The 107933-nt window shown below is 36.0% G+C and carries 91 protein-coding genes, 2 pseudogenes and 1 riboswitch; of the genes and pseudogenes, 42 read left to right on the top strand and 51 right to left on the bottom strand.

All coding sequences use genetic code 11. The annotated features are described in order from the left end of the window. Nucleotides 1-129: 129 nt before the first annotated feature. The 3 genes and pseudogenes from ESZ48_RS15285 to ESZ48_RS15275 form a co-directional block, all read left to right on the top strand. Nucleotides 130-393: pseudogene (locus ESZ48_RS15285) on the top strand (MFS transporter); the annotation flags it as partial. Between the two features lie 189 nt (nt 394-582). Continuing rightward, the gene (locus tag ESZ48_RS15280; protein WP_129018373.1) at nt 583-807 is read left to right on the top strand and encodes a hypothetical protein; all 225 of its coding nucleotides are present in this window, start codon (nt 583-585) and stop codon (nt 805-807) included. 689 nt (nt 808-1496) lie between these two features. Next, nucleotides 1497-2405 (top strand): carbohydrate kinase family protein, encoded by a 909-nt coding sequence (locus ESZ48_RS15275; protein ID WP_129018372.1) that lies wholly within the window; start codon nt 1497-1499, stop codon nt 2403-2405. Nucleotides 2406-3107: 702 nt separating this feature from the next. Here ESZ48_RS15275 and ESZ48_RS15270 read toward each other — a convergent pair. The 9 genes from ESZ48_RS15270 to ESZ48_RS15225 form a co-directional block, all read right to left on the bottom strand. Continuing rightward, a complete protein-coding gene (locus tag ESZ48_RS15270; RefSeq protein WP_129018371.1) occupies nt 3108-5180 on the bottom strand; it encodes a glycoside hydrolase domain-containing protein in 2073 nt (690 codons plus the stop codon). Between the two features lie 4 nt (nt 5181-5184). Next, nucleotides 5185-6423: a YdcF family protein gene (locus ESZ48_RS15265; protein ID WP_129018370.1), complete on the bottom strand. Its 1239-nt coding sequence runs from the start codon at nt 6421-6423 to the stop codon at nt 5185-5187. Nucleotides 6424-6560: 137 nt separating this feature from the next. Continuing rightward, nucleotides 6561-8228, bottom strand: coding sequence for a RagB/SusD family nutrient uptake outer membrane protein (locus ESZ48_RS15260; protein WP_129018369.1), 1668 nt, complete (start codon nt 8226-8228; stop codon nt 6561-6563). A gap of 10 nt (nt 8229-8238) precedes the next feature. Continuing rightward, nucleotides 8239-11427: a SusC/RagA family TonB-linked outer membrane protein gene (locus ESZ48_RS15255; RefSeq protein WP_129018368.1), complete on the bottom strand. Its 3189-nt coding sequence runs from the start codon at nt 11425-11427 to the stop codon at nt 8239-8241. Between the two features lie 2017 nt (nt 11428-13444). Next, nucleotides 13445-14356, bottom strand: a complete 912-nt coding sequence (locus tag ESZ48_RS15245) for a glycerophosphodiester phosphodiesterase family protein (protein WP_129018366.1) — start codon at nt 14354-14356, stop codon at nt 13445-13447. Between the two features lie 67 nt (nt 14357-14423). Next, complete coding sequence (locus ESZ48_RS15240) at nt 14424-16001, bottom strand: calcineurin-like phosphoesterase C-terminal domain-containing protein (protein ID WP_129018365.1); 1578 nt, start codon at nt 15999-16001, stop codon at nt 14424-14426. A gap of 13 nt (nt 16002-16014) precedes the next feature. Then, nucleotides 16015-17403, bottom strand: a complete 1389-nt coding sequence (locus ESZ48_RS15235; RefSeq protein ID WP_223266475.1) for a SusD/RagB family nutrient-binding outer membrane lipoprotein — start codon at nt 17401-17403, stop codon at nt 16015-16017. 56 nt (nt 17404-17459) lie between these two features. Next, complete coding sequence (locus ESZ48_RS15230) at nt 17460-20732, bottom strand: SusC/RagA family TonB-linked outer membrane protein (protein WP_129018363.1); 3273 nt, start codon at nt 20730-20732, stop codon at nt 17460-17462. 450 nt (nt 20733-21182) lie between these two features. Beyond that, the gene (locus tag ESZ48_RS15225) at nt 21183-21728 is read right to left on the bottom strand and encodes an RNA polymerase sigma factor (RefSeq protein WP_129018362.1); all 546 of its coding nucleotides are present in this window, start codon (nt 21726-21728) and stop codon (nt 21183-21185) included. Between the two features lie 270 nt (nt 21729-21998). Next, nucleotides 21999-22095, top strand: a riboswitch (TPP riboswitch). Between the two features lie 115 nt (nt 22096-22210). Between ESZ48_RS15225 and thiS the strand changes: the two genes are divergently transcribed. The 8 genes from thiS (at nt 22211) to ESZ48_RS15185 (ending at nt 29432) form a co-directional block, all read left to right on the top strand. Next, complete coding sequence (thiS, locus tag ESZ48_RS15220) at nt 22211-22414, top strand: sulfur carrier protein ThiS (protein WP_129018361.1); 204 nt, start codon at nt 22211-22213, stop codon at nt 22412-22414. A gap of 43 nt (nt 22415-22457) precedes the next feature. Then, nucleotides 22458-24317 (top strand): phosphomethylpyrimidine synthase ThiC, encoded by a 1860-nt coding sequence (gene thiC / locus ESZ48_RS15215; RefSeq protein WP_129018360.1) that lies wholly within the window; start codon nt 22458-22460, stop codon nt 24315-24317. Nucleotides 24318-24475: 158 nt separating this feature from the next. Continuing rightward, entirely contained in the window at nt 24476-25060 is a 585-nt protein-coding gene (locus ESZ48_RS15210) for a thiamine phosphate synthase (protein WP_129018359.1), read from the top strand. Next, nucleotides 25057-25815 carry a hydroxymethylpyrimidine/phosphomethylpyrimidine kinase gene (locus tag ESZ48_RS15205; RefSeq protein WP_129018358.1) on the top strand — a complete coding sequence of 253 codons (759 nt, stop codon included), beginning with the start codon at nt 25057-25059 and terminating at the stop codon, nt 25813-25815. Before ESZ48_RS15210 ends, ESZ48_RS15205 begins: the two co-directional genes overlap by 4 nt. A gap of 2 nt (nt 25816-25817) precedes the next feature. Continuing rightward, a complete protein-coding gene (gene thiE, locus ESZ48_RS15200; RefSeq protein WP_129018357.1) occupies nt 25818-26465 on the top strand; it encodes a thiamine phosphate synthase in 648 nt (215 codons plus the stop codon). A gap of 4 nt (nt 26466-26469) precedes the next feature. Beyond that, nucleotides 26470-27243, top strand: coding sequence for a thiazole synthase (locus tag ESZ48_RS15195; RefSeq protein WP_129018356.1), 774 nt, complete (start codon nt 26470-26472; stop codon nt 27241-27243). Continuing rightward, a complete protein-coding gene (gene thiH, locus ESZ48_RS15190) occupies nt 27236-28357 on the top strand; it encodes a 2-iminoacetate synthase ThiH (RefSeq protein ID WP_129018355.1) in 1122 nt (373 codons plus the stop codon). Before ESZ48_RS15195 ends, thiH begins: the two co-directional genes overlap by 8 nt. Beyond that, a complete protein-coding gene (locus tag ESZ48_RS15185; protein WP_317127994.1) occupies nt 28308-29432 on the top strand; it encodes a ThiF family adenylyltransferase in 1125 nt (374 codons plus the stop codon). The genes thiH and ESZ48_RS15185 overlap by 50 nt, the downstream gene beginning before the upstream one ends. Before the next feature lie 401 nt (nt 29433-29833). Here the strand turns inward: ESZ48_RS15185 and ESZ48_RS15180 are convergent, their stop codons facing one another. The 3 genes from ESZ48_RS15180 to ESZ48_RS19370 form a co-directional block, all read right to left on the bottom strand. Beyond that, nucleotides 29834-30232: a response regulator gene (locus ESZ48_RS15180; RefSeq protein ID WP_129018354.1), complete on the bottom strand. Its 399-nt coding sequence runs from the start codon at nt 30230-30232 to the stop codon at nt 29834-29836. A gap of 12 nt (nt 30233-30244) precedes the next feature. Continuing rightward, a complete protein-coding gene (locus ESZ48_RS15175) occupies nt 30245-34810 on the bottom strand; it encodes a PAS domain S-box protein (RefSeq protein ID WP_129018353.1) in 4566 nt (1521 codons plus the stop codon). Nucleotides 34811-34938: 128 nt separating this feature from the next. Continuing rightward, on the bottom strand, nt 34939-35103 hold the full coding sequence (locus ESZ48_RS19370; protein ID WP_190246279.1) for a hypothetical protein: 165 nt from the start codon (nt 35101-35103) through the stop codon (nt 34939-34941). 858 nt (nt 35104-35961) lie between these two features. Here ESZ48_RS19370 and ESZ48_RS15170 point away from each other — a divergent pair. Together ESZ48_RS15170 and ESZ48_RS15165 are read left to right on the top strand one after the other, a co-directional pair. Continuing rightward, complete coding sequence (locus tag ESZ48_RS15170; protein ID WP_129018352.1) at nt 35962-38346, top strand: TonB-dependent receptor; 2385 nt, start codon at nt 35962-35964, stop codon at nt 38344-38346. 71 nt (nt 38347-38417) lie between these two features. Continuing rightward, complete coding sequence (locus ESZ48_RS15165; RefSeq protein ID WP_129018351.1) at nt 38418-39500, top strand: PepSY-associated TM helix domain-containing protein; 1083 nt, start codon at nt 38418-38420, stop codon at nt 39498-39500. Between the two features lie 396 nt (nt 39501-39896). Here ESZ48_RS15165 and ESZ48_RS15160 read toward each other — a convergent pair. Beyond that, nucleotides 39897-40217: pseudogene (locus tag ESZ48_RS15160) on the bottom strand (ribonucleoside-diphosphate reductase subunit alpha); the annotation flags it as partial. Nucleotides 40218-40852: 635 nt separating this feature from the next. On the opposite strand from ESZ48_RS15160, the gene ESZ48_RS15155 reads away from it, so the two are divergent. The 5 genes from ESZ48_RS15155 to ESZ48_RS15135 all read left to right on the top strand — a co-directional run bounded on the left by ESZ48_RS15155 (nt 40853) and on the right by ESZ48_RS15135 (nt 48139). After that, a complete protein-coding gene (locus ESZ48_RS15155) occupies nt 40853-42049 on the top strand; it encodes a PAS domain-containing sensor histidine kinase (RefSeq protein ID WP_129018350.1) in 1197 nt (398 codons plus the stop codon). A gap of 283 nt (nt 42050-42332) precedes the next feature. After that, nucleotides 42333-42755 (top strand): response regulator, encoded by a 423-nt coding sequence (locus tag ESZ48_RS15150; protein ID WP_223266474.1) that lies wholly within the window; start codon nt 42333-42335, stop codon nt 42753-42755. A 393-nt stretch (nt 42756-43148) separates the two neighbouring features. After that, entirely contained in the window at nt 43149-44165 is a 1017-nt protein-coding gene (locus ESZ48_RS15145) for a chemotaxis protein CheB (protein WP_129018349.1), read from the top strand. Between the two features lie 163 nt (nt 44166-44328). After that, nucleotides 44329-47739 (top strand): chemotaxis protein CheB, encoded by a 3411-nt coding sequence (locus ESZ48_RS15140; protein ID WP_129018348.1) that lies wholly within the window; start codon nt 44329-44331, stop codon nt 47737-47739. A 13-nt stretch (nt 47740-47752) separates the two neighbouring features. Continuing rightward, nucleotides 47753-48139 (top strand): response regulator, encoded by a 387-nt coding sequence (locus tag ESZ48_RS15135; protein ID WP_190246278.1) that lies wholly within the window; start codon nt 47753-47755, stop codon nt 48137-48139. A 262-nt stretch (nt 48140-48401) separates the two neighbouring features. On the opposite strand, the gene ESZ48_RS19680 is transcribed toward ESZ48_RS15135, so the two are convergent. Further along, on the bottom strand, nt 48402-48527 hold the full coding sequence (locus ESZ48_RS19680; RefSeq protein ID WP_262707994.1) for a hypothetical protein: 126 nt from the start codon (nt 48525-48527) through the stop codon (nt 48402-48404). Nucleotides 48528-48743: 216 nt separating this feature from the next. Continuing rightward, nucleotides 48744-49304: a helix-turn-helix domain-containing protein gene (locus tag ESZ48_RS15130; RefSeq protein ID WP_129018346.1), complete on the bottom strand. Its 561-nt coding sequence runs from the start codon at nt 49302-49304 to the stop codon at nt 48744-48746. A 284-nt stretch (nt 49305-49588) separates the two neighbouring features. On the opposite strand from ESZ48_RS15130, the gene ESZ48_RS15125 reads away from it, so the two are divergent. Next, nucleotides 49589-50788 carry a sensor histidine kinase gene (locus ESZ48_RS15125; RefSeq protein ID WP_129018345.1) on the top strand — a complete coding sequence of 400 codons (1200 nt, stop codon included), beginning with the start codon at nt 49589-49591 and terminating at the stop codon, nt 50786-50788. 1003 nt (nt 50789-51791) lie between these two features. On the opposite strand, the gene ESZ48_RS15120 is transcribed toward ESZ48_RS15125, so the two are convergent. Then, nucleotides 51792-52106: a hypothetical protein gene (locus tag ESZ48_RS15120; RefSeq protein WP_129018344.1), complete on the bottom strand. Its 315-nt coding sequence runs from the start codon at nt 52104-52106 to the stop codon at nt 51792-51794. Nucleotides 52107-52389: 283 nt separating this feature from the next. On the opposite strand from ESZ48_RS15120, the gene ESZ48_RS15115 reads away from it, so the two are divergent. Next, nucleotides 52390-52566, top strand: coding sequence for a histone H1 (locus ESZ48_RS15115; RefSeq protein ID WP_129018343.1), 177 nt, complete (start codon nt 52390-52392; stop codon nt 52564-52566). A gap of 657 nt (nt 52567-53223) precedes the next feature. Here the strand turns inward: ESZ48_RS15115 and ESZ48_RS15110 are convergent. The 10 genes from ESZ48_RS15110 to ESZ48_RS15065 all read right to left on the bottom strand — a co-directional run bounded on the left by ESZ48_RS15110 (nt 53224) and on the right by ESZ48_RS15065 (nt 64715). Further along, nucleotides 53224-55608, bottom strand: a complete 2385-nt coding sequence (locus tag ESZ48_RS15110; protein ID WP_129018342.1) for a TonB-dependent receptor domain-containing protein — start codon at nt 55606-55608, stop codon at nt 53224-53226. A gap of 143 nt (nt 55609-55751) precedes the next feature. Then, entirely contained in the window at nt 55752-56666 is a 915-nt protein-coding gene (locus ESZ48_RS15105; RefSeq protein WP_223266473.1) for a helix-turn-helix domain-containing protein, read from the bottom strand. A gap of 533 nt (nt 56667-57199) precedes the next feature. Further along, a complete protein-coding gene (locus tag ESZ48_RS15100; protein ID WP_129018340.1) occupies nt 57200-57478 on the bottom strand; it encodes a hypothetical protein in 279 nt (92 codons plus the stop codon). Nucleotides 57479-58101: 623 nt separating this feature from the next. Continuing rightward, on the bottom strand, nt 58102-58503 hold the full coding sequence (locus tag ESZ48_RS15095; RefSeq protein ID WP_129018339.1) for a response regulator: 402 nt from the start codon (nt 58501-58503) through the stop codon (nt 58102-58104). Continuing rightward, nucleotides 58497-61334, bottom strand: a complete 2838-nt coding sequence (locus ESZ48_RS15090) for a PAS domain S-box protein (protein ID WP_129018338.1) — start codon at nt 61332-61334, stop codon at nt 58497-58499. The genes ESZ48_RS15095 and ESZ48_RS15090 overlap by 7 nt, the downstream gene beginning before the upstream one ends. Nucleotides 61335-61711: 377 nt before the next feature. Next, nucleotides 61712-62047, bottom strand: coding sequence for a hypothetical protein (locus ESZ48_RS15085; protein ID WP_129018337.1), 336 nt, complete (start codon nt 62045-62047; stop codon nt 61712-61714). 165 nt (nt 62048-62212) lie between these two features. Beyond that, on the bottom strand, nt 62213-63478 hold the full coding sequence (locus tag ESZ48_RS15080) for an APC family permease (protein WP_129018336.1): 1266 nt from the start codon (nt 63476-63478) through the stop codon (nt 62213-62215). Beyond that, the gene (locus ESZ48_RS15075) at nt 63475-63906 is read right to left on the bottom strand and encodes a DoxX family protein (RefSeq protein WP_129018335.1); all 432 of its coding nucleotides are present in this window, start codon (nt 63904-63906) and stop codon (nt 63475-63477) included. The genes ESZ48_RS15080 and ESZ48_RS15075 overlap by 4 nt, the downstream gene beginning before the upstream one ends. A gap of 22 nt (nt 63907-63928) precedes the next feature. Beyond that, nucleotides 63929-64174, bottom strand: coding sequence for a hypothetical protein (locus tag ESZ48_RS15070; RefSeq protein WP_129018334.1), 246 nt, complete (start codon nt 64172-64174; stop codon nt 63929-63931). 268 nt (nt 64175-64442) lie between these two features. Then, nucleotides 64443-64715: a hypothetical protein gene (locus ESZ48_RS15065; protein WP_129018333.1), complete on the bottom strand. Its 273-nt coding sequence runs from the start codon at nt 64713-64715 to the stop codon at nt 64443-64445. 238 nt (nt 64716-64953) lie between these two features. Between ESZ48_RS15065 and ESZ48_RS19365 the strand changes: the two genes are divergently transcribed. The 14 genes from ESZ48_RS19365 (at nt 64954) to ESZ48_RS15005 (ending at nt 77141) form a co-directional block, all read left to right on the top strand. Further along, on the top strand, nt 64954-65103 hold the full coding sequence (locus ESZ48_RS19365) for a hypothetical protein (RefSeq protein WP_190246282.1): 150 nt from the start codon (nt 64954-64956) through the stop codon (nt 65101-65103). Between the two features lie 33 nt (nt 65104-65136). Further along, the gene (locus ESZ48_RS15060; protein WP_129018332.1) at nt 65137-65481 is read left to right on the top strand and encodes a single-stranded DNA-binding protein; all 345 of its coding nucleotides are present in this window, start codon (nt 65137-65139) and stop codon (nt 65479-65481) included. 75 nt (nt 65482-65556) lie between these two features. Next, on the top strand, nt 65557-65937 hold the full coding sequence (locus ESZ48_RS15055) for a DUF6876 family protein (protein WP_129018331.1): 381 nt from the start codon (nt 65557-65559) through the stop codon (nt 65935-65937). A gap of 11 nt (nt 65938-65948) precedes the next feature. After that, nucleotides 65949-66146: a hypothetical protein gene (locus ESZ48_RS15050; RefSeq protein ID WP_129018330.1), complete on the top strand. Its 198-nt coding sequence runs from the start codon at nt 65949-65951 to the stop codon at nt 66144-66146. 439 nt (nt 66147-66585) lie between these two features. Further along, nucleotides 66586-66987: a BfmA/BtgA family mobilization protein gene (locus tag ESZ48_RS15045; protein WP_129018329.1), complete on the top strand. Its 402-nt coding sequence runs from the start codon at nt 66586-66588 to the stop codon at nt 66985-66987. A gap of 11 nt (nt 66988-66998) precedes the next feature. Continuing rightward, nucleotides 66999-68030: a MobB family relaxase gene (gene mobB / locus ESZ48_RS15040; protein ID WP_129018328.1), complete on the top strand. Its 1032-nt coding sequence runs from the start codon at nt 66999-67001 to the stop codon at nt 68028-68030. 10 nt (nt 68031-68040) lie between these two features. Next, nucleotides 68041-69621 carry a type IV secretory system conjugative DNA transfer family protein gene (locus ESZ48_RS15035; RefSeq protein ID WP_129018327.1) on the top strand — a complete coding sequence of 527 codons (1581 nt, stop codon included), beginning with the start codon at nt 68041-68043 and terminating at the stop codon, nt 69619-69621. 229 nt (nt 69622-69850) lie between these two features. Continuing rightward, nucleotides 69851-71065 carry a hypothetical protein gene (locus tag ESZ48_RS15030; RefSeq protein WP_129018326.1) on the top strand — a complete coding sequence of 405 codons (1215 nt, stop codon included), beginning with the start codon at nt 69851-69853 and terminating at the stop codon, nt 71063-71065. A 213-nt stretch (nt 71066-71278) separates the two neighbouring features. Then, nucleotides 71279-71473 (top strand): helix-turn-helix domain-containing protein, encoded by a 195-nt coding sequence (locus ESZ48_RS15025; RefSeq protein ID WP_129018325.1) that lies wholly within the window; start codon nt 71279-71281, stop codon nt 71471-71473. 7 nt (nt 71474-71480) lie between these two features. Beyond that, on the top strand, nt 71481-71621 hold the full coding sequence (locus tag ESZ48_RS19605; protein ID WP_223266472.1) for a hypothetical protein: 141 nt from the start codon (nt 71481-71483) through the stop codon (nt 71619-71621). A gap of 35 nt (nt 71622-71656) precedes the next feature. After that, on the top strand, nt 71657-73129 hold the full coding sequence (locus ESZ48_RS15020; RefSeq protein WP_223266471.1) for a site-specific DNA-methyltransferase: 1473 nt from the start codon (nt 71657-71659) through the stop codon (nt 73127-73129). A gap of 63 nt (nt 73130-73192) precedes the next feature. Then, nucleotides 73193-74182, top strand: coding sequence for a virulence RhuM family protein (gene rhuM / locus ESZ48_RS15015; protein ID WP_223266470.1), 990 nt, complete (start codon nt 73193-73195; stop codon nt 74180-74182). Between the two features lie 3 nt (nt 74183-74185). Next, complete coding sequence (locus ESZ48_RS15010) at nt 74186-76834, top strand: DEAD/DEAH box helicase (protein ID WP_129018324.1); 2649 nt, start codon at nt 74186-74188, stop codon at nt 76832-76834. Between the two features lie 112 nt (nt 76835-76946). Further along, nucleotides 76947-77141: a LexA family protein gene (locus tag ESZ48_RS15005; RefSeq protein WP_223266469.1), complete on the top strand. Its 195-nt coding sequence runs from the start codon at nt 76947-76949 to the stop codon at nt 77139-77141. A 35-nt stretch (nt 77142-77176) separates the two neighbouring features. Here ESZ48_RS15005 and ESZ48_RS15000 read toward each other — a convergent pair whose 3' ends face one another. From ESZ48_RS15000 to ESZ48_RS14960, 9 genes are read right to left on the bottom strand one after another with little or no spacing between them, the layout of a single operon-like run. Next, nucleotides 77177-77542 carry a hypothetical protein gene (locus ESZ48_RS15000; RefSeq protein ID WP_129018323.1) on the bottom strand — a complete coding sequence of 122 codons (366 nt, stop codon included), beginning with the start codon at nt 77540-77542 and terminating at the stop codon, nt 77177-77179. 7 nt (nt 77543-77549) lie between these two features. Next, complete coding sequence (locus ESZ48_RS14995; RefSeq protein ID WP_129018322.1) at nt 77550-78404, bottom strand: DUF4138 domain-containing protein; 855 nt, start codon at nt 78402-78404, stop codon at nt 77550-77552. 29 nt (nt 78405-78433) lie between these two features. Continuing rightward, nucleotides 78434-79363: a conjugative transposon protein TraM gene (gene traM / locus ESZ48_RS14990; RefSeq protein WP_129018321.1), complete on the bottom strand. Its 930-nt coding sequence runs from the start codon at nt 79361-79363 to the stop codon at nt 78434-78436. After that, the gene (locus ESZ48_RS14985; RefSeq protein WP_129018320.1) at nt 79344-79967 is read right to left on the bottom strand and encodes a conjugal transfer protein TraK; all 624 of its coding nucleotides are present in this window, start codon (nt 79965-79967) and stop codon (nt 79344-79346) included. The genes traM and ESZ48_RS14985 overlap by 20 nt, the downstream gene beginning before the upstream one ends. Before the next feature lie 10 nt (nt 79968-79977). Beyond that, entirely contained in the window at nt 79978-80820 is an 843-nt protein-coding gene (locus ESZ48_RS14980) for a hypothetical protein (protein WP_129018319.1), read from the bottom strand. A 2-nt stretch (nt 80821-80822) separates the two neighbouring features. Continuing rightward, nucleotides 80823-81455: a conjugal transfer protein gene (locus ESZ48_RS14975; RefSeq protein ID WP_223266468.1), complete on the bottom strand. Its 633-nt coding sequence runs from the start codon at nt 81453-81455 to the stop codon at nt 80823-80825. Between the two features lie 4 nt (nt 81456-81459). Next, complete coding sequence (locus tag ESZ48_RS14970) at nt 81460-83862, bottom strand: TraG family conjugative transposon ATPase (RefSeq protein ID WP_129018318.1); 2403 nt, start codon at nt 83860-83862, stop codon at nt 81460-81462. Further along, entirely contained in the window at nt 83849-84133 is a 285-nt protein-coding gene (locus tag ESZ48_RS14965; protein WP_129018317.1) for a hypothetical protein, read from the bottom strand. Before ESZ48_RS14965 ends, ESZ48_RS14970 begins: the two co-directional genes overlap by 14 nt. Nucleotides 84134-84164: 31 nt before the next feature. Next, nucleotides 84165-84452 (bottom strand): hypothetical protein, encoded by a 288-nt coding sequence (locus ESZ48_RS14960; protein WP_129018316.1) that lies wholly within the window; start codon nt 84450-84452, stop codon nt 84165-84167. 189 nt (nt 84453-84641) lie between these two features. Between ESZ48_RS14960 and ESZ48_RS14955 the strand changes: the two genes are divergently transcribed. Beyond that, the gene (locus ESZ48_RS14955; RefSeq protein WP_129018315.1) at nt 84642-85274 is read left to right on the top strand and encodes an N-acetylmuramoyl-L-alanine amidase family protein; all 633 of its coding nucleotides are present in this window, start codon (nt 84642-84644) and stop codon (nt 85272-85274) included. A gap of 104 nt (nt 85275-85378) precedes the next feature. On the opposite strand, the gene ESZ48_RS14950 is transcribed toward ESZ48_RS14955, so the two are convergent. From ESZ48_RS14950 to ESZ48_RS14930, 5 genes are all read right to left on the bottom strand, one after another. Next, the gene (locus tag ESZ48_RS14950) at nt 85379-86041 is read right to left on the bottom strand and encodes a P-loop NTPase family protein (protein WP_129018314.1); all 663 of its coding nucleotides are present in this window, start codon (nt 86039-86041) and stop codon (nt 85379-85381) included. Beyond that, nucleotides 86025-86777, bottom strand: coding sequence for a hypothetical protein (locus tag ESZ48_RS14945; RefSeq protein ID WP_129018313.1), 753 nt, complete (start codon nt 86775-86777; stop codon nt 86025-86027). Before ESZ48_RS14945 ends, ESZ48_RS14950 begins: the two co-directional genes overlap by 17 nt. Before the next feature lie 3 nt (nt 86778-86780). Next, nucleotides 86781-87065: a helix-turn-helix domain-containing protein gene (locus tag ESZ48_RS14940; RefSeq protein WP_129018312.1), complete on the bottom strand. Its 285-nt coding sequence runs from the start codon at nt 87063-87065 to the stop codon at nt 86781-86783. A gap of 272 nt (nt 87066-87337) precedes the next feature. Continuing rightward, nucleotides 87338-88177, bottom strand: coding sequence for an RteC domain-containing protein (locus ESZ48_RS14935; protein WP_129018311.1), 840 nt, complete (start codon nt 88175-88177; stop codon nt 87338-87340). A gap of 23 nt (nt 88178-88200) precedes the next feature. After that, nucleotides 88201-88425, bottom strand: coding sequence for a hypothetical protein (locus ESZ48_RS14930; protein ID WP_129018310.1), 225 nt, complete (start codon nt 88423-88425; stop codon nt 88201-88203). Between the two features lie 38 nt (nt 88426-88463). Between ESZ48_RS14930 and ESZ48_RS14925 the strand changes: the two genes are divergently transcribed. The 4 genes from ESZ48_RS14925 (at nt 88464) to ESZ48_RS14910 (ending at nt 90861) form a co-directional block, all read left to right on the top strand. Next, nucleotides 88464-89000 (top strand): DUF7793 family protein, encoded by a 537-nt coding sequence (locus ESZ48_RS14925; RefSeq protein WP_129018309.1) that lies wholly within the window; start codon nt 88464-88466, stop codon nt 88998-89000. 21 nt (nt 89001-89021) lie between these two features. Continuing rightward, nucleotides 89022-89996: a helix-turn-helix domain-containing protein gene (locus ESZ48_RS14920; RefSeq protein ID WP_129018308.1), complete on the top strand. Its 975-nt coding sequence runs from the start codon at nt 89022-89024 to the stop codon at nt 89994-89996. 101 nt (nt 89997-90097) lie between these two features. After that, nucleotides 90098-90535, top strand: a complete 438-nt coding sequence (locus ESZ48_RS14915; RefSeq protein WP_129018307.1) for a MauE/DoxX family redox-associated membrane protein — start codon at nt 90098-90100, stop codon at nt 90533-90535. A 77-nt stretch (nt 90536-90612) separates the two neighbouring features. After that, nucleotides 90613-90861, top strand: a complete 249-nt coding sequence (locus tag ESZ48_RS14910; RefSeq protein WP_129018306.1) for a DUF6520 family protein — start codon at nt 90613-90615, stop codon at nt 90859-90861. Nucleotides 90862-90980: 119 nt separating this feature from the next. Here ESZ48_RS14910 and ESZ48_RS14905 read toward each other — a convergent pair whose 3' ends face one another. The 4 genes from ESZ48_RS14905 to ESZ48_RS14890 form a co-directional block, all read right to left on the bottom strand. Beyond that, nucleotides 90981-93290, bottom strand: a complete 2310-nt coding sequence (locus ESZ48_RS14905) for a zinc-dependent metalloprotease (RefSeq protein ID WP_129018305.1) — start codon at nt 93288-93290, stop codon at nt 90981-90983. Nucleotides 93291-93372: 82 nt separating this feature from the next. After that, the gene (locus ESZ48_RS14900; protein WP_129018304.1) at nt 93373-94809 is read right to left on the bottom strand and encodes a RagB/SusD family nutrient uptake outer membrane protein; all 1437 of its coding nucleotides are present in this window, start codon (nt 94807-94809) and stop codon (nt 93373-93375) included. A 19-nt stretch (nt 94810-94828) separates the two neighbouring features. Then, entirely contained in the window at nt 94829-97831 is a 3003-nt protein-coding gene (locus tag ESZ48_RS14895) for a SusC/RagA family TonB-linked outer membrane protein (RefSeq protein WP_129018303.1), read from the bottom strand. Nucleotides 97832-97964: 133 nt separating this feature from the next. Then, nucleotides 97965-98474, bottom strand: a complete 510-nt coding sequence (locus ESZ48_RS14890; protein WP_129018302.1) for a peptidase associated/transthyretin-like domain-containing protein — start codon at nt 98472-98474, stop codon at nt 97965-97967. 1009 nt (nt 98475-99483) lie between these two features. On the opposite strand from ESZ48_RS14890, the gene ESZ48_RS14885 reads away from it, so the two are divergent. The 3 genes from ESZ48_RS14885 to ESZ48_RS14875 all read left to right on the top strand — a co-directional run bounded on the left by ESZ48_RS14885 (nt 99484) and on the right by ESZ48_RS14875 (nt 102220). Continuing rightward, nucleotides 99484-99987: a hypothetical protein gene (locus ESZ48_RS14885; protein WP_190246277.1), complete on the top strand. Its 504-nt coding sequence runs from the start codon at nt 99484-99486 to the stop codon at nt 99985-99987. A gap of 514 nt (nt 99988-100501) precedes the next feature. Then, nucleotides 100502-101038: a hypothetical protein gene (locus ESZ48_RS14880; protein WP_223266467.1), complete on the top strand. Its 537-nt coding sequence runs from the start codon at nt 100502-100504 to the stop codon at nt 101036-101038. 255 nt (nt 101039-101293) lie between these two features. After that, nucleotides 101294-102220 carry a hypothetical protein gene (locus tag ESZ48_RS14875; RefSeq protein WP_129018299.1) on the top strand — a complete coding sequence of 309 codons (927 nt, stop codon included), beginning with the start codon at nt 101294-101296 and terminating at the stop codon, nt 102218-102220. 1148 nt (nt 102221-103368) lie between these two features. On the opposite strand, the gene ESZ48_RS14870 is transcribed toward ESZ48_RS14875, so the two are convergent. The 7 genes from ESZ48_RS14870 to ESZ48_RS14840 form a co-directional block, all read right to left on the bottom strand. Then, entirely contained in the window at nt 103369-103839 is a 471-nt protein-coding gene (locus ESZ48_RS14870; protein ID WP_129018298.1) for an RES family NAD+ phosphorylase, read from the bottom strand. Then, a complete protein-coding gene (locus ESZ48_RS14865; protein ID WP_129018297.1) occupies nt 103839-104345 on the bottom strand; it encodes an antitoxin Xre/MbcA/ParS toxin-binding domain-containing protein in 507 nt (168 codons plus the stop codon). The genes ESZ48_RS14870 and ESZ48_RS14865 overlap by 1 nt, the downstream gene beginning before the upstream one ends. A 424-nt stretch (nt 104346-104769) precedes the next feature. After that, nucleotides 104770-105165, bottom strand: a complete 396-nt coding sequence (locus tag ESZ48_RS14860) for a hypothetical protein (protein ID WP_129018296.1) — start codon at nt 105163-105165, stop codon at nt 104770-104772. After that, the gene (locus ESZ48_RS14855) at nt 105158-105589 is read right to left on the bottom strand and encodes a UPF0158 family protein (protein ID WP_129018295.1); all 432 of its coding nucleotides are present in this window, start codon (nt 105587-105589) and stop codon (nt 105158-105160) included. Before ESZ48_RS14855 ends, ESZ48_RS14860 begins: the two co-directional genes overlap by 8 nt. A gap of 165 nt (nt 105590-105754) precedes the next feature. After that, nucleotides 105755-106276 carry a hypothetical protein gene (locus ESZ48_RS14850; protein ID WP_129018294.1) on the bottom strand — a complete coding sequence of 174 codons (522 nt, stop codon included), beginning with the start codon at nt 106274-106276 and terminating at the stop codon, nt 105755-105757. A gap of 201 nt (nt 106277-106477) precedes the next feature. Next, entirely contained in the window at nt 106478-106921 is a 444-nt protein-coding gene (locus ESZ48_RS14845; RefSeq protein ID WP_129018293.1) for a hypothetical protein, read from the bottom strand. 67 nt (nt 106922-106988) lie between these two features. Next, complete coding sequence (locus tag ESZ48_RS14840; RefSeq protein WP_129018292.1) at nt 106989-107540, bottom strand: RNA polymerase sigma factor; 552 nt, start codon at nt 107538-107540, stop codon at nt 106989-106991. Between the last annotated feature and the right edge of the window lie 393 nt (nt 107541-107933).

Genomic DNA, 107933 nt, shown 5'->3' with positions numbered 1-107933 from the left:
TGCTTTCATTCCTGATTGCAATAGCTCTACTATTGTAAGCTTTAATTCATTGTTGTATTTTTTTGCCATAATTCAAATATATAATTTATGACCGTAAAAAGTCGTCCCAGCTAAACTAGACATTCCAGTGCTGTAATATGGGTTTTTATTTCGGAAATTTTCCCCAACCATCTCAGGGCATCTGGACAATCTTTTGGAAGTACGACACATTGGTTTTTAGCAGCGTTAATTCCGGCAATGATACCTTTTTTGTTCTCGACCATAGGTGCTGGTGCCGTCTTCCTGTTTTTCGCAATAATGATGGTGTTTCAACTCTTATTTGTAGCCTTTATGATGCCAGAAACTAATGGCGTGCCTTTAGAAGAATTAAGTGATCAATTAATTAAAAAATGATATATTCCACCATTAAAAGACCTAATAGTAGCAAGAATCTAAGTAAGCCTGATGGATTTTATTAATAATATTAAAATATTAACCGCCAATAGTTTTGATTATTTGATAGAACATTGAAGATAATTAATATGTATAATAACTATAAGTTATTGGTGCTTTTTATGGGTTAGTTCATGGTTTTATGTAAAAATGACGAGGATAGCAATTAAGAACAAGTCCAGAACTTTCAAATCAAATAAATATTTATCCAGCACCACCAATCCAATTGTTGGCAAAACAGAACCTTATGATACATCTGGATATGTTGGAGATATAACGTTGTATTTTGAGAATGGGAAATTCAATATGTTTTTCTTACATGACGCAAATACAAAACCTACTGGTGCTGGCATTCATGTTATCCATAGTTTATGATCGTTTTGATGGTGAATGTTTTTAAGCCACCAAAACTGGGTCGAATGGCGCCGATCGATTTATCTTTAATTGAAATGCTAAAAAAGCACCAGAAAATAACTTCGGAAACAAAGAATATGTTGGCAAACTATTAATCCATAAATTGAATTAAAACAGTGATGGAACCTTGATTGTACTGCAACCAGAAAACATTGAAAATTTGTTTTTTAATAAAAGTGGATAAGAAAGACGATAGGACTTCTGGGGATGTGTTCAAAATGGAAATACCACAGTGCTTAATTCAGTCGCTCTAGTATCATTTAGTGTATTTAAATCACTTAAACCAACCAATCGAATAATGTTCGATATAAGGCTGCAATGCACCGGAGTGGCAACAGGATTAGTAATAGGCCAAGATTTAGATACGGAATCAGGTTTTAAAATTGCCTTTGAGCGAGCTGATAATAGAATTGCAGCTTATGCGAAAAGTTCTACCGGAGATTCTTATATCAGTCATATTCCCCTTACTTTCATAGGAGATTCAACTTATATTGTTTCTTTAACTATTAATAATGACTTTTGCTTATTGTATATTAACGTTATAATTACATTGAGCAATAGCGTCTACAATAACAATAATAATTGAAGTATCTCTAGTGATAATAATAAAGCGACATTTTCGGATATAAAGATAAAAACACCATATTGATATGTTTAACAATAAAGAGATAATCTTCGTTAGCTATGGCGAAGTTCTGTTTGACGTGTTTAAAAATAAAAAACAAATTGGAGGTGCTCCTCTTAATTTGGCATTGCGCATTAGTTCATTCGGTTTTCCTGTATCAATGATCAGTGGCGTAGGTGACGACGAAGATGGTAAAGCAATCTTAAACTACATTGCAAAAAAAGGTCTCAACACTGACGGGATTTTTAATTCAGACAGATATAAAACAGGATTAGTTAATGTTCATATAAATGAAAGAGGCTCTGCCAGTTATAATATAGAGTACCCTTCTGCATGGGATAAAATTGAAACAAACAATATAATTAACCATATGATTGAAGAAGCCGATGTTTTTTTATATGGAAGTTTGGTCTGTCGTGATAATGTTTCAAAAAACACCTTATTAGAGATTCTGCGAAACCAACATTTGTACAAAGTGTTCGACGTAAATTTGAGAAAACCTCATTATACCATGGAAATTCTTAAAAGTTTGATGCATCATGCTGATTTTATAAAGTTCAATGATGAAGAATTAAAGGAGATTTCGGAAAATTTAGGGTCAACATCAAAATCTATTGAAGAGAATATGATTTTCATTTCAAAACTTACAAATACCAAATCTTTGTGTGTCACTAAGGGTAAACATGGCTCGGTACTCTTGTGGAAAGAAATTTTTTATTATAATTCTGGGTTCTCTATTGAGGTAATTGACACAGTAGGCGCTGGAGATTCATTTTTAGCCGCATTAATTTCTAAATTGCTAAGTAATGACAACCCTCAAGAAGCAATAGACTTTGGCAGTGCGATTGGCTCTATGGTAGCAAGTTGCGAAGGTGCAAATCCAGAGTTTTCAGTAAAGGATATTGAAAGTTTTTTAAGTGCTCACCGATGTTAAATGTCTAAGACAACATATTAAAAGAAAGCTGCCAAATATTGGGTGTTTCGATTTCAACCTTTTATAAGTAAATTCATAACAGTTCTGAAATAAGTATTGCGACTTGAAACAGCAATAAAAATTGCTACAATTTATATTTCTGGTTGATTGGTTAACGGAAAAAAAAATGGAACTTATAATGAATACTTTGATAATGGGCAATTGAAAATTAGCAAGAGTTATTTTTTGTTATTAGTCCTTATAAGGAGTATTCAGACAATTGGATTTTTATAAAAGATACCCATACTTTTGAATCAAAAGAATATTTGTTTCCCGATATTCCATTATAGGAAAAGAGTTTTCCTACAAAAGGTCTTGAATACAATCCCCAATTTCAGTTTCCATTGGATAACCCTTCCTACTTAGCTGGGCAGAAACAAATTATTACCGATTCAAAATTAGGAATAGCGTCCACCAAATCGGATTTCCATTAATAAATTGGTGCCGAACTTAAGTTTTTGTAATGCACATAAGACTTCATTTTTCATCCGCACCCTAAACGTACTTCGATTTTTTTAACAGGGAAACATCAATATTTGGAACTTAAATTGACTCCATAACAGTGTCTAGTAAGACGGTCTTCTTATAAATTGATATAATTTTAAGTTTCGATACGCTCATTCTGGTATCCTATGATATAAATTACTTTACATCTTCCTTATACTATTTCCCATAATTGGATATCCATTGATTTTCTATTCCCCAATTCTTATTGGGGTGGGCTCCAGTTTTTATAAGGAGATTTCCGCCCTTGGTAAGTTCTTCTTGAGTGAGCCAGTTTCTATTAAGCTCAACTCCATTCAATTGCGCTGACTGAATATAAAAATGGTCTTTATTATAATTTTCAACTTTAATCTTTAACGATTTCTCGTTGTCCCAGGTTATCTCAACTGATTTAAATATAGGAGCGGTCAAGTAATAAATTGGACTTCCAATATTCGCCGGAGAAAGACCAATGCTTCTCATTACAAACCAGGATGACATGGTGCCTGCATCGTCATCCATGGTTCGCAAAAAGGCTTTGGGCTGATTTTTATAGATTCGTCCGATAAAAGGATCTATACCTTTACTATTATCATTAAAGTAGTTTTGAACCACTGTATCTAGCATGAGATTGCGAAACAGCTTTTGAGATTTCCAAGGCTGCGTCGTGGCATTATAAAGTCCAGGAACTTGTAAATCTGGTTGATTGGCATGATTATAGTTGTTTTCAGAGAAAAATTGGTCCAACTGTTTGATAAAAGCATCTTCTCCACCAGCCAGCTCTTTAAGACCCGCTACATCAAACGGGGCAAACCATCGGTATTGCCAGATCGTTCCTTGATACAAGCCGCGCGCTTGCATAACATCAATATCATTTTTGGATAAATCTGCAAAATCCATTTTCCAGAATTTTTTATAGTTCAGTGCTTTCTTAGCATATTTTAGACTTTTTAAGGTGTCCCCATTTATTCTCAATAATTCAGCAATGGCCCAATTATCATATGATGATTCTAATGCTTTATCGGGAGAACTATAATCCAGTCGATTTGCTTCAGCGATCAGGGAATCTTTTATAGTTTCAATATTTATTGGATATCCTTTTTTGTAAGCATCAAGAAGTACTACTAGAGCGTGTTCGGTTCGCACCGTTGGAGAAGGCTCGTTATTCGTCGCCCAGTTTTGCTTTCCATAAGGATATAGATTTGCTATTGATTTAGCGATAGAACCAAATTCATTTGGGTAGGCCAGAGATAACAATGGGAATTGTTCTCGGTAATTATCCCAAATTGCCCAACCGTTATAAACAGGAAAATCTGAAGTTTGTACTGAACCGTCAATGGCTCGATAGACACCATCGTTTTCAGAAATGAGAAATGGGGCTTGGAGTGCGCGGTAGAGTAAGGAATAAAAAAGTTTTTCACGATCTGCTTCTCCTTGAACCTGAATACGATTTAATAATTTGTTCCAGTTAATAGTAGTGTCTTCCTCAAGTTCTCTAATGGAAAGAGTTTGGATTCTTTTGAGAGCATAATCTATGTTGACGGATGAAAAACCAATACGAACCTCCATAGGAGCCATGGTGTCCTGACGTATAGCCATAAATCGATGTTCATCGAGAGGTTTTAGTTGGGCAAGATTACTAATCCTGAGAGCATAGTAGATGCGATAAATACCTGCATCACAAGTGGTCTTGGTGTCTATGTAGCCAGAGATAAGATTGCCATTGATGTTGTGAGCTTCTGAAATGAAACGGTTTACGAAAGCGTAAGACAGATCGATCAGCAAACCGCTTTTTTGTTTTGGAAATTCATAATGTTCAATTCCGAAATTCGTTTTCACACTCATTTTGGCACTAATTCCGTTTTCAAAAGTCACGGCATAAAAACCAGGATGGGCATTCTCCTTTTTTTTAATTAGTAGCGTATGTACATCTTCATTTAAAACTGGTTTTATAAGAATGTTCCCACCACTTCCAGTACACCCCACGCCTTCAATTCGCGTGTGAGTAAATCCTTTAAACTCTCTAGCATAATGATCATAACCCGTGTGAATGTGAGGATTGGTCTGTGGTCCAATACTCATCATATTAAAGGGAGAAGAGGCAGCTGGGGAAAGTTGCCCGTAATCTCCAGAAGTTCCCAAAAACACATTGGCACGATCAGCGGGATTGTTATAATCATTTATGGATATATTTTCTTTTTCCTTACATGAGCTGTAGATTATAACTAATAAAATGAGAACTAATCTTTTCATACTTCTAAGGGTCTAGGGGATCTAAAGGATTTTGTTGTAGTGATTCAATTTTCGGCTGAAATTCTAAAGTCGTTGAGCTCAAACGTTTTTTTATTATGGCAGGTAAATAACCCAATTCTTCTTGGCAACGTTCTAGAAACCTGTCGGCACCTACATATTGACTATGCATCGAATTAGTAACCACTAGCGAAGGGCGATCAATGGGGACGTTGTAGACAAGCATAAGCCGCGTTGCATTTCTTAAATTGGTAGTTGTATGCCTTGCATATGGTTCTACGATGATGCGTTCTTCAGGAATGTGATAACGCTTTATGAGTTCTTTTTTCATTTGAAGAGCTTCAGCAATTGGTGTCCGAAACGGGTGTGCATGTCCTCCCGAAACAATAATAAGAGGGGCTTTCTTTTGTTGAAATTCGAGAGCGCCCAATTTTAAATTAAGTTTGCCAAGTGCCGAAAGGGTATCCCGATAATTCTCTGGACCGTTTCCTAATATAAGGATTACAGGATAGTCGTAATCTTTAAAGTTGATCGAATTTATTTCTGTTCTCGGTTTTCGATTCTCCTTAAGTTTTAAAGGCTCATAGCGAGCCGCCTCATCTCTATGATTCATATATAAAAGCGATAACGAGAAGTCGAGGCTGGGTTGGTAAAAAAGTGCGTTTTTGGAAGGCCTTTTATGCTGAAGCATGTCGCTCCACATCCATAGAGCTCCCCGATAAAAGTCTGTTGATACATCATATGAAATAGAGTCTATAGTCTTGTATTGAGGAGCTTCACCTAACCCATAAACATTTATAATACGATTCATGCCATCTGCACATAATTTCCAACAGGCCGACAAATATTTTTCATCAGAGAGTTCTTTGAAGTTTTCATACTTTCCAGAAGGTCGTAAATTGTCAGTTACCAAACGTCTTAATGATGAGGAGTTTTTTAAAGAATGTTCAAGTTCAATACCAATCTTAGTGATGTCTTTTTCGGAAATCGAATACGCTTTTACCAAACAAGCAGAACTATCCTTACAGTGTTTAAGACTACTTTCTATTTCCTCGTTTGTGGATTTTAATAATGACATAAAGACGGGATTAGCTTCTAAAAGTTCAGTGACTTTTGGATTGTTTTGAATAGCAGTGAATAAATAAAAGTTCTTGTCCTGAATAATATCATGTGATTGAGATGCTTTAAAAATGGCATCATAATCCATTTTGGTTTGAGCCTGAATATTCAGAAAGCAAAATAACATCAGGCTAAAATAACATTTATACATTATTTGAAAAATTTGGTAATATAGACCAAAAAGTTAATGACTTAGGTTCCTTGCATATTTTCTAATATGCTTTTAAACTATTCCGATATAACTTTTTGGTCTAATTAATTAGATTAGTATCCAGGATTTTGTGTTACCATACCCTTTGGAGTACCGTCTATGTAGCGCTGTGGGATTGGCCAATATTCATTCGTTCCTGCTGTAAACTTGGCGTTAGTCAAATGTGTTCTTCTTGTTTTTTCTACCGCAAGATAATCGTTCAGTACTTTTTCAGCTTTGCCCCAACGTACGAGGTTAAAAAAACGATGTCCTTCCATGGCCAATTCTAAACGTGTTTCCAAGTGAACGCCTTCACGTGCCTTAGCTTTATCAATCCATGGGCTCTCATAGATTGATATTTTATAATTCGCAGCAGCTGCGGTTCCCCCTAAGTTTTGCACTGGTGTTGTATTTGCAGCACGCGTTCTTATCTGGTTAACAAGTTGTCTAGCTTCTTCAAGTTTATCAAGTTCTACAGCAGCCTCAGCACGCCAGAGAATGACTTCTGCATAGCGAATAATATAGTAATTTAAGGCGTTGACGTACGGCCAAACATTAATGTAGGCCGAAGAATTTGCCGAAACAATACGCTTTTTCGGACCGAAAGCACCGTAAGTGGCTAAATCACGTGCCCAATTTTCTTCATATACAACCCCGAGATCTTTGTAAGGAATTCCAGGTCTTCCAACGGTTAAATCAAGTCGTGGGTCAACCATGTCATTTGCGATCAAGTTGGTGTTGTTATTGGGTATTGGTAAACCGGTTGCATCAGTTTTAAATGCGTTCACCAAATTTTGGGATGGCCTGTGAAAGCCATATTGTGCATAATAAGGACCTCCAGGTGCAGTCAATCGATCACCTATGCTTCCGTTGTAATTACTTGGTTGTCCATCATTTACGGTATGTTGTACTGAGAAAATAATTTCTTTACTATTTTCGTTCTCTGGTAAAAAAACATCCTGATAATCATCTAACAAGTCGTAACTGCTTTGCATTACTTCGGAAGTAGCATCATACACTTTTTGCCATTGCCCTTGAAATAGGTAGCACTTGCTAAGATATGCTTTCGCCGCAATTTTTGTAGGCCTTCCAATTTCAGTTTGTGTCTCCGGTAGTCCGTCATAAGCTATTTGAAAATTTTGCTCGATTTTTGCCCATAGCTCCTCTGAGGTGAAAGCTGTATTGGACTTTGCATAATCTTCAACCGTTTCAGCAGATTCATCAATGTACGGAATATGGTTGTAGATTTTTTTTAACTCAAAATAATAATGACCACGTAAAAAGTGAAGTTCTGCCAAGCGCTTTTCTTTAAGACTGGCATCAAATCCTTCAGAAGCATTAAGGAGTCTTACCGCTTCGTTGCTTCGTTTAACACCTTCATAAAGCGCCATCCATTTACGTTCAACGTCGATTATGGTTGAATTTGTAATGTAAATCTCCATCTGATGGATGTTATTTTGGTCTCCAGTTCCACCTCCGCCTTTATAAGCATCGTCAGAAACGACATCACCAAAACTCCAGTTGGAGTCCGGAGAATTATAAGCATTGCTGGCCCCATCAAATTGTCCATTGAGTACGCTGTAAGCAGAAATAATGGCACGTTCCACATTTTCGGGTTTGGTCATTTCAGATGGGGCTACTTCTCCATAAGTAGTCTCTTCTAAATAGTCGTTAGAGCATGACATATTTTGGAGTGCCAAACCAATAATACAGATATACTGGGTTATTCTAAATATTTTCATAATACGTTTTTTAAAAAGTTGCGTTAATACCTAATGTGAAAGTGCGTGACGGTGGATAAATACCACGATCCACACCTATGTCCAAGTTTCTGTTACTGGAAGAATAATTTTGTAGACCAATTTGTGGATTCATACCGCTATAATCAGTAATCGTAAAAAGATTTGTGGCTTGTACATAAATTCTAAGTTCCATTCCGCTAAGTGTTTCTGAATTAATAGTGTAGCCTAGCTGAGCGTTGTTCAGTTTAAAATAAGAGCCATTTTCTACATAATAAGAAGAAGGTCTGATGTTATTGTTAGGATCATCTAGAGATAATCGAGCAATTGAAGATCCTGAGTTTTCTGGAGTCCATGCATTTAATAATGCAGTGTCTTTATTATATGCCGCCTGATTGAAGAAATGGGTTTTGTATTTGGTCAAATTATAAAGCTCATTACCAAAACTTCCATTAAAGAACAAGCCTAAATCAAAATTCTTATAAGTGAAATTCAGATTTAAACCTATAAGGGCATCTGGGTGCGGAGAACCTATAAATGAACGGTCTTTATTATCCAGTTCGCCATCACCGTTTGAATCTTCAAAGCGGATATCGCCGGGCTGAGCATCCGGCTGTATACCATGGTCATTAACTTCTTGTATACTCTTAAATAAGCCATTTGCCGTATATCCATAAAAAGAACCGATAGGCTGGCCAACAGCACTTCTAGAAACTTCTTGGTCAAAATTCACATTATGCAAGGTGGAACTAGGAATACCCAGATAAGGGACACTATTTAACTCGGTTAGCTTGTTTTTATAGGTGGTGAAATTTAAAGCTATGTTGTAACCAAAATCATTACTGTTATTTCTATAGGATAGGTCAAGTTCAAAGCCCTTATTTTCCATCTTCCCATCATTGATCCATTGGCCATCATTTGTACCACCATAGGTAAGCGGGATAATGTTGTATACCAGAATATTCTCTGTCATTTTGTTAAAATACTCTGCTGTAAGTTGTAATTTATCGTCAAAGAAACCGAGATCAAGACCTAATGTACTTTGAGTAGATGTTTCCCATTCCAAATTTTGATTAGGGACTCGTGTTTGGGTAAGACCTGTACTGACCGAGTTTTGACCACCATCAATGCTGTAATCTGAGAACGCATTGTTATTGCTGTAGCTGTCTACTGTAGAATAGGAAGGTAGCTGCTGATTACCTGTTAGACCCCAACTTCCGCGAAGCAAAAAGGATGAAAAAGTATCTCCAAAATCAAAGAAATCTTCTCGGTCTAAACGCCATCCTGCGGAAAACGAAGGAAAGGTGCCCCAATTGTTATTGGCCAATCTTGATGTTCCGTCCCGTCTTACAGTTGCCGTAAATAGATATTTCTGATCGTAATTGTATTTCGCCTGTCCAAAATAAGAATTAAGCGTCCATTCACTAGCATCACCAAAATTTAATTGATTTTGAGTACCATAGCTCAGATAACGGAAACTTGGGTCTTCGTATAGAAAACTTTGTCGCGAAGCACCAAAACCTTCGTAATAATACTTAATGGCTTCTTGACCTAATAGGACGTCTATTTTGTGAAGATTTAGTTGTTTGGAATAGTTAAGGGTGCTGGTCCAGGTAAGTTGATAGTTAATACTATTTGTCGTACTTAGAGAATTTACCTCGTTTTTGGATAGAATTTCATCGTAAATCGGTGAAAATCCACGATAGTTATTTGATTGATAATCTAAACCTAAAGATGTACGTGCCGTAAAATCGTGAACCTTTATTTCTGCATAAATATTACCTAAGGCCTGTATGCTTTTTTCTTTATTGTCTTTGCTACGATTTAGGCTACCCATAGGATTTTCTACGTCATTTAGTGGATTTCCAGCATAATTACCAAGAATATCTTTTACTGGAACTAGAGATGGAAACTGTAAAGCATTGTAAACAATACTTCCCAAAGAACTATTTGTTCCCACAGAAACTCGCTCTTTATAAGAAGCTGTAAAATTTTCACCAATAGTGACTACATTCCCGATGTTATAACTGGAATTAAATCGTGCAGAATAGCGATTAAACCCAGTGTGTCTTATAATTCCTTCCTGATTAAAATAACCTAATGAAAACGCATGTTGTCCCTTTTCATCACCTTTAGATAAGTACAAATTATAGGATTGAACGGCGGCAGGCCGCATAATTTCCTCAATCCATGCCACATCTCCAGCAGGTATGGTTTGTTCATCATTAAGCCATTGTGGTATAGTAGGGTTGTTGGGGTCATTTCCATAAATATCGTTTGCAGGTGTTTGGCCATCATTTTTAAAAGCTTGCCACAATAAATTACCATATTGTTGAGCGTTTAACATTTTAGGTAAATTAAATGATGATTGCACCCCACTATAAACGTCTAAATTCACTTTATACAATCCGTTTTCGCTACCTTTTTTGGTAGTGATAACGACCACGCCATTAGCGGCTCTTGAGCCATAAATAGAAGAGGAAGCTGCGTCTTTTAGAACCTGAATTGTTTCGATATCATTGGGGTTGATTCCATTTAAACCATTAGAAACAGGAACTCCATCAACTACAACTAGTGGATCATTATTGTTAATAGTACCAAAACCTCTAACGCGGATGGAGGTGCCACCACCTGGACTGTTGTCACTTAAAATCTGTACGCCTGGAAGCCTCCCCTCAAGCATTTCTGTGACGTCTGAAGTCGGTATAGAAGTTATTTCCGTTGGTTTTATAGACGAAATAGATGCGGTTATATTTCTTCTCGTTTCCTGACCGTATCCTGTGATTATAACTTCATCAAGTGTGCTGTCGTCCTGCTTCATATCAATTTGAAGTGCACTTAATGATTCAACAAGAAGTTCTTGCTCTTTAAATCCTAAATATGAGATTTTAATCACAACCGGTAACTCGGTTATAGTAAGACTGAAATTTCCATTAAAATCTGTAGAGGTTCCATTTGTGGTGTTTAATTCGACAACTGATGCTCCAGGTAGTGGCATCCCTTGATCATCTAAAACAACGCCTGTAAGTGTCTGTTGAATTATTGTCTTTGAAATTACTTTTTTAGAGATAGATTCAATAGAATGGTGTGCAAAGTGATTCGCAGATCGGACAATGGGGGTTGTAAGGAGAAGGGGGAAAATAATTAAAAGAAAAATCGAATTCTTTAAAAGTGTCAAAAATTTGCATAATTTGTACGTCATGATAATTTAAGTGTTGATTTATACTGTTTTATTTGTTTTAGAGAACCTGCTTATAGAGTTTTGGAAATGGACTTCAAATTCATCTAGTTGATTCAAATATAGAGTATTATTGTTCTGATATTAGTTTTAAATTCAAATATTTAAATTATTTACAAACTAACGCGTAACCAATTAGTTTTAGGTTACCAAAAGATTAACGAAGTATTAAGTGTTGGAGCGTTTTACTAAATTTTAAAATCTATATGGAGTTGCCATGTTTTTTTCATGCTGAAGGTGAGCAGAATTTAATAGGGCTTATGAAAATTTTATTAACAGCTTAGAGTTTCTAGTATTTAAGATAATCTCGAGATAAAGGGCTATTATGAATATTGATGTAGAAGCTATTTGGTTAAGTACAGAAGAAGAAATCTTTAATCCGGATTTCTGAGTGATTATTCTGTGATTTCAAGAGATTTGAAATGGAATAGAGTAGCCTTTTTTTTTTCAAATGAAATTACATAAAGAAACATATGTTTTTCGGTGGTTGTAGTCAAAATTTAAATACTTCTCGAAGCACGATTAACTTACGCATGTTGTCTGCATAATCAAGGATTTTTACTACGCTATTCCCTGAGACAATTTTGTAGGATCATATTTGGTGACTTTCGAAAGCATTTCGGTTAGCATGATACCATTATTTATGAATAATTCACGTATAGCAAAGGAGATTTCAATTCATATAAGAAGCATTTCTATAATTTCATCTATAACTCAACCGCTAAATTTTATTATTTACATTTGTTGTGTGATGTTTTTAAACATCGTTGTAATGTTAAGATGATGAAAAAAAGAAAGTAAAATCATGCTATTACAACCCACTCAGCCGAATGCCACTCCATTCCGCGAAAAGCTCCATTCCGGGCAAAGCGCTTCACTAAAAAGTCTTGGACCCAACTCCAAAGCTTACGATTTCCATTATACCTGCCCGCTCATTCCCCAAAAAAAGTCGGGAAGCGGTCAAACTCCATTTCAATCTACAACTTTGAAGTCACGTCCGCTTAAACCCGGCTAAACGAGAACAATCCGTTGTCATAACACGCGAAGCACATTCCCCTGCATTCTGCGAAAAGCTCCATTCCGGTAAAAGAGCTTCCCTACAAAAAGTCTTGGACACAATCCCCAATTTTAGTTATTCATTCAGTTAACCTTCCCCCTATGCGGGGAAGGAACACTTCATTCCCTAGCTAAAATAGTGAACAGCGTCCGCCATATCCGGATTCCATTTATAATTTGGCACCGCTTCCCACATTTTAATACTTCACATAATCCTTTAGTTTTTCATCCGCACCCTCGCCGTCCCTCTCTTTTTTTGAAGGCAAAATACCAACATTTGGAACTTGAACGGACTGCATAAACCAGGCTCGTACCTCGCTCTTTATTATAAGTCCTCATCAATTCCAAATATTGAAAATGTATCAGCAACAAAAAAAGGAAACAGCGAGGGCACTATGGGAAGTAAATCTAAAATGAAACTTATGAAATCTTACAAAAACATCAAAAAGGTAGCGACACCAAAAAAAACAAAAAAGGAAAACGCTCAAGATATAATAAGTAAATCACTTCAAAAAAATAAATAAGAACTGCCTAAACGGTTTAGGTTATGAGATACTTCTCATTAAGTGTATTGATTTTCCATTTGATATCTTAAAATCCATTCAATCCATTGTCAATGGCAGTAATGATCATTGAGGCAATTATCAGTGGGGGTCCAGCACCATCCAGAGCGTTCCTCAATACAATAACTTTGTTAAAAAACGAGAAACGGCCATCAATTACTCGCTTAGACACTTCCGCCATTCAATAATAAAGCAGTAACGGCCTTTGAATAAGGTGTTTAATTCTAGTAATTGGATTAAGGTCGCCGCCAATTAGGTAGAATATTTAACAACTAACTCATAGGTAAGTTGGCTTATCAAAATTTAGATATAATCTGTCCTAGTGATAACAGTGTGTTATGGTAATCAATTTTTATAAAGATCTATTGTAACGCTTTCAAAACACGTTCTGGATAATCAGTTATAATTCCATCGACATGTAAGCGTACCATCTGTTCTATATCTTCTTCGTTATTGACAGTCCACGGGATTACCTTCATGTGTAAAGATTTAATGGAATCTACTATTTTTTGCGTTTTAAGCAGTTTGAAATTTGGACTGTAAATTTGAGGTTTAAAGTTCAACAGCCTCAGATTTTTCTGAATTCCTGCATTTGAAACGAGATATGCAATTTCAATAAGGGGATGCCATTTATGAACTATATTCAGTAGGACAGGATCAAACGATTGAATGTTTATCTGATTTTCCAATTGGCTGTCATGTACGACCTGCATCACCAATGAAACAAAATCTTCGGGATGTGGTTGATAAATGCCATAGTCCTTTTTATCCGATTTAAGCTCAATGTTATACTTTACCAACGGTAATCTCTTTTCTTTAATTTCATTTTCAATGGTACTAAAGACGTCACTTAATAACGGCTTAAAGGTTTTTAGTTTTTGTTGGTCTGGAAAGTTTATATTTTCTCTGCTGCCGCTATCAAAATATTTAATACTGTCATAGGTCATCTGATAGAGATTATAACTGTTCTCTTCAGATTTTAGAATGGGATCACCCGAAGGCTTTGACATGTATAAAGACGACATATTGGGTTCATGGGATACGACTACCTTATGATCTTTAGTGATGACCACATCAAGTTCGATGACATCAACACCTTTATGAAGTGCGCTTAAAAACCCTTCGATGGTATTTTCTGGTAAATTTCCGCGATCCCCACGATGGCCTTGGACTTCCGTTTTGTGTTTATGTGAAGGTATTTCATTATCACTATTTGATTTACAGCCTATAGTGAGGATAATGAGTAGGGCAGTTAGTTTATGAAGTGTTTTCATCTGATTAAATTAATAAGGTGTGCTCAACCTGTTTAGAGCGAGCACCCCTTTATTCTTAAATTATGTTTTATTGTTTAGGATCTTCCAATCTGTAAGAACTGCTTGCACTATGTTCTTTGCCAAACATGTCCGTGGCTTTAATGTCAATACGGTGTATACCTACCTCAAGTTTTGTAGGGATAGTACCCCGCCATAAATGGGTGCTGATCACGGGGTTTGATGAGCGTCGGCCTGTCATTAATTTCGGATTGGTATCCCATTCATTTACTAATGCAGCGTATGCCGGGTCGAATTCGCGCACATATTTCATAGGTTTCCAATCGCCATTATCAATTCTGTACATTACAGAATCTCCTTCCTTACCCATAAAAAAATTAGCATAAATACCAGCTTTGGTGTTTCTTCCTTTAGCCACGACTTTGGGAGCAAAAACCTCTATTTGATAATCTTTGGGTTTGCCAGCTACTTTATAATCAATAGTATATTTATTATTCTCAAAATGGATAAATGCATACCCCTTTGGAGTACCATCTCTCATCGTTGAAATAGGAATGCCGATGTCATCTAGTTTGCCAGAATACCAATCGCCAGACGTAGTGCCAACATTATATTCATGATGTGGTTGCTCTCTTAACCAACCATCGGATTTGGTGAAGAAGTTTTGTTTTTGAATATGCGTATGTGCAGAAAGTGACAAGGTATTGGGATAGTCTTTCAATAAACGGAATAACTTCGCTCTATCTTCATCCCTAAAAGAATCACCATCTGGTTCCCTTAATGGGATATGAAAGGCCAAAACGATTAAATGATCTTTAGGAACATGTTCTAAATCGTTAGCTATAAAATTTAATTGATCTTCACGAAATCCACCCCAATACCCTTCGGAATCTCTAGTGTCTGGGTATAAAATATTATCAAGAACAATAAAGTGTACCTTGCCGTAATTGAAGGCATAATTGGCAGGTCCAAAATGGGCTTCGAAGGTTTCATCACTCATTTTGTCTGTTTTAGCGTCAAAGTTAAGATCATGGTTTCCTAAGATATTATACCAGGGCACACCAATTTTTTTAACGGCGGTGATATAAGGATTGAACAGGCTGAGATCGTTCCCCACTAAATCCCCTAAACTAATCCCGAAAGGAATATTTTTGATCCCTTCAACCCCAGAAATTATGCCTTTTTTGAAATACTCTATTTCTTCAAGGGTGTAAACTTGTGGGTCGCCAAAAACCAGTGCCGTGAAGCTGTTAGTTTCCTCAGTTTCTATTAATCCAAAATCCAATGATCTTGGAGGGTTTCCAGTTGGTGAAACCCCTTTAAATTTTAATTCTGGAGAACCATTGGGTTTGTAATTGTAGAAAAACTGCGGCAGGTTATTTTTATCGGTTGCAACAGTATATCCTGAGGGCTTTATAACGGAAATAATATTATCGGTACCTAATGGCAGCTCATAGTTTCCATCTTCATTAGTTAATACCACCTGCTCGCCATTGGTTACGGCAACATTTTCAATCCCTTTTTCCCGTCGTTCCTTTTTACCATTTTGGTTAAGGTCATGATACACATAACCAGAGATCTTGTTTTGCGCTGTTACGCCTAAGGTCAATAGTATTGCACTTAGTATTATAAAATATGTTTTCATCATTTTTTTTACTTATTTAGTTATCCCACCAAACGGCAGTATTAATATCATCAGGGCCACCTAACATTTCAATAGCTTTGCTATAGTTAGAAACATTTTTAATTTGTACATCAGTAGGGTAGTAAAAGCGAGCAGGCATGATTTTATCATTTAACATGGCGTCAGTAGTAGGCAATTTAGGTAAACCCGTGCGTCTGTACTCAAACCACTGTTGGTAATCAACAAAGTAAAGCGCATAATATTTTTGAAGCATGATCTGTGCTAATGTTCCGTCATATGCTACCGCTGCGTTATCGAAGTAAGTTGACGGTACATCTGTATCGAATTGTGTTATAGCCGCTGTTATACCATTGTTGTAATGCGTTTCCGCTTCAGAAATATAACCTCGTTGCGCCAGCTCAGCTTTTATAAACGCCACTTCGGCGTACGTTAAAATGAATATTTGCATAGGGTTTTCCACTTGATCAATATTTAATGTAGAGGCATTAAATTCAAACTGAGATTCTGGTCCATCATAACCGCTAGGGATCCCTTTGTAGCCAATATCTAAATTGTCATTATCTTGTGCTTTAGTCGCTATAAAAGGGAGTCTTGGATCTTCAAGTGTTTTTAGGTTATCGATAAAAAAGGCTCCAATTTTTACACTCAAACGAAAATCTTGAGGTCTTCCCCATGGCGATACGTTGGGCGTTACCCCAGTAATCTGCAGTATGGCAGATTCTTCATTGTTTTCAAAAACAGGATACAATTCAGGATTATTAATTATGTTCGCCATGTTTTGAAAAGCATTGATTTCTGATCTATTGGATACTCGAAGCAATAATCTTAAATGCAATGAATTTGTGAATTTCTGCCATTTTTTTACGTCATTTTGAAACAGAATATCATCGGCGTATGACATGTTTTTTGTAGTGTCATATAATACATTGGCTTTTTCAAGATCGGCCAAAATGGTTTCGTAGATAAATTTTTGTGTATCAAAAGCAGGATAAAAATTACCGTCATCACCTTTGACAGCTTCAGTCATTGGAACGGGCCCAAACAAATCTGTTAAATTGGCATATACCATGGCGTTAAGCGTCAAAGCGATGGCTTCGCAATTCTTGTCTTCCGCTTTAATGGCTGCTAAGTGCATTTCTTTAATGTTATTAAGCCATTTGTAATAATTATACCAAGATGAATTGCCTATGTTTTGACTAACATCGTAACGATGTAAACCACCTGAAACACTAGGGAACGGAACAGAGACTTGCATTAAATCAAATGTTATGCTGGCACTTCTGTTGACGTTATGTGTTGCTAAGCCATAAATGATAGGATTAATCAATGTTCCAGGACTTATTTCGTTAATACGATTGGGGTCTTCATTGGTTTCAGCAAAATTGTTTGTACAGGATGTTAGCATGTTAAAACAAAATATGGTACAAATTATATATTTTAATGTTGTCATTTTATGTGAATTTATAAGTTTACTTTTAAGTTGATCCCGTACGAAGCAGGAGAAGGCAATTGCCCCATTTCAATACCTGGTAAAATAGTGTCACCATTTAAGGCCGCCGTTTCAGGATCATAAATTGGGAAATCTGAAACAGTTGCCAAGTTCCTTCCGAAGACAGAAATATTTAAACCTGAAATACCGGTGTTTTTTAAAGTTTTGGCAGAAAAGTTGTATTGTAAGCTCAATTCTCTAAGTTTTAAGAACGAGGCATCAAAAGAATTCGATTCTACATTAGCACGACGGTAATAGCGGTTATACCAATCTGGAGTGATTACTTCTTTAGTATTGGCTGTATAAGTGCCATCAGTATTTAAAACAACACCGTCACCAATTATAATACCCTCTTCGCGGCCCACATATGTGGAGGTCAGTTTTCCTTGCTGCACGCTTTTATGGTGCGTTTGCGAATAAATAATACCACCAAATTGTCCATCGATTAATACATTCAACGTGATGTTCCCAAAACTGAAACTGTTATTTAATCCAGCTTTCCAATCAGCACTGGCATCACCAATATATTGTATTTCATCAGGGTAGGCGGGAAGTCCAGCAGTGTCATAAACGATTTCCCCATCAGGAGCGCGTACAAACCCATAACCATAAATAGCCGTGGTTGTTCCTCCAACTTTAGCTAATAAGGTTGCATTTCCACCAGATCCAATTTCTTGTTGCCCATTAATACCATCAGCAAGTTTTAGTACTGTATTCCAATTTCGGGACCAAATAAGGGTGCTTTTCCAATTAAACTTATCACTATCGATAATTTTTGCACCTAATGTGAGTTCTATGCCACGATTACGAACTTCACCAGAGTTAAGTACACCAGAACTATATCCTGTAGTAATATCTAAGGGTACAGAAATAATTTGGTTTTTGGTTGTGGTTTGGTATACCGTCGCGTCTAAATTGATTGTATTTCCAAACAGGCGTGCTTCTATTCCAGTTTCATAACTGGTCGTGATTTCTGGTTTAAAGTTGGCATTGTATAGATTGGTGGAAACCGAGGCTGAGCTAGGAAATGCATTTTGACTATAATACTTGCTTGTTTTGTAGGGATCTGTATCGTTGCCCACTTGTGCATATGAAAAACGGTACTTTAAGTAGTCAATAGCTTTGGGTAGATTGAAAATTTCAGTCATAATAAAACTGACGTTGGCTGACGGGTAGAAGAAGGCATTGTTTTCTGCCGGCAGTGTGCTCGACCAGTCATTTCTTCCGGTGACATCTAAGAAAATTTTATTATCAAAGCCGAACGAAAAGAGGCCGTATAAACTGTTGACCTTTTTGTTCTTGTCATAAGTTTGAACCAAAGGGTTGTTGACGCCGTTTGCTAATTTATAGACGTTAGGTACAACTAAACCATCAACTAATGCATCAGTTCTCCTGTATTTATAGTCCATGGAGTTTCCGCCCACAGATGCCGACAGTGAAAACAGCTCACTAAGGTCATTCTCATAACTTAACAAGAAGTCAGTATTGACTTCTTGTTTCCAGATGTCCTGAGATTCGTAAAATCCTTGTTTGTAGCGGTTAATGCTATAAGGCCTTTTTTGCTCCCGTTCTTGGTAATACGTGTTTAATGAAGTTCTCAACAGTAATTCCAACTGGGGTGCCAATTGAATTTTCCCAAAGAGATTTCCTATTATTTGATTACTCGCTAAACTGTTGGTTGCTTCATAGGCAATTAAATAAGGGTTGTCGATATAGGAACTAAAAGGTTGAATTTGTTGAATTTGATTTTGTCCCTGCTGCCATATATTACGGTACCAGTCCAAATTGACATTAGGATTTTGAAAAATCATGAAGTATGAAATAGATCCATTGTTGTATCCTGTACTTGGTAAATTATCACTGCTTCTGTTGTTGTAGTTGACTACTGATCCTATTTTTATATGGTCTGAAATCTGATAGTTGGAATTTATGGACGCTGTTACCCTTTCAAAACCTGTATTAGGCATAATCCATTCGTTTTTTGAATGTCCTACAGAAAGTCGCATAGAGCCTTGTTCACTACCGCCCTGAAGGGATATATTATTAGTGGTCGTAATGCCAGTACGCCAAAAGTCTTTACGGTTGTCTTTATAGGGCTGCCATAATTGAGGCTCTGCCGATTGTCCTTCTAAATTAGGGTCGTATTGGTAATAAGATTGTCCGTCAAATTCTGGTCCCCAAGCACTACTAGTGCCACCTGTGCTACTGCCGTCTTCTGATGCTCCATAAGAATAATAAGGATTGCCAGCTTTATCAAAACTTTTACCTGTTCCCTGTCCGTATTTATATTGCCAATCTGGCCATCGTTGAATCACATCTAAGTTGATACTTGAATTGAAGGTGATACCCAATCCTTTTGATTTTTTGCCAGATTTTGTGGTGATAATTAGGGCCCCATTGGCAGCACGGCTTCCGTAAAGCGCAGTTGCTCCAGGACCTTTTAACACGGTTACGTTTTCAATATCATCCAAATTGAGATCTGAAATTCCATTCCCGTAATCTATTGGAGAATCTTCACCAATATAAGCGTTAGATGAGCCTGATGTCGTCATTTCACTATTAATAGGAACACCGTCTACCACAATTAGAGCATTGTTTCCATTGGCATTTAGGGAGTTGTTACCTCTAAGGGTTATTTGTTGCGAGTTCATGGGGCCAGAGCCGGACGATAGAATGTTTAAACCAGCCACTTTTCCTATTAATCCAGACGACCAATTATTGGGAGCAGTTTGTGCCAAACTTTCACTATCAACGGTAGATTGAGAGAACCCCAATCTTTTTTCTTCCCGTTTAATACCTAATGCGGTAACGACTACTTCATTTAAACCATTGATGTCTTCTTGTAACATAATTTCGAGTACCGTGCCGGGAGTCGCTACTACGGTTTTAGTTGTGAAACCCATATAAGAAACTTCTAAACTGGCGTTTTCTGCTGTCAAGGTTAATTGGAAATTACCATCTAAATCTGTTATAGTTCCGTTGGTTGTTCCTTTTTCAACAACAGTTGCTCCTGGTAAAGGAAAACCGCTGGAATCCATAACTTTACCTTTGATTATTAGTTTTTCTTTTGCGGAAAAGCTTTTGATTGGTGGTGCAACAGCAGAGGGGGTTGATGTACACACTAATTCAGGGCCTTTATTAGTGATAAAAGGTGAGGCTTTGGCACCTAGTGTAGATAATAAGCAAAATATATAAATTGATTTTTGTAATAATTGACTTTTAAGAAAAAGTATTTTAGTGTTCATTTCAATCGGTTAACGTTAGTTCATTGTTTAATGCTACTTTAAAATAGTGGTACTATTTTTTTTGGTAGTGAAGGTTTTGTTGTTAATCATTGGTTTTAGTCTTTTCTTATAGTGCGATGTTTTTGGTGTTCATTCTTCAATTGGCGTAAAACAGTTTCAGATTTAAGATGCATTCATTTCTCAAGATCTGTTGACGCTGTTTCTGAAAATTTCACTTCATAGGGAATATGACTGCACTAAAAGATTCAACTGGTCTTTTTATAGTGACAGTAATAATTGTGCAGTTTTTAGCTAAGGGAATAAAATTTTCTTCTTTCAGAATGATCTCGTTTTATAAGAAGTCGCATTTTTAGAGGTTGACACGTAGTGAAGAAAGTGAGGTTAATGATTTCTTAAAATTGCAACGCTGTATTTTGCATAAAAGAAACATTGCGATAACCTAGGAAGAATTTAATTGAGATGTATGGTGGATTTTAATTTTCTTATTGCGTCGCTGATATGTTTTTCAACAGTGCGCACAGAGATATCAAGTTTTATAGCAATTTCGTTGTTTGATAAAAATTCAAATCTACTAAGTAGAAAAACGCTTTTGCATTTTGGGGTGAGTTTATCAATTTCTGAAAGTAAGTTCTTTTCAAACTCTTTATATTCTATGTTTCTTTCAGACGATTCTAATTGAGGGGTCTTTTGGTCAGTAATTAATTGGTTGGAAATAAATTTTAGACCTCTAATATGTGAAGCCAATTTATACTTTATAGCCCTAAAGAGATAGGCTTCTATATTTGTTAAGTCTATAGTTTTGGATTTTTCCCATAGACTAATAAAAACGTCTTGAACGATATCTTCGCAAATTTCTTCCTCATTATACAAACTGTAAGCATAACCATAAAGAGATTTCCAAAAACGATTATAAATTGTATCAAAAACGTCTTTATCGCCATATTTTAATAGGTTCTGAAGTGTCTCATTTGAAAGGTTTATGTAGTTGTTTTTCATATACAGCTGTTTTCAACAAATGTATATTTTATTGAGAGTAGGTAATGGATAGGAAGATTATGATAAGGTTAAAATTAATCAATATTCGATTTTATTAATCGCATTGATTATGCCTTTAAAGAAATGACAACAGATAGGTCAATCCCAAGTAGGAGATTGTAAGAATTAGTTCCCTATTGGCTTCCTTGTTCGATATTCCAATCATCCTTAATGCCAAGATAAATAAAGTACAATAATTTGGTAGGAGTAAATATTTCATTAAGTTTGTCTTGTAAACTTTAGGGGTGTTCTAAATATTTAGAACTGAGAAAAACCCTTTGAACCTGATCCGGTTAGTACCAGCGAAGGGAAAAGTAACAAAACACACTCCTAAATGTGTGGTAACTTTTTATAATTGTACGCTATCTAAGGCTGTACTTTCATTTCAAACTACTTTCTCAAACCTTTTAAATTTTACAGCATATTTATAAATATACTGTACTATGATCAAATTATGGGTTAACGAGAACGCTATAGAAATCAATAACGATTTCAACATCCTTCAATTACTTATACACCTTAACTCGCCTCAAGAGGGTATAGCTGTTGCAGTTAATAATACCATCATTTCTAAGAATTCATGGAAGTCTAAAACATTATTAGACGCCGACCATGTTTTGATCATTCAGGCCACTCAAGGAGGGTAATAACTTCATTCCATACTAATTTATTTACTTAATAGCATTCCAAATGAAAAATAAGGACACCGCACCAAAAGAAGGGACAATCACAAGACAGCCTTTTCCAAATTCTAAAAAAATCTACGTAACAGGTAAAATCCACCCGTACATCAAAGTTGGGATGCGTGAAATATCTTTAAGTGATACGAAGGATTCTATAACAGGAAAAATAACCTCCAACGAACCGGTAACTGTTTATGACACTTCTGGCCCTTATACAGACCCTAACAAAATTGTTGATATACATCAGGGTATTGAAAGAATCCGCGAACAATGGATTTTAGATAGAAATAATGTAGATCAATTAGAGGCGTTCTCTTCAGACTATTCCAAACAGCGTTTAAACAACAAAAGCCTAGATCATATGCGGTTTTCTTTGCTTAAAAAACCGTTACGCGCAAAAGAGGGAGAAAATGTAACACAATTACATTATGCAAAAAAGGGAATTATTACGCCAGAAATGGAATATATCGCCATTCGTGAAAACCAACGAATTGATGAAATGACCGAAATTAGAAAGCAACATAAAGGAGAACACTTTGGAGCCTCTATTCCTTCTAAAATCACACCAGAATTTGTGCGTGATGAAGTTGCCAGAGGCCGTGCCGTCATTCCATCTAACATCAATCACTCAGAAGCCGAACCAATGATTTTGGGTAGAAATTTCTTGGTGAAAATAAATGCTAATATTGGCAATTCTGCTACAACATCCTCCATTGAAGAAGAAGTTGAAAAAGCAGTTTGGGCCTGTAGATGGGGGGCTGACAATATTATGGACTTATCCACTGGTCAAAATATTCATGAAACCCGGGAGTGGATTATTCGTAACTCCCCAGTACCCGTGGGAACAGTGCCAATTTACCAGGCCTTAGAAAAAGTAAACGGCATTGCCGAAGATTTAACCTGGGAAATTTTTCGCGATACCTTAATTGAGCAAGCGGAACAAGGAGTTGATTATTTTACCATCCATGCCGGAGTGTTATTGCGTTATGTGCCCATGACCGCTAATCGTGTTACAGGAATCGTTTCCAGAGGAGGTTCTATAATGGCAAAATGGTGTTTGGCGCATCATAAGGAAAGTTTTTTATACACCCATTTCGAGGATATCTGTGAAATTTTAAAAAAATACGACGTTGCGTTCTCATTAGGTGATGGTTTACGTCCAGGCTCTATTGCAGATGCGAACGATGAAGCCCAGTTTGCTGAATTGGAAACCTTGGGAGAATTAACAAAAATAGCCCGTAAACATGAAGTACAGTGCTTTATTGAAGGCCCGGGTCACGTGCCAATGCATATGATCAAAGAAAATATGGAGAAGCAAATTGAAGTCTGTGACGAAGCGCCTTTTTATACTTTAGGCCCACTGACTACTGATATTGCTCCAGGTTACGACCACATTACGTCAGGCATTGGTGCTGCCATGATTGGTTGGTTTGGGTGTGCCATGTTATGTTACGTTACTCCAAAGGAACATCTAGGATTACCTAATAAAGAAGATGTGCGTGTAGGCGTGATCACCTATAAAATAGCGGCGCATGCTGCTGATTTGGCAAAAGGGCATCCAGGTGCGCAGCATAGGGATAATGCGTTGAGTATGGCCCGTTTTGAATTTCGATGGGAAGACCAATTTAATTTAGGTCTCGACCCTGAGCGCGCGCTAGAATACCATGACGAAACTTTACCTGCAGAGGGCGCAAAATTAGCCCACTTTTGTTCTATGTGTGGCCCCAAATTCTGTTCCATGAAAATCTCCCACGAGGTGCGAGCCTTTGCAGCTAAAAATGATATTGTGGAAAATGAGGTTATCCAAAAAGGGATGGAGGAAAAATCTCAAGAATTTAGAGATAAAGGGTCAGAGGTGTATTTATAAATAATTTGGAAGTTCTCACGCTTTAAAAAAGGCGTGGTCGGGCTTTCCGTTGTATCTTTTGTCGAAAAGGCAAAAGGATGCCACTACAATCCCTAAATTAAGACAAACGTCATGTAGAACTTAGTTCAGCAACCTATTAATCACACAAATAATAATTTATGATAATTCTAATAGCTCCGGAGGAAGATATAGCTCACGAAATAAAAATTCTCCATCAATTATTTGAAGAAGGGTTAATATACTACCATCTGAGAAAACCATTTAAAAATTACGAAGAACACGTGTCGTATTTAAATGCAATAGATAAGAAATACCATGACCGAATTGTGGTACACAGCTTTCACGAATTAATAAATGAATTCAATTTAAAAGGCATTCACTTTCAAGAACAAAAAAGAATAGAAAATATAGACAATCCAGGACAATATTTTAAAAACTTGGCGATGTACGGTAAAACAATCAGCTCCTCTTTTCATGAACCTATAGATATAGAAGATTGCTATTTCGAATTTGATTATCATTTGCTAAGTCCGGTGTTTACATCGCTATCAAAAGAGGGATATAAAGGTCGTGGTTTTGATGTGAATCATATTGATAAAACCATCATCGGAATGGGCGGTGTCACTTCAAAAAACATCACGTCTTTTAAAACTTTAGGTTATAAAGGTATAGGTGTATTAGGAGGAATTTGGAACAACAATAAACCTGTAGAGGCTTTTAAAGAGATGAAATTATCATTTTGAGTAAACACAAATACATACTAACCATTGCAGGACACGACCCTAGTGGCGGTGCGGGAATCACTTCAGATATAAAAACATTTGAAGCTCATGGGCTGTATGGACTGTCAGTATGTACAGCGATCACAGTTCAAAATGATGTTAAATTTAAATCCTGTACTTGGATATCTACAGATACTATTGTAGATCAAATTGAAATCCTCTTTGAACAGTTTGAAATCAAGGTAGTAAAAATCGGAATTATTGAATCTTGGCAAACATTGCTCGTCATTTTAGAAAAACTGCATGTCTTAAGCCCTGAAATAAAAATCATTTTAGACCCCATACTTACTGCAAGTGCAGGGTTTGATTTTCATTTAAATGAAGCCCAGAATTTGCTGGATAATATTTGGAAACACTGTTATATCATAACGCCTAATTATGATGAAATTCAGAATTTATATCCTGATATGAATATTGAAGAAACGCTTAACCATATCAGTAAGTTAACAAGTATCTACCTAAAAGGTGGCCATAGAGCAGATAAAAAAGGATGGGATGAATTGTACCATAGTAGCGTTGTGGTTATAAGCTTAGCTCCTAATATAGTTGAGGTCTATCAAAAACATGGAAGTGGATGTGTATTGTCCAGCTCTTTGGCCAGCAATATTTCTCTAAGTATTGAATTGGAAGATGCTTGTAGAAATGCTAAAATCTATACAGAACGGTTTTTGAATTCTCACGCCTCACTATTAGGAATTCACCATAAAACGCTATAAGAATGATATCGAAATTACAGTATATATCACAAGGCGATAGTCCAGACGATCATTTAGATACTATCGAAAATGCTTGTAGATCAGGAGCTGATTGGGTACAGTTGCGTCTTAAAAACTTTGACAATGCTACGCTGCTAAAAACAGCAGAAAAAGCCAGAGAAATTACTCATAATTATCAAACCCGTTTGATAATAAATGATCACTATGAAATAGCTAAAGCGGTAAAAGCTGATGGAGTGCATTTGGGACAAACAGATGCCTGCCCTTTGGAAGCTAAAAAACACTTATACAGTTGGCAAATTATTGGAGGTACTGCAAATAGCATTCAAGATTGTAAAATTCTTATAGACCAAAAAGTGGATTATATAGGATTGGGACCTTTTAAATTTACCCATACAAAACAAAATTTAGGTCCTATTTTGGGATTGGATGGATATGAATTCCTCTTTAAAGCGCTTAACCCAAAAATCCGCATTATTGCCATTGGTGGAATTACTCTAAATGATGTTCCTGAAATTTTGAAAACAGGGGTCTATGGAATTGCCGTATCTGGGGAAATCACAAATGACTTTAACAAAATTAAGTTGTTCCAGCAGCTTTTAGGCTCCTCGCAGCTAAATGAAGAAGCTTGTAAATTAAATCAAAATTGATAATATGACAGATTTATTAAAAATCGACGATAAAACGTTCCATTCCAGATTATTTACCGGGACGGGCAAATTCAGTAGTTCCCAGTTAATGCAAGAGGCCATTATTGGGTCGGAAAGCGAATTAGTTACCGTTGCCTTAAAAAGAGTAGAACTGGATAATAAGTCTGACGACATATTGGTTCATCTCAAAGAAAAACACATGAATATCTTGCCAAATACATCTGGTGTAAGAACAGCTAAAGAAGCTGTCTTTGCTGCGCAATTGGCCAGAGAAGCCTTAGGTACTAATTGGATAAAATTAGAAATTCATCCAGATCCTAAATATTTATTGCCCGATCCAATTGAAACATTAAAAGCAGCTGAAGAGTTGGTAAAATTAGGTTTTGTGGTCATGCCTTATATCCATGCAGATCCTGTGTTGTGTAAGCGACTAGAAGATGTTGGGGTACAGTGCGTGATGCCTTTGGGCGCCCCAATAGGTAGTAACAAAGGGATTAAAACTAAGGATTTTTTAGAAATTATTATAGCACAAAGCAATGTGCCAGTGATAGTAGATGCAGGCATTGGAGCACCATCTCATGCTGCTTATGCTATGGAATTGGGTGCTGATGCCGTTTTGGTAAATACCGCTATCGCCGTCAGTCAAAACCCAGTACAAATGGGTATCGCCTTTAAATTGGCCGTACAGGCGGGTAGAATGGCCTACAAAGCAAAACTGGCCTCTAAAAAACAATATGCAGAAGCAAGCAGTCCATTAACATCCTTTTTGAATGCATAGTTTTAAAAACATTTTCGATTTACACGATTGGGATACAGTAGAACAAGAAATCTATAATGTTACCTCAAATGACGTTCAACAGGTATTATTGAAAGATAAGATCACGTTGGAAGACTTCAAAGTATTGATCTCTCCTGCTGCTAAACCTTTTATTGAACAAATGGCACAACGTAGCAATGCGCTTACAAAAAAACGTTTTGGGAATACCATCCAAATGTATCTCCCCATGTATCTTTCCAATGAGTGTCAAAATATTTGTACGTACTGTGGGTTTAGTATGACCAATAAAATTAGGAGGAAGACGCTTTCAGATAAAGAAATTCTTGAAGAAGTAGCCCACATTAAACGCTTGGGTTATGACCATATTCTTTTAGTTACGGGCGAAGCCAATAGCACGGTTGGTGTTTCATATTTAAAAAATGCCATCTGTTTAATTAGAGAACATTTCTCCAACATAAGTATCGAAGTGCAACCTTTAGATCAAGAAGACTATGAAACTCTTATTGAAGAAGGTCTGTACGCGGTTTTGGTATATCAAGAAACCTATCATAAAGCAACCTATAAAGTACATCATCCAAAAGGTAAAAAATCAAATTTTGATTATAGGATGGATACTCCTGATCGGTTAGGGAAAGCTGGAGTTCATAAAATTGGAATCGGCGCTTTGTTTGGTCTGGAAGACTGGAGGGTTGATAGTTTTTATACCGCATTACATTTAAAATATTTACAGAAGACCTATTGGAAGACAAAATATTCCATATCATTTCCAAGACTACGGCCACATGAGGGCGACGTGCAACCTAAAGTTGAAATGACAGATGCCGATCTTGTGCAATTAATTTGTGCATATCGTTTGTTGGATGAAGATGTAGAATTGTCCATGTCTACACGTGAGAGCGCAAAATTCAGAGACAATATCATCAAGCTCGGAATAACCTCAATAAGTGCTGAGTCTAAAACCAACCCTGGCGGATACGCTGTTGCTCCAGAATCATTAGAACAGTTTGAGATTTCCGATGAACGGAGTACTGAAGACATCAAACAAATGATACAATCTCAAGGGTATGAAGTTGTTTGGAAAGATTGGGATGAAACACTTTCAAAATCAGTTTGAAATGGAATTAATAGCAGCAGAACTAGAACAATACAGCAGACATTTACGTCTTGACGAGGTAGGAATAGCTGGACAACTAAAACTAAAACAGGCAAAGGTTCTTGTAATAGGTGCCGGTGGACTTAGTTGTCCTGTTTTACAATATTTGTCAGCAGCAGGCGTGGGTACTATTGGCATAGTAGACGATGACATTGTTGAACAATCAAACCTTCAGCGTCAAATTATCTACACCCATAAGGATCTTGGCAAATGTAAAGCAGCTGCTGCTGTTGAACGATTGCAAGAGTTAAATCCGTATATCCAATGTAATGCGTATCAATCAAGATTAACAAAAGACAATGCTCTTGAATTATTAGCAGCCTACGATATTATAGTGGATGGAACGGATAATTTCCCTTCGCGGTACTTAATCAATGATGCTGCGGTATTGCTGGGTAAACCTGTAGTCTTCGGATCTATTCACAAGTTTGAGGGGCAAGTATCCGTGTTCAACTTTGAAAATGGGCCAACCTATCGCTGTTTATATCCAACACCACCAAAACCAAACGCAGTTCCAAATTGCTCAGAAATTGGGGTTCTAGGTATCCTACCAGGTATTATTGGGAGTTTACAGGCCAATGAAGTCCTAAAAATTATCTTAGGCCTGGGACATATAGTGTCAGGGCAATTATTAACGTTTAATGCACTTTCCTTAAAGCAGACGCTGTTTTTTATTGAAAAGAATATGTCCACTTGCATTACATCTTTGGAAGACGATTACCAAGCATTTTGCGGTATCCCCATAAATATTAAAGAAATCAGTTTTCAGGAATATGAGAAACACTCATCAAGTTATAACCTACTCGATGTAAGAACCCAAACGGAGCGAGATGCAAATTACATCAAAAGCATTCATATTCCATTGGATGAATTACCTGAAAGATGCCATGAAATACCAGATAATAAGAAGTTGTTGGTACTTTGTCAATCTGGAGTCCGCAGTAAATTAGCGATTAAAATATTGGAACAAAACAGATTTGGAAGAGCGCTTGTGAATTTAGAGGGCGGTATAAAGAATGGAAGCTCACAGATTTAGTAGGTGTCAAATCAACTTTTCTAGAAAAGGCCAAAAGGAATTACGCAACTTTTTAACCTACCGGCTATACCAGCTGTAGAAACTATTTTAATATAGACTAAAATAAGTTTTATTTTGAATGCAGTCTAGTTAATGATAAACACAACTTCCGTTGGCCAATAAAAATCCTGTGAATGCGATTCAATGTCCTTCAATCTACATGATGGCGTTCTACTCTTCCTACGGGGGGGGGGCAACGATTGTATAATCACAGATATTTACTCATAGTGATTTACATTTGTATCAAACTTGCAACAGGCCGTAGTATTTACATGTCATGGCCGTCTTTGCGAATGCTTTAATAATAGGAGCACTTTGAGGAATGGGGGAAAGGGGGGACAGGAGTGGGAATTATCTTTCCATTACCCAAGTATCTTAATAAGCTTGGCTTTATTGAGTGGTTTTTCTATAAAATCTGAAACAAGTGGATTTGTCTGCGCGAAGTCTATGTCGTTAAGGTTAACAGACGATGAGAGAATGTAAATAGTATATTGCTCTTTTATTGATGCGTCCAAACGCTCAAACGCTTCAAGAAACTCCCATCCTGATAGGGTAGGCATATTGATGTCGAGAAAGAGTGTTGTTTTCCTATTGGTAGCGTTCTTTTCTGTTTCAAATTTTAGAAATTCCAATCCGTCTTCAGGAACAGTAAAGTCATTAACGAGTACTTCTCCAAACGTTTTTTTTAGGATCATTTTTGTTAGGAAATTGTTTAGCGGATCATCATCAACTAGAATGAACCTTCTTGCTGTTTGGGTCATTTCGTTTCAGATTTAAATTTCAAACGCTATTGTAAATTTTGTTCCTTTATTGGGTTCGCTTTCAATAGCTATTTTTCCACCGAGTGCTTCTACTTGTGTTTTCACCATGAACAAACCCATGCCTTTTCCTTCAACATGCGAATGGAAGCGATTGTAAAGCCCGAAAATTTTATCGCCTTTTTTGTCCATGTCAATCCCTAATCCGTTGTCTTTAAAAGTAAGGATTATTCTTTCATTCTCTTTTTTACTATTTATTTCGATGCATGGTGGTTCTTCTGGTCTGCCGTATTTAATGCTATTGCTTATGAGGTTATAGAAGATACTAAATATGTACACCTTGAGTGAATAAATTTCGTCTATATCTGAAAAGTCGGTTATGATGCGTACACGATGTTTTACAACAAGAGTGCCTATACTTAGCATGATATCGTTTACAAGTTTTGAAAAGATGATGATTTCCTTTTTCTCGTGGACTTCACGCTTACTCTGTAAGATAGTGTTGATATCTTTGATGATAGTGTCAAGTCCTGCTACGGATGCTGACAGCCCTTGCAGAAGTTCTTTTTGTTCCTTCGGGGTGATGGTTTCTTCCTGTAATATTTCTGCGAAACCTATAATATTCGCTGTAGGTGCCCGGAGATTGTGCGAAACGATATATGAAAATTGCTCGAGATCGTTATTGCGTTGAACAATATCAGAAATCATTTTGAGTCGTTCGCTCTCTGCTTGTTTTTCTTTTGTGAGGTCTCTTAATATACCATGAAGGTAAAGAGGTTTTCGATATGAGTCAAACTCAATCTTCCATTCCGATGATGCGTATCCTGTTTCACCATTTGTTCTTATGAAGCGGAACTGAAATGATGAATTTGTATATATAGAGAGAGCTTCCTCCATAGTGTTTACAGCCATAGCTCTGTCATCGGGGTGAATAAATGAAACAAAGACTCCACGAGAAGGTATTATATTTTCATCAATTCCTAAAATGCTATAAAATTCATCAGACCAGCTGTGTTCTGTGGTTATCATATCAATTTCATAACTCCCCACACGAGCTACGTGCTGCGCAACTTTTAGCTTTGCTTCGTTTCTGATGACTTTATCGGCTGCTTTTTTACTTTCCGTAATATCCTGACAAGTACCGGCTGCAATCAAAGGAGCACCCCTTTCATCATTTGTTACTGACCAGTTTTCTTCCACCCATTTTTCTATGCCCTGCGAGGTGATGATCCGGTGTTCCATTGTATTAGAACCGCTTTTCTCGAGTGAAGACTCAAAGGCCGCATTTACTTTCTTTCTGTCTTCAGGATGAATAAAATTCATGAAAGCTGAATGGGATGCTTCAAATTTTTCAGGATTGGATCCAAAAATACGATGTGTTTCGTCGGACCAATTTACTTGAAAAGTTTTCAAATCTGTTTCCCAACTGCCTACTTTGGCTACGGACTGTGCAGTTACGAGACGTTTTCTTTCTATCTTTAAATCGGAAGTAAGTTTACGGTGCTTGCGCTCACTTTCCTTAGTTTTTATCTCTGCATTTTTGAGTTTATCAATATCCTGGAAACTGCCATGTATCCTTATGCATATCCCATTTATAAATTCTGATTCACCGATGGTACGCACCCATTTTTGGTTCCCTTTAAAAGTGATAATCTGCAATTCTTCATCCCACGGAGTGCCTTTTTCTTTGCATTCCTGAACTTTTTGGCTAATTATGTCTTTGTGGATACCTTTAAAATAACTAATTCCTTCACCTAATATCGGAACATAATCTTTATCCACCTCACGTATCTCTTTTGTTATGTCTGACCAAAAAACAGTTCCTTTTACGACATCAATTTCCCAGCTGCCAACTGCCGCAAGCCTGTTTGATTTTTCTAAAAGGTCTTCTAAATGTTTCTTCTCGGTAATATCTGAAACCATTCCCAATGATCCTTTAAAATTTCCAAGTTCATCAAGAATAGGATTGGCTGACACCTTAGTAAGTACATGTTTTCCATGTTTAGAAATAAAACCAAATTCCATGTTTTCGGCTATTCCCCTTTTTCTTCTCTCCAAAGCAACCCCAGCTTTTTCCTTTCCTTTGGCATCCATATAATAAGAATTCTTTTTGCCTATCAATTCTTCTTCAGTGTATTCAAGGATCTCACACATCTTTTTATTTACGAAAGTTGTCCTGCTGTTTTCGTCAATCAGCCAAATTCCCTCCTGTGCCGTTTCTACAATCTGGCGGTATTGTTTCTCACTATTTTCTATTTTTTTTCGAGATAGTATGTGTTCTGTGATGTCATTCATAAAAAAGAAAACGCCTTCTATCTCTCCCTCGCCATTTCTATAGGCCTGATAAACGAAGTTTATAAATACATCGGTCATTTCGCCGTTTTCCAGTTTATCTATCTTAACTAATTTCTCAGTACCGCTATTTGTTTCACCTGTTTGGTAAACATGATCTAACGTGCTAATGAATCCTTGTTCAATGATTTCTGGAAGCACTTCGGCCACTGTTTTACCTATAATATCTACTTTGCCAATCATTTGTAGATAATGAGGATTAACCATTTCAAATACATGATTAGCACCTTTCAACATGCCAATTGCTGAGGGAGTTTTTGAAAACATATCGTAAAACTGATCCCTTTCATTTTTTATGGCTTTTTCCAGACTTTTTTTCTCAGTGACATCTTTTGCAATGCAAAACGTCATCTGAAGGTTTTTATCATAATTTATTGACCAAAGTAATGGAACTACTTTACCATTTTTGTGCACATACCTATTTTCAAATAGTGGAATCTGAACGCCGTTAAAAATTTTTTCAGCCGCGTTGGAAGTCATGGCAACATCTGCACCATTTACCAAATTTATATATTTCGTACCAATGAGCTCTTCCGGTGTGTAGCCCCAAACCTGTTTTGATGCAGCGCTGACATTTACAAATTCCCCGTCAGCATTAATTGTACAAATAACATCTAACGAAAAATCGAGTATCTTATGTAGTTCAGAAAGTGTTTTTTGAAGCGCGTCTGAAGTATCGTTAAGGCTATTTTCAGCGATCTTTCTTTTGGTAATATCATGATGTGATATCACTACTTTAGAATCATCTTCACTAAATTTCGTGACAGAGAGATTGAACCATCGTTGCTCAGTTAATGAATGGCACGGATATTCAAGTTCAAAGGTTGCTACTTCCTTATTGAATACCGATTGAATGCCCTGTAATATTTGCCCCGCTATAAGATCTCCCTCAGCCATTGATTTTTCGCAAACCTCGATATAGTTGCTGCCGGTAGAGACTCCTTTGACTATGTCTACACCATTGGTTTTTGAAAAATCATCCCATGCCTTGTTGACTGTTATAATATGTCCTCTATGATCTGCAACAATAATGTGCGATTGTAGCGATGCAAGTATTTCCCTATTGAATTGCTCACTTTCTTTTAGCAGTTGTTCTGCATGTTTTTTTTTACTTATATCCCGAACGATCATTGATGTTCTTTGCTCACCATTCGCAATATTATAAATAACAGATGTTAGCTCCCCAAGAAATCGCTCCCCATTTCCACGAATTAGGGTAAGTTCAGCTTTCACTTTACCAGTTCGCTGTCTTTCTTCAACAGCTGCAGCCACCCGAGGGTCTGTGTTATCCACTAATCCAAATCTACCAGCTTTACAAATTTCTTCCTCACTCATTTTAAAAATAGTACAGGCAGCAGGATTAGCCTCAAGTATTTTTCCGTCAGTTACTGTAAGAAGGATACCATCCATACTGTTTTTAAAAAGTGAATGATATTTCTCCTTGTTTTCATTTATGATTTTTTCTGCGTTCTTTCTGTCAGTAATATCATGAACTATCTTAGCTGCTCCAAAAACATTTTTGTTGCCGTCTTTAAGAGGAGAGAGTGTAAGTGAAACATTCACTTGTGTTCCATTTTTTGTAAGTCTTACGGTTTCAAAATGCTGTACAGATCCACCACTTTTAATGGTTTCCATAAATTCCGCTTCTTCTGGAAAACAATCAGGTGGAATAATGAGAGAAATGTCTTTACCAATAGTTTCTGTCTCTGAATAACCAAAAAGCTTTTCTGCGCCTATGTTCCAACTGGTAATTATTCCATCCAGTGTTTTGCTAATAATGGCATCATTAGAAGCATTAACGATAGCAGTAAGATGTGCATGGTTACAAATCAGTCGCTCTCGTTCTTTTTCTAGGCTAAATTTCTCCACAGCTTTTAGTACTGCCTGTGGCAAACAATGTAAGCGATCTTTGAGAATATAATCATCAGCCCCTGCTTTCAATACTTCAACGGCATATTCGTCTGAATTAGTTGCTGTAACAAGTATGAAAGGGATTTTTATTGCTTTTTGTTTAACTATCTTTATTGCCTCCGTTGAATCAAAGGAAGCAAGTGTGTCTCCGGAGATGATGATGTCTGGTGTGAATTCTTTGAGCGCATTCTCAAAAGCAACTTTATTGTCAACAACCAATTTCTCAAGTTGAATGTTTCCTTTTCTTAATTCTCTGTCCACTAAATCAGCATTGGCAGGGATGTCTTCAAGGTGAAGTATTTTAAATTTAGTTTTCAATCTGTAGGATTTTTTAAGCTTATTTAGATGTGGGTTGGTTCACTCGCGGCTACTAAAAATGAAAGTATGAAATTGTCAACTCTGCATTGTTCATTTTATAATTATCTATCGGCAGGATTTGGACCGAATTATTTATAAAATATTTTTTTAGCAGCTTTTATCAACTTTTCCAACGCCTCAACAGTTCTGTTAACATCGATAAATTCGACAACACGATTTGTGTTTTCCTCATTTTGATGAGCGAGTTCTTTGTTGACAATGAAAAGTTTCTCTGAAGTCTGTTTTTTATCCATTTGTTGTTGTTTAATTCTTTATATCGAAGAATTGTAGGTTGCACAAATCTGATGGATTAATGAATAGTAATTTAATTGATAAAACTCCAATATTGTATGAATGAAGTCTTAAGTTAAATTTGAATCTATGATTTGAGGGAGCTCAAAGGTACTTATTATACTAACATAATAAGCATTAAATACTCCCCATTCTCAATCAATATTTACGTTTTTGAAAAATTTGGTGGAAGTTAAGTAAATAAAATTGTGGATCGGTTTGAGTTCCTGAAAATTACGGGGTGTATGCTTTCCACTTTAGTGGCATTAATAACAACGACTTTAAAATGATTTAGAGGTCTTTGTTTCCTGCATGGATTTGCATGGGTAATTTATTAAATCTGTGGGCTTTTGACTTAAGTTAAGGCTCGGGGTTTGTTAAATTAATTTATACAATATAGAGAAAAGAAAGGCGAATAGTGGCAGAAATAGGCTTAAGACTCGAATCTACTTTAACTTGACTTCAAACATCTACGTGTTTGAAGTCAAGTCCGCTTTAAATCTGCGTTACAAGAGTGATAATTTTCACTACCCAAGCAGTCCACCTCTCTATATTCCTGAAATATAACAACATTTTGGTAAAAGCACTTCATTACAAAGATCTTGGGCACAACTTCAAACATTTCTACAATATAGCCTCTCTCATTTTCCCCCACTAAAGCTGGACCATATTCAAAAAACCATATTGAGTCATGTCTATTGGGTTAAATTGTCAAGTATTCAAAAACCTAAATGTAGAAAATAAAAAACAAATTTTTGTTGGTGCTATTCCATTTAAAATTTATATTTGCCTTCTATTTTTAATTAATCTAAATAAGAATAATGAAATATTTTATTTTGTCAGCTTGGCTGCTATTTATCATGACTACATTTTCTCAATCAGAATTAAAGGGTGTCATAAAAAGTGATTTACAAGAACCTATTACCGGAGCTACAATATATTTGGAGGAATTACAAAAAGGAACCATTACCAATTTTGAAGGGTTCTATACTTTGAAGGATATTCCCGAAGGAACCTATACTATAACAGTAAGAATGTTAGGATATCAAACCAAACAAGAAAAGATAGCATTTGGATCTAATGATATAGAAATTTATAGTACGACATTAAAGGAAGACTACGGTAGTCTGGATGAGGTAGTAATTTCTGCAAGTCGTAATCCTGAATATCTTTCTGAAATCCCTGCTTCTATCACGGTTGTAAATTCAGCAGCACTCAAAGAATTCACCAAATTATCATCCAATATTAATGAAATCTTAGCTTTTACTGTTCCTGGACTTGCCGTGAGTACTGGAACTTCCTCAAATTGGGGGCAAACTTTAAGAGGTAGATCCTTATTGGTAATGGTAGATGGAATTCCTCAATCAACCCCTCTGCGAAATGGCCAACTGGGAATTAAAAGTATTAATCCCAATGACGTCAGTAGAGTTGAAGTTATAAAGGGAGCAACTTCTATATTTGGTAATGGAGGAAATGGCGGCTTTATCAACTATATTACTAAAAGCCCGAACATCGCAGAGAAAATGAGCGGAACGACTGAAATATGGGGAACTTCCCAAATTTCTGATACAGAAGATGCGCTGGGCTACGGGGTTTATCAATCTTTTACTGGACACCTCAATAATTTCAATTATTATGTAAGTGGAAGTGTAGAGCATTCAGGAAATAAATATGATGCAGAAGGGACCCCTTTGCTTCCCACTTATGGTTTTGACAACACAACTATTTATAGCACATATGGCAAACTGGAATATTTGCTCTCTGAAAATCAAAAGTTAACAATTAATGGAAATCTTTATAAGTCGCTTCAGGATTCTCCTTTTATTCCAGTTTTTGCAGATGTGCAGGTCTTTAATAAAGAAGGGGATTACGCTTTGCAATCAGGCTATGGCGTAAAGGGGTCAGTCCCTGGAGAGCAACCTACAGGTTCTCAATTGATAAATGGAAGACTAAAATATAATTTAAACTCAATCTTTTCAGGGACGACAGATTTTGAATCCGACCTATATTATTCTAAAGCTAAGAGTATTTTCTTTTATTCAGATAAATTCGAAAATGGTGGGCAATCTGTTATCAATTCAGAAAAATATGGCTTACGGCCTAATTTTAATACGCGAATCAATCCGTATGACGGGGTTGATATCTCACTTATATATGGTCTGGATCTATTAAGGGACAGAACTAATCAAGGCTTGTTAGATGGCAGGCTATGGGTGCCAAATATTGAACTGATGAGCGTAGCGCCTTATTTACAAACGACCTTGAAATTAAATAAAAAGTGGGTGTTTAAAGGCGGCATACGCTATGATGATTTAAAAATGGATATTGTAGACTATAATACCCTTCCTTATTCACCCAAAGGAGATGGTAATTTTAATCCTTCGGTTTCAGTTCAAGGAGGAGAGTTAGCATTCAAAAACCTCGCGTTTAATTTGGGTCTAAGATATATTGAACGTCAGGAATTTATTCCATATATCAGTTATTCACAAGGGTTTTCCATTGCTGATTTAGGGTCAATATTAAGATCTGCGATAGCTGAGAATATAAACAATATTCAACTTGAACCAGCTGTTACCAATAATTATGAATTCGGATTAATTTCTAAATTCAACAACCTTCGCTTAGAGGCTGTAGGATACTATAGTACCTCAAATTTAGGAACAGGAGTTGTATTTAGTGATGAGTTAAATACATTTATACCTTCCGAACAACCGCAGAAAATATTTGGTGGAGAGGTTGCTATAGATTATACTTTCCCCAATAATAAATTGTTTCTTGGAGCATCTTATTCTTATGTAGAAGGACTAAAAAACGCTACAGGAGATGAAAATAATTTAAGTTATGTTGGTGGCGATGTTATTTCTGCGCCTAAATTAACAGCGCATATTACTTGGAAACCAATAGAAAAGATAAGTGCTTCCTTGAGAGTGCTTAATTTAGGAGATCGAAAGCGGTTTGATCCGTTTCAGGACGCAGAAGGTAATTTTGCATTCAGACATACTGAATTTCCAGTAAAAGGATATACTGTGGTCAACCTATCAACTACCTTCGAAATAAAACCCAACATTGATATTTCTTTAGGTATAAATAACCTATTGAACGCATACTATTTGCCCGCAAGATCTCAATGGGCGGCTCCCTTAAGGTCCTTTACCGTAGCAGGCGAAGGAGCTAACGCTCGTCTTGGTGTAACTTACAATTTTTAAATATGGTGGTCGCCTTTATTCCTGCACATCAATGCCCAAACAATAGATTCCTTCACAATTAAATTTATTACTTGAAGCCTTTCATAAAAATAGTTAAGAAAATACACCTTTATTTAGGATTGTCATGCGGTATATTGGTCTCTATTTCAGGGCTCACTGGTTCTTTGTATGTATGGCAACCAGAGATAACGTCGGCCTTAAACCCAAAATTACTGAAGGTAGATGCTCTCAATACTATTTCTGAAGACGTACTTTTAAAAACATCGTTAGTACTCTATGAAAATCAAAAAGATACTGTAGCTAAGATATTTCTTCCTTATCGAGAGCAGCAGACTATTTCTATTGTCTATAATAATGGTAAAACGCTTTATTATCATCCAGAAGATGGAAGGGTTTTAGGCCGAAAATCAGCGTCCATATCATTTTTTGAGAATTTGTTGAATATTCATCGCACCCTAGGGATTCCTGAAGTTGGCAAATACATTATGGGAGGAAGTACCGTATTATTTTTACTTTTTCTCATAACTTCTGGATTTTTTTTGTGGTGGAAAAAATACAAATTGAATTTAATAAAAGGGGTGAAAATTAAATGGAAACGAAATAGAAAAAGGTTTAACTACGACGTGCATAAAACACTAGGTATTCTTTTTTTATTTCCCTTGCTTATAATGGCTTTTTCAGGAGCATATTTCACCTATGCCATCTATTATAAAGCAGGGTTCCAGTTAATGAATGGCTTTACCGAAAACACCAAACCTCAAAAAATGATTAAGACGGGTTCTACTTTGGATTTAAAAAACTTATTGCAGAACCCAGACCATCATTATTCACTTCGTGCAATTTACTTGCCCAAGGATCCAAATGATACACATCAATTTAGGTATATAAAAGATAGGTTTATCGGTCCCGGTCTTAGAAAAACCAAGGAGTTAAAACTAGATCAAAATGATAAAGTGATTAGTGTCACGGCTTTCGACAGCGACCCTATTAGTGAGCAAATATCATCACAAATGTACCCGATTCATATTGGAGAAATTGCAGGCTCGCTGGGGAGAGTTTTGGTTTTTATCTCTGGGTTTGTCCCTATAATTCTATTTATTACCGGTCTGAGATTTTATTATTTTAAAAAGAACAAATCTAATAATAGAAGTTAAACGATCATTAAATGCTTCATTGATTGGCTCAGTTTTTAGACCAATCAAAGTTTTAACTTTGATTCTACAATTCTAATAATTAAATAACTAGTTACATTATTTATTCAGCTCATTCCAATGCATTCATTGCTTGCCTGTCGGATGGCAATAAAAATAACATTTTGGGAAAAGCGCCTAAGTAAAATAGGGTTGCACATAATCCCCAATACCAGATTTCCGTTATGTTAACTCTTTCCACTGTGTTGGGAATAAACAAATATATTATTGCGCCAAATTTGTGAACATCATGCGACAAATTCGACTACGAATGCAACAAAATAAAAAGAACAGGTACACATTGGTTTGACCTGTTCTTTCTTTTATTTGGGAACTTCAATAACTATACTACTCCAAATTTTATGCTTCACAACTCACACAGTCTTTTTTCTGGGCAAACTTTTGGGCAACATTCATGCTATGTTGGTAGTAAAGAGATTTTAGTCCGAGTTTCCACGCGGTGAAGTGAATTTTGTTGATATCTTTAACAGGCATTTCTGGATGTACAATAATATTTACTGATTGGCCTTGATCAATATAATTTTGACGGTTGGCCGCTTGGTATATTAAATCTAATTGATCAATTTCAGAATAGGTTTTAAATACATCCCTTTCATGCTCTGTTAAGAAATCAAGATGCTGCACTGATCCATCATTGTCACGGATATCTCGCCAAACCTCGATCATTCCCGAAAAAAGTCTGGATGCTGGCGAGCTCGGTTGCAGTGTACAGCTTTGAGGTCACGTGTGCTTTAAATCTTACTAACAACAAAAGCTATATTCATAATCCTTTCACCCCATTGCCAATCTTTTCCGCGAAAAGCTCCATTACGGGCAAAGCGCTTCATTAAAAAAGTCTTGGACCCAACTCCAAAGCTTCCGTTTTCCATTACACTTGCATGCTCATTCTCGAAAAGATCGGGGAAGCAGGCAAACTCCATTGCAATCTACAGCTTTGAAGTTTCGTCCGCTTAAACCCGGCTAAATCAGAATAATCCGTTGTCATAATACGGGAAACACAAACACATATGATAATAATATTTTTTTCATTGGTCTGAATTGGGTTAGATTAATAAAGGGCTAAATAGTTATGCACGAGTAGCATAAAATGGACATCTACTGCCTGAGATGTTAGTAGATGAAAATTCAGTTAGTTCTTTTAAACTATTTTCTGTTTTACATTTCCATCCCACCTGTCCAGAATGATCCTCTCCATAACTAGTTTCTTAATAAAACGATTGTAAAATCCTTGCTTTTTAAAAACTGCTTACCTTTACAGTTGAGAATTAAAATATTAATTTAGTCAATTAAATAAAATGGAAAAAGACCATTCAGTAGCTAAAGTTCTAAAAAATCAATATGTCCCTACGGCAGAATTTTTCAGTCAGATAATAAATAGTTTACAGGATTATTCAATTTTCACCCTTGATGAAGATTTTAATATTAACAGTTGGAGTGCCGGTGCGGTAAAAATATTTGGTTATGAAACAGAAGAAGCCGTCGGGGAGCCTTTTGAAATAATTTTCACGGAAGAAGATAAAAAAGAAGGCGTTCCAAAACAAGAAATTGACACCGCCACGAAAGAGGGAAGAGCTGTAGACAATAGGTGGCATATTTGCAAAGATGGAAGCGTATTTTATGCTTACGGCCTGGTTTTTCCACTAATAGGAGTGGATGGTAAACTGTTGGGTTATGTCAAAATCTTGCGGGATTTAACTGATAGGAGGAAGTCAGAAGAAGACATAAAGAACTATATAAAAGAACTTGAAGAACTGAACATACATAAAGAGAGTATCCTTGCCATTCTTTCTCACGATTTAAGAAGCCCCTTAGCAGCTATTATTCAAACGGCAGAGTACCTCAAATCAAATATAGAAACCATACCACCTGATGAAGCGAAAGAAATGCTTGAACTTCTACATAAAGAATCAACCGATGAGTTAAGTATGTTAGATTATTTGTTGGAATGGGCAAGAATCAAATACGCATCAGATACATTTACCCCCAAAACAATTGAGCTTTCTAAATATGTTAAAAAAGTATTTGATACTTTAAAGGAGACCGCTTCAATCAATACAATAAACCTCCATCAGGAAATTGAAGAAAATACGAATGTTTTCGCTGATGGAAAAATGGTACTCTCTGTACTCCAAAACATTGTGTCAAATGCCATAAAACATTCCCATAAAGGAGGCATGATCACGGTTACAGCGAAGAAAACAGAGGGTAAAATGATTGTGGAAATTAAGGACGCCGGAGTTGGCATGTCTAAAGACATACAGCAAAAACTCTTTACCCCGCAAATGAATGCGCTTGCAACAGAAAGAAAAGAAAATAAAGGGGCGGGCATAGGATTGCTGTTAGTAAAGGGTTTTTTAGAAAAAAATGGCGGCGAAATTTGGGTGGAAAGTATTGAGGGCGAGGGATCTTCTTTTTACTTCACATTACCTCTTAAAAAAACTACGGATAAAATAGTAAGTGGAGACACGATAGCGTTTGATGAAGGTGCTTAGGCCTTGCAAGAACCAATAGCGGACAAGCAAATTCTTATTTTTAAGTATGCACGAAGAATGGCAAAAATAATGCTACCTATTGCCACTAAAACTCCGTGTGGTTTAGTTAATTATTCTCCTGATTTAGTCTTCTCTAGGCGAGAGAACTCTCTATAGTATAACATTCGTGAGAAACCAGATACAAACTGTAAACGTGAATTATGTAATATATTTTGCAAAAAATGTAATACATCTCAAACTTTAAAAAGGTAGTTTTACATAAAACATTATAAAATTAATTTAAATGGGGTCTAAAAAAAACGAGCTTTCAGATAAAAAACTTTTAATGATTGTGGACGATGATAAAGACGACCGTTTTTTTTTTCGCAGTGCCATTCGTAAATATAATCCATCCTTTGAATGCATAGAAGCTGAGAATGGTGTTGATGCGCTTCAACAACTCAGAAAGAGAGAGGAGCTACCCGATTTTATTTTTCTCGATTTGAACATGCCGAAGATGGATGGGAAGGAATGTCTAATAGAATTGAAAAAAGATAAAACCTTAAAAAATATTTCTGTCATTATTTATAGTACTTCAGAATATAAAGTAGATAAAGAACTAACCAAAAAACTTGGAGCCGATTATTTTCTCACAAAATTATCTGATATTTATCCATTGCCCGAAGAATTAATAATTGCTTTGAAAAAGGCAGGAGAAAAAAGATAAATTCGCTATACCTCCTAACTTCCACGTGCCTCTCATTTTTCTTTAAGAAAAAGCTGGTCCCTATAAACCATTTTGGGCTATCCTTCACTAAAATAAAAAAATAAGCTCAATGCTTTATATTTTTAAATTTAGTCCAGATATATCAGGATTTCGCTTTATTTGTCAAGTTTTTTTTAAATAGTGATGAGGTAGTTTGAGCACATTAACTAAATAAAACTATATAATATAGGAATTATTATTTTTATATTGGTTTTCGTATCTTCCTCAGCGATAGCATAAAATTGAGGGCTTTCAAAATTTTGTGTGCATGGAGATAATACAGACCACAGGCTCTATTTTAACAATGGAAAAGACAGAGCAAGAAACTATCTTTAACAATTAAACTTACAAAAAATGAGAACTCCAAAATTTATTATTGTTGTAGGCACTTCAGCAGGCGGAATGAATGCCCTCATTGAATTTGTTTCACAGTTGGACGTAAAAATAGATGCCGCAGTGTTTATTGTAATGCACTTGTCAAAAACAAGCATCAGCGATTTTTTAGTTCATCGTCTTCAACCGCATACCTCCTTACTATGTGAAGTTGCTAAAGAAAATACAGCAATACAAAAGGGTCACATTTACATTGGTGCACCTAATGCGCATCTGCTGGTTAAAAAAAATAAAATTATTCTAGGTCACGGTCCTGAAGAAAACCGCTGGCGGCCTTCCATTGATGTCTTGTTCCGTTCAGCCGCCGCCGCTTATAGTACAAGGGTTATTGGTGTGGTATTAACCGGCTCACTTGATGATGGTACCACTGGCATGCTAGCTATTAAAAGAAGTGGTGGATCCTGCATCGTGCAAGACCCTAATGAAGCCGAATATCCTGATATGCCGTTATCCGTTCTCAATAACATGGAGGTGGATCATTGCATTTCGCTCAGCGATATAGGAGATGTGATTTTTAAAATTACGCAATCCACACCCGAAGAAATTCCTGCCCCGAAGGATATTATAATTGAATCTGAAATTGCTGAAAGGGTAGTGGTGGATTACGAAAGTGTCAAACAAATTGCGGAGAAAGACATTTATGCCTGCCCTGATTGCGGTGGTGGGTTGTGGAGCATTGAAGCGGAGAAAGGAATTACAAATCGTTACCGGTGCCACATCGGACATTCTTATTCAGAAAGTGATTTGGTGATCAAACAAGGTGAAATATTAGAGTCAACCTTGTGGGTTGCATTGCGCATTATGGAGGAGCGTAGAAATCTATTGAAGAAAATGGAAAGTGATAATGGCAAAAAAGGATACTTAAAAATGGCAACGAGCTATCGCGAAAAGGCAGAGGACATTCAGCAACATGTTGACAAAATGAAAGAGGTGTTATATGCTTCGCAAAAAATCACTTATATAACTCCGCTGGTATAACACTAAATAGATATAAATTAAAGAAAATTTGATGAATCCTGATAGCCATTCGAACGAATTTGATTTACTTTGAACATCCGTTATACTACTAACTGATCCAAAAAAATCAGGTAACGTGGACAATTGCAAATTCATAAAGATTATTTAAGAACCGTTTACAGCAATGACATCAGAGAAAAAAATAGAGATTCAACCGCCTGCCACCGTGCAGAACTTTCCTATTGTTGGCATTGGCGCGAGTGCAGGAGGTCTTGAAGCATTTAAGCGCTTACTCAAAGCCATTCCCGAAAGTTCTGGAATGGCGTATGTATTGGTGCAACATCTTGATCCAGAGCACGAAAGTATGTTACCAGAAATCTTACAACGGGTAACCAGCATTCCTGTGCATGAAATTACTGAAGACATCCATTTAGCACCCGACCATATTTACACCATCCCTTCCAACAAAATTTTAACCTCAACAGATGGTGTGTTGCAACTCACGCCGCGCGATAAAAAAATTCTAAATCTCTCCATCGATATTTTCTTTACATCTCTTGCTGAAGTTCATAAAGAGTTTGCAGTAGGTGTCATATTATCAGGCACAGGTAAAGATGGAACTGAAGGTCTGAAATCCATCAAGGAATATGGAGGCATTAGCATAGCACAGGACATGGAATCAGCAGCTTATGATGGTATGCCAGAAAATGCCATCAACGCAGGAGTGGTTGATTTTATTTTAGCTCCCGATAAAATTGCTGAACATCTTTTGCAAATAAACAGCACGGAAATAACAAATAATGTTGACAAGAAGGAAGAACCACAACCCAAAGATGATGGATCAGTTTTTAAACAGATTCTTTCATTGCTTCGACAGCGTAGTGGTGTTGATTTTACCCATTATAAGGATCCGACGTTACGAAGACGCATCGCGAGACGAATTGCCATTGTTAAAAAGAAAAATCTTAACAATTATTTGCAGTTTTTACGCACTGATGACGCCGAACAGGATGCGCTTTTTCAGGATATGCTTATTCCGGTAACCTCTTTTTTCCGAGACCCAAAAGCTTTTGAAACCTTATCGGAAAAAGTTTTCCCTTGCATTATCAAAAATAAAAATCCGGATGCTCCTATCCGTATGTGGGTTGCAGGTTGTTCCACAGGTGAAGAAGCCTATTCGATTGCCATCTGCCTACAGGAATTTTTGAGATTGAATCCAGATAAAGATCGCGAGCAAACAAAAATTCAAATCTTCGCTTCCGATATTTCTGAAAAAGCAATTAAGAAAGCGCGGTCAGGAAACTACACCAAAGCCGAAGTAGAAACGCTTTCTGCATCGTTGCTTGAAAATTATTTTACAAAAACTAATAATGGGTATGAAGTAAGCAAACTCATTCGAGATATGTGCGTGATTGCACCTCACAATTTTTTAAAAGATCCTCCATTTGCTAAAATGGATTTAATCAGTTGTCGTAATGTGCTTATTTACATGGATACATTTTTGCAACAAAAAGCATTCGCCACGTTTCATTACGCACTTAAAGAAAACGGATTTCTGCTCTTGGGTAAATCTGAATCTACAGGGGCATCTTCTGATTTGTTTGCATCCGTCGCAAAAAAGGAGAAAGTTTATTCGCGTAAGCCGGTAGCAGGTCGTTTTAGGCATATTGCCACAGAATTAAAAGAACAAGCTTCGACAAGAAAATTTAAATCCGTAACCAAACCGGAAGCCACACAAACAGATTTTCGGAAAAGTGCAGAGGCAATCATGATTTCTAAATCACCTGCAAGTGTTGTGGTGAACGAACAAATGGACATTGTTCACATACATGGAGATATCACATCTTTTCTTCAGTCACCACAGGGGAAACCCACTCATAATCTTTTACTAATGGCCCGCGAAGGTTTAGGTTTTGAATTACGGAACGCCATACACAAAGTTACAAAGAATCAGGCAGCAGTAATCAAAGAGAATGTTCCTATGGGCAGAAATTCCCAGAATGATGAAAATGATGAGGGAAAGCAGTATTTGGTTAATATAGAAATTATTCCGATTACCGATACCGTTGAACTGCACTACCTAATCCGTTTTGAGAAAACGATAGTTCCGAATGAGAAAGAAGATAAATCAGCTTCATCAGGAAAAACAAAAGCTGACGACGCAATAAAGCGAAATGAACAATTAGAAAAAGAATTGGCCTACAATCGTGAAGATATGCGCTCCATTACCGAAGACATGGAAGCCGCTAATGAAGAACTACAAAGTGCCAACGAAGAATTGCAGAGCAGCAATGAAGAGATGCAAAGTTTGAATGAAGAAATGGAAACATCCAAAGAGGAACTGCAATCCACTAATGAAGAACTGATCATCGTAAACCAGGAGTTGTTTGACAAGCAAGAGCAACTGAGTGCCGCCCGTATCTATTCTGACAGCATCGTTAGCACTATGTTCCATCCGCTAATTGTTCTGGATAAAGACCTGTGCATAAAAACCGCAAACGCTGCTTTTTATAAAAAATTTAAGGTGGATGAAAACGAAACAGAAAAAAAATGGTTTTATGAAATCCAGCACCATCAGTTTGATGATTATAGGCTTCGCTCGTTACTCGTAAAAGTTCTTTCTCAAAAAGACCAAATAGAAGACTTCGAAATCATTCTTAAGATCCCCGAAGTAGGGGAGCGTAATCTGTTAATGAACGCACGACAGATTAAAAACAAAAGAACGGCAGAGCAGTTAATATTACTGGCAATTGAAGATGTCACTGACAGAAGAATTGCAGAAGAAAAACTAAAAACATTTTCAGAAGAATTAGAAACTAAAGTAAAAGAACGAACCACTGAACTCAAAAAAACAAACGAAGAATTAGAGCAAACCAACAAACAATTAGACCAGTTTGCCCATATTGCCAGCCATGATTTGCAAGAACCATTGCGGAAAATTTTAACCTTTTCCAAGCGTTTACAGTTAAATCATAAAGAGGAGTTGAGCAAAGAAGCAAAATCATATCTCGACAAAATAGAAAATGCGTCTTCTCGTATGACATCGCTTATCCGTGACCTATTAAATTATTCGAGCTTGTTGGAGCACGAAAAAGTTTATGAACAAACTGATTTAAATATAACTGTAGAAAATATTATAAACGATTTTGAATTGCAGTTTGAGGAAAAGAAAGCCCAATTAAAATTTAGTGATCTCCCAACCATCGATACCATCCCTTTGCAAATGAATCAGCTTTTTTACAACCTCATTAGCAACGCACTTAAATTTTCAAGAGAAGATGTGCCACCACTTATCACCATTACATCGCACACGCTTTCAGAAAAGCAAATTAAAAAATATTCGAGTTTAAATCCCTCAATTTCTTATGTTGAAATTATCGTGAACGACAATGGCATTGGATTTGAGCAAAAATATTCCGAAAAAATATTTACCATATTCCAACGGTTGCACACTAATGAAGATTATGTAGGCACGGGCATTGGTTTAGCAATCACAAAAAAAATTATTGAAAATCATTACGGATTAACTTTTGCAGATGCAAAAGAACATAGTGGGGCATCGTTTCATGTCATACTCCCTTTTAAACAATCATAATAAAAATAAAACCATGGAGACCACATATTTTATGATTATTGATGATGACTCAGATGATAGATTCTTTTTTAATGAAGTCGTAATAAATATGCCCAATTCTGCAGAATGTATGGAGGCAAATGGCTGTGAAGAGGCAATTGATCTTTTGAGAACTGCAGAACAATTACCACATTATATTTTTCTTGACATCAACATGCCACGCCTTGATGGTCGCGAGTGTTTGAGGCAGTTGAAAAGAGATGCGAGTCTCAAACATATTCCTGTCATTATGTATTCCACTTCCTTCTCGGAAGAAACTATCAAGGAATTTCACATCCTTGGCGCATCAAGTTATCTCAATAAGCCAACGGATATAAACAATCTTTCTGCACAAATTCTTGAAGCAGTTAAAGACCTATAAGAAGATTTAAAATATATTGTTACAAATGTGTTGATGTTGTTAACTCCACTTCCAATACCACACAAGTTCTAAAATAAAAAAATCATGATGAAATAAAATGAAAAAATATTTAGCCATTTTATAATCTAGTGTTTGTTTTGCCACTATAACAGCAAGTTTAAGATTTTGTGTTACTTATACACTTCACTTATTTAAACAGTGCATAAAAAAAGAACAGTATATTATGATTCTGTTCTTTTTAACTCCGACATTTTTAAATCAATTATGCAACTTCAATAACGTCTTTATGAATGTTATTTAAAATACCAATCACTTGATTTCGGGTTTTGCCCAACCGGTTTTCTAATCTTTTAAATAACTCTCCTTCTTCACCTATTTCGAATTTCACATATTCACTGGAAAGTGTTGGATATTTTGTTCTGAGCGCACTTGACTGCTAGTCCCAATCACCGTTTATTTTGAAAGATTCAATCATTTGTTTCTCATTTAATTTACTTTTTATAATTATTTTAAGATGTGTTGACCAGTGTTTAATTGCACCCCTATAAATATCAGAATTTCAATCTGTTATATGTTACAAAAGTGAGATTAAAGATTACAAATGTTACAGATTTTCTAGATTACATTTTCTCTTTGCACCAATTAACTTGTAATAAGTAGGGGTATGACCTGTGACTTTTTTAAACTGACTAGATAAGTGGGCCACGCTACTGTAATGTAGAATATGAGATATTTCGGTAAGATTCAGTTCATCATAAAGGATCAACTCTTTAGCCCTTTCTATTTTATGCTTAATGATAAAGTCTTGTATAGTTTCGCCTTGGGCTTCAGAAAATAAAACTGAAAGATACTTATAATCATAGCCTAACATTTCACTTATATATACCGAATAATTGACTTTTGGCACTTCATCTGAAAAATGAACCATCACAATAATCATGTTTTTTATTTTATCTACGAGAATGCTTTTTTTGTCGTCCAATAATTCCAGACCAGATTCGGCTAAATTAACCTTCAGTTGTTGCTTCAGATCATCAGTAATTCCTTCTTTAATATCGATAACACCAAGATCGATTTGAGTATAGTCTAATCCCAGTTTTTCCAATTCGTACTTCACCATAAGCTTACACCTTAAGCTTACCATGTATTTAATGTATAACTTCATTTATGTAGCATTAGTAACGGCTGTAAATACTATTAAAACCGTATTAATATTATAATGAAAGATAGTTGTTTATAGAATGATACAAATCTAAATAATCCTTAAAAAACTTATAATCTTATCTATTCAAGTAAAGATTTATTAAATATGTTTTTCAGGAAAATACGAAATTTATACAACTTATTGAGCAATTTGTATAATACATTTCTTCGATGAACTGTGAATCTTTGCAGCATAGTTTTTTAGGAGAAATTCTTGTATAGGACTTCAAATTAAATTTTTTTATCATGAACAGTAAACAATTTTTAAATGGAAAGCCGATCAATGAAGACCATAAAACTATTTTATTGGATAAGAATGTAATGCCAAAACCTATTAGTACCGCACTACAATTTGATAAAGAACGACAGTCAGTTATACTACAAAGTATTGGTGATGCGGTAATTGCGACAGATATGGAGGGGGATATTATACTTATGAACCCCGTTGCAGAGAAACTGACCGGATGGAAATTTGAAGACGCGGAAAATAAACCAATATCTGAGGTGTTTCATATAGTGGATAATTTAACAAGGGAAGAAGGAGATAATCTTGTTAAAACAGTTCTTAGAACGGGGAAATCATTAAATATAGACCCGGATACGGTGTTGATTTCGCGCAATAAAAAAAAAGAATATTCAATTAACGACAGTTGTGCACCCATTTTCGATATAAAAGGAAATATAATGGGTGTGGTACTTGTTTTTAGAGATGTTACTAAGGAAAAGCAGGAGGAAGCCCTTAAAGAAAAGATGACGGCAGATTTGGTTCAACGCAATAAAGACCACGAGCACTTTTCCAACATAATTTCTCATGACATAAGATCACCTGTTGCAAATATTATTAGTCTGACCGCATTGGTTAATGATAAGGATCTTAGAGAAGACGAAAGGGAATTTATGATGAATGCTTTAACTACCTCTGCGGAAAGATTAGATGAAGTAATTATTGATTTGAATGTTATCTTAAGTATGGGAAAACAATTAAACGATAAAAAGGAGCATATTTATTTTTCTAGAATTGTCAGAGATGTTCAAGACAGCATCGCTAATGTTCTTGAAAAAGAACAGGTACATTTTGAACTAGATTTCAGTCAAGTGGATAAAATGTTCACGATTAAAAGTTATATGTACAGCATTTTATATAACCTCATTTCAAATAGTATAAAATACAGGCGGCAGGATGTACCATTAGAAATCACAGTTAAAAGTAAATCGGTCAAAGAAAAAACTATGCTCACACTTACGGATAATGGGTTGGGAGTAGATCTTAATAAAAGTGGTGTTGACATGTTCGGCCTATACAAACGCTTTCATGCCGATCAGGCGGAAGGAAAAGGAATGGGACTCTATATGGTAAAAGTGCAAGTGGAAAAATTAGGTGGAACAATAAGTGTGAAGAGTGAAGTAAATAAAGGAACAGAATTTATAATTACGTTAAACCCATAACGTTTTATTCAAACCAAACATTCATTTTAGATAGTTTTTGACATGGAAATTTCACTGAATGGGACTTAGAGTTTTGAATACGCAACAAACTATTGGGATTTTGGAAAAGCAAGTGCCACAATCAAATATTTTTCATCTTCATTCGGAATTATTCACTTAGTACCATTTTAAGACCGACAGAAAGCGGCTGAATTGTGGAATCGGTTGAATGATCTTTTGCGTAGTTGGCTCAAAGGTCTAACTTGGATTTTTTTATTATCAAGTTGAAGGTTAAAACCCTGCAATTTCATTGCAGTTACTTTAGTTTCTATAAATATTTTAGCCACGAACCTGCCCGTCCGTTCAGGCGGGTACACGAATTTATTGCGTATTGTATTCTGAGTTTCATTAATTATTTCACGAAGCAGACTTTTAGTCTGCCAATTAAAACTATTGACTTCCAGTCTATAGTTATTTATTCCCGTTTTAAACGGATTGGGTCTGTTGCTATTATTAATACCACTTGTATTAACTTTAACATTGGTTGCGGAGTTGCTGAATTTCATTCCTAATTTTGGTTTCATAATAACTTTAGTTCCAGTCGCTCTTCTAGCTGTGATACAAGAATCGCAAACAGTCTTATTAATTATAGGCCTTTAAACTATTACTCAAATTATTCAAAGTACCGTAATTCAACCATTGACCCTGAAAAAAATGGTGGGTGTGCCACCACGATTACTAACTTTCAGTCGATTAGCAATGGATGTTTTAGCAGGTTTTTTGGGGAGTTTTTTTGGCTACGCCACTGAAAGCAATCATCATGACTTTGGTTAATAACCTGTATGTTGAAAGGCAATCAAGTAAGATAACTGTGATGATAGAATGATCGATAATAATTGTATGTGTCTATATTGAACCCAGGTATCTTCTCTGATATTACGATACTTAACAAAGGAAATAATATGGATAAAATTTTGAGAGGGGAATATACTTGTTATTTATAGGATTTAAGTACGAATACCACTCAGCCCATTGTCACTCCATTCCGCGAAAAGCTCCATTCCGGGCAAAGCGCTTCCTTGGAAAGTCTTGGACCCAACTCCAAAGCTTCCGATTTCCATTCCACTTGCCCACTCATTCCCGAAAAAAGTCGGGAAGCGGTCAAACTCCATTTCAATCTACAACTTTGAAGTTTCGTCCGCCTAAACCCGGCTAAACGAGAACAATCCGTTGTCCTAACACGCGAAGCACATTTCCCTGCATTTCGCGAAAAGCTCCTTTCCGGGCAAAGCGCTTCATTAAAAAGTCTTAGACCAAACTCTAAAGTATATGATTTCATCCCTCTTGTCTTTTCATTCCCGTGAAGATCAGGAAGCAGTCCAACGTCGTTCTCATTTTCCTCTTTGAAGTTACCTCTGAATTTAATCCTACTAAGAATTCGTTTAAGTAGTCCAAAGGCTAAGCGAAACTTCGGCCATCAGTTAATATTATTTTCCGAGAAAGGTTAGAAAAGTATAAAGGAAACCTTTAAAGTAGCGACTTGTAGTCGTATTTTTATGTGAATGATAGGTGTGTTTACAATGAATAACTATATTTTCGTCTTTAAATAAAATTTAAATCTTATGAAAGAACTTATTGAAAACATGAAAAACACTTTTGAGTCATTTGAAAGTGATGCTAAAATGCAATTAGAAAGTGGAAACAAAGCTGCAGGAACAAGGGCAAGAAAACTGTCATTAGCCTTGGAAAAATCATTAAAAGAATTCCGTAAAGTCTCGATTGCTGATTCCAAAAAATAAACAAAATAGTCATCTCATTAACCGAAAGTGAGATGACTACTTTTATTTCATTAAATATAAAGAGAGGATCTCAAAAAGAGGATCTCAAAAAGAGGATCTCAAAAAGAGGGTAAGTACATAATAACCCTTAATCTGAGTTGGAACATAAGCAGATATATCACTCAGCCCATTGCCAGTCCATTCCGCGAAAAGCTCCACTACGGGCAAAGCCCTTCACTAAAAAGTCTTCAACCCAAGTCCAAAGCTTCCGATTTCCATTTCACTTGCCCGCTCACTCCCGAAAACAGTCGGGAAGCGGTCAAACTCTACTTCGGCTTAGCTCAGCACAAGCATTTTATTCTACAACTTTGAAGTTTCGTCCGCTTTAAATCCTGCCAAGAACAAAATATAGTTCTTATTTCTCGTCCAGCACTTTCCCCTGCATTCCGCTAAAAGCGTCATTCCGATAAAAGAGCTTCACTTGAATATCGTGGACACAACTGCAAAGATTCTGATTTACCGTATGTGGTCGGGGTTGCATTCGGTCATTTTATGACGGAACCATCAACTTGATGCCATTTAGTTGTTTTATGAGAGTCAAATTATTCGACTAAATTTGGCTTTCCTATTTCAGGGCTTGAGTTAAAATCAGTTGTTTCTTTCAAGAAGCCAAGTTCCTTAATTACTTCTCTTTTGTTCTTCATCATTTCCAAATTTTCTGTTTTTTACGTTTACCTTTTTGTTTCCAAAATCATAAGAAAGTGAAATTCTAACATTTCTTGAACTTTCATTTTGTCTGTAAATTTGCTCAATTCCGTTAATTGTAGACACATAATCTTTTAGACTTGCTGTATTAAAGACATCACTAAATAATAAGGACATTTTCAGGTTATTTTTAAAGCTGTGTTGAAGCCCAAAAGATAAATCAAACATTTCACCAACACTAAATAAACCTCGGTTGTGCTGAGAACTATAATACGAATTCACCTGTAATTTTGTTTGTTCACTCAATGAAAATGTGTTGTTCGATGTTACGTAAACTTGAAGTCCGTTTTTTGGGGTAGCACCAAAATCCTTAGTAAATGTTGTGTAGTATCCTAAAAGATTAAAGCTGTTTTCACTTTTAAACCAAGCGAGCTTATTGAACGAAAAGCTTTCTGTTAATCCGTAATTGTATTGTTTATAATAATTTTCTCTGGTAATTATTTGCGTTTGGTTTTCTGCATCGGAAGTGAAAACGGTACCAGAACCATCTGTGGTAACACTTAAAAATACTTTTGAGGTTAAGTTCTTTTTATACGAATGGGAAAGCTCGAAATTATCTGAAAATGATGGCTGTAAAAATGGATTTCCAACACTATAGCTATTTGAATTTATATAAAACCGAAACGGATTAAGACTTCTGAAATTGGGTCTGTTAATTCGTCTTCCGTAAGAAAATCCAAAATCATTCTTTTCATTTAATGCATATGAAAAATAAAGCGTTGGAAAGAGTTTTGTGTATTTGTTGATTGTTTCTTTATTCATTTCAGCATTAATTCCTCTAGTTTTAGTGTCTTCCAAACGCAGACCAAATTGCATTTTTAATTTTTCACTTAAATTAGTGTTTCCAGAAATATACCCAGCTAAAACATCTTCTTGGTAATTAAATTCATTAGATCTGTCTAAATCTAAAATAGGCGTTCCTGTAAGCGTGTCAAAGTATAAAACATCACTTTTTGTCTTCGTAAAACTTGCTTTTACTCCGTAGGAAAGATTAACTTTTTCCAACGGGAAATCTATATCAATTTTAGAGCTAAAATTCTCTATTTCTTGATTGGCAATATTTAAAGCTGCAGAATTTATTCCTTGAGAAACGCCAGTATTATTGAATTCTTCCGTAAAGAAATCGCGACTATTTTCTGAATTGAATATAAAATAATCAGCATCAACAGAAAAGCTTTTGCCTATTGAATCCAATTGCGTCACCGCATGAAAATTTAAGCTATGATTTTTATTATCAACGATGTTATCTCCTTGGTTAACAAGTGTTTTTTCTAAATTGTTGTCATTGTCGAATACGATAGAGGTTGTTGTGCCATCTATGGTAGGTTTTGTAGCATTTCCTAAATACTGTAAGCCAAAAGTTGTTTTTGGAGTAAGTTCATAATCCATTAAAAGTCGACCTGAAAGCTCGTCTTTTCCAATTTCTGAATCTACATCAATATCCCAATTGTTAGTGGGATAATCTATTAATATGCCTTCTGCATTTTCAATACTTCCTTTGGTCGCATTTACACTTCCAGAAAAAGAAAGATTTCCTTTATTGTAAAAGAAATTATTACTGATTGTTGAAAAATTGTATTTGTTTTGGTTGTAAGAAATTGTGGTTGAGTTTTTCCAAGAATCTTGAATTCCTTTCTTTAGAATGATATTGATTAGGCCTCCATTACCAGAAGCTTCATATTTTGCTGGTGGATTTGTAATCACTTCTATTTTTTGAATATCGCTTGCCGAGATTCCGCTTAGAAAACTTGCTAACTCTTCACCTTGCAAAGGAGAGATTCTACCATTGATCATTATTTGAGTGACACCTTTCCCTAGAATTTCTATACTGCCATTTTGAACATGAACTCCGGGAGTGATTTTTACAACATCCAATCCATTTCCTCCCGTGGCAGCCATACTTTGTTCCACATTAAAAACCAATCTATCAATCTTTCGTTCTATCATTCTTTTTTCAACTTTAAGAACAACTTCGTTTAAAGATTCTGCATCTTCTTGTAACAAAACTGTGCCTAGATCTATATCTTTTTCTATGGAAATAGCTTCTTCAACACCTGTATATCCAATAAAGCTTATTGTTAACTTATAACTTCCTGAATCTACTTTTACGAGAAAGAAACCATTTTCGTTAGTTGTTGTCCCTGTAACTATTTCATTGTTGCTATTTGTAATTGTAACATTTGCAAATGCAACTGCATCTGTTTTGTCTATTACTTTTCCTGTGATTGTTTGCGCATAAAAAATAGTTGGAAATAGTAGTAGAATAAAGTAGGCGAGTGTTTTCAATTTTGTTTTCATCTTGTGTGTTTTAGTTTGATGAAACAAAAGTGCGATAGCAAAGCAGTTTACACGACCGAAAACGCAAAGTCGAACTCATTTATATCAACAAATGAGTTCGACTTTATTTTACAAGCGTTCGACTTTACGTTAAGGCGTTGACCCTAAGCTAGTTTTTTATACTCGGTTGGTGTTTTTCCGGTGTGTTTTTTAAAGGCAGAGTTAAAGGAAGATTTAGAGTTAAATCCAACTTCATATAGAATTTCCAAAATGGTAACATCTTTTTTATTCGGATTCTTCAAAATATTCATCGCTTCTTTTATGCGGTATTCATTTACAAAATCAAAAAAATGCTGATTAAGTCTTTGATTAATTAAAATGGATAAATCCCTGGAATTCATATTCAGTTCTTGCGCTAAATTCCGGATTGATAATGACGGATTTAAATAAGGTTTTTCTGTTTCCATATAAGAAGTGAGTTGATTAATTTCTTCAGATCTTATAACAGTTTTTTTATCGATGGAAGTTGTAACAAGTTGCGTTTTTGAATCTACTCCGTTAAATAATTCTGGATATTTTAAGGCTTTAAAAACATACCAACAGATTACAATCAAGGCTAAAACACTAACCAAAAGCTGCACAGAATCGAAGGTTTTGCCTCTATCTGTATATTTCAGAATATTTTTCACCAAAACAACACTATGGATTATTGCAGAAGCTAAGGTGAATTGAAATAGCCAAAGGAATGCTTTTGAACTTGTGTCCGAGAAATTTTGCTGATAGATTTTCTTGTATCTGTTTAGAATAACGAAGATGAAAGTAATATAAATAATGAATTGCAGCTCGATGGAAATATGGATATAAATAATTTCCCAAATGCGATTGTAATTTTCGAAAAGGGCATATTTACTCTCAGTATTTACGGCATAAAATCTGGGAATCATCACCAAGTTAGCAATCACAAAAGGAATTGCGTGTAGTAAATGTTTTGCTTTTAATTTAAAATCTGAATAACAAACAGATAAAACATAGAAGTAAAGAACAGGCATTTGTAGAAAGGAAAACATACTTTTTGCCATCCCAAAATTTGACAGCCCAGAAAAAAATAAGTATTGAAACCACCCGCTTAAATCTATTGCGCTTAAAATTAAAAAGGTAGCGAATAGTCTGTTGCTGATTCTATTATTTGATTTTACAGAAAGTAAAAAAAACGCAAGTAGAAGACTAATAACGCACGAAACGATTGCTATAATTGGTAGTGCATATACTTCTTTCATTCCTTAAAATTGACTTCAAATATAGGGCTTAAAAATAGTTTTTTTTATTTGTAATGATTCGTGAGAAATTATAATTTTTGTTTTATTGTTCACATCAAATCACATCACAGAAGAAAGAAGGAAATCAATTTTTTTTTCTCTTATTTTGGGTTGTTCAATTTCACTTGTCTGCCTATTCCCGAGAAATATCGGGAAGCGGTCAAACGTCGTTCCCATCTTCATCTTTGAAGTTACGTCCGCTTTAAAACCTTCTAAAAATCCGCTACAATAATATATCTCTTTCAGCACTTTCCCCTACATTCCGCGAAAAGCTCCATTCCGGACAAAGCGCTTCATTAAAAAAGTCTTGGACCCAACCCCAAAGCTTCCGATTTCCATTTCACTTGCCCTCTCATTCCCGAAAAAAGTCGGGAAGCGGTCAAACTCCATTTCAATCTACAACTTTGAAGTTTCGTCCGCTTAGATCCGTCTAAATAACAATAATCCGTAATAAAAACCCACTCAGCCCATTCCCCTTCATTCCGCGAAAAGCTCCATTGCGGGCAAAGCGCTTCCTTGGAAAGTCTTGGACCCAACTCCAAAGCTTCCGATTTCCATTCCACTTGCCCGCTCATTCCCGATAAAAATTGGAAAGCGGTCAAACGCCATTCCAATCTACAGCATTGAAGTTTCGTCCGCTTGAATCTGGCTGAAAAAGAACAATATTAATTTTTAACCCGCTCAGCCCATTCCCCTCCATTCCGCGAAAAGTTCCATTGCGAGCAAAACGCTTTCCACGTATGAGAAAATCCTGAGTAGCCTCTGAGAAGAAATCTTTGGCATGAAGCTTCGAACCACCATTCCTATCAGGAAGCTTGTTTTGTTCTGTAAAATAAAAATGGAGTTCTTCGTTTTTTGCCTGATGATTTTTAAGATAAAAACAGGTCAGTAGCACTTCGGGAAGGAATAAATTGGCAATAGCTAATAGTGACTCTGAGAGCCTGGAAATACTTGCACCAAAGTTCTTTTGTCTTTGGTTACGTCATGACTTTTTGACTTGATCCAATTTTTGCTAGTATGAGCATTTTGAATAATTTCGGATGGCGTGGAAAATAAAATGATAATTGGAAAGGCAAGCGCTCTTTTGTTGATAATTGTTCGGAGTATTGGTAGGGGAAAGACGTATTTTTTTATGTTAAGACTAGTGATAAATAGAGTATCTTTTTACTAATAAAATAAGTCAAATTAATTTTGAGAATCATATAATACTGTTTAGAAATTCTTTTGTTAAACTTTTTACCTGGAAATCAACCACATTTACATCATTTTTTGCTCGCTTTATATCATTTTCATCAATAGAGGAAGAAATCATGTAGACTTTGCAGAATTTTTTCAATTGAGATGATAAGTTATTATATTCTGCCATAAATTCGAATCCCGACATTCCTGGCATATATATGTCTAAGAAAATTATTTGGGGCCATTTTGTAAAATCGTTTTGCTTTTCCTGCAAAAACTCCAAAGCTTTCTTGGCAGATGAGTATTGGTCGATTTCCTCTCCGAAATTATATTTAGTCATAAGTCGAGCCGTTATATAAAGGTCAATAGTATTGTCGTCAATAAGCATGACTCTTTCAAATTTTGATTTAGGATCTAACATTTTTTATAATTTTTAAGATTTATTTCAAAAGTTGTGCCGGCTTGTTTTTGCGAAATGACCTTAATGGAGCCTTCTAGTTTTTCGATGGTATCTTTTACTATATATAGGCCGATTCCTGAACCTTCTGATTTACTTGATATTCTAAAAAACATATCAAATATTTTTTCCTTGTACATTAACGGAATTCCTATTCCATTATCAACTATTTCTAATTGCATCATTTCTTTATGCGCAACAGCTTTCACTTTAATGAACCTATCACTACTGCGAGGTTTATGATACTTAATAGCATTAGAAATTAAATTTTCTACTATCGTATTAAACCGTAATTTATCAGTACAAAATGGGGACAACTCTTGGACCTCAATTTCAAAATGAATGTCTTTTGCCTGCTTCATATTCTGAAGAGAAGCGATAATATTTAAAATGGTTTTCTTGACTGGTATTATTTCCAATTCTAAATCTGTGCGATCGTTACGTGAATAAATTAGAATTTTTTTAACAAATTCATCAAGCCGATTAATACTATTCTTGATCATCTCAACATGTTTTAGCGTGCTGGGTTCTTCACTCTCCTCTTCAATAATTGAAACAAGCCCTTGTACGGAAGTTAAAGGGCTTCTTAAATCATGAGAAATGCTGTATACAAAACGATCTAACTCTTTATTGCTTTTATGAAGCTCTATATTAATCAGAATTAATTCTTTTGCTCGTTTTTCTTTTTCATCATTTTGAAAGGCAAGTTCTTGGTTGGCAATGACCAATTCGTTGGCTCTATTTTCTTTTTCCTTATTTTGATAAGCAAGTTCCTTGTTGGCAATACTTAATTCGGCGGCTCGTTTTTCTTTCTCTTGATTTTGAAATGCGAGTTCTGAGTTACGGAGCTCCAATGCAATTTGTGCAACTTTTATTTCAGTGATATCTGTGACGACATTTACAGCCCCTGTAACTTTCCCTGATGAATCTATGTAAGGAACAACATGAGGAAGCACGTAACGTCTTTCTCCACTTGCGCGTTCGACAGTACCAGACCGGCCAGACACTATTCTACCTTCGTTTAAAGAAATAGCCATCGGGGATAAGTGCAAAGGTATGGTCTGTCCATCCTCATCTAACATCTTGGAGAAGCCACAAAAAGAATCCTCTCCTATTTTCGGTTCTGTGTCCCAAAGAATAGCCGCTGCCTTATTGAAAAATGATATTTTTCCGTCTGCATCGCATGAGTAGGCGGCTACAGGCAGTTCACTTATCAATTGGCGATACATTTTTTCACTTTCTTCGATTTTAATACGTGATAATACCTGTTCAGTTACATCTATCGCAAATACAAAAATACCGTCAATTTTGCCATCAGACTTTCTGTGCGCCTGATATATAAAATTCATGTAGGTTTGAACGAGTAATCCGTTATTATTACTATCTAATTGGATCAGCATTTCATTTGCTATAAATGGCACACCTGTATTATAAACCGAGTCCAACAAGCCTATAATCCCTTGATCCTCCATTTCTGGCATGACCTCAAGTATGGATTTACCTATGACATCTTTTTTATTGATGAATTTTAAATACAGTGAATTTGTAAGTTCATGTATATGGTTAGGCCCTTTAAGAAGCCCCATACAAGCTGGCGCAAGATTGTATAGATCCAAAAATCTTTCCCTTTCTACTTTATACGCCTTCTCTAATTTTGTTTTCTCGGTAATGTCCTTAGCTGTACAATAAATCAGTTTATCATCTTCATCCCACTGAGCACTCAGTAAAATGTAAATAGTAGTTCCATTTTTATGGATAACTCTGGCTTCGAATGTTTTAATAGGATTGCCATTCCTAACATTTTGATCAGCATTAAATATTATTTCTTTATCTTCATTATGTATGAAATCAATATAACTTTTACCTACTAATTCCTGTGTTTCATATCCCGTAGTGCTGTTGCAGGCTGAGTTTATCTGTACAATTTTTTTGTCTGCATCAACGGAAAAAATTAAATCCATTGAGGCGTTCATTATTTTATTCAGGCTATTTACGGTTTCTTGTAATTCTGCCGCTGTTTTTGCTAACTGTTTTTCCGCTTTTTTATATTGAGTTAAATCTTTAATTTTGATGGAAGTCATTTCATGACCCCAGATGTCCTTAAATACTACTGAAGTTATTTCGCCTGTAAAAGAACTGCCATCCTTTCGGTTAAAAGTAAGTTCATCTTTTGCAACGCCCGTAAGATTACGCTCTTCTATAAGTGCTAATAAAGATGGATCATTATGGTCAACAAGACTGAATCTTCCAAATATATAAAACTCCTCTTCTGTCATTTTAAAAATTTGGCAGGCGGAATTATTCGCTTCAAGGATTTTTCCGTCTTTTTCCGTAAGCAAAATAGCATCTTCACTATTCTCAATTAAGCTGCGATATATTGATTTATCATTAAGATTTTCTTCACATTGATTAGGTAGAGTATCCGCGCGAGTAGTTTTTAAAGTTGTGGAAATCTTTTGACCTAGAGAAGCGATGTTTTGTTTCAATATAATATCCGACACACCATTTTTAATGAGTGCAACACAATTTTCAATTTCTATGTGATCTGCAATCAGGATTAAAGGGATTAATGGGTAACATCTATCACAGATTTTTAATACTTCTTGCCCGTTATCGTTCATTAAAGAATATCCAGATAGTATGATGTCGGGATTGTAGTTATGAACAGCATTTTCAAATTCATCAATTAATTTGATGTTTATAGTTGTATAGTTGAAACCAGAACGATCTAGTTCAAAACAAATAAAATTAAGATCGTTAGTAGCGCTTTCTAAAATCAATATTTTAGTCATCATATAATGGGCGGGAGTCTGTTGTAGATTTAATATTTAGAATTCCCCTATGCTCTGCATCGGAGGTGTTAGAAAATGTTTGAAAACGGATGGTTTTCATTACATGTTAAAACTTTCTTCCTTTGAATACCTCGACGGCTCTGCCTCTAGGATTATTTATTTATTTATTTAAAAATTAGTTAAAAAGGGGTAAAGTTATTTTAATTTTTCAACTTCACCAATTTAAAAGTAATAATTATGTCGTAACTCCAAAGCCTCCGATTTCCATTTCACTTGCCCGCTCACTCCCGAAAAAAGTCGGGAAGCGGTCAAATTCCATTCCAATCTTCAACCTTGAAGTCACGTCCGCTTAAATCTGGCTGAAAAAGATCAAATCATCTTCATAATCCATTCAGCCCATTGCCGCTCCATTCCGCAAAATAGCTCCATTCCGGGAAAAGAGCTTCCCTAACAAAGTCTTGGACACAATCCCCAATTTCAGCTTCCATTCCATTAATCCTTCCCGCTTCGCCGGGCAGGAACATTTCATTCCCGAGCAAAAATTGAGAATAGCGTCCGCCAAAAAAAAATCCATTTATTAATTTGGTGCCGCCCCTTATATTTCCATACTTCACATAAGCCTTTATATCAACATCCGCACCCTCACTGCCCAACCTTTTTTTGACAGTAAAATACCAACATTTGGAAATTGAAAGGACTGCATAAATTAGACTCATACCTCGCTCTTTTTTTTAAGCCCTCAATAATTTTGTATTAAATCTGTTTAAGTTTTTTTTTAGTTTATAATGAAGCAGAAAAACAAACCAAATTCGAAGATAATAAAAGGTGTTATTGGGAAATCAAGGATAACTGGAAAGTTATGGTTGGAAAAACAAGGTTTTTTATTCTTGTCTGCCATATATTCTATGAAATAAAAACCTTATCACGAACCCTGTTAAAAGTAATCCAATACCCGAAAATACTACAATTAAAGGCAGGGAAGCGGACATTGCTAAGCATCCGATTAAGCCTAATATTGGAATTAATCTGCCATACATTCTATCTTTCTTCGGCTGTTTGATTGCCGCTATATTTGTAATGCTATAGTAGAGTAGAATAGTAAAAGTCGCAGCTCTAACAATAAATTCGAACGAACCTATAAGGGTAAGTATCAAAATTATTAAACCTGTGAAAAGTATTCCAATATGTGGAACCCGATACTTTTCGTGTATCTTTTTAAAAATTGGAGGTAAGTCATTCCTTCTACCCATGGCTAACATCACTCTGCTAATTCCCAATATTTGACTCAACAATACACCTAACATGGCAGTAGACGCGCCAATAGTTATAATACTACTGATTTCAGGAGTGTTTAAAGCATCTGCAACAACTTGCAAAGGAGAAGTACTGCTTGCCATACTTTGGGTGCCTACAACCCCTATAGCTACCACAGAAATTACACTATAAAGAAGTATGGCCGTTACTATGGTAATAATAATCACTTTTGGGATCGTTTTCTTGGGATCCGTTACTTCTTCGGCAAGTGTCGCAATTCTTCCATAGCCTGTAAAGGCAAAAAACAAAAGTGCAGCGGCTTCTGCAATTCCTGAAATACCAAATGGAGCAAAGGGTTTGAAGTTTTCGAAATTCACTTCAGGGATACCACTAAATGCCAAATATATAAGTGAAAGGAAAGTTATAGTAACAATCGCAAGATTTAAATTCCCCGCTTTCTTAATGCCAAAATAATTGGCTACTGTCAGAAGAATAACAGCTAAAACAGAAAATGTCATTGGAGAGGCGATCGGCATCAATTGGTAGAAATAGCCGCCAAAGCCTAGGGCAACAAAACCTGCCCCTGCAAGCTTACTCACTAGAAACATCCATCCTGCGGAAAATCCAAAAGCAGGATTTATCAAGATATATCCATATTCGTAAGTTCCGCCCGAATGGGGATATTTGGATGCTAATTGCGCAGAACTTAAGGCATTAAAAGTGGCAATAATTCCTGCGACTAAAAGACCAACAATAAAGGCAGGACCCGAAACTCCAGCCGCAATTCCTGTTACTACAAAAATACCCGCACCGATTATTGCTCCTAAACCAACGCCTACTGCATCTTTTAAAGTAAGTGATCTTAAAAGTCCTTTATCATCCAAATTTTTCATTTTTTCTTATTTCCTATATACCAATCCACTGAAAATTTACCACTTCCCTTGATAATCAAAAACAGACTTCCTATAAACATTGCCCAATCGGTTCGGCTTCCGTGCATCATTGCCCAAAATCCATCATTAACTAAAACTTCTGATTTTGTGGTTGCTATTGCCACTATCATAATAACAAGCGTGGAAATACTCGCCAACCTTGTGAGTAAGCCAATTAAAATCAATGCACCGCAAACAATCTCAAACGTGCCGACAAACGTGCCAAGAAATTCTGGTGATGGAAGTCCTATTTTTTTAAATCGTCCTGCTCCCCGAATTGCAGGAAACAGAAATTTTTGAATGCCTTCAGATAGGAAAACGGAGCCCACCATCAGTCGGATGAGAAAGGTAGTTTTTGATTGGTTAGTTTTTAGAATTTTTTGAAACATAATTATTAATTTGTTTTGAACTTTAGATTGCTAAAAATGTGCATGTCTGGAACTCGTGTTTTGTTTCTCGATGACAATTATCACAGGTTTTGGTGAGAAAATTGAAGCTACTTTTAAAATGCACCAAGTTCTGTTTTTGTAAAGCCTTGGATACGCTGTCCAATGCAGGATTAATCATTGGTGTCATTTCACTTTCTGGTCGGTTGGTTTCATATTTTTGTATGTCTTTCAATTCTTCTTTGATTTTGTTTATTTCAAAATCTGCCAATTTCCAATTTTTATTTTCGCCCGCAGGCCATAACTTGGAATGGTGCACTTGAATATTGCCCTTAAATTCCCCAAATCCCGGTGTTTAGCTTTCTGATAGTTCACTTTTTAGGGTGTCAATTTAATTTTTCAATTCTTTTGAATGGTCATCCAATTTTGGTTGGCAACTATAGAGTGTCAGAAAAAACCGAGAAGAAAGATATTTTTCATTTTGTGCCTATTTTTATTTTACGTCACAAAAATATACAATGAATAACCTAAACAATGGTCTATTTGAAAAATGTATGGTATTTAATTGTGTTCTTTTCGAATACTAATTGAAGTGTTTTCAACGAGTAGTTTGAGGTATTTGGAAAAATAGGAATTGTCCTTATTATTAAGTTTGTTAGCAATTTCACTTCCTTTAAAATGTCAATTGCAGCATTGTCTTTTGGGAAAATATTGGTTTGCACACTCATTTCTAAAATCAATTGTTTTAAATCCTTGTCTAAACAGTGTGAAACAGCGTCCGCCACATCGGAATTCCATTTATAATTTGGCACCGCTTCCAACATTTTAATACGTCACATAAGCCTTTAGTTTTTCATCCGCACCCTCGCCGTCCCTCCCTTTTTTTGAAAGCAAAATACCAACATTTGGAACTTGAACGGACTGCATAAACCAGGCTCGTACCTCTCTCTTTTTTATAAGTCCTCATCAATTCCAAATATTAAAAATGTACCAGCAACAAAAAAAGGAAACAGCGAGGGCGCTATGGGAAGTAAATTTAAAATGAAACTTATGAAATCTTACAAAAATATCAAAAAGGAAGCGACACCAAAAAAAACAAAAAAGGAAAACGCTCAAGATATAATAAGTAAATCAATTCAGAAAAATAGAAACGCAAACTGCCTGAATGCCAGCCCGAGAATTCATTCTGGCGGGGTTTAGGTCGTATTTTAATTAATCTTTAATTCTTTTATTATGAGCACTTTAAAAAATCATGTACAGTTAATTGGAAATGTTGGACAGGAGCCAACCATTACGAACCTTGAAAGCGGTAAGAAAGTAGCCCGTTTTTCATTGGCAACAAACGAACATTACAAGAATGCCAAAGGAGAGAAAACGCAAGCTACAGAGTGGCACACGGTAGTAGCTTGGGGAAAGACGGCTGAAATTATTGAAAAATATGTAGATAAGGGTAAGGAAATTGGGGTTAGTGGAAAGTTGAGAACCCGGACCTATACCACTGATGACGGCAGTCAGCGCTATGTAACGGAAGTAGAGGCAAGAGAAATTCTTTTGTTGGGAAGTAAGAATGATCAATAATCCTTGAAAATATAAGAGAGCGTCTCTGGGAAAGTAGCGCTCTCTTATCTAATATAACACTTAATAAAATCTAATATGAAAGCACAAGTTAAAGAAATCAAAGAAGGATTGCAACATTTTCACGGGACGGAAATGTTCTATTCGATTCCATTAATAAGAACACGTTTTACTGATGGACTTAAATATCTAGCCAATATAGCAGATTGTTTTTGGCTCATTACGGACACCTCTGTAATTGCAAAAAGTTTGATGAATCGAAGCGAATTTGTAACCATAGACTTCAAAAGACTGTCCAAGGAAAAACAGGCTTTTTCAGGTTACGAAGCTGAAATTATCTACACCGATGGCAACGATAACATTTTAGAAAAACACAGCTATCATGCTACAGATTTTCCACTGGATGAACTGCGGTTGTTTTTTGTAAATGGCACGCTGATGTTGCCAAGCGAATACTAAAATTTCATGCCTTGGTATATCTCAATTTTACAAACTTGAGCGAAGAAGCTCAAAACCGACTTTTAGAAATTTCTAAAAAAGATGTGGAACGAAAATTTGGTGATAGTATTCGCCAGTACGTAAGAGAAAATTATACTTGTTTTGAAACGACGACAGAGGAAGAGGCATTACGAAATCTATATTCTTATACCTTTAAATTCAACATCTAATTTTTTATAGATAAGTATTAAGCACCTCTAAATTTTGGAGGTGTTTTTGCGTATAATTAATTTGAGTTCAAAAAAAAAACGTATCTTTATTTCACTGAAATTCAGTACCTATATTTTTATATGGTTATCCATTTTTGACTTTCGCTGATAACCGTATCCATCTTAAATTACATATCGGAATTTTGAAAATTCCGAAAAAGGCAATTGGCTTTTTGGCCAGATTGTATGAAATTTTGTCCCGCTTTGGCGGGACGAAAAGGAATAGCAAGAGGGTAACGGGCAGAGCCACGTTACATGTTCCTTTTCGTTTATAAATCATTGATTTTCAATTACTTGAAAATGTATTAATTTCTTAGATTTCATCAATTTGCGTCAAATGCCCCGAAACCACCTGTAAACTGGGATGGATTTACGTCAAATGCATAAAAAAGCGAAATAAATGGACTCTTTCATCACTATCAGGATTAAGCGGGATACCGCCAAACGTTTTCAGGAATTTTCAAGAACGCACTTTAAATCACATACCGAAGCCATGGCTACGATGCTCGATTTTTTCCTCTATAATGAGATCTCACCTAAGGAAAAATTTGGTCCATCAGGTAGAACTATTGCGGTTAATTTAAATACCGTTGAGACTAATTTGTTGAAACGAATGAATGCCATTATTGCCATTCAGCGGGATATTGAAAAGACCCAAACCAAACCGACCATGGCCATGTTGGAATCGCTTTTTCAAGCAGAAGAGCCCAAAAATAAATCCTTGATTTTAGAGAAGAAATTTAGGGAAGAAAAGAAAGGGGACAGTTTTGAGGAGAAAAGAAATACCACCAAAGAACTTTAAATTATTGAACTATGTATATAACCATTACACCCCAAAAAATGGGCGGGAGCTATTCTAAAAGTTCAGCGGATTTCGTGGGTTATCTGGAGAAAGAGAATCAAGGTTTGGACCAGGAAGACATGGAATGTTTTTTTAATCAGTATGACAATGAAATTTCAGCAGAAGAAGTGATTAGGGAAATCGACGGCAATACGGCCAAATTGGAAAAGACGGAACCAAGATTCTATTCCATAACGGTCAGTCCCTCTAAATATGAATTGGGAAAATTAGAGCACAACAATGAGGATTTAAAAAAGTACACCCGTGAACTGATGAAGGATTATGTCACCTCTTTTAATCGTGAAATCAACGGCCGTCCGATCACTATTGATGATATAAAATACTATGCTAAAATTGAGCATCAACGCACATTTAAAGGATCAGACGTCCAGGTTAAGGAAAACCAACCTTTTGCCACGAAAATATTACAGCTTAAAACCGACATCCGCAAAATTGAAAATGGTACGATGGCAGGGAATGTTAAAGAAAAAAAGACAGAAATAACAAAATTGGAAAGGGAAACGCCACACCAACAGGCAGGTAAACGGATCGTTCAGGGAATGCAAAAGGAGGGAAGTCAAAGTCATATCCATATCATCGTGAGCCGAAAGGATGCGTCCAACAGATTCAGCTTGTCCCCGGGAAGCAAATATAAAACATCCAATGTGGAATTGAATGGGAAGTCCGTCAAGCGTGGATTCGATCGGGACAGTTTTTTTGAGAAAGCAGAAAAGACGTTCGATAAGACTTTTGGATACCATCGAAACTTCGCGGAGACCTATCAAGCGAGAAAGGATTTTATCAAGAATCCAAAGATCTACTTTGCCGCGCTGATGAAATTGCCTACCAATGAAAAAGCATTAGCGTTCAAAATTATGGGCAAAGCAGGTGTTCCGATGATGCCGAGCATTCCGGTTACACAAGGACAATTAGCAATGAAAATATTTAAAGGATTGCGACGTGGAGTAGAAGTCGCCATCAAATCAAGTTCCATCGGGATCTAATTTTAGAGCTATGCATCTGAACAATCTCTTATCGACACTTTTAATTATTGGTTTGACCAGTAGCATTTTCTATGGCATGTATCGGATAAGCAGATATGCATTTATTATCAATTTTCTAATCCTTAGTGCTTTTGTCTTTTTTCTGAAAGATGAAATCCAACTCATTTTATTAGCACTCTATTTAATTTGTCCATTGCTATTAGTTAACATAGTCATGTATGTGTTCTTGCATAAAACGGACGTTCCTGTAAATGGTAATCTCAAATATCAGGTCAACTTTGCCACGGACAAAGGAAACTTCAAACTCGACAACATCAAACGAGGGGCGTCAGTTATCGGTTCTGCCGGAAGCGGTAAAACCGAGAGCGTGGTCTATGGTTTTCTGAAACACTTCCGGAAAGAGAGTTTTTGTGGCATCATTCACGATTACAAAGATTTTGAATTGACGGAAATGGCGTATCCGCTTTTCAAAAATGGCAACATCCCATTTAAGATCATTTCCTTCGATAGAATCATCCATAGGGTAAATCCTATTGCGCCACGCTATCTAGAGAACGAGGAGAGCGTCAATGAGGTGTCGCGGGTACTGATTGAGAATCTTTTGGAACAAAGAGAATCCGGAGCTTCTGGTACCACAAAATTCTTCAATGATGCTGCAGAAGGATTGATTGGTGGATTGATCTGGAAATTAAAAACGGATTATCCCAAATTCTGCACGCTGCCTCATTTGATTGCGGTATATCAATACTTAAATACCGAAAGCCTTATCAAGTTCTTGGAAACCAATACCACATCAAGGGCCATGGCAGATGCGTTTATCAGTGGCAAGGATTCTGAACGGCAGACGGCAGGTGTTAAAAGCACCTTGGCCAATGCATTGAAACGCATTAGTACACAGCGCATCTTTATGGCATTGTCAGTAGATGAAGTCCCTTTGAATATTAATAGTCCAGAAAATCCCTGCGTGATTTCAATAGTAAATAATCCGAAATTTGAAACTTCGTATTCGCCTGTTATTGCAACAATCATTCACACGATTACCAAACAAATGAGCGTTCGAAATTCTAAAGCGTCCTTCTTACTGATGGAAGAAGCCCCTACCATTCGCTTATTGAATATGCACCGGATTCCTGCGACACTGCGGAGCTATAACATTTCAACGATCTATGTGATGCAAGACAAGATCCAAAATGATATGATGTACGGCGATAAGGCAAGTAAAGCAATATTAAGCAACCTGTCCTACCAGTTTTTTGGCAAGGTCAATGATCCTGACACCGCTAAATATTATGAACGTTTTTTTGAGATTGTCAAAGACCCAACAAAAAGCGTGAGTCGGGGCTATAATCTGGATTTTGATACGCGTGTGACTACTGGAGAAAAAGAAATTCCGAAAATTAGGGCTGATGTTTTTTTTCGATTGAAGCAAGGGGAGTTTATTACTTATGCGGATGGGAAGGACAAAAGGTTACAGTTTAAATTGCAGAACATTCAGAGGGAATTACCAACAGACACTAAGGAATTTTCATATGCCGATTTAGAAGATAATTTTGAACGGATATATAGGGAAGCTAAATCAATATTTGGATAGAAGTTTAAATAGATTGATCTTTAAGCTTAGCTACTATTATTAAATTTCTCTATAGATCTAATAATTATATAATTAATATCTTAAAACTCAAATCAAGAAATTAATTCCAAATTGAATCGGAGCTATTTTGTAGTGAATAAATCAGATTAACATTATATATATGGGCAATATTGGCTGAATTGCAATCCTCTTTACTCACGCTGCTAAAAATTTAAACAAAACTGTCAGAATGGATTCATTTTCAAATATATCTTGGATGGAATTTTCAAGAATCTATACACAATCAATAATTGAAGAAATAAACAAAAAGGGGAAAGATTATATTTTGAAAGTTGATGAAAATGAATACATTAATTACATTATAGAAAATTATCGTCTTGAACCGTTAAAGATTCTTCTTGATACAGAAGAAGTTTCTAATCCTATAAATTCTCAAGAAATTCAAAGAGATATGTTTGGGAGAGAATTTATGACAAATTTTTGGACTTTCAGAATAACATATCATTTCGAAGGTAGTGCAGATTTATTTGCCGTTAAACCAAATCCATATACTTATTCTAGTTATGATATAGATGTCAATAGCTCATATAAAACTGTTTCATTTCAAATAAAAATCTTTAAACAGGATGCAGTGGAATTTAAAAAAGTGAGAGCTTCTTGCTATTGCGAAGCTTTTACTAATCTAAATGCAGTCAATGAAAATGTTATTCAATCAAATGTGACTTTTGAAGATAATATCCGGACAATATTTCTTCATGAGAAAAATAAGTATAAAGAAGAAAATGATTTTTATGCGGCTATTAACGTAAAAATTAATGCAGATACACAATCTATATTTTCAGCACCTACAATAAAAAAGAAAATAATAAAACAACCTATTGTTTCAAAAAATACAGAATTCAACTCTGTACCATCAATGAGTAAAGAGATGTATGATGACGTTTTAAAAGTTGTTTACGATTCTGGAAAAAGTATGGAGAAAAAACCCGCCTTATATATTGGGAAAAACGAAGAAGGATTAAGAGACCAATTCTTATTCATACTTGAAACTAGGTATACTGGTGCAACGGCAACTGGAGAAACTTTTAATAGTGGTGGTAAAGCAGATATCGTATTAAAATATGCAGACGATGGTACAAATCTATATATTGCAGAGTGTAAATTTTGGCACGGTAGTTCGGAATTCCTCAAGGCGATATCACAATTGTTTGATAGATATTTAACCTGGAGAGATTCGAAAGTGGCAGTCATAATTTTTGTAGAGAATAAAGACTTTACTAATGTGTTAAATATTATAAAAACAGATATTATAAACCACGATTATTATTCACGATATATTGGAGACAATGGCGAATCTTCATTTTCATATGAGTTTCATTTACCTCAAGACAAAGATAAAAAAGTAAATTTGGAAATAATCACTTTTCATTTCTACAAAAAATAAAACCATTTTTAAGATAAGAAATAAGCTATTGTTAGAAATATGATTTTTTTTAAAAGATCCTCACAAATTTTCTATTCAACTTTTGTTTCCTACATCAGTTCTTTACTAAACTGCATATTCTAAACAAAACCCTCCATTCACACTTTTTACACAATTTTTTGAGATATATAAATTAACTTGACTATTTTGGTAGCTGAAAAAATAAGTTCTAAAATGAATCGAATTAAGGAAGTATTGGAACAGAAGGGCATAAAACAAACTTGGCTGGCTGAAAAGCTTGGCAAGAGTTATAATATGGTTAACGCTTATGCTCAAAACCGCCAGCAACCACGATTGGAAACCTTGATGGACATCGCGAATATTTTAGACGTAGATGTAAAAGAATTGATAATCTCAAATAAAGAATAATAGTTATATGCCAACACTCAATTGGATAGGAAAAGATAAAGTGATAAGCCATCATCTTGATGTGCCTTATCGAATTTTAGAACACAAATATGGTTTACATCTGATAAAGGAGAACAGGACGAACCAACCTAAAGCGGCAATAAAATAATTCACGGCGATAATTTAGAAGCTCTCAAAAGTCTTTTGCCAGAATATGAAGGCAAAGTAAAGTGCATTTATATTGATCCTCCTTACAACACGGGTAATGAAGGCTGGGTATATAACGATAATGTAAACCATCCAAAAATTAAAAAATGGTTAGGCCAAGTAGTTGGTAAAGACGGGGAAGATTTAACAAGACATGATAAGTGGTTGTGCATGATGTATCCACGTTTGCAGTTACTTCATAAATTTTTAGCGGACGATGGTGCGATTTTTATAAGCATTGATGATAATGAACAGGCAAATCTGAAGTTGATGTGTGATGAGATATTTGGAATTCGAAACTTTATATCAAATATAGCAGTGGTAAATAATTTTAAAGGTAGAAGTGATGATAAATACATTGCCACAGCGCATGAAAATCTGATTATCTATCAAAAGGGTAAGTTTATAACAGAAGGTGTTTCATTACCAGAGGAATATTCAAAAGAGTACAAGTTAGAGGACAAAATTGGAAAATATAGACATTTGGGTTTAAGAAAGCGTGGTAGTAATGCTAGGCAAATTGACAGACCAAATTTGTTTTATCCAATTTATTATAACGAACTGACCAATACTATAAGTCTCGAAAAGAAAGATGAGCTTATAGAGATTTTACCAAAGCTTTCAAATGGAGAAAGTGGCATTTGGAGATGGGGAAAAGAAACCTTACTCAAAAGAATTGATGAGTTAGAAATTAAAATAGTCAAAACAAGAAATGAATTTGATGTTTTTCAAAAAGACTATTTAAATAAGGACGGAATTGAAAAAAGAATAAAACCTAAATCTTTTTGGCACGGTTCAGAATTTTCTGCAGAATCTGGAACTTTAGAGTTAAAAAAAATATTTTCTAAAAAAGTTTTTGAAACACCGAAATCAAGTGATTTTATTGAATATATAGTACAACAATCAACAACTAAAAACTCAATAATCCTAGATTCTTTTGCAGGCTCTGGTACAACTGCACACTCAGTTTTAAACTTAAACAAGCAGGATGGTGGACATAGAAAATTCATTTTAGTAGAAATGGAAGATTATGCCAATACCATTACTGCCGAAAGAGTGAAGCGTGTAACCAAAGGTTTCGGAAAAGACACTAAAAAAGTGGAAGGAACTGGCGGAGCGTTTGATTATTACGAACTGGGTTTGCCACTTTTTGATGCTGACCAAAATTTAAATGAGCAAGTGGACACTGAAAAAATACGCGAGTACATTTGGTTTTCAGAAACGCGCACAGCCTATAATTCTAAAATAGACCTAAACAAATATGAATTAGGTGTAAAAGAGGATACCGTTTATTATTTCATTTACGAGAAGAACAAGCTAACAACATTGGATTTTGATGCACTCGAACTTATAAAGACAAAAGGCGAGCAATATCTTATTTATGCAGATAATTGTTTATTGCCAAAAGAATTTATGGCAAAAAACAACATCATATTCAAAAAGATACCGAGAGATATCACGAAGTTTTAGAACTAGAGTTTATAAATTGAGATATTTCCATTTTGGAAACAACTGAAAAATCTGAAGAATTTTATGAGTGATTTAATACCCGAGCAAAATAACTTTATTTTATATACTACTCCAGAGGGAGAAGTAAAACTGAAGGTACTGTTGGAAAACGAAACTATTTGGCTCACTCAAGAACAAATGAGTCAACTTTTCGACCGAGAAAGAAGTGTGATTACCAAACATATTGGAAATGTTTTTAATGAAGGAGAACTCGAAGAAAAAAGCAATGTGCAAATTTTGCACATTAGTGGTTCAGACAAACCTGTTAAGTTCTATAATCTTGATGTCATTATTTCCGTTGGGTATCGCGTAAAGTCGCAAAGGGGCACACAGTTTAGAATTTGGGCAACCCAAACCCTGAAAGAATATATTATTAAAGGTTTTGTTTTAGACGACAATCGTTTGAAACAAGGCGAAGCAGTTTTCGGAAAGGATTATTTTAGAGAGTTACTGGATCGTGTGCGTTCCATTCGTGCCAGTGAGCGCAGAATTTATCAGCAAATCACTGATATTTTTGCAGAGTGTAGTATAGACTACAATCCCCAATCTGAAATTACTAAAAGTTTTTATGCAATGGTGCAAAACAAGTTTCATTTTGCCATTACAGGAAATACGGCAGCTGAAATTATTTATAAAAATGCCAATGCCACAACAAAAAATATGGGTTTGACCACTTGGAAGAATGCTCCCGAAGGCAGAATCATAAAAACAGATACGACCATAGCCAAAAATTACTTGCAGGAAAAAGAGATTAAGCAATTGGAACGCACAGTAACAGGTTATTTTGATTACATAGAAAATTTGATAGAACGCGAAAACACCTTTACGATGGAAGGTTTAGCAACTAGTGTAGATAAAATTTTAAACTTCAATGAGTTTAAAATTTTAGAAGGCAAAAGAACAAAGTCGCATAAGCAAGCTATTTCCAAAGCAGGAAAGGAATACGACCAATTTAACAAGACCCAAAAAATCATTTCTGATTTTGATAGACAAATCAAGAAATTGAAAAACTAGGATATGGAATTAAAAGGGTTCCAGCAAAAAGTAATAGATAATCTTGAAGAATATTTAGAATACGTTCAAGAGCATAAAAATGTGGCGACGGCCTTCAATACCTATTGGGAGGATAAAATAGGCCCGTATAATCCGTTGGATAATACAGGTATGCAACCCTATAAAAATAACATTCCAAAGGCCGCTCATGTTTGTATTAAAGTGCCAACAGCAGGAGGAAAAACCTTCATAGCAGTTAATGCCTTGCATTCCATTTTTTCAGCTTACGATACTTCACAAACAAAAGCCGTCATCTGGTTAGTGCCCTGGAGTAATTTATTACAGCAAACTGTGAATGCCTTATCCAATCCAGAGCACCCTTACCGTCAAAAGTTGAATGCCCTATTCAATCACAAAGTTGCCATTTACCAAAAGGAAGATTTGTTGCAAGGCTCAAATTTTAATCCCACAGTTGTAAAGGAGCAATTAAGCATTTTCGTTTTGAGTTTTGCAAGCTTACGCGCAAAAAACAAAGAGGACAGAAAGGTGTATCAGGAAAATGGTCAATTGGAATCTTTTGTGCCACAATACGCGAACAGAAAGCACCTTTTAGAAGATGTTGACGATACTGCGCTTATCAATGTAATTAGAAGTTTAAATCCTGTATTAGTAGTTGATGAAAGTCACAATGCGGAAAGTGATTTAAGTGTAGATATGCTCAAAAATTTAAATCCATCCTTTATTTTGGATTTAACAGCAACCCGAAAAGCCAATAGCAATATTGTCAGTTTAGTTCCGGCCATAGAATTAAAAAAGGAACATATGGTCAAGCTCCCTGTAATCGTTTATAACAATCACGATAAAACAGAGGTCATCAATAATGCGTTGCATTTGCAGCGTAAGTTGGAGAATCTAGCTAAAAGTGAAGAAGCTGAAGGCGGAAAATATATTAGACCGATTGTTTTGTTCCAAGCACAACCAAAAACAAAAGACGACAATACGACTTTTGAAAAATTAAAAGAACAATTATTAGGATTAGGTATACCAGAGAATCATATAAAGATTAAAACGGCCAATATTGACGAGTTAAAAGGAGTTGACTTATCGGATAGATCATGTGAAGTGCGCTATATCATCACAATAAATGCTTTAAAAGAAGGCTGGGATTGTCCATTTGCATACATTCTGGCTTCATTGGCTGACAAATCGAGTGCTGTGGATGTTGAGCAGATTTTGGGTCGTGTTTTGCGTCAACCGTACGTACAAAAGCACAAGGCTTTCCAACTTAACCTTTCTTATGTATTGACAGCATCTGCAAAGTTTAATGAAACCTTACAAAGTATTGTTGATGGTTTAAAGGCTTCTGGTTTTAGCGGCAACGAACATCGCGCTGTTGATAGAATGACTGAAGAAGAAAGGGAAGCGAAAGTTATAGATCCTGTTGAATCCTTTTTGTTTCCAGAACAACATCCAGAAGTTCCGGGAGAAGAACAGGAAGAAATTATTGATAAGAGTCGAATTTCCTATAATCCTAATCTCGATGAAGATGATATTGAAGATACTTCTGTAATTACCGAAATAGAAACAATGGCGGCAGAACAGAACGCCGAGTTAGAAAAGCAACTAAAGGAGCAAGAAAAACAACCTATAGACGAAAACATGTTTCAGGAAATGGGAGATAAAGTAAAACGCTATCGCATAAAGGAGGCCAATAAGGAATTTATAGAAAAGATTGATTTTCCCCAGTTTTTTCTAAAAGTAACTGCAAGTGATATTTTTGGTACAGATCAAGAACTGTTAAATAGAGAATCTTTATTGAAAGATTTTAAACTTTCAAACGAAGATATCAAAATCGATTTTGATCGAATATCTTCAGATTTATATAAGGTAGATTTAACAGAAACAGTAAAAGATAACTATGCGCCTGATTGGGTAAAGATTGAAGAAAGCCAAGTAAAGGATCCTATTGCTGATTACATTTTGGCAAAACCCAAAGATGCCCAAATAAGCGATATCACTCATCAGATATTACAAATAATTGGGAATATGTATCCCATTCCAGATCAGGAAATCAAAATATATGTTGGACGAATTTTAAATTCAATGAACGCCGAACAGATGCGTGATATTTTGGTTAGAAAGTGGAGTTATACAGACAAAATAAAATCTAAAATCAGAGAGCTTTCGGATAGTTATGCCGAAACTCGATTTATGGATTTAATTAAATCAAAACGCATAACAGCTAAAGACAACTGGAAATTAAAGAAGGAAATTGTTCCAGGAGCTACAGGTTCTTCTATTGGAAATTCTTTGTATGAAAAGGAAGGCACGATGAATAATTTTGAAGAGCGCGTTATCATGGAAATTGGAACAGCCTCAAATATTGCATTTTGGCACAGGAATCTGGACAAAGGAAAAGGATTTTACATCAATGGATTCAAAGCAAACCATTATCCTGATTTTATATTGCAGACTAAATCTGGCAGAACGATATTGATCGAATCCAAGGGCGACCATTTAGACGGTTCTGATAGTGAAGGCAAGTGCCGACTGGGTAATGAATGGGAAAAACAAGCTGGTCATAATTTTTCCTATTTTATGATTTTCGATAAAAAAGAAGTGAGCGGCGCTTACCCTTTGGACAAAGCAAAGGAATTGATAAGTGGAATGTAAAAGCTAAAACATTAAATAAATTCCTATGATCGAAACCAATCGTATAGAATGCAAAAGGGAACTTATCTTTTAAGGTGCTGTAATAGTTGGTTTAGCTAGTGTTGCCATTGATGTGATTAAAACTCTAACTAAAAGACGGAAAGAAGTTCTTAAACTTATTGCAAATAATACAACCATTACCTATACCGAAATAGCTGAGGCTTTAGGTATTAATGAATCTCCTGTTGACAAACATATAAATGCGCTTAAGACGAAAGGGTTCTATACGTCACGGAGGGACACAGGGTTATTGGCAAATCAATATTGATAGGATTTAACAGAGTTTAACGTAAAAATTCTTTTTTAAAAAGGTCCCTTATCTTGAGGTCCATTATGAGTAACCTTCCATTGACCATCTTCCTGCACTAATTTAAAGACGCCAGGTTTTGGATCGTAGGCTGTGGAATATTTTACCCAAGACACGCCGCCATCTGTTACTTCATCGATAATCTTAAAATCTGATTTCGAATTTTTATCCTGAGCAAACATTTCCTGAATGCTTACAAAGTTTGCATAGCCATCAGAAGTTGTATGTTTTTTGAGTGTTGTTTTGTCCCCGTGATAAAAGCTTTCTGCAACTACTTTGGCAGTTTCATTAGGCGAAAGACTCGTTGTTTGAGAACATGAAATAAATAGGAGGACGAGTGAGCAAATGGCGATTTTTTTCATATTACTATTAATTTGGATTATTAATAAATCTGTGTGATATTTTCAATTCAATATTGCGTTCCCCATCTTTTTCGTTCAGTTCTAAAATGACCCTGCGGTTATTGGATAAGGAGAACTTAGACATAACATACACGAATCTTACCGTTTCGTTTTCTCTGATTTTAGATGGTAGATTATATTTTAAAATAGGTTCTTTATATAGACGTTGCAACGATTTCCTTTTTCCTTTTTGACGTGTTTCAATCGAGAGTTTCAAAAAATTTAAGTCGTAATCCAAACTAGAAGTATTCTCAATTTGGATTACGAAATAGAGTTCTTCTTTATCAAAAACAATATTCTCAACACTTAAGACAATATCTTCTGTTTCATTCTTAATCCGTCCGATGCGCTGGTTTCTATCAAGAAGATAACTACAGAACTTTTCATAATAATACTTACCGTAATCAACACTTTTCTCAGCGGTTTCAATATAAATCGAATCCTTCACTTTTGGTTTTTCATTCCCAATACTACTGGAGATTGGAATGAAATAATTGAGCTTTGAAAGTTTTGCTTTATACTTTACAATATACGAAAAAACGGAACCGTTTCTATTGATAACCAGAAGATTACTTTCTTTACCCGGTTTTGCCTGGAGCAATCCAAAATACTGTTCATTTTCACGATTGTATGTAAATACAAAATTCTCTGATCCAGTTATTCCTTGTCTAATGGGTTCAGGAAAAAATAGTGCAACGTTTTTGGTGTCATTGGCATAAATAGTATCCAGAACTTGGGATGCTTGCATTGAATCTTGTGCAGAGCAAAGTTGTGGTACAAACATGCAAATTAGAAGCGCTGAAATAATCATATAGTTTTTCATAAGAGTCAGATTTAAAAGATAAATTAGGCCTATGGCATTGGTTTTAGAATTAATTTGTAATTATTCAGTACAGTCACTTTTACGCTTCGATTGTTGCGTTTTAGAACCTTAGTAATTCCACTGACTTGAGGAACTGATGGAATGTTGATATCGCCAATTATATCATTCAAAACTTCATCGGTGGCTTCAGCGCGGAAATTATTTTCGACATAAATGCCTTCACTGCCATCTTGCAAATCGAAAGCTTTGAGCTTTGTGGGATGATGGTCGATATTCTCAATGTTAATCAAAGCGCGATTGGGCTGAAAGCTGATAAATCCAAAGACGTGTGTATTCTTTGGCATCAGTCTATTGTTGATTGTTGCTGCTTTCATCAGACGCATTCTTAATCGCGTCTTGGCCTTTACAATTTGATCGCCATCTACAACGACATAAATACTCTCGTCGGTATGGCCCAGTGTGGCACTATCATTTGGCTTTGGCGAAGCGGCAAAAAACAATTGATGTTCCAATCCAAGTTCTTTGGCTTGAATTTTTTGTTCAGTCTTAATTTCGACGGAATCAATTTGTTTTTTTTCAATTTGAGTCACTTTATCTTTTCCGAAGTTTTGATAGCGTTTCTCGGAGTACTGGATTTTACCTGAGTTGTAAATACTATCTACAATGCGTTCTTTTTCGCGTTGTGGTAAGTGGGCATCGTAAAAGCCCAAGGAATCAATCAGTTTTTCATTATAGATGCTAGGTGCGTTGGTCTCGCGTATCTCTTTAAGGTCATTAATGGCATCCAATTTTGAATCATACTGTTTTTGGTTTTCTTTCAAATCTGGGATCAAGGTTTGCTTAAGGTTCTCATTTTCACTTTTGTCATCTCCCATAATCATCATTGAATAGGAAATTAGGAAAATGAAAATCACAGCCAACACTGCTGCAAAGACTATTTTATTTTTTTCTATTTTCATTTTGAATTTTTTTTAGTGTGCTTTCGAAGTAATCGGTAATCAATAGTCCATGTGGATTGTTGGGGAAGTTTCGGTCAACTATGATCAGTTTTCCTGTGGAGACCAATTCATAAGTGTCTGTAATGACGCCTCTGTTGATTTCAAAAATGGTGGTCGTCGTGAAACTATATTTTCCATCAGCTTCATTTAGATCGGTATCAATTCTGAGAACTTTTTGAACCAACGAGTATTGTAATAATCGGTTATAGACACCATCCGCTTTTTTCTGACGATAGAGGTTGTCCACAGAACTATTCCCTAGCCAAAGGGCTTTTTTTAAATTTCGTTCATAGTTGCTTGCATCAATATTATAGAAGTAATTGTGGAACTGCTCTAAATGTGCCAATGCTTCTACAGCGAAATTTTCCTTCTGAGAAACAAGCTTCAACGGAATGATACTTCCATTGGTATTTATGGCAAACGCACTATTGAGCGCATTTTTATTGGTAGTAAAAGCCATCCAAAGTGAAAAGGTGCTGGATAATAATGTACAAACAATAACGGCTAAAACGATGAGTCGGTTTAATTTTAGGATCTCATAGATATTTCTATACGGAGTTTTCATTTGAATTGGATTAGCTATTAAACAATCTGAGCGTGAACGATGTGGCACGGCTGTATAATTTGAATTTTAGAAATACTATAAAAAAAACTGAGCCCAGCTGTACCACTGGAGCAAAAAAGCCTTGTCCTGCATCAGTTCCAAACAGGTTAGGCCAAAAATTGGTATTGATCTCCGTATAAATGGCATTGATAAATATGTTGACCAAAAAGAATGCTGGCACCAGCATATAAACCGCCGCATATAACTTGAAAAATGAATAAGCAAGCGATCTGAATTTTTCAAATACGGCCAAACTAATGACCAATGGAAAAAACGCTTGCATAATACCCAATAGAAAATAGCGTTCTGCCAAGAAAAGTGGGTAAATAAATAAATCCAAAATCCAAAGAAAGAGACTTACTATAAAAGCCAATATCTTGAAACCATATAGTGGAGTTATTAATGCTTCATAAAGTAATATCATTGCGTTTTTTGCGGCATCAAAAAGATTTATATCTTCTTCTAATGGAAGATCCTGCATCTGTAAGGGCAGTAGTGCAGGTGCGGTGGCACGGTATTGACCTTCAATTGCGACCAGAATACCATCAAAGAAACCTAATACTTGCGTTGAGAAGATGACCAATATTACTATTGCAAAATTTTTCGCAAGTTCTCCTGGGGTCAATCCCCACGAATAGCCGTCCTTATCGGCAACACCCTCATTATATTTTTTGAGAATATTGACCAAAAAAAACAAGACGGCAAGTGTCTTCATTCCTGCAATGGTATATTGTGAGAAACTACTATTCTGTATCGTTTGGAAAACAGTATCGATATATTCCAATCCTATTCCTAAAATGAAAGTTGCGGTCATCTCTAATATTCGGTTTCGCGGTTATTGATTTTGTCCTGCATTTTTCTGAATGAAATGATATCCTTGTAGCGTTTTGTTTTGGTGGTAATATTGGCTACCATCTCCCTAGATTCCAGTTCTTTTTCATTTAGAATTGCTGTACGTTCCGCATCGGTCATTTTCAGATAATCGCTCGATAGAATTTCGTCTATAAAATCGAGTGTATTTAAAGAGTTTTCAACAATCGAAGTGAATGATTGCGACACTCTTGATACTTCATCAGGTTTTATAAAAGGACTGCCTAAAATGTCTCTCAGGTCATTTTGCATCACATTAATTAGTCGTTGGTTGTTCCTTCCAATTTCGCGAACTGCTTTTAATTGCCTAACCACATCGTTGACCTTTTCAATGTTATCTTTTTGAGTTTTTAAAAACTCAACGGTCTTGATAATGTTTGCGGTCTGCTTCCCGGATTCTATCAGTTGTTTTACCAAGCTGATAAAATTGGTGTTGTCATACGTGGGCATTCCCTGGCACGCAGCGCGTGCAGGCAATAAAAAAGAGATAATGAGTATGATTATCAGCGTTGCTGTTTTTGTTATACCCACAACCTTTCTATTGTTACAATTTTCCAGAATTTTCATTGTGTTTTTCATAGTATTAGGATTTAGAAGTGAATTCCTTTATAGCCAATTCCATATTATTGGTCTTTTCATAAATGGCCATTATGGCCGCGTTTTCCTGTCCGTCGGTTAGATAGGCGGCATAAACCTCCTTGGGGACTTCGAGTCTGAAAATGTTGCTTTCCTTTCCGATTTTGATGAACATCTCAGTATATTTTCGTGCACCGGAAAAATTGTTTTTGATGGATTTTAACTGGTTCAAATCGTGGCTGGAAAGATTGAGCCGTTTAACCAGTTCAGTATATCCTTTTTCATTGTTCAGACTGTAAATGACCTGTGTGTTTTCAAGGATGCTTGCAGATACTGAGTTATTTGGAAGTTGATTGATGGATTGCAGAATAATGCCAATGGCACCGTTTTGTTTACGTATGGCCTGGTAATAGAATTCTACACTTTCCAGAACGTTATCGAACTTTAATTGTTTGGCAAATTCATCGAACAGGATAATGCCTTTCTCAGCTCGATTTTTCCATATGGTTCGTTGGATCGCTGATTTAATAAGTTTCAACATTACGGACAGGATTTCCTTGTTATCCTTGACTTCATCGAGTTCAAAAATGATTAAGCGTTTATCCTCGATTTTATAGGTCTGGTCTTCGCTGACCTCAAAAAGAAAACTATAGAGGCCATCTCCAACGTATTCAGACATGACGTGTAAAAAGCTTGTGACATTAAAATAGTCGGGATGGATTTTAAGGGTGTCCAGAAGATCTTCCTGGTTCTTTTCTATAAAATTGTAAAAGCCTTCCAAACAATGGTTTTCTGAAGTGCTATCATAATAGTGACGCAATATTTTTTTAACGGAAACCGATTGTGCCTTGGTCACTTTTAAGTCCGAAGCAAACAATTCAAACAGGAATACCGATAGGTCTTCGAGACGTTCTGGTGCCAGGTCAGATATATCGCTGATGTAGAATGGATTAATACCCAAATTCTTTCCACTCTCATAACGAAGTACGGTATACTGTTCAGGATAAAGTTTAGCGAATTTGGTGTAGGAGCCACCGAGGTCGATGATGACCAAACGGACGCCACTTTCAAAATATTGACGCAGAATATTATTGGCCAAAAAGGATTTGCCCTCGCCGGTAGGAGCGAAAATGGCAAAGTTTCGTGCTTTGATACGTTTCTTTCGGTCGTCCCAAACATCTTTTAGGACAGGAATATTATATTGACGGTCGTTAAAGATGATTCCTGTGGCATCCGATTTATAATTGGTATTATTGATGAACAAACACAAGGCGTGCTTCAAATCGGTAACGTAGAGATCGTTATTTGAAAAATTTGATGAGAAGCAACAGTAACTGTTCAGAATGTAATTCTTGCGTTCTTCGCCTCTTGGATAGTAGGGGATAATGTCCAGTTCCTTGAATTCCGTTTTAATCTTTGAGGTTATTCTGTCCAGTTCTTTCAGTTCCTTCGCCCAATACATAATATTGAGATGACCACGGATGATACGCGAGCTGTCATCCGCATTGATTTGGTCAAGGATGTGCTGAATCTTTCCTAGTACGACTTTGTTCTGTGAGCCAAAATTGGAACTTTTATTTAGTTCCTCAATTTTCTTATCGAGCAGTTTGCGCCATTTTTGTTTGTCATCCAAATACAGGATTTGGTTCACAATGTGGTTCTCATTAAGCGTAAGCCCTAAACCATCAATAAACCCTTGATGAAATACAAAATCGTCAGAAGTGAATCTCTCATTGGTCTTGCTGCTCTGTACACTTTCGCCAAAGCACAGTTCGCTATTGATGGCCAGGGCGTCAAAATGGTTCTCGCCAATTGTAACGCTTTTTTTATCCAGTAATATGTCAGTATCGAAACCTTCATTAAAGCCGTTGAAATAGCTACTTGTAAGTTGTAAGATCTCTTCCGGACTAAGGGGAAGGAATGTCATTTTTCGGCTATTGTTTATATATGAAACGGAGTCGTTTACGGCGTTGGCAAAACTTTTAATAGTGTCATCCAGTTCCTGTACAATCCCCTTTGAGATTTTTCGGAAAGGATTGACATATTTTGGATTATTGAGGGTTTTGCTCTTGGTCAGAATAAAGAATAGGTAACATTTGTGTTCGATATACTCGCGACCTTTGAAATGACCATGTGTGGCTTTCTCTAAAAATGTTGTATTCGGAAGTTTGTCTGATACATAAGATTTCTTGAGGTAAATATCCTGTTTGTGAACCACAGTACCAATAGGCAGCGATTTTAAAGCCTGAAACCATGCACCATGCATATCCTCAAAATCCTTTTCAGAAAGTGAATAGATTTCTGGTAAAGTCCCTTCATAGCACAGGACTACGTTGCCATTGTTGGCAAAAATGATATTGTCCTGAATATCTGTTATGGGTTGATATGCCGAAAGGTTAATCTTGTTCATAATCAAAGCTTGAATTTCTTTTGTTACTGATGATACTTGGAAAGACCTTGGTCATCTGAAAGAGTTGCGGGGTATTGGTTATCCGAATCAATGTGACATACAATACAGCATTGAAAATCAGTATGCCGATTATCATAGTGAAGCTGAAGGAGAAGATAATGACCAATAGAGACACAAGTACGGCCACCATCATTAGGGCAAAGAGGGAAATGGGCAGACCAGAAATGACCGCCCTTTTCCTGATGTTTTTATAGATCTCAAATGTTTTCATACCGCTTGAAAATTAAATCTCTCTTATAGAGTTAGACTACGATTCCTATGAGATAAGTGAAAATACCGACGACAGCTCCTGCAATGAGGACAAATACGAGCACACGGGTAATTCCTTTTTTGAGATCTGCATTTTCTCCAAAAAAATGTCCAGCATTAAACAGGAAGCCTACAAGGAAGATGACCCCAAGGATGATCGGGAAAATTGTTCGGATGGTTGTAGAAACATCATTGACGGAATCTTCAATGCCACCAATTTGTGCAAAAAGCGACGTGGACAACAGCGAAACAAAAGTTGCTAAATAGATTGATTTTTTCATAACAAAAAAGTTTAGATTTTTGATGCGTTTTCGTTATTCGAAATTTACATATATTTGTTTATAAAACATTGAAAATCAATGATTTAATAAAATAATATTCTTTGGTTCTGTTTGATTTCCGTTGGTGTCAATTGGCATCAAATCATATGGGTTTTTGAACACAAGCCGTTGATAATCTGAAATTTGAAAATGAAAAAAGCTTTAAAAAACGTCAGCTTCGCAATTTTGCTTCTAATAATGTCATTCATTTTTGGTCAGGAAACTGCAATCCAAAAACGAATTTTAATTGATGTAGGGCATGGTGGAAAAGATTCTGGTGCCATCGGAATAAATGGCTTAAAGGAAAAAGATGTTGTACTGGATATTGCTTTAGAAATTTTGAAGCTTAATGAACAATTAGAGTTGCCAATTGATATCTATTTGACAAGATATTCTGATACATTTATTTCCTTATCGGACAGAACTAAATTAGCCAAGGCTTTGAAGGTAGACGTGTTTATCTCTTTGCATTGCAATCACGCTAACAATCCAAACGCTAGAGGGATTGAAGTTTATGTTACCAATATGAAATCAATCCATTCTGATGGTGCAACTTGGTTTGCATTTGAATTTCAAAATGAGTTTAAAAAGAAATTGGGTTTTGTAAGTAGGGGTGTGAAGTTTGCAAATTTTCAAGTGTTGAGGGAGACAAAGGACTATTGTCCTACTTTGCTTTTGGAGTTGGGCTTTTTGAGCAATGGGGACGAGAGCAGCTATTTTTCAAGAAATAATAATATCCAATTGACCGCAATAGTGATTTTACAAGCGATTCAAAAACAATAAATGTATGAAAGATCTATTTTTAGAGTTAACTAAGAATTTGAGAGGAATCATAAAACAATTTATTTCAGAAATGATTTTTTTGTGTAAGTATTTCATTCGTTGAATTACTTTCTCTTGTCTCCTGTGGCCTCATCAAAAGCAATCAGGTTGAACAGCTCCCTCATTCGACTGCGCACGCGATGTCCATAACGTTCTTCGAGTTCATCTGCACTAAGATTAGTGGTAGCGTGAGTTTTTAATTTTTTATTGGTCTGTAAAAATAATTCATAGCGCGATAGAAGGACTTCGCCCATCACATTGAGATCCTTGCCATAAAACCGTCCAGGTGGCTCCACACCCAAATCATCAAAACAGAAAAATTTGGCATTGCCATAATCTTCGATAGTTCTGTAACCAAGATGGTTAAAGCTAAAGGTCACATTCCTGCTGGGTATCATTTCATAAGGACGTTGTAGGGGAACAAGATGGCGCAGTAATTTCATTAAGGTAGTCTTTCCTGAGCCTACCGGGCCTGAAAGAAGAATGCCCTTGTCCACATCAATTCCGTAGCTAGCACAGTTTTCTTTGTCTCTGATAAAATAGTAACAGAGCTTTAAAAGAATCTCCCTGTCTTCGTCATAGACCCTAAATTTTTGTCCAAAAAGCATTTTTCCCTTGGCATCAAGATAGATCAAAATTTTTGGGAAGTCGTAGAGTAAGCTCTTGCCATCAAATTTACCCAGCGAGTATTCCACGCCGCCTTCAGTAATTTTAGAGGGGTTGTCCATAGTCTTTGGTTTTGGTAGTTCGCAAGTTGTCCTTGAATTGGGACGGTGTTTTTACGTTTGTCTTGTTTTGATCGTTGAATAATTCACTTCTGTCCATCCAATTTGTGGCTAAGGCACGCCAGTCTCTAATTTCTTTTCCATCGCCTGTTCGCCACTTCCGATTTTCATAATGCTCGAAGAATTTTTTTCCTTCATCAGCAGTAAAACTTTTTTCTAAAAAAAAATTAATAACGGCCTGCCAGCCCTTTGGTTGTTTTATAGTGTTTACTTGTTTGGTATTGTTTATAGTAGATACCAGGGCTTGTCCATTGATGGGACTGGTTGAGTACACCACTTGTCTGTTTTTGGGATGGTGCTGTCCCATTACTGGTTCACGTCTGGGACGGTACTGTTCTGCAACCTGTTCCAATATGGGACTGTACTGATCCGAGACAGTTTCATCAGTTGTCTCGATAATGGTCATCATGATCTTACTGCCCTTATAAGGGTTTTTGGAAGGAAAGTAATGAAGATATTCCCAAGTATGAAGTTCCAAGATACAGCGGTGGTATGTGGATTTTGAGCCTATTTTAGAGGCAAACATGAGGTCTCGGCGGTTTATGTAGAACTCATTGGAAAAGCGGCTGCTGTTCCATTCCTGAAACAGTGCCATATATAAACTGATATGGGTCGGATTGAGCCGCTCATCAAAAAAGAACTTTTCAAAAGCCGCATTGAGTAGCTTTATATAGTTCATGACCTAAGAATTTAGAGTGTGTTGTACGCGGTTGGCGGTCAAAATATCTTGGATTTCTTCAGCATCGTAATAGATGATGCCGCCGATCTTAGTGTAGGGGAGGGTGCCATTAATGCGAAGATTTTGTAGCGTGCCTGGACTGACCTGTAGTAGATCCATAACCTCAGAAGATTTGAGGTAGCGTTTCAGTTTCCCTTTAGACTGTTTTGTTAAAAGGTTTTTAATATCGTCAAGCAATTCAATTTTGAATTCTCGAAGATCATCGGTGGTAAGGATTGATGTTGGCATAATAACATGGTTTTGTAGAAAGGGACTATCGCATTGCTTTCAATCAGTTTGATAGCCCCTGACTTGATTTGACTTTTGTTCTACAAATTTGATGGGTATTATTGATGAATCATCAATAGTCAATCCAGAGGTGGGACAGTTTTATTGTAATTAAATTTGAATTGTTTTGGTTAAGGAAAGATTGAAAAGGCAATGGTTGTACCTTGAAATTACACTAAAAATTATAGAAAAATGAATGGAATGGAAACACCCAAGTTGGGATGAACTATGGATCATTCATCTGAATCTTCGAACCGCCTGTTAAGGGAATCCGTTAGCTTGTCCATGAATTTGGTCTTGCTCGATTTTCTTGCTCTTATTTCCATAAAAGTATGGTAGTAATTACCAAGTTCAACGTTGAACAATTGCTCAAATACGGATGCCAGTTCCTTAATGTCCACGGTACCACTGTTGATTGCTCCACTAATTTGCAGTGCGTAGATCAACTCAATAAGTTCCGTTTTACTTCCAGTCCAAAAAAGTTTTGAAGTTGAATTTTTCATTGCGTTTTGGTAAGTATTGTTATTTGTTTCTAATTTTTCAATTTCCTGTTGTAAATACACGATGAGCATATCATAAGCCATGATCATCGCAACGGTGGTATCCTGAGAAGTAGCGAACTGATCATCTACGAAAAAGTGATATGACTCTGTGGGCGATCGGAGATCTGCCTTGCCCCGAATGAAATATTCGGCATCAAGTGTGGTGGCTCCTCTGCGGTAATAATGATAGAAATCCAAATTGTCATTAAAGTAGACCTGCAGTTTGTTAATGTGGGCATTGAGATATTTGATCTGGAATTTAGAACTGCTCCTTGGACGTTTGCTTTCAATATTGAATAGTTTAACATAATAGATGAGTTTGCTGAAAATTTGGGGTTTAACATGTTTAAAAAAGGAAATTTCCTCTTCCGTATTGTTAAACCCCAATTCCAATACTTTTTGGCGTAACAGTTTAATGAATTTTTCAGTTCTTGAAATGCCATGCTCTGCTTTATATAAAATATCTTCCGTACGGGATTCCAACGCATCTAGGTGCATCTGGTATTCCGATATTAATTCTTGGTATTTCATGCCTTACAAACTGATGTCGTTGATTATTTATATTCTCGTAAACCCAAAAGTTCTAGGGTGTAAGTGTCTTGTCTGTATTTAGGTGTTTTTTCATCAACGATGGCGTCTAGTTTTTTGTTTTTAACATTAATATTTCTCTCTGTACGGATTGCTCTTTTTGCAAATAAATAAAGTGCATCTTTATTACTAGAATCTGTAAAAGCATCATTTACAGAGTCTAAAAAATTGTTGTGTTGTATTTTTGCCATGAGTCTAATTTGTTTGGTGGGATAAAATTTAATATCTTTTGCGGGAAATTGTAGGATTTAACCTAACTATAATCCCGATTAATCAAACATTCATCCGTTTTAGGCAAATTTTTAATCCTGATTTGCCAATTCTCCCTCCTGATAGGTTAAGTAAAGCAATAGCATATTATGTAATTTTGAGTTTGCCAGTTTTTAAAAAATGCTTAATTATGTTACATGAAAACGATTATGCAACGTATAAGATAGTTGATGGAATAGTACATGTCATATACAAAAATATTGATCTGGACGTTTCACAAGCGGTTCATATTGTGAAGGATCGACTTATGTTACAGGCAGGACAATTTATGCCCGTACTATGTGATATTCGAGCTATACAGGGAATAGATAAAGCCTCACGTTCATATTTATCATTAGAAGGGTCTGCTTTCGTTAAAGCTGTCGCATTTGTTGTTGATTCTCCAGTTTCAGAAATGTTATCCGACATATATTTAACAACAAATTCGCCTACCATACCTACAAAATCATTTTTGAACAGTGAAGAGGCTGTTAAATATTTGAACAGGTTTAGGTAAACTTTTTAAAAGCTTGTTACCATGGAAGAACATATAGAACAGAGACTATCTTCACTTAGAGTGATGCTTTTAAAGATGTTATCAGGAAGTTATTACCAAAGAATCAAACGTTCAAAACATAATGACATTCTTGAGTCCTTTATTATTGGTTTTAATGTTTTGGCAGAAGAGTTTCAAGACGTTTTGGTCCATCAGGGTTATGCCAATCGGGATGCTGCAATTTTGGATGTTGTCCAAATGAGTTTTATCATTAATGAACATGGAATGGTCGAGATGGTAAATAAGATAGCTTGTAAAACCTTATCGCGACGTAAAAGGAATATCATTGACCGACCTTTTGAAGCACTTTTAACGGAGGGTTCTGTCAAAAAATGGGAAAAAGTTTTTCAGCAGAATGAAAAGAGGCGCGCCTATGATACGTCCGTCGACTTGGTATTCAAATCCAAAGACGGCCTTGAGATACCTAAAACTGTATATGTCTCAAGATATTATAAAAATGCACAAGGCTATCGGACACTTATCACCGTCATTCACCACACCAATTATCAAAAGAAACTTCAATCTGGGATTTCTGGTAAGATCAATAAAGGAAAGCTTAATGAAAAAAGGAGGTCTGTAAAAGACAGGATAGCTTTACTGAAGAAGTCAAAAGTACGATTGAGTTTGGAGGATATTCAAAAGATCAAAATGGGCCATGACATGATTCTTACAAATCTAAAGGATGACTTTCCACCGCTTAAAGAATTTGCACTACAACTTGGAACCAACGAATTTAAGCTCAAGTATGGATTCAAGGAGTTATACGGCACTACGGTCCATAAGTTTTTGATTGAGGAGCGTCTGAGGAAGGCCTTGATGATGGTGCTCTACAGCGATCGACCCTTCAAAAGTATTGCCGAAATGACCGGTTTCAAAAGTTTGCCGCATTTCTCAAGATCGTTCAAAAACACCTATGGGCATTCGCCAAGCGTGATGCGCAAGATAAATAATGATTAGGGTTTTATTAATTACTTCATTTTTTTAATCCCTTTTCTACAAAATTTCCTCCCTTATAATCAAATAGATGTCCCGAACTTTACCATATCAAATCAAATGGTATGAGAGTTCCAGAATCCTTTACTAAAAAAATACCGTGGATGTTCAGTTTACTGTTCATTCTGTTGTTTGTGTATGCTGCGGTGAGTAAGCTTTTGGATTTTAAAACCTTTGAAACACAAATTGGTCAGTCTTCCTTATTGAGCGGATTTTTCGATTGGGTCCCATGGGGAGTAATTACTTCTGAAATTGTTGCTGCTCTATTGTTGGCCTTTACAAAAACACGACTATTAGGCCTGTATCTATCCTTAACTCTAATGCTGCTGTTTACAGTTTATATCACCATGATATTATATTTTTCAGCTGACATCCCATGTTCATGTGGCGGTGTATTGGAAGCGTTGGGGTGGAAGGGACATTTAATTTTTAATGGTTTTTTTATTGTGATCGCCTTACTCGGAATTCTAATTCAAAGGAAACAGGAATATAATTTCAATTAAAATATTACTACGTAGTGACAGGGGAAGATCGAAAACCTGTAAAACAGAGTAGATCATAATTTATAAATTTAAGTATTATGAAAACTAAAGTTTTTAAAAGCGTAATGCCAGTCTTTGTCATGTTGATGGCTGTTGGATTGGCATTTGCCACTGAAAGAATAGTTGTGGAACGGGATGCCTATTACAATATCCCGGGAACCACAAACTGGGAACACACTACAGTGGGGGATGAATGCTTTACTGGAGGAGCTAATGCATGTAGTTTCTTGGGGCAGCAATTGTATGCAGCACCCGATTTCAATAGCATGAAATTGATGAAGCCTTAAGGAGAAGGTTTCAATTCCCAGTATTCAGAAGGTGCCTTGTTTAAAGGCACCTTTTTCACTAATTCATACCTCCTTTTGAACGAACATCAGGAGCAATCCACCAGAATTTGTCGAAAACTTTACAAAATTGTTTTGATTTTTTTGAGACACAATTGCCAATGCCCCAAAGTCTGCGCTTTACTGTTTCTTTTTATGCCCTTTTCTATGTCAACTTTCAAAGCAAGGAGTTGTTGTGTTAAAATTCCTCTGGAATAATCAGAATGTACAAAAAATCTTGATTGGATATCTATTCCTGATTTTTTCTGCTCTAAGATCATGCCAATATTATCAATATAAGTTATTTGAATTTCCTGTTTCCTTCGATCCACATAACCAAAATCCCTTTTCAGCTCTTTGAACAGACCGTCTTGAAACTTTTGGATATAAGTGTTGACCAGGCCTTTTTGGTTCCCGTCCTGTTCTAAGTATTCCATTCGTTTCACCCTACGAGCCAATAGCATCTCTATGACCAACTTCTGTTGATATAGCAAAGTTTGGTCAGAAAATGTTGTGTAATTTGTCCTTACATGAAAGTCCGGTTCAGTCAACCACACAGGGGGATCAAAAGCATAATTCAAAAGAAAATCAAGGGCTTTCATTTGGTCCTCCCACGGTATGGGGACATATCGGCTGCCAGATTGGGCTAAGGATTTATAATGGATATCGTATCCCCCAATTAAGGTCGATACATGAAGCATATGGTTGTACCAAAGATGAACCGACTTATTATATAATCGTTCTAGAAGGTCATTGTCCTTTTGATCGTTGGTCACCTTAGGCAATAGTGCTATGACACGTTCTATATTCTTAAAGGCCAATTTGGTGCTTTTTATGGGATCATTGGTCTCGACGACTTCATTTGAGGCATTTGGACCGATAACCTCCATTTGGTTGATGTTGAACCTGTACCAGGGAATAGAATCCTGCCATCGTATCATTTGTTCTAAAGTGGCCTCTTCTACTTGTGATTCGGTCCCATCTGGAAATTCAGTATAAGCCCACTGGATATTGTACCTGTCTACAGGCCCCACACGTTGGAGTAACAGGGATGGCGGAATACTATCCTCGGGTTGTGGTATGTTGTTGGCTCTGGTATAATTCATGATACTAGGAGTATGCCCCATAGTCTGTAGCCATGGGATATCGTTCATTTTGTCCCAAGGATAATGGTATTCACCAAAATTGGCATCGGTTATACCGAACACATGGCCGGCTTCATGTGCAGCTATCACTTGGAATAATTGCCCAATTAATGCATCAGGAAAGGGGAATTTCTGTGCGTTTATATCTAAAGGTGCTGCCCTAACAAAGTATTCTTCCGATACGGATTGCTCCGAACCTCCCATAAAAATATCACCTCGTAAGATTTCTCCGGTTCTTAGATCGATAATATGGCTCAAGGTACCGCCATAATCTTTATATTCCGAGCTTCTAAAGGATTTTTCTTGATTCCAGTATACAACATTCGAATGGATACTATGAGCTTGCCAATCATCTAGACTGTCCACTTCCTTGACTGCAATGGCATCCTTGAACCCCGCCGATTCAAATGCTGGTAACCATTCCTTTATCCCGGCTCTCAGATAGGGTCTCCATTTCTTGGGCACATCAGGGGAGATTAAAAAGGTGATGGGTTTTATAGGAATACTGATTTTTTGATTTGGGTACTTCTTTTCCAAACGCCAGCGAGTAATGTTAGCCACAGTGTTTTTCAAACCGAATCTGTTCATTTCATTTTCATCGGGATGAAAACCCATGCGATAATCGAACCTTCTTGACTTCATAGGCGGCGGTAAAGCAGAGAAACCAAAAAAAATTGGGACTGAAACCTTGGTTTTGCTCTTGACCATGCCTCGTCGGATTTTGATCAGTACCTCTCCATCCATGTTCTTCACATCAAGTAATACGGACAATTGCGGTAAAGGACTCCCAAAGGATACCCCCCACATTTGTGGCCATTCCAATTCTTGGTTCAACGTAAACTGTGTGATGTTAATACGTTGGATCCCCGTCCTAATATTTGTTTTCTCAATGGGAAATATGGCTAGAACATTATCCATTTGGACAAGTCCTTCTTTGAGCGGTATTATAATTCCAGAAGTTGAGAGAATTGCTAGTTGTTTCAACAATATTCTATCGTTATGTTTTGTCCAAGCTACTTGCATGAAGCTGCGTCGCATACGGTCATAACATGTAAACAACATGGGGGTGTCCAATAATTGGTCAGGTATATTCAGGTAGAGTTGGTCTTCCTTGATGGAGGAGGTTAAAAAAGGTGATTTTTCCAAGGCCACATCAGATGTCTCTTGGTGTGCTATCCTTTTTGGATGATTGTTGGCGTGACCTGGTACAAATAGTAGAATGAAGTAGAAGCAAATAACATTTTTCATGGAGTCTTTTTGAATTTGATTTATCGTGTCAATTGATCGGAGGTTCTTAGAATATAGGCATCCGTCGACTATGTTGTGGTTTTCAATATCCTGGATTTTGTGGCAACAAATTGGGATTAATCTCCAGCTCGGCTTCTGGAATGGGGAGTAATATATCAGTTTCCTGCCAATTTGGTTTTAGGTCGGTCAATGCTCTTCCAGCATTTGCCGTCCGTTTAAGATCGAACCATCGATGTCCCTGTTCAGCGAACAGTTCCACACGTCTTTCCCTTTGGATAGCCTCCAAAAGTCCGTGTGCCGTGGTGACTGTGGTATTACTTAACCCAGCACGGTTGCGTATGCTATTGAGATCGGTTTGTGACCCGGTAAGATTACCCATATGAGCTCGTGCCTCCGACCTTATCAAAACCTGCTCTGCTGATCTGAAAAGGATGGAATACTCAAGGGATTCCTTTTCATTGACTCCAGCCTTATACTTATGAGGATAGTACAAAGTAGTTGTGTTATTGGAATCCGATACATTCCCGATCCAATTATCATATCGCAAGTCTCCGTTTTCAAATGATGCCAAGAGGGCATCGGTCAAAGCGTAAGTTTGACCAGGAACGGTCTGGATGATCAACGTTCCAGCCTCCCTTGTGTTATTTGGAAAATTTTCATCCGCCGCTAGTTGCCAGATAGTTTCAGGGGAGCCCTTCAGAAAAGTATTGGATAAATTGGTCTCCAATGGGAAATGATCGATAAGTTCGGAGGCCGTGGAAGTAGCCATTTCCCAGTTTTCGGTATAGAGGTACATCCTTGCCAATAAGGCCTTCGCTACATAACGGTCTGGCCATATACGTCTTTTAGAGATCGGCTCTATTCCTTCCAATAATTCCACGGCATCAGTTAAGTCCCTTATGATGCTATCATAAACCTTTTCTTCGGCCATTCGAGCTACTGTGTTATTCTCCCGATAATTCGTACTATTTACATATGGCACATCCCCGAAGAGGGACACCAGCAGACTGTGGACATAGCCACGGACAAAAAGAGCTTGTCCGTGGAAGGCTTTTTTTTCATCTACGCTCAGGTCATTCGAACTTTCAACCCCCCTGATAATATCATTAGCTCCATAAATTAAATAGTATGCTTGTTGCCACCAACCCCATAGGACATTGTTGTCCGCACTGTGATTATGGTTGTACAATTGAGTCTGGTCTGCGTTGAAGCCGTAATAGTCAAGCTCATCACCATATATGCTTAAAACAGGGGTAAGTCCAAAGGATCCCGATGTCATGCCTTGTTCCCGCATACTATAATAGAGGTTTGCCATTGCGGATTCCACAGTGGCGGGATCCTTGAAGACCGTCACAGAAATCAAATTGTTCTTTGGGGGATCTACGTTTATAAAGTCGGAACAACCGAGCCAGATCAAGCTTAAAAAAAAAGGAAAGGTAAACAGGAGTAATCGGTTCATTCCTGCAAATGCTCTTCGATGGGTCATATGCCCAGATTTTATAATTTTCAAAATTCTCATGATTCTTTTTATTTTGTGTTTAAAAAACAAGTTGGACTCCTAGGGTAATCTGTCGCAATGGTGGCAGGCGGGGATTGGGTTGTTCCGGGTCTGGTCCAATATAGTTGGTTAAGGTCCAAAGATTCTGCCCTTGCAAATAAACGTTTACTTCTGACTTATTGATCAGATAAGGAATCTTATAATTCAGTGAAATATTTCGCAACCGGATAAAGGATGCATCGGACACTGATGCACTGCTCTCCTGCTGCAATGCACCAAGATCTTGGCCACCTGCCATTCCAGCGGAAGCCCTTTGGAAGGGGTTCTGATCTCCGGCCTGTTGCCATCGATTATAGAGTTCAACGGAGGTGTTTTTTTTAAATCCAGGAGTAGCATCAAAACGGACTGTATTGTAGGCCTTTTGTTTTTTGAACTGGAAGAAGACATCAAAAGTGACATTTCCAAAGCTAAGAGAGTTACCAAAACCGCCATACCATCTAGGGGTTAAGTCCTCTACCCATTGCCGGTCTCCGATGCTGCTGTAATTCCCGTCGCCGTCATAATCTCTGAACTGATAAAGCCCAGTTTTTGGATCAACGCCTAGAGCATGGTAGAGCTTTAAAATGGTTAAGGGTTTCCCAATTACATAACGGTTGGCAAAAGTGGAGGCTTCCAACCCATCAAAGGCGACAAGCTTATTTTTGGGAATGGTTAAATTAAAGTTTGTAGACCATTTGAATGTTTCCGATCTCATATTGACCGTAAGTAAGTCCAACTCAAGACCTGAGTTCTCCACTATGGCATCAAAATTTCCTGTCAGTTCAGAGAACCCAGTGGTGGCTGCTAACGGGATTCCTACCAATTGATTGGAAGATCGGTTTTTGTACCAAGAAGTGTTCATTAATAATCGATCCTTGAAAAAGCCTAGTTCGAGTGCAGTCTCCAGTTTTTGGTTTTCTTCCCAACCGAATAAAGGATTAAAAATACCTGTTGGCTTCACTAGAGTAATTCCGTCGTAATTACTTCCAGTGACTGTGTAGGTGTCTAAAAAACGATAGTCTCCTATATTGTCACTTCCAGTAGTACCATAACTCGCCCGTAATTTGCCAAAACTTAAAATGGAACTATTTTTCAAAAAAGTCTCTTCCGAAAAAAGCCAAGCCATGCCCAGAGCTCCAAAATTTCCGAACTGTTTGCCTGGGCCAAACCGGGAGGAGCCGTCTCTTCTACCTGTTAAGTTAATAATATAGCGATCCAATACCTTTAGGTTGATTCGTCCGAAAATCGCGATATAACTGTACTCGCTATCCAAGTTAGAAACGGCCTGTATCTCTTGTGCCGCTGCGATATTGAGCAATAGTTCATTATTCGGAAAACCACGTCCCCTTAATATGAGCTTTTCCGTGCTCTCCTGCTGGAAAGTGCTTCCTATGAGGATATTTAATGAAAGCTTATCCCATTTCTTCTGCCAGTTTATCTGTGGCTCTACGATCCAAGACTCCCTTTGAGAGTTATTAGAAGTAAGATAAGAATAGCTTTGTGGTGTCAAGCCATATCCTGGATTTCTTGCAGAACTCGGCATCGTGCGGTAAGTGTCAAATTGGTAACTGCTAAGGCCCATACTTGACCGTAGTTCCATATCTGGCAGGATCGTATATGAAATCATGGCATTGGTGATAAGATTCTTTGATGTCGCCTCAAAACGTTCCTCTAGAGAGGCCAGTGGGTTTTCCCAAGTATTGTTCTCCCAATTGAGGTTTCCCTGATCATCATAAAGTGCTGGGGCATTGGGCTCTAATGAATAAGCCTTAGCCGTAAAATCCGCTTGGGGCATAAGGTTGTTCTCATAAGCATAATTGGTTGATAGGTTAATTTTAAAACGATTATCATTGGACTGATGGGTAAAATTGCTGTGGATACTGGCCTTTCTATATTTGGAATCCCCTGGAAATACAGTAGTTTCATTATGGTAGCCACCACTAATTAGAAATTGATTTTGTGCACTACCTCCTGAAACTGAAAGCTGTGCATTGTTTCGATAGGCTGTGCCCCCAATAAGTTCCTTTTGCCAATCGGTATAGCGGTCATTGTCCCATAGTTTGATATCAGGCCAGAAGAAATCATATAAGGAACTTTCCAGCATAAGCCCAACACCATCGTTATCAATACCTTCTCTTCGAATCTCCAGGTACTGTTTGGTATTCAACAGATCCAAGAAATTGGAAACCTTGCCAATTGAAGTACTTAGATGAGCATCGAAACGAGTTTTCCCAGCTCTTCCCTTCTTGGTAGTGATAAGCACCACGCCATTGGCTCCGCGGGATCCATAGATGGCCGTGGCATCGGCATCCTTGAGCACCTCAATACTTTCTATATCGTTGGGATTAATTGAATTTAGCGGACTGATGTTCCCACTAAAGATCTCGCCGGAAACCTGGAAATCTCCTAGGGACTGGGATCCAAAAGGAACTCCGTCTACAATAAACAGCGGATCGGAAACCCCATTGATGAAGTTTTTACCGCGGACTTCAACGTTGAATCCTCCTCCAGGCACACCTGTATTTTGAACAATATTTACTCCTGACATATAGCCTTGCATGGCGCCTAAGGGATTATTCACCGGCTGCAATTCAATATCCTTAGCCGTAATCCGCGCAATACTCCCCGTTTTCTCCCTATCGGTAGTGCTGTAATACCCGGCATTAATTTGTACCTCTCCCAATGCGGTGGCATCTTCCTTTAAGATAACATTTATAGTACTGCGGTTTTGAATGGGAATGGTAAGTGTTGTATATCCCAAATATGAGATTTGAAGCGTGTCCGTTGGTTTGGCGGTAATGCTGTAACGCCCATCAAAGTCAGATACAACACCTTTGGTGGTGCTTTTGATAAGTACAGTGGCACCAGATATGGGCAAGTGCCCATCGGTAACCTGGCCAGAGACCAAGAGGTCTTGGGCAGAAAGGGTCATGGAAATACTAAGGAAGAAGTGACAGCAGACAAAAATATGCCGCCACCTTACTGATTTATGATTTATTGTCATAGTTTTGTAATGGTTAAAGTGATAGATTAATTTTAACTTTTGGCCTGCTCCGATGTCGTGGTAAACTGGGAGCGGGCTTTTTTTATGCCGATTTATGTTGTAACGGCATCAGGGATTTTTTATAGTTTTTATATCATAGGCAACAGATTTTAATAGGGAAGAGGGGCCACTGGGTTGTTAGCAAAAATCCGGTAAACAGCAGCCCTTTCCCAAAGACTAAATCTAATTGCTCACTTGGTGGGATTAGTCGCAATATTCCGGTCTTTTCACGATCTGTAGTGTTGTAGTAGCCGGTATTGATGACCATCCCATAAACCTTTTGCGTATCATGCTCTAATACATGGTTGATATTACGCTTTCCGTAAAGTGTATTTTCTATGGCCTTACAGCACATGTAGTTTCCGTCAAGGGCAGTGACGGCGCCACGGTTGGTACTTTTCATTATTACCGTGGCCCCAGCTACTGGCAATCCATGTTCATCTGTTATGGTCCTGTAAGCTCCATTTTGTTGGATGGATTTATTTGTGAAAAACGCAAGCGCCGTTGTGCTATTGGCTATTAGTGGGGGATAGGAAGTGGCAATTGCCACAGGAAAAAAACACAATAGAAGGCGCCTACGTTGGGTTATACGTTTTAATGTCATAAATTTGTAAGATTAATTGTTATACTTAGTTTAATTTGACCTCCTGAACGATTGTGCCAACATTTGTAGGGAGGTTTTTTGTAACAACTATATGTGCATAGGCTCCATTTTTTTTAAAGTTAAATTAGGAAGTTGCCGCATATGTTTTTTTGCATAGCGGCAGCTATCCCAAAGACTAATTCTAACATTTTCGCTATATGGCACTGCCTTTTGTAGTGCTGCCATGTTCTTAGGGATTTAGAGTTTGCAATTGGCGATAGCGAGGTTTTTGTTGCAAACTCCAGTTGTAGCGTATCTCAATGATGAGGTTTAGGCTTGGTCACAATTGATTTTTCATGCGTGTTTTGGTTTTAAATTGTTTGTACTGTTTTATAAAAGCCCTTTCTATCCTATATTTTAGGTAAAACCTCAAAATATTTGGAAAACGTTAAGATTGATGCTATTTTTAAACTGTCGATTTATAAAATGAGCACCAATCTGGGTTTCTTCCAAAAAAGGAAACCTAGGCGGTTTTGGATTTTGTAATGTTTGGGCTTAATACACCCTAACATTGCATTACCTGTTGTAAGTATGATTTTTTTTGAAGCCGTTTTCCTTTCAGAACGTAGTGGGGAGCTACTGGCTAGAAACAAAAAATCGTTCTCACAATTGAAATTATGGAACGATGTTTCGGAAGTATGAAGATTACCTGCATAAAAAGCAAGGAGCGGTCTCACACTTTAGAGTCAAGGGCGACCAAGCCCTACTTTAAATCTTTCGATTATAAAGTTACCTTCTAAAGTTAACGTGAGAACCGCTCGCATGCCGTATGCAAAAGTAAAAAACTTTTTGACATGGAGCGATTTCACGATTCTCTCGAAGGTTAAATTGGTCGTTCTGACTCGAGAAATCATCGTAGTAACATGCCTCATAAAGGCCTAATATCAATTCGCTAAAACAAATATAAACAAAATCCTTTTAAATGCAAATAAGTTTCTAAATAAATACTAAAAAACATTAATAAAATACTATGGGAAATAAGTCTATTACAAATAATCCTTCCAATTATAGGGAGAATTTAGGTCTCAAACTTAAATTTTATCGCTTGGGAAAATATCTTTCAATTGAGGACATTATTTTTATGACAGAGATTTCAAAAAGTTCTATTATAAAGATTGAAAAGGGTGAAGCTAAAAATATCGACTTATACGTTGAATATGCAAAATCTGTTCAGTATCCTCTTGAAACTTTAATAGATTTTAAAATACCACTGAAACCTAAGAAAGAACTATCTGGGGAACGAAAGGAAGCTACAAGATTAACTGCGAGAATTAGGGAGAATATAGTAAACTCCAATTTTCTTAAAGGTGGTAAAACGGTTGCGGACATTAAAACTGAATTATTAAGAATTAATGCAATTGATCAATTAATAACATCAACAGCCATTGCTGGGGTTATGAGAAACTTGAAACAAGATGAATTAGTAAAGACTGGAGAAAAGGTTGGGAGGAAGGAAGTTTACTACAAAGCGTAAATTAGAATTTAAAAATTATAAACTCAAAGACATTCTATTGCTAGAGGCTTAAAGTATTTGCTATATTAATTTACTAAAACATATTAAACAGATGGTTAAAACAAAAGAATAAAACTTTTATTTTTTTGTGGTAAACTGAAAATTGAGATAGGGTAGTGGTGGTTTGTAATAGCCTTTTTCCTATCATACACTCTTCGTGCACTATCCATGGAGTATCCATGGAGTATCCATGGAGTATCCATGGCGTTGATACGCTATACCTATAATTTGTGACCCGTCCTAAAATAACTATGACCCGTCCTGAAATAGCTATACAGATTAATGATTAAATCCTATTATAGCTATACAAGACAACTTGACGTACACCATCTCTCCATTATGGAATTGATTAGGTATGTGTGATGCTTGTAAATGCGTTAGCAGAAATCTAAGAACAAAAAACCATATGAAGATCAAAATTCTATTACCACTATTAATAATTACAAATTTTGTGTTTGCACAAAATACAATCAAAATGACTAACAATTATGGAAGTGAAAACAGAGAAATCCAAGATATAATTGATTTCGAAAATATTTATATCGAGAAACTGAATTTTGAAGGCGAAAGCATAAAGAGTAAATCTTTTGTTATAAGTCTCGAAGAATACAAAAATGGAAAATTAGAAAATACTTCAATTTTATTTAATGGTGCGGAAAGTGATTATTTTAAAATTGGTTCGGATAATGAATCCCTTAAGTTTTTTTTCAAAATGACTGATGGAAAATTAAAAACATACATTAGAGGTCCAAGATTTGGAAGTAAAAAATCATTTTTTAAATTGTATGAAGAATCTGAAAAATATGCATTAAAAGATTTTTTTGGAAGTAAGTCAGAGCTAAATTTAGATATTAACAAAAAGAACGCAATTTTTGCGATTATCACACCAACAATTCATAAAGATGGATCAGGTTCATATTGTGAAGTTGCACAATCCAATATAGAACCTGAAAAACTTGGAGAGCATTTTAAAATTCCTCATTATTTTATAATCAACATCGAATTTAAATAGAAAGACTTCTGCTAATAACTAAGAATTCGGTCGTCCGATAGACCAGAGCGGAATACTGTGTTGACGTAGCCAGTTGGTTTGTAGTATATGTGTATAACTTACTTTAGTTCCCAATAATCTCGGAGTGATATTTTAAATATCAAATTTAAACATGTGAGAATGAAAAACAGAAATTACATGGATAGATAGGGGGATTCCTGTGTCACTTTGTGTTATGTTTATACAAGTTAGCTGTAATCTTTAAACAAAATACTATTGGAAACTAAACCGGAAACATTTTATAACTCATATGTGAAAGAGTATCATGAAGTTAGAGCTATATATTTAAAAAACATGTTATTATCTTTAGACTCTGTAAATGAAACACTTAAAGATAGTGAGGTTGATTACGAAGATGTTAAGGTCTCACTTACTAAGAATACGAAATTTATCATTCAAGCTGACTTAAGACAAAATTATTTTCATGCATTAGAAACCTTTTTCGAATTCTTTTTTGCCTTTCTCCCAAATAGGGGAATTATACCTGACAATAGTAAAATAGTTCGACAAATAGTTCAATCCAAATGGTCACAAAATTATAAAAAAATAGAATACATCGCAAAAGGTGAGATGAAGTTAAATATTCTTGATCAAGAGATAAATTTTTATGGATATAAAGTTACTGTAGGACAATATATATTTTTTCCTGGAACTTTTTCTAAGGAAACATTTGGTGAAAAATACCTAAATGACGTTAGTGAAAGTGTAGACGCTATAAAGGTGGCAATTAAAGAATTAGCCATCGACTTTTACGATAGAGATGAATACAATGCATATAAACATACAATGAGAGCTTTTCCAAATTATGAGAGCATTAAATTTATTAATCCTGAAACTTTAAAAGAAGAATTAGAGTTTGACTTAAGTAACTCTGTATCTTACCAAAAGTTTAATGATAAAGAAAATGAGACAATGATTAAAACAAAATTATTTGATCCAGAAAGAGATTTTGAAATGACCAGATTCTGTAGCAGATTAATATATAATATGTTGGAGCTTAGGAATGTAATGTTCAATAAAAACAAGATAAGAAATCAAGATAAAAAAATTGCTATATTTTTATTTAATCAGTCAAAAATTTCAGACTTAATTAAACATAATGTAAACATTCAGGACATAATTCTAAGTACTAAAATGTCTTGAGCAAAAACCAACAACTAATACCTCGTTACTATTGTAGCTTGATAGTGATTAAAGAAGCTAAAACAGGGTCAAGAAACTATCATTATTATAAGTTATTTTTTCTATTTACTTGACGATGCGGGCAGTCATTACTTTACCATGAGAAAGTAGTATAACATATTTTATTTCGCCGCTTTTGGGATTTTGCAACAACGGCGTCTACCTTCTTTAATACTGTGTCGGGTATAGGATATAAATTCATTATGGTCCTTTGTTTTTTTTTGATTACCCAGAGCGCTGGAATAAAAGAGACTCTTCTTTATCTTAATACGTTGGACTATGTTGAATTTATTTGTTTGTGTTTGTACTGTCGATTGACTTTGTTGGTGAAAGCACCGACAATGGCTTAGATAAGTTATTGGGGTTTCAGAAAATCACACAATTTGTTGAGAGCGTATATTTCGCCATTTTCGAATTTAAATAAAGACGTTATTTCGGATTTGGAAAAAAGTGCGAAAGAATTCAATTGCCGAGTTATAGATATTGAAGTTGTTACATTTCCAGCTATTGTGTGGTAAAAAAAACCTGGGACACCAAAGCATTGAAGTACATAAAAGACAAGATTTATTAACGGTTCTATTCAGTAAAGTCTTTAAGTAATAAGTTACCTGCTTTTGTAGAGCTCAATTCTTTTTTCATAGATTTTTAGTTAATGATTCCGAAAAGTCTTTAAGTCTAAAAATATGAATTAATTTCACATCAAAGAGAGGGTTAACGTCTTTATCATCCTATTTCTTACTGTTCGGTTTCTTTGGAAATAATACTTTGGAGTCTGATTTTGTAGTTTTGGTAAGAAGCCTGCTAGGATGTATTTTAATTCCTTTTGGTCTTTTAGTATTCATAAGATTTTGGTTTATAGAGAAGTATAAGCATAGTGTTTTAGTTTTGAAATTGCAACCATAAGCCGATCACGCTCATCTAACTAAATATCATAGAAACTGGATGATGAAATCACTCTGAAATCACTCTGCCATTCAACTAACCTAACCCTATAGATAAAGAATGGACAGTGTACGGATAAAGTATGGATACTGTATGCAATAAATTAAATTATGTAAGTCAGAATTCTGACTCGTCCAGAATGATTACATTTTTTAATTTATCTAATTTTATCCTCGTTTAACTTTTGTAAGTCTTTCATCAATAGGTAAATCAATAAACTCAATAACTTCTACTTTCCCAAATTCTTTATATAAGGGATTTAAGATAATATTCGATTCTAATCCGACAATAGTGGATGGTACTCGTAATGCAAAAATATTTCTGTCTTTTGCTAAATCTGTAAATATTTCTGTTGTTTTGGAAGAATATGGGTATTGGTTCCATCTTTCCGGCATCTCTTTTAATTCTTCTAAAGCAAAATCATCTGGAAATTGAATTTTCGCAATTAATATTTTCTTTGGCAAATACGCAATATTTTCAGAGTGAACATAATACTCAAGCAGCGCTAATGAAATATTTTCTGAACAATAAACAGCTCGTGTTCCAACTTTGTTCCATCTGCCACCAACTTTTTCAGCTCCTATTCCAGAAAGTGTTAAATCTTTATATTTCACATTTGCAACTCGATATACAATCATTAGCTATAAACATTGTATTGAATTCTAATAATTTCATTTTCAACCATTTCAAAGCCAAAACTACTATCAAGCAGTTCAAATGGAATTCTACCCCCAAGGGTCCTGGCGGGAGTCATTAACCATTTCTTAAAGTCTTCTTTAGAATCAAAAACCTCATAACCGATTCCGAATAATCTCGCCAGTTCGTATATTCGCTCTGACGTTTCTTTTCCATAAACAGCTTTCTTTTGCATGCTACTAATGGATGCTGGAAGTATATGCTCAAACTCTTTTTCAGTAGAACCCGTATAATGTATTAATTGCTTCCAGTCTGTTTTCTTCACGCCTTCTCTAATGCGACTTATTAATTCCATTTGAAATCCTGGGGCATCTTTAGCGTTATCAACAACCCAAGACGGTGAGAATTTAGTGAGACTAATGGGGTTTCTTCCTTTTCTAACAGCCCTAGTTGTTGCTGCTACACCTTTCTTTTTATTTGAATCTTCTAATTTTAGCTTTACATCCATAATTGTATATTTATGTCTATACGACTGTAAATATACAATATATAGTCGTGATTTCTAAGTTTATTGACTTAAGAATTATTGAATAGAATAAGAACTACTGCCAATAAATATTCGGTTCACACCACTTGGCTTGGCTCTGAGGTATAGACCAGAGCTTAAAAAACTGTATTAATTAAGTCGATCGAATTGCATATTAACTTTAGGACATTAAAAAAAAAAGATTTTAGATAGGTATATGTTTTTTCAATCCTCTTTCTATGCTAAGGTTATATGCTCAGGCAAAAAGGGTATAGACCTATGGTAGATTACATTAACAAAACTCAAAGTTCAATTGCTGTACATGCCCGCAGGTACGCGGTTACGAGACTCGTACTTACGGTGGTGTTAGAGGCGCAGTGACAATATTAAATTGTTACCTGTCTACTCAATTAATGGCAGACTTTTCATTTAATTCAATCATCCTTTCTTTATCAATATAATGCGTTGCATAACTGTCTTCAATAGTTTTATCTCCTGATTTACTAAATCTTAAACGACGATTTATTCCTTTGCCATATTGATTGTATCCAGTCCATGAGCTTTTCAAATCCAATTCAGTGGAATATTTCATAATCAACTTATTTATCAAAGTCAGTTTGACTAAATTAATTTTGCACACTTTTTCAAGATAATCAACCCGTCCAAATCGCCAGTCATCATAATCTTTGTTAGTCAAGTAATTTTGTTGCAAAAGTATATCCACAACGCTGAAAAATCCTTTGTCATACACATTTTCATGAACGAGTCTTTTTACATCTTTATCTAAATCGGTACTATTCAAAATCTTTATTGTTTAAATCAATCTGGTTTTGAACCCATTGAATATAACGCATTTTTTTAAAATCAAACCAGTTTTGTCGATACCCTGTTGAATTATCAATTTGCCACTTAAAGTTCTGAAATGGCTTTAGTCTGTTTAATGCATAAATCAATTTGTTCTGTAATCTTGTGTCATCTACGCTCTCTGCAAAATCAACCATCAGTTTAAAAGATTCATGAGATTCAAATCCTGTAAACTCAATATAATCACTCCAATTTTCATCAATCTCATTTGATACGTCATCCCAGGTTTCTTTGTCAGCATCTATCCAGCTATCAAAATTGGGTATTGTCTTAATCTCACCCGATTTAAGATTATAAAAACATCTCATCCCGCAATCTAGGTTATCAGCAATTTCTTCTATTTCCTTTTTAGTCGGTTTCATGTGTGTTAGGAAATTTATTAAGCTTGCAGTACCGGTTTTATATAATAGTTATTTGGGATAAACACCTAAATTAGAAAAAATGGCCGAGCTTGTGAAAATTCCGCAGGAATGTTCAAGTAGGCGAATACTAGCAATTATTTTAAATGTTTTTGCAAGCAGGCTTTTTCATTTTCTTTTGATTTTCAATCGAATGTCCAAAAAATACTCGCTATCTTTTTTTATATCGAATTTTTCGGGATGATTAACCAAGAATTCAGCTAACCTCTGTTCATCGAAATTACAATAATCTGCATTCATTATTAATTCATTATATATTTCAATAATATTTATTGTTTTCCGTTTTGGTTTTAAATAATCAACGCATAATTCCAGAGTGATAGGATCAAGGTTTAAGACATTAATTTTTGATATCCAATTAAAATCATTTTCAGATTTTCCAAGTCCATAAAGCGCGTTAATTATTTCGTGAACTCCAAATCCAGATTTATGATTTTTTTGATATAGAGGTGTTATTAAGTCTAAGGCTTTTTTGTGTTTCTTACTTATGTTAAGAATTTCTGCAAACCTTTGTTGTGCATATAAATCGGAAGGTTGATTTTTTGCCCTATCTTCTCTTAGTTTAAGTAAACCAACCCAATCTTCTTTTTCAAAAAGAATCCTATCATCTTCCCAATCTTCAAAATCCATTAATCGAAATACTATTTTAGAAACTTAGTGATTATCAAAGATACAAATCTGATTAATTTTTTAACGGCTTATTTTTTGCGTCAATGTTCGCGCAAACGTTTATGTATAAGAATAGTTGCGGGTTTGTATGCGAGGACTTTCCGCGAGGAAAGTCAGAAGCAATGAACTATAGCCGGTGTAGCACGATTTTCTTTATTGGAGTTAGCCATTTTCAACTACAAAATAGAGAAAGAATATTGCGAATACGCCTGAACAAATCAAAATGACCAACCAATTAAGCCATTTCATTTTGAACGATAATACCAGCCCTCTACTTGCTTTTTCTATTCGGGCATGCGTGACTGCCAATAAATTTAAGGCAATAGCGACTAACGGACCGATGGTTAGTGAAATCCTTATGATCCAATTTAGAATAGAATTGTCGCCATATTCCTCATCAATCATTCCAATCCATTCATATACTGAAGTCAGAATGCCAAAGTCAATTCGCATATAATGCTTTAAAACAACCCCACTTAGAAATAAAAATGGTAGCACCAATAATATAGCGCCTGTCATGGCTGATTTCTTCGTATTTAATAATGTCAATCTAAATTCTCTCTGGTGATTACTAACATCACATGATGGCTGTTCTATGTTCTCCATGATATTCATAATTTTACGTTTTTTGTTCTTCATATACTTATAATACATAGAGTTGGAAAAGGTTGCACTAAAGTTGCTGCTTAAGAAGATTTAATCCTCTCGATAAAAGCGATTTGATAGTTCCTTCTGGTTTGTCAAGGATACTGCTTATGTCTTTGATTTTCAGCTGTTCAGGGTGTTTTAAAGTAATCACTTCTTGGTATTTTATGGGCAGCTTAGCTATTTCCTCTTGCACTTTAGTAAAATCTTTATGCCTTTCCATTTCATGTTCGGCATCTTTTTTTTCTTTTAGTAAATCTGATTGTTTTGATAAAACTGGTTGAGAATTTCCGATTTCAGTTAGCAATGTAGGGTGGTATTTTTTTGAACGATAATGAAGATTGATTTCATTAGTAGCAATTCTATAAAGCCAACTTTGTAACGAAACACCCTTCCACCTGAATTTATTTATGTTAATAAATGCTTTAAGAAATGTTTCAGATGCAATGTCCTTTGAGGCATCAAAGTCTTTTGTCCGTTTAAAGCAGTAGTTGAATATTTTTTGATAATGCCCGTCATAGACCAAGCGAAACTGGCTAGGGTTTTCTTTAATTTCATTTATTAGCTGCTCTTCTTTCAATTGTTTTTACTTCTACAATACATGAGTTTGAAAATGGTCATTGAATGCTACAAACGTCTTTGTTAGCGGTTCGTTGTTTTTAATTGTCAATATATAAATGGAATTAGCATTTTTGTCATTTTTGCATATTCTTCATATTCATTGCCATATTTTTTTTTTAAATATTTGTCAAGTTTAGGGGCATTGTAAAATGCAAAAAAGCTAAATAGAAATAATGGAATTGTTATAGACCAAACATTTTTCGTGATAAGTGCATAAGCGATTACTGGACTACCTAATAAAAATGGGACTAATTTTTTAGGCCGCATTTTTGATAATGTGTTTTAATTTAAGTTCCATTTCAAGTGGTGTTAAATAATCCAAGCTTGAATGGATTCTTTTTGTATTATACCA

Origin of the sequence: Gelidibacter gilvus, assembly GCF_004115975.1 — a bacterium.
GTDB classification, from domain to species: Bacteria; Bacteroidota; Bacteroidia; order Flavobacteriales; family Flavobacteriaceae; genus Gelidibacter; species Gelidibacter gilvus.
Note: the sequence above shows the minus strand (reverse complement) of the source record. Positions and strands in the feature narration are given on the sequence as shown.

What these genes read in the sequence shown, in the direction of transcription:
- ESZ48_RS15280 (WP_129018373.1), top strand. Translation starts at nt 583, where the DNA reads ATGACGAGGATAGCAATTAAGAACAAGTCCAGAACTTTCAAATCAAAT.
- ESZ48_RS15275 (WP_129018372.1), top strand. Translation starts at nt 1,497, where the DNA reads ATGTTTAACAATAAAGAGATAATCTTCGTTAGCTATGGCGAAGTTCTG.
- ESZ48_RS15270 (WP_129018371.1), bottom strand. Translation starts at nt 5,180, where the DNA reads ATGAAAAGATTAGTTCTCATTTTATTAGTTATAATCTACAGCTCATGT.
- ESZ48_RS15265 (WP_129018370.1), bottom strand. Translation starts at nt 6,423, where the DNA reads ATGTTATTTTGCTTTCTGAATATTCAGGCTCAAACCAAAATGGATTAT.
- ESZ48_RS15260 (WP_129018369.1), bottom strand. Translation starts at nt 8,228, where the DNA reads ATGAAAATATTTAGAATAACCCAGTATATCTGTATTATTGGTTTGGCA.
- ESZ48_RS15255 (WP_129018368.1), bottom strand. Translation starts at nt 11,427, where the DNA reads ATGACGTACAAATTATGCAAATTTTTGACACTTTTAAAGAATTCGATT.
- ESZ48_RS15245 (WP_129018366.1), bottom strand. Translation starts at nt 14,356, where the DNA reads ATGAAAACACTTCATAAACTAACTGCCCTACTCATTATCCTCACTATA.
- ESZ48_RS15240 (WP_129018365.1), bottom strand. Translation starts at nt 16,001, where the DNA reads ATGATGAAAACATATTTTATAATACTAAGTGCAATACTATTGACCTTA.
- ESZ48_RS15235 (WP_223266475.1), bottom strand. Translation starts at nt 17,403, where the DNA reads ATGCTAACATCCTGTACAAACAATTTTGCTGAAACCAATGAAGACCCC.
- ESZ48_RS15230 (WP_129018363.1), bottom strand. Translation starts at nt 20,732, where the DNA reads ATGAACACTAAAATACTTTTTCTTAAAAGTCAATTATTACAAAAATCA.
- ESZ48_RS15225 (WP_129018362.1), bottom strand. Translation starts at nt 21,728, where the DNA reads ATGAAAAACAACTACATAAACCTTTCAAATGAGACACTTCAGAACCTA.
- thiS (WP_129018361.1), top strand. Translation starts at nt 22,211, where the DNA reads ATGATCAAATTATGGGTTAACGAGAACGCTATAGAAATCAATAACGAT.
- thiC (WP_129018360.1), top strand. Translation starts at nt 22,458, where the DNA reads ATGAAAAATAAGGACACCGCACCAAAAGAAGGGACAATCACAAGACAG.
- ESZ48_RS15210 (WP_129018359.1), top strand. Translation starts at nt 24,476, where the DNA reads ATGATAATTCTAATAGCTCCGGAGGAAGATATAGCTCACGAAATAAAA.
- thiE (WP_129018357.1), top strand. Translation starts at nt 25,818, where the DNA reads ATGATATCGAAATTACAGTATATATCACAAGGCGATAGTCCAGACGAT.
- ESZ48_RS15195 (WP_129018356.1), top strand. Translation starts at nt 26,470, where the DNA reads ATGACAGATTTATTAAAAATCGACGATAAAACGTTCCATTCCAGATTA.
- thiH (WP_129018355.1), top strand. Translation starts at nt 27,236, where the DNA reads ATGCATAGTTTTAAAAACATTTTCGATTTACACGATTGGGATACAGTA.
- ESZ48_RS15185 (WP_317127994.1), top strand. Translation starts at nt 28,308, where the DNA reads ATGAAGTTGTTTGGAAAGATTGGGATGAAACACTTTCAAAATCAGTTT.
- ESZ48_RS15180 (WP_129018354.1), bottom strand. Translation starts at nt 30,232, where the DNA reads ATGACCCAAACAGCAAGAAGGTTCATTCTAGTTGATGATGATCCGCTA.
- ESZ48_RS19370 (WP_190246279.1), bottom strand. Translation starts at nt 35,103, where the DNA reads ATGGATAAAAAACAGACTTCAGAGAAACTTTTCATTGTCAACAAAGAA.
- ESZ48_RS15170 (WP_129018352.1), top strand. Translation starts at nt 35,962, where the DNA reads ATGAAATATTTTATTTTGTCAGCTTGGCTGCTATTTATCATGACTACA.
- ESZ48_RS15155 (WP_129018350.1), top strand. Translation starts at nt 40,853, where the DNA reads ATGGAAAAAGACCATTCAGTAGCTAAAGTTCTAAAAAATCAATATGTC.
- ESZ48_RS15150 (WP_223266474.1), top strand. Translation starts at nt 42,333, where the DNA reads ATGGGGTCTAAAAAAAACGAGCTTTCAGATAAAAAACTTTTAATGATT.
- ESZ48_RS15145 (WP_129018349.1), top strand. Translation starts at nt 43,149, where the DNA reads ATGAGAACTCCAAAATTTATTATTGTTGTAGGCACTTCAGCAGGCGGA.
- ESZ48_RS15140 (WP_129018348.1), top strand. Translation starts at nt 44,329, where the DNA reads ATGACATCAGAGAAAAAAATAGAGATTCAACCGCCTGCCACCGTGCAG.
- ESZ48_RS15135 (WP_190246278.1), top strand. Translation starts at nt 47,753, where the DNA reads ATGGAGACCACATATTTTATGATTATTGATGATGACTCAGATGATAGA.
- ESZ48_RS15130 (WP_129018346.1), bottom strand. Translation starts at nt 49,304, where the DNA reads ATGAAGTTATACATTAAATACATGGTAAGCTTAAGGTGTAAGCTTATG.
- ESZ48_RS15125 (WP_129018345.1), top strand. Translation starts at nt 49,589, where the DNA reads ATGAACAGTAAACAATTTTTAAATGGAAAGCCGATCAATGAAGACCAT.
- ESZ48_RS15120 (WP_129018344.1), bottom strand. Translation starts at nt 52,106, where the DNA reads ATGAAATCATATACTTTAGAGTTTGGTCTAAGACTTTTTAATGAAGCG.
- ESZ48_RS15115 (WP_129018343.1), top strand. Translation starts at nt 52,390, where the DNA reads ATGAAAGAACTTATTGAAAACATGAAAAACACTTTTGAGTCATTTGAA.
- ESZ48_RS15110 (WP_129018342.1), bottom strand. Translation starts at nt 55,608, where the DNA reads ATGAAAACAAAATTGAAAACACTCGCCTACTTTATTCTACTACTATTT.
- ESZ48_RS15105 (WP_223266473.1), bottom strand. Translation starts at nt 56,666, where the DNA reads ATGGCAAAAAGTATGTTTTCCTTTCTACAAATGCCTGTTCTTTACTTC.
- ESZ48_RS15100 (WP_129018340.1), bottom strand. Translation starts at nt 57,478, where the DNA reads ATGAGCGGGCAAGTGGAATGGAAATCGGAAGCTTTGGAGTTGGGTCCA.
- ESZ48_RS15095 (WP_129018339.1), bottom strand. Translation starts at nt 58,503, where the DNA reads ATGTTAGATCCTAAATCAAAATTTGAAAGAGTCATGCTTATTGACGAC.
- ESZ48_RS15090 (WP_129018338.1), bottom strand. Translation starts at nt 61,334, where the DNA reads ATGATGACTAAAATATTGATTTTAGAAAGCGCTACTAACGATCTTAAT.
- ESZ48_RS15085 (WP_129018337.1), bottom strand. Translation starts at nt 62,047, where the DNA reads ATGAGTCTAATTTATGCAGTCCTTTCAATTTCCAAATGTTGGTATTTT.
- ESZ48_RS15080 (WP_129018336.1), bottom strand. Translation starts at nt 63,478, where the DNA reads ATGAAAAATTTGGATGATAAAGGACTTTTAAGATCACTTACTTTAAAA.
- ESZ48_RS15075 (WP_129018335.1), bottom strand. Translation starts at nt 63,906, where the DNA reads ATGTTTCAAAAAATTCTAAAAACTAACCAATCAAAAACTACCTTTCTC.
- ESZ48_RS19365 (WP_190246282.1), top strand. Translation starts at nt 64,954, where the DNA reads ATGAAATCTTACAAAAATATCAAAAAGGAAGCGACACCAAAAAAAACA.
- ESZ48_RS15060 (WP_129018332.1), top strand. Translation starts at nt 65,137, where the DNA reads ATGAGCACTTTAAAAAATCATGTACAGTTAATTGGAAATGTTGGACAG.
- ESZ48_RS15055 (WP_129018331.1), top strand. Translation starts at nt 65,557, where the DNA reads ATGAAAGCACAAGTTAAAGAAATCAAAGAAGGATTGCAACATTTTCAC.
- ESZ48_RS15045 (WP_129018329.1), top strand. Translation starts at nt 66,586, where the DNA reads ATGGACTCTTTCATCACTATCAGGATTAAGCGGGATACCGCCAAACGT.
- mobB (WP_129018328.1), top strand. Translation starts at nt 66,999, where the DNA reads ATGTATATAACCATTACACCCCAAAAAATGGGCGGGAGCTATTCTAAA.
- ESZ48_RS15035 (WP_129018327.1), top strand. Translation starts at nt 68,041, where the DNA reads ATGCATCTGAACAATCTCTTATCGACACTTTTAATTATTGGTTTGACC.
- ESZ48_RS15030 (WP_129018326.1), top strand. Translation starts at nt 69,851, where the DNA reads ATGGATTCATTTTCAAATATATCTTGGATGGAATTTTCAAGAATCTAT.
- ESZ48_RS15025 (WP_129018325.1), top strand. Translation starts at nt 71,279, where the DNA reads ATGAATCGAATTAAGGAAGTATTGGAACAGAAGGGCATAAAACAAACT.
- ESZ48_RS19605 (WP_223266472.1), top strand. Translation starts at nt 71,481, where the DNA reads ATGCCAACACTCAATTGGATAGGAAAAGATAAAGTGATAAGCCATCAT.
- rhuM (WP_223266470.1), top strand. Translation starts at nt 73,193, where the DNA reads ATGAGTGATTTAATACCCGAGCAAAATAACTTTATTTTATATACTACT.
- ESZ48_RS15010 (WP_129018324.1), top strand. Translation starts at nt 74,186, where the DNA reads ATGGAATTAAAAGGGTTCCAGCAAAAAGTAATAGATAATCTTGAAGAA.
- ESZ48_RS15000 (WP_129018323.1), bottom strand. Translation starts at nt 77,542, where the DNA reads ATGAAAAAAATCGCCATTTGCTCACTCGTCCTCCTATTTATTTCATGT.
- ESZ48_RS14995 (WP_129018322.1), bottom strand. Translation starts at nt 78,404, where the DNA reads ATGAAAAACTATATGATTATTTCAGCGCTTCTAATTTGCATGTTTGTA.
- traM (WP_129018321.1), bottom strand. Translation starts at nt 79,363, where the DNA reads ATGAAAATAGAAAAAAATAAAATAGTCTTTGCAGCAGTGTTGGCTGTG.
- ESZ48_RS14985 (WP_129018320.1), bottom strand. Translation starts at nt 79,967, where the DNA reads ATGAAAACTCCGTATAGAAATATCTATGAGATCCTAAAATTAAACCGA.
- ESZ48_RS14980 (WP_129018319.1), bottom strand. Translation starts at nt 80,820, where the DNA reads ATGACCGCAACTTTCATTTTAGGAATAGGATTGGAATATATCGATACT.
- ESZ48_RS14975 (WP_223266468.1), bottom strand. Translation starts at nt 81,455, where the DNA reads ATGAAAAACACAATGAAAATTCTGGAAAATTGTAACAATAGAAAGGTT.
- ESZ48_RS14970 (WP_129018318.1), bottom strand. Translation starts at nt 83,862, where the DNA reads ATGAACAAGATTAACCTTTCGGCATATCAACCCATAACAGATATTCAG.
- ESZ48_RS14965 (WP_129018317.1), bottom strand. Translation starts at nt 84,133, where the DNA reads ATGAAAACATTTGAGATCTATAAAAACATCAGGAAAAGGGCGGTCATT.
- ESZ48_RS14960 (WP_129018316.1), bottom strand. Translation starts at nt 84,452, where the DNA reads ATGAAAAAATCAATCTATTTAGCAACTTTTGTTTCGCTGTTGTCCACG.
- ESZ48_RS14955 (WP_129018315.1), top strand. Translation starts at nt 84,642, where the DNA reads ATGAAAAAAGCTTTAAAAAACGTCAGCTTCGCAATTTTGCTTCTAATA.
- ESZ48_RS14950 (WP_129018314.1), bottom strand. Translation starts at nt 86,041, where the DNA reads ATGGACAACCCCTCTAAAATTACTGAAGGCGGCGTGGAATACTCGCTG.
- ESZ48_RS14945 (WP_129018313.1), bottom strand. Translation starts at nt 86,777, where the DNA reads ATGAACTATATAAAGCTACTCAATGCGGCTTTTGAAAAGTTCTTTTTT.
- ESZ48_RS14940 (WP_129018312.1), bottom strand. Translation starts at nt 87,065, where the DNA reads ATGCCAACATCAATCCTTACCACCGATGATCTTCGAGAATTCAAAATT.
- ESZ48_RS14935 (WP_129018311.1), bottom strand. Translation starts at nt 88,177, where the DNA reads ATGAAATACCAAGAATTAATATCGGAATACCAGATGCACCTAGATGCG.
- ESZ48_RS14930 (WP_129018310.1), bottom strand. Translation starts at nt 88,425, where the DNA reads ATGGCAAAAATACAACACAACAATTTTTTAGACTCTGTAAATGATGCT.
- ESZ48_RS14920 (WP_129018308.1), top strand. Translation starts at nt 89,022, where the DNA reads ATGGAAGAACATATAGAACAGAGACTATCTTCACTTAGAGTGATGCTT.
- ESZ48_RS14915 (WP_129018307.1), top strand. Translation starts at nt 90,098, where the DNA reads ATGAGAGTTCCAGAATCCTTTACTAAAAAAATACCGTGGATGTTCAGT.
- ESZ48_RS14910 (WP_129018306.1), top strand. Translation starts at nt 90,613, where the DNA reads ATGAAAACTAAAGTTTTTAAAAGCGTAATGCCAGTCTTTGTCATGTTG.
- ESZ48_RS14905 (WP_129018305.1), bottom strand. Translation starts at nt 93,290, where the DNA reads ATGAAAAATGTTATTTGCTTCTACTTCATTCTACTATTTGTACCAGGT.
- ESZ48_RS14900 (WP_129018304.1), bottom strand. Translation starts at nt 94,809, where the DNA reads ATGAGAATTTTGAAAATTATAAAATCTGGGCATATGACCCATCGAAGA.
- ESZ48_RS14895 (WP_129018303.1), bottom strand. Translation starts at nt 97,831, where the DNA reads ATGACAATAAATCATAAATCAGTAAGGTGGCGGCATATTTTTGTCTGC.
- ESZ48_RS14890 (WP_129018302.1), bottom strand. Translation starts at nt 98,474, where the DNA reads ATGACATTAAAACGTATAACCCAACGTAGGCGCCTTCTATTGTGTTTT.
- ESZ48_RS14885 (WP_190246277.1), top strand. Translation starts at nt 99,484, where the DNA reads ATGGGAAATAAGTCTATTACAAATAATCCTTCCAATTATAGGGAGAAT.
- ESZ48_RS14880 (WP_223266467.1), top strand. Translation starts at nt 100,502, where the DNA reads ATGACTAACAATTATGGAAGTGAAAACAGAGAAATCCAAGATATAATT.
- ESZ48_RS14870 (WP_129018298.1), bottom strand. Translation starts at nt 103,839, where the DNA reads ATGATTGTATATCGAGTTGCAAATGTGAAATATAAAGATTTAACACTT.
- ESZ48_RS14865 (WP_129018297.1), bottom strand. Translation starts at nt 104,345, where the DNA reads ATGGATGTAAAGCTAAAATTAGAAGATTCAAATAAAAAGAAAGGTGTA.
- ESZ48_RS14855 (WP_129018295.1), bottom strand. Translation starts at nt 105,589, where the DNA reads ATGAAACCGACTAAAAAGGAAATAGAAGAAATTGCTGATAACCTAGAT.
- ESZ48_RS14850 (WP_129018294.1), bottom strand. Translation starts at nt 106,276, where the DNA reads ATGGATTTTGAAGATTGGGAAGATGATAGGATTCTTTTTGAAAAAGAA.
- ESZ48_RS14845 (WP_129018293.1), bottom strand. Translation starts at nt 106,921, where the DNA reads ATGGAGAACATAGAACAGCCATCATGTGATGTTAGTAATCACCAGAGA.